Here is a 112,551-nt window from a genome sequence, read left to right as displayed (position 1 = left end):
GCGTGGTCGGCGCCTTGCGTCCGACCATCTTGGCGATGTCGGCGAGCATCGTCGCCAGCATCACGTCCTGGCCGCCGAGGATGTAGCGCTCGCCGATGCGGCCCTTCCGAAGCGCCAGCAGGTGGCCGGCGGCGATGTCGTCGACATGGGCGAGGTTGAGGCCGGTATCGACGAAAGCCGGGATCTTGCCTTGAGCCGCTTCGAGGATGATGCGGCCGGTCGGTGTCGGTTTCACGTCGCGCGGGCCGATCGGTGTCGAGGGGTTGACGATCACGGCCGGCAGCCCATCGCGAAGCACCATCTCCTCGACCACGCGTTCGGCCACGACCTTGCTGCGCTTGTAGGCGCCGATGGCGGTCTCGGGTGTCAGCGGCCGGGTCTCGTCGGCGGGCGTGCCGTCGTCATGCGGTTTGATGGTGGCGACGCTCGACGTGTAGACGATCCGCTCGACGCCGGCCTTCAGCGCCTCCTCCATCAGGATGCGCGTGCCGTCGCGGTTGGTCCGGACGATCTCTTCCATGTCCGGCGCCCAGAGCCGGTAATCGGCGGCGGCGTGGATCAGGTAGCGCTGGCCACGCATCGCGGAGGTCACTGCGGCGCGGTCGCGCATGTCCGCCTCGACGATCTCGACGTCGGTCCAGGTTAGGTTGGTGCGCGGCGAGGAGGCGCGCACGATGATGCGCACGCGAAAGCCGGCCGCACGAAACACGTCGACGAGGGCGGCGCCGAGAAAGCCGCTCGCACCGGTGATGAGCACGGGCCCCGGTTCGAATGGGCCGCTTGATGTCGGCTCTGTCATGTCTCTCGCGTCGACAATGAGGAAAACGCCCGGGCCGACTCGGCCCGGGCGTTCATGAAGCGCCGGGCGCTTGTCTCACCGATACTGCGACGCAGCAAGCTCAGGCGAGGCGCAGGCGGCTGGCCTTGTTGTCCTGCTGCGGCAAGGCGGCCTTGACGGTCTTGACGATGGCGTCGGCATCGAGGCCGGCCTCGGCGTACATCTTCTCGGGCTTGTCGTGGTCCTGGAAGCTGTCGGGCAGGGTCAGGGTGCGGACCCGCACCGTGCCGGCATCGAGCGCGCCCTTGGCCGAGAGCAGGTGCAGCACCATCGCGCCGAAACCGCCGACCGAGCCCTCCTCCATCGTCACCAGCACCTCGTGCGTGCCGGCGAGATCGAGGATCAGGTCCTCGTCCAGCGGCTTGGCGAAGCGCGCGTCGGCCACCGTGACGGCGATGCCGGCCTTCTCGAGTTCCTCCGCCGCCTTGAGCGCTTCCGCCAGACGCGTGCCGAGCGAGAGCAGCGCCACGCGCGCATTCGCGGGACGCCGGATCACCCGGCCGCGGCCGATGGCCAGCGGCTCGCCCTGCTCGGGCAGCTCGACGCCGACGCCCTCGCCGCGCGGGTAGCGCAGCGCGATCGGGCCGGTGTCGTGCGCGTGGCAGGTCGCCACCATGTGCACCAACTCGGCCTCGTCGGCCGCCGCCATCACCACGAAGTTCGGCAGGCAGCAGAGATAGGCGAGGTCGAAGGCCCCCGCATGGGTCGCGCCGTCGGCGCCCACCAGCCCCGCCCGGTCCATGGCGAAGCGCACGGGCAGGTTCTGGATCGCCACGTCGTGCACGACCTGGTCGTAGGCCCGCTGCAGGAAGGTCGAGTAGATCGCCACGAACGGCTTGTAGCCCTCCGTCGCCAAGCCCGCCGCGAAGGTCACCGCATGCTGCTCGGCGATGCCGACGTCGAAGGTCCTGTCGGGGTGTGCTTTTCCGAACAGGTCGATGCCGGTGCCGCCGGGCATCGCCGCGGTGATCGCCACCACCTTCGGGTCGGCATCGGCCGCCTTGATCAGGCTCTCGCCGAAGACGCGGGTATAGGCCGGGGCGTTGGGCTTGGCCTTCGCCTGCACGCCCGAGATCACGTCGAACTTCACCACGCCGTGGTAGCGGTCCGCGCTCGCCTCGGCCGGGCCGTAGCCCTTGCCCTTCTGCGTCACGACATGGAGCAGAATCGGGCCTTCGCTCGCATCGCGGACGTTCTTCAGCACCGGCAGCAGGTGGTCGAGGTTGTGGCCGTCGACCGGGCCGACATAGTGGAAGCCCATCTCCTCGAACATCGTGCCGCCGCCGACGACGAGGGAACGGGCGTATTCCTCGGCCTGCACCGCGCGCTCGTAGAGCCGCTTCGGCAGCAGCTTGCCGAGCTGCTTCGCCGTTTCGCGGATCGAGCGGTAGGTGTCGCCCGAGGCCAGCCGCGCGAGGTAGGCCGACATCGCGCCGACCGGCGGGGCGATCGACATGTCGTTGTCGTTGAGGATCACGATCAGCCGCGAATGCAGCGCGCCGGCATTGTTCATGGCCTCGTAGGCCATGCCCGCCGACATCGAGCCGTCGCCGATCACCGCGATCATGTTGCGACGGTTTTTTGGGGTTTCGCCGCGCGCCTTCAGATCGGCTTCGTGCAGGTCGCGCCCCACCGCCATGCCGAGCGCGGCCGAGATCGAGGTCGAGGAATGCGCCGCGCCGAAGGGGTCGTACTCGCTCTCCGAGCGCTTTGTGAAGCCGGACAGGCCGCCGCCCTGGCGCAGCGTGCGGATGCGATCACGCCGCCCGGTGAGGATCTTGTGCGGATAGGCCTGGTGGCCGACATCCCAGACGATGCGGTCGGAGGGCGTGTCGAAGACGTGGTGCAGGGCCACCGTCAGCTCGACCACGCCGAGGCCGGAGCCGAGATGACCCCCCGTCACCGACACGGCGTCGATCATCTCCGCCCGCACCGCATCGGCCACGGCGCGGAGGTCCGATTCCGGCAGACGCCGCAACGCGTCCGGGGTCGGGAGGTCGTCAAGGATCGATACGTCGACAAGAGCCAAAGTCGTCACCTGCTGTTCGTCGCGTTCCCACCACACGGGCGGATCTTCGAGGCCGTCGCCCGTGGCGCGCTGGCCGACTCCGCCGGACGGCAAAGCCGCCATCCTGGCGTAAGAAGCCTATCTCGATCCGGCCTTACGGTGCCATGATCCGGCGAGAGGCGGGACGCGGCATCAAGAGCTTTCGAGCGGTCCGCGTGCCTTTAAGGTTAAGGCAGTTCGGTCCGCTCGCCTACAAGGCCCCGGGCATTACGGAATAGGGCGGCGATGATCAATATTGTGCATGCATTTTTCCGAGATGAGGGGCTCCGGTGCAACACAGGGTCGCGTCGCGCACTGGCTCGGATGCTGCCGCTCGTCGCCTTCATGCCCGCGTTGATCGCGTTCGACGTCCATGCGGCCGATGCCGCGCGCTCGCGATTCTGTGATCGGCCGACCGCGTGTCCCGGCCGTCGTCCGCCGGGCGCGCCCGACCGTGATGCCCGCCCGTTCGAGGGAACGCTCGGCCGGCCCTGTGCATACCGCTGGCGCTACACCCCGTCCGGCACACGCCAGGTGCGGGTCTGTTTTTAGGACAACCGGCATCATGATGCAGGATGCCCGCCGGCGAGCGCCTGCGCTCCTCGCCGCGCTCGCTCTCGCCGTCGGGCCCGCCGGAGCGTCCGAATCCTGCCCCCGGCATTTCGCCGGCGGGCGGCTGCCGATGCTTGCAGACCCGAAGCTCGCCGCGGATACCGCGCCGCTCTGTTTCGACGCCTTCGCGATCCTGTTCTCGGGCCGCTCGCGGACGCCGCTCTATGCGGCCGAGCGGCTGACGCGCGCCAGCGTCGCGGCGGCACGCACCGTCGACCGGGCCGACGCGTTCCACGAGGAGGACCGCCTCCCCGCTCGTACGCGGTCGGAATTGGGCGACTACCTCCGAAGCGGCTACGATCGCGGCCACATGGCGCCGGCGGCCGACATGCCGACGCCCGAGGCGCAGGCCCAATCCTTCAGCCTGGCCAACATGGTTCCGCAGAACCGCACGGCGAACCGCAACGTCTGGTCCGGCATCGAAGAGCGCGTGCGCCGGCTCGCGATCCGGCGCGGCGAGTTGTTCGTTGTCACCGGCCCGATCTTTTCGGGGCCGGCCGCCGAGGCGATCAACGGCCGCGTCCTGGTGCCGATGCAGATCTACAAAGCCATCTACGATCCGGCCCGCGGCGAGGCCGCCGCCTATCTCGCCGGAAACGACGCGACGGGTGCGTGGCGGGCCGTCTCGATCGCGACGCTCAAGGAGACCGCCGGGATCGACGTGTTTCCCGCGCTGCCGGACGCCGCCAAGGCGCGGGCGATGAGCCTGCCGGAACCGCTCGCGTCGTCCCGAGACGGCGGCCGTTCGGGCGCCGACGAGAGCTTCGGGTCCTGGGCGAAGCGCGCGCTGCACCAGATCCTGCGGCGCGTGTGGCGCGACCTGATGCGATCGATCTTTTGAGGAGAGTTCGATGCCCGACACGTCGCAGCCGGAGTTCCGACCCTTCGCCGATGATGCCGGCGTCCAGAACTTCGAAAACCTGTCGTTCGAGAACGGCACGACGCGGATCGCGCTGCATGGCTCGCTCGATCTCACGCGAGACCGGACGGGGCTGGACCGTGCGAGGGCTCTGCGGGCCGTGCTCGATGCGATCGTGACTGCGCTGGAAGCCGAGGACCTGCCTCAGGCCGTCGCCGAGACCACGCGAGCCTCCACGACCGTCAAGAATCCTTTCGCCTGAACATCCTGGCGGCCGTCGCGGCGTCGGTCCGCTCAGGCGACCGACACCGTCCGCATCCTTGCCGGGTCGTGGGCGCCCTGTTACGTCGGCGGGAATATCCCAATCGCTCAACGCGGATCGATGAAACCCGCGACGCGGCTCGATGGCGAGCCCGCGCCGGATCTCGACCCGCGACGGCCGCTCTGCGGCCGGCCGGAACCACGAGGACACCACCAATGGCCCGCGAATTCATCTACCACATGAAGGGTCTGACCAAGACCTATACCGGCGGCAAGAAGGTCCTCGATAACGTCAACCTGTCCTTCTATCCGGACGCCAAGATCGGTGTGCTGGGCATCAACGGCTCGGGCAAGTCGACCCTTCTGAAGATCATGGCCGGCATCGACACGGAGTGGACCGGCGAGGGCTTCGTCGCCCAGGGCGCGCGCGTCGGCTACCTGCCGCAGGAGCCGCATCTCGATCCGGACAAGTCGGTCCGCGAGAACGTGATGGAGGGCGTGGCCGAGAAGCAGGCGCTGCTCGACCGCTACAACGAACTCGCGATGAACTACTCCGACGAGACCGCCGACGAGATGACGGAGCTCCAGGACAAGATCGAGGCGGCCAACCTCTGGGAGCTCGAATCCAAGGTCGACCAGGCTATGGAAGCCCTCGGCTGCCCGAGCGACGAGCAGCCCGTCGCCACCCTGTCGGGCGGCGAGCGCCGCCGCGTCGCCCTGTGCAAGCTGCTGCTCTGGGAGCCGGAACTGCTGCTCCTCGACGAGCCGACCAACCACCTCGACGCCGAGACGGTGAACTGGCTCGAAGGCCACCTCAAGAACTACCCCGGCGCGATCCTGATCGTGACCCACGATCGCTACTTCCTCGACAACGTCACGAGCTGGATCCTCGAACTCGATCGCACCAAGGGCATCCCCTACGAGGGCAACTACTCGGCCTGGCTGGTGCAGAAGCAGAAGCGCCTGCAGCAGGAGGGTCGCGAGGACATGGCCCGCCAGCGCTCGATCAACCGCGAGCAGGAATGGATCGCCGCCTCGCCGAAGGCCCGCCAGTCGAAGTCGAAGGCCCGCATCACCCGCTACGAGGAGCTGGTGGCCAAGCAAAACAACAAGGTCGACGCCTCGGCGCAGATCGTCATTCCGATCGACGAACGGCTCGGCAACAGCGTCATCGAGTTCGACCACCTCAACAAGGCCTTCGGCGACCGCCTGCTGATCGAGGATCTCTCGTTCAAGTTGCCGCCGGGCGGCATCGTCGGCGTGATCGGTCCGAACGGCGCCGGCAAGACCACCCTGTTCAAGATGATCACCGGCGCGGAGAAGCCCGACGGCGGCGACATCTCGGTCGGCGCCACGGTGAAGCTCGGCTACGTCGACCAGTCGCGCGATGCGCTCGATCCGGCGGCGACCGTCTGGCAGGAGGTCTCGGGCGGCAACGACATCATCTATTTCAACAAGCGCGAGATCAATTCGCGCGCTTATTGCGCGGCCTTCGCCTTCAAGGGCGGCGACCAGCAGAAGAAGGTCGGCACGCTCTCGGGCGGTGAGCGCAACCGCGTCCACCTCGCCCGCACGCTGAAGGGCGGCGCCAACGTCCTGCTGCTCGACGAGCCCACCAACGATCTCGACATGGAGACGTTGCGGGCGCTCGAGGACGCGCTCGAGGATTACGCCGGCTGCGCCGTCATCATCAGCCACGATCGCTGGTTCCTGAACCGCATCGCGACCCACATCCTCGCCTTCGAGGGCGACAGCCACGTCGAGTGGTTCGAGGGGAACTTCTCGGATTACGAGGAGGACAAGAAGCGCCGCCTCGGGACGGATTCGATCCTTCCGAAGAAGCTGAAATACAAGAAGTTTTCGCGCTAAAGCGCTTTCCGACCGAGTGGATGCCGGTCGGTCGTATGAAAGCGCGTCATAACAATGGCCTAGAGCCGCCGGCCTGATGCAATCAGGTCGGATACGGCTCTAGTCCTTAGGCCTGGAGGCTGACGGCCTCGCGCAGGTCTCGCGCATCCGTCAGCCGCCGGCCCGCCCGTCGCATCGCCCCGAGCATCGTGCGGTCGGGAAACCCGCAATAGGGCTGGACCGGAACCGTCCGTCCCTGCGGCACCGCCCCGGTGGCGGCGATCCCGTCGAGAACGCTTTCCAGAAGCGGCAGGCCACGTTCGTGCAGCACGATCGCTGCGCGGCTCGCCGTGACGTCCGCGGGAAGACTGACGGCCTCCTGAGCCAGGATCGCACCGGCATCGATCGCGGGCGCGAGCCGGTGCACGGTGACGCCGAAGGCGCCCTCCCCGTCGGCCAGCGCGTGGATCGTCGGCACGGGGCCGCGGTGGCGCGGCAACAGGCTCGGATGGACGTTCAGGCCGCCGAGCGGCGCCATCGCCAGCGTCTCGGCCGACAGGATCTGGTCGAAGTGGAAGGTCGCGATCAGGTCGGGCGCGTGCCGACGAAACAGCGCGGCGACCTCGGGCCCGTTCACGTCGTCGATGCTGGCGGTCGGGATGCCGAGGCGCCGGCACAACGGCTTCAGCGGTGTCGCCTCCGCCAAGTCACCGCTGCCGGCAAACCGCTGCGTCAGCGGTGAGAGCGGGCGCAGCAGGTCGGGCAGTCCGAAATTCACCGCGAGATAGGGCAGGATGCCGGGGCCGGAGCGCGCGAGGTGGCGGCGGACCTGTCCGACGAGGCCGCCCGTCGAGGGCCGCTCGGCGTTCGACAGGCCGACGAAGGCGATGCTCCCGGCATGGTCGGCGACGAACCGGCGGACCGTGCGGGCGTTCGGCAGCGCCTCCAGCACGAACAGTGCGAGCCGCGGCCGGGTCATCGGGTATCCTGCCGGACGCGGAAGCTGAAGGCGCGCATGCCGAGTTCGCGCAGCCATTCGGGGGCAAGGCCCGCTGCCCGGGCCGCGTGAAAGAGCAGCCATGGAAAGGCGATGACGGCGGCGTTGCGTGCGAGCCCGCGTGCGATTTTCCGGGCTGCCACCTCGGCGCTGGTCTCCAACGGGCGCCAGCCCTGATAGGCGCTGCCCATCGCCGTCTTGACGTAACCCAGCGTCACGACGTTCACCTGCACGCCGAACGGCTTCAGCTTCTGGCGGAGCGCCAGGCCGTGGGCGAGCAGGGCCGCCTTGCTGCCGCTATAGGCCGGCGCGTCGGGCAACGGCGCATAGGCGGCGAGCGAGCCGACGAGGCAGATCTGGCCGCTGCCGCGAGCCTTCATGAGCTCGATGCAGGGCAGGACGACGTTGAGCGCGCCGGAGAGGTTGGTGTCGAGCGTGGCGAAAGCCGTCTCCTCGGTCTCGATACCGCCCTCCGGGTGGCCGCCGTTGATGCCGGCGGCGATGATCGCGAGGTCGAGTGGGGTCTCGGCATGGAGGGCGCGCACCCGTGCCCCCACGGCCGTCCGGTCGCGCACGTCGAGGGGCTCGATGCGGACCTCGGCGCCTTGCGCCCGGCAGATCCCGGCGATGGCGTCGAGGCGGACCGGATCGCGGGCGTTGAGGACGAGGAGGGTTCCGGGCCGGGCATAGTGGCGGGCGAGGGCCGCGCCGATGCCGCTGGAGGCGCCGGTGATCAGGATGACGGGCATTTTTGAAGCTGACGGATTCGCGGGAGGCCGGCTCAGGCCGAGTCGGCCACGCGTCGGGCGATCAATAGACCGGCGAGAGGGTGCCGTCTTCGGTGCCGCTCTCGCGGGCCGAACGCGCGAGGGCGAGGGCCACGGGCGGTAACACGGATTCGAGCCTCGGCACCGCGCCGGCGACGGCCCGCTCGATCGCCGGCTTCGAGAAATAGCCGCCGTTGATCTGGGTCCGGTGGATCACCACGCGGCGGAAATCCGCCATCAGGTCCAGGTCGGGCGGCGTCGGCGCATGCCAGAAACTGTCGATCCCGCCCTGATGGGTCAGGCCCGGCATGTTGTAGATCGCGCTGCCGGTGGCCAGGGTCGGGCGCCCGCGCTCGAGCGACAGCATGCCCACCGTCGAGTTGACCAGGACGACGCCGCGGCTGCCGTCGATCAGCGCCTGCAGGTCGCCGCCGTCGATGAAGTCGATCCGGTCGTTGACGCCGTGCCGCTTGGCCGACTGACGGGCGCGCTTGCGCCAGTCCATGATCCCGCTGTCGAGGGGATGCAGCTTCACGAGCAGGCGTGTCGCCGCGCCGGGATGCTGACCGCAATACTTGGCGAAGGACGCGATTACACGGTCCATGAAGCCCTCGACGCCAAGGAACGGCGAGTGCACCCGGATCTGGTAGTCGCTGTCGAGCTGGAGCGGCAGCAGGAAGTAGTCGGCCTGGATCGCGCCGTAGATCCGGTTGACGTCGGCCGCATGCCGCCGCGTCCGGCCGCGCCGCAGGAACTTCTTGATCCAGCCGCCGTACTCGGCCGCTATGTGGTTCGGCCGATGGCTGCGGAAACCGGGATAGAAATACGGGAAGCCGATATTGGCGAGGTTGTAGGCGATGTCCCAGACGCTGCGCCGGGCCATGTCGCCGGAGAGCGGCATCGCGCGACCCTGCTGCGGCAGGCGGCGGGCAATCGCCCGGATCTCGGCGGCGCTCTTGGGCAGCGAGGAATTGCCGTTCACGCCGCCGTGCTCGCAGGTGATCCAGTTCGGCCGGACGTAGCCCTCCTCGAAGACGTGCACGCGCACGCCCAACGGCTTGGCCGCCAGCATCGCGGCCACGTGATAGGGCCGGCAATCGCCGAACAGTACGAGGTCGGTGACGGCGTGCTCGCGGATATAGGCTTCGAGATGGCCGGCCCAGTTCTCGCTGCTGCCGCGATAATCGTCGCAGTCTCCGCGCCAGAACAGCCAGTCGCCGGAGGAGAAGTTGATCCGGCGGACCTTGTGCCCGCGTTCGCGCAGGGCATTGCCGAGATCGGAGAAGAACGGGGAGGCGATGCCCTGCAGAAACAGGAAAGTCGCGATCGGCGAGCGCGGGGTGTTCGGACGGGGCTGCGGCATGCCGGAGTGTTTTGTCCTGGGCCCGCTGCGATCCGAGCCTTCGGCTGTCATGCCGGCCGCTCTCGAGATGGGTCGCACGCTCCCGGATCCCTGATCAATCCGAGTTTCTGCGTGCATTCTGGTTTCCCGAGGCGCGTTGCCGGTGGGTCACAGGCCGTTGCGCGAGCGGGTTAGCTGTCGCCCCGGATTGCGGCCGGCATGTGATGCTCGCCCGGAAAAAGCAGCCCGGCCGAAGCCAGCATTCGCATTCGCGGTGAAGACGGGGTTAAGCGCTCGCGTCGCCACCGACATTTCGGTTCGACGGGCGTTTCCCGAGGTGATCTAAGGCGCGCTTTCCCGCGCACCGCCCGTCCGGCCTCCCATGTCCAAGCCGCCGCCATCGTCGCTGTTTCCGACCGGGCGCATGATTCGGCATCTGCGCCGCGAGATCGAGGCCGTCACCGGCAGCGTCTTCGCGCAGGGCCCAAACGGCGTCTTCGCGGCACGCCGCGGCTCGCTGGCCGAGTCGGCGCTGACGGCCGTGGGCCGTTCCGTGCTGAGCGTCGCGCCCGGTCCGCTGCTGAGCCCCTACGATACGCCGGAGACGGGGTTCGCGAGTCTGCGCATCACGCTTGACGGCCGGCCCTACGGTGGTGGCGACCCGTCTGCCGGGCTCGCCGGGCAGTTGCGCCGCCATCGCCCGTTCGGCGCCAACCGGGCTCCGCCGGCGGCCCCCTTGTCGGAGATAGTCTCGGACCGTCCGGCTTTGGTCCTGGTCGAGCCGGACCTCGCCGCCGCACCGCGCCGCCTGCAGGCCTTTCTCGATCGCGTGCTTGCGGCCGTCCCGGATGGCCGCCTCGTCGCGGCCGGCCCGGACGGGGTCCCGGCGCTCCGTCTCGCCGTGCCGCGTCTGAGCGTCCTCGCCGAACCCGTGGATCCCTGGCCCCTGTTCGACCGGGTCTCGCGGGTCTACGTCGCGAGCCAGGACGCCGCCTGCGAGGCGCAGCTGGCCGGAGTCGAGACGATCTGCCTCGCCGCGGACGGCTCGCGCGGGCAGCCCGATCCGGCACGGTCGCTCGCCCTGCGCTACGGCGCCGGCGTATACGCCTTCGATCCCTGGAGCCGCCGTCCGATTCCGATGGAGCAGGCCGTGGAACGGGTGGCGTGGCTGCGCGAGACCTTCGCCGGCCAAGCGCGCCGCACGGTCTATGTCGGCATCTCGCGCTGGAAGCGTCCGGCCCTCGACGTCTTCGCCGCCGGCCCCGCCGGCCCGCCGATCCACACCATGACCGCGGAGGATGCCGTCGCGGCGGCCGTTCGGAACGGTGCGCAGGTCCAGGCCTGGGCGACCCGGATGCCGGAGCGCCTGGCGGCTCTCTGCGCAGAGGCCGGGATCCCGCTCTCGCGGATCGAGGACGGTTTTCTGCGTTCGGTCGGACTCGGCGCCAGCCTGCAGCCCGGCGCCTCGATCGTCGTCGACGATTCCGGCATCTACTACGACCCGCGCACCGAGAGCCGCCTCGCCCGCATCCTGAAGCAGACTGCGTTTGCGCCGGAGATCGTGTCGCGAGCGCGCGCGCTGCGGGAATCGATCGTGGCGCGGCGGCTCAGCAAGTACAATGTCGGCTTGGCAGAAGTCGGGACCGACTGGCCGGCGGGCCGGCGGATCGTGTTGGTGCCGGGGCAGGTCGAGGACGATGCCTCGGTGCAGTACGGCTCACCCCTGGTGCGCACCAATCTCGGGCTGCTGCAGGCCGCCCGCGCCCGCAACCCGGACGCGTTCCTGCTCTACAAACCCCATCCCGACGTCGAGGCGGGTTTCCGGCCGGGGGCGATCCCCGACGCGGAGGCGCTGGCGATCGCCGACCGGCTCGTGGGCGGTCTCGCCATCGTCGACCTGCTCGACCGGGTCCACCACGTCGAGACCATGACCTCGCTCGCCGGTTTCGAGGCGCTGATCCGCGGCCTCACCGTGGCGGTCCACGGCCGTCCCTTCTATGCCGGCTGGGGCCTGACCGAAGATCTCGCCCCGAACGCGGATCGCGGCCGCAGGCTCGCCCTGGACGAACTCGCGGCCGGTGCGCTGATCCTGTATCCGCGCTATCTCGATCCCGTCGCGATGAAGCCCTGCGAGCCCGAACAACTGCTCGACCGGCTCTCGGCCGTTCGCGATGCGGCGGGTCCGTCCAGGCTCGCCATCGGCAGCGTTCGTCACGGGGTGATGCGCGCCCGCTACGCCCTTCTGAACCCGATCGTGCGACGCCTGCGCGCCCGCCGCGGCGTCGGTGGCGCCCCACGCTAGGCAAAGTCGCGCTGGCAGGTCAGCGCGGATCTGCCTAGCGCCTTGTGTTGCCGCGGGTTTTCCTCGGAAAGCCGCGGGGCAGCTTACCGAAACCAGCTCAGAAACCCCCTGCCGTTTCCGATGTCCGTGATCCTGCCCCTCGTCGTCGCCCTCGCCGGCTCCTTCGCGATCGAGGCCGCCGCCACGCCCCGCCGGGTGAGCGTCCGGCCCGGCGACGTCGCGATCCGGCTCGGCTCCTATGCGCTGATCGCGGCGTTCTGGTTCGTGTTCTCGTGGCGGCCGTGGCTCGCCTGCCTGTCGATCGTGGCGACCATCGTGGTCACCGTGCTGATCAACCGGCTCAAGCGCCGCGTGCTCGGCGAGCCGCTGGTGTTCAGCGACCTCGCCCTGCTTCGCCAGGTGCCGCGGCATCCCGAACTCTACTACACCACGCCGCTGACCCATCCGCGCACGGCGGGGCCGCTGCTGCTCGGGTTCGCCGCCGCCGCCTTCTGGTACACGGTCGAGCCGGCGGCCTTGCCGCACGGTCTCGGTCCGAGCCTCGCTGCGATCGTCGCGCTGCCGCTCGCCCTGCTCGCACTCGGGTTCGCGGCCCGGACCCGGCCCGGCCGCGCCGCGATCGCCGCGCGCTTCCCCGTGCCGGACCTGGAAGCCGACGTGGCCCGCTACGGCGTGCTCGCCACGATGCTCGCCTATTGGGCCCGCCGCGACGCCGAGGCGGCAGCGCCGCCATCGGCGGAACCACTGTCACTGCCGCCGGGCCGCGGTGACGCGGTCGTCGTCGTGGTCCAGCTCGAATCCTTCATGGATCCGGCCCGCCTCGGCGGTGCGACTCTGCCGATGATGGAGCGGGTTCGCAGCGACGCGGCGCAGTACGGCCGGCTCACCGTGCCGACGCACGGGGCCTACACCATGCGCTCCGAGCACGCCGCGCTGACCGGACGCGAGGGCGCGAGCCTCGGCTTCGGCGGCTTCGACCCCTACCTCTCCAGCGGCGGCCGCGAGCCGACGAGCCTCGCCCGCCTCGCGCGGGCGGCAGGCTACGAAACGGTGTTCGTCCACCCCTACCACCGCGACTTCTTCGACCGCGCCGGCGTGATGAAGGAACTCGGCTTCGACCGCCTGATCATGCACGAGGATTTCGCGGACGCCCCGCGCGTCGGCCCCTATGTCGGCGATGCGGCGGTGGCCGAGCGCATCCTGGCGGAGGTGCGGGGGCGGCGCGGTCCGATCCTCGTATTCTGCGCCACCATGGAGAACCACGGCCCCTGGAAGCCGGGTCGGCTCCCCGGCATCGACGACCCGCTGGAGCAGTATTTTCACCATGTGGGCAATGCCGGCCGGGCGGTCGAGGCGCTGGTCGACGGGCTCTCGGCGGACGAGGCGACGCTGTGCGTCTTCGGCGATCACGCGCCGTCCCTACCCTGCTACCGCCCCGGCGACGGGGATCCGCGGACGGATTACGCCCTGTTCCGGTTCGGCCGTCCGTCCACGGACGCGCCGCGCCGGGTCGATCTCCGGATCGCGGCGCTCGGGTGTCGCCTGCGGGACGCAGTCCGTTCCGAAACGGCGTCGGCGTCGGATCCAAGCGTGGCCGTGCCACGCTCGTGACGTATTGGTGCCGAACGGCTGAGCTTGGGCCGGCTGACGCCGCGCCCCGGTCGATCTCAGGCACCCGTTAAACCGATCGCAGCGATTTGACGGGTATTCGGAAGAGACCCAGCCCCGGGAGCGGGTTCGCCCGTGCGGCGGATGGAGATGTGTTCATGGTGCGTATCGCGGCTCCCGCAGCCCTGCTGGCCTGTCTGGCCTCGGGCTGCTCGTATCTGCCGGCGTCTGGTCCGACGTCGCGTGCGATCGTGGACGGGGCGGACGTCGCGACGCCCCAGGGTGTGTATGCGCGCTACGAGCTGATCGACGTCGACCCGGCGATCATCGAGGCCCTGCGCTCGCGGCCGCTCGACAGCCTGCTCGCGGCCTTCGGCGACTATCGGAATTCGGCCGAGCCGCTGATCGGGGTGGGCGACTCGGTGGCGATCCAGGTCTGGGAGGCCGGTTCGGGCGGGCTGTTCTCGGGGCCGCTGGTGGCCGACCGCTTCTCGGCCGGCTCGAAATCCGCGCAGATTCCGGAGCAGGTGGTGAGCCGCGACGGGGCGATCTCGGTGCCCTATGCCGGGCGCATCCAGGTGGCGGGGCGGCGTCCGCAGGACGTGCAGGTGCTCATCGAGAACGAGCTCGCCGGCAAGGCGATCCAGCCGCAGGTGCTGGTGACGGTGTCGAAGCCGATCTCGCAATCGGTGACGGTGACCGGCGAGGTGACGAGCGGCGCGCGGATCCCGCTGTCGGGCAAGGGCGACCGGCTCCTCGACGTGATCGCCTCGGTGGGCGGCGTGCGGGGTGCTGTGAGCGAGACCTACGTGCGGCTGTCGCGCGGGCCGACCACGGTGACGGTGCCGATGACGGCGGTGGTCTCGAACCCCCGTGAAAACATCTTCATGCGGCCGAACGACGTGCTGACGCTGGTGCGTGACCCGCAGACCTTCATGGCGCTCGGCGCGCTCGGCAACGCCACCGAGCTGCAGTTCTCGGCCGAGGGCATCACGCTGGCCCAGGGTCTCGCCCGGGCGCGCGGCCTCTCGGACGTCCAGGCGGATGCGGAGGGCGTGTTCCTGTACCGCTTCGAGCCGAACACGCTGGTGCGCCGCCTGCGGCCGGGCTCGCCGCTGCTGAGCACGAAGCTCGTGCCGGTGGTCTACCGCTTCAACATGCGCGATCCCAACGGCCTGTTCCTGGCCCAGGCCTTCCGCATGCGCAGCCGCGACGTGCTCTACGTCTCGAACGCGCCGTTCTCGGAAGTCCAGAAGGTGCTCAGCGTGTTCTCCACCGTCGCATCGCCCGTCACGACTGCGGCATCCGTCTACGCAGTCGGCCGGTAATGCGCGGCGCCTCCGTCCTCGCCGTCGCGGGTCTGGCCCGCGAGGCGCGGATCGCCGCCGGAGACGGCGTCGAGACGCTTCAGGCCGGAGGCCGTCCGGCCGTCTTGCGGGACAGGCTCGCCGCCCTGCCCGACCGACCGCTTCGGGCCGTGATCAGCTTCGGCATCGCCGGCGGGCTCGATCCGGACCTTGCGCCCGGCGACGTCGTCATCGGATCGGCGGTGATCGTCGTGGCCGAGGGGGGCGATCGGCGCCTGCCCTGCGATCCGGCCGTCGTCGCGGCTCATGCCGAGAGGCTCGCGGCGCTCGGCCGGCGCGTGGTCACGGCGGACGTGGCGGGCGTGGAGGCGGCGATCCTGACGGCCGGAGCCAAAGCGGCTCTGCGCGCCCGCACGGGCGCGGCGGTTGTCGACATGGAATCGCACGTGGCGGCCGAATTCGCGCTACGGCGCGGCCTGCCCTTCGTGATCCTGCGGGTGGTTTGCGATCCGGCGCAGCGCGCCCTGCCCGCTTTCGCGGCGGCGGCGCTGAAGCCGAACGGCGATCCGGACGTTCCGGCGGTTCTCAAGGCGCTCGTGCGGCGCGAGGCACGCATCAGTGAGCTGGTGCGCCTCGCCCGGGACTCGGGCGAGGCGTTTCGGGGCTTAGGCCGCGCTCGCGCGCTTCTGGGTCTCGCGCTTGGTGTCGACGCCTGAGGCTTTGATCTCGGACAGCTTCTGGGCAACGTTGCGGGAGAAGACGTATTCGGCCGGACGCTGCTTATCGAGGTTGATCTCGGGCGCCATCTTGCCCTCGGTCTTGATGCCGCGGATGGCGTGGAGCACCGGCTTCCAGGGCTTGCGGACCGAATCGACGACCGACGAGGCCTCGTAGCCCGAATGGACCATGCAGTCGGCGCACTTCTCGTAGTTGCCCGTGCCGTAGGCGTCCCAGTCGGTGTCGTCCATCAACTCCTTGAAGGTCGCGGCGTAGCCTTCTCCGAGGAGGTAGCAGGGCTTCTGCCAGCCGAAGACCGTGCGCGTCGGGTTTCCCCACGGCGTGCAATGGTAGGTCTGGTTGCCGGCCAGGAAGTCGAGGAAGAGGCCCGACTGCTGGAAGGTCCACTTCTCGCGGCCCTTCTCCTTGCCGTGGCGGAAGACGCCGCGGAACAGGTTCTTGGTGGCCTGACGGTTGAGGAAGTGCTGCTGGTCGGGCGCGCGCTCGTAGGCGTAGCCCGGCGAGACGGTGATGCCGTCGACGCCCATCTTGGTGACGCTGTCGAAGAAGTCGGCGATCTTGTCCGGCTGCGAGTTGTTGAAGAACGTGCAGTTGATCGTCGTCCGGAAGCCCATCTCCTTCGACTTGGCGATCGCAGCGACGGCCTTGTCGTAGACGCCGCGCTGGCAGACCGACTGGTCGTGCATCGACTTGTCGCCGTCGAGATGGATCGACCACGTGAAGTACGGGCTCGGCTTGTAGTCCTTGATCTTCTTCTCGAGCAGCAGCGCGTTCGTGCAGACGATGACGAACTTCTTCTGCGCGATGATGCCCTGCACGATCTGCGGCAGATCCTTGTGCAGGAGGGGCTCACCGCCGGCGATGACCACCACGGGAGCGCCGCACTCGCGCACGGATTCGAGCGCCTCGTCCACCGGCAGGCGCTTGTTCAGGATCTCGTCCGGGTAATCGATCTTGCCGCATCCGGCACAGGCGAGATTGCAGCGGAACAGCGGCTCCATCATCATGACGAGCGGGTAGCGCTTACGTCCGGTGAGGTGCTGCTTGACGATGTAGCCGCCGATCTTCGCGACGTACCGTATCGGGATTCCCAAGACGCGGCTCCTTGTTGTTGGCCCCGAGATCGAAGGGGCTGCTTAGCGCGAAAAATTTCTGAATTCCAGGGATGTAGTCTGGAACCAATTCGAAGTGGCCGAAAAAGGGCGGCCGCGTCGGTGTATCTGCTGTCGGCGTGTCCGGCAGGCCACCACAGCGACGTGAGCGATGGGCCGCTCCGCCCTCGGCGCGAACCCCGTGCGCTCCTGAAAGCCGCCGCCGCGGCACCCCGAGGGTGGGGACGGCAGCGGCCGGCCCAGGTGCCCGCCGCAATGCTGCAATGCAATACATCATGTCGGGGGCGGAGGCTCCACGAAATTCCCGTCGCGTTGCATTCCGGGGCCGGGACCAGTACTTAGCGCGCCACCGAGGGCGACGTCGCGGGCCGGCGAGCCGGCTTTGCGGCCGGCGCGGGTTCGCGATCGGCCGTTCACGAGGCCGGGCCTCTCGGGTCGATTTCGGAGGGGCGATCCTCGCCTGCCGGTGGAGACTCCGGCTGTACGCACGGGGAGACGGCGGGATCCGCCGCCCGACTCCTCCAGCGGCGCATGGGTCGGATTGAGGCAGGCAGGATACCGCGTGATCGAACGTCTCGTCGCGTTTTCCGTACAGCGCCGTTGGCTCGTCATCGCCATGATCGCGCTGATCACGGCCGCGAGCGGTGGCGTCGCCGCCCATCTGTTCCGCATCAACACCGATGTCGAGCGGCTGATCGAGCCGAGCGTGCCGTGGCGGCAGGACGAGATCCAGTTCGAGAAGGCCTTCCCGCAGCGCTCCAACCTCGTCGTCGCCGTCATCGACGGCCGTACGCCGGAGATCGCCGAGGAGGCCGCCGTCGAGTTCTCGAAGGCGCTCGCCGTCCACAAGGACCAGATCGACACGGTCTACCGGCCGGATGGCGGCCCGTTCTTCGACAAGAACGGCCTTCTGCTGATGTCGCAGAAGGAGCTCGAGCAGACCACCGAGAAGCTCATCGAGCAGCAGGGCCTGCTCGGGCCGCTCGCGGCCGACCCGTCCCTGCGCGGCATCATGCGCGTGCTCGCCATGGGCGCGAAGGGCGTGAAGTCCGGCGACGCCAAGCTCGAGGATCTCGAGCAGCCGATGACGCGGATCGACGACACCTTGAAGACGGTGCTCGCCGGCAATCCGGCCCGGATGTCGTGGCAAGAGCTTTTGGCAGGCGGCAAGTCCGAGACCACGGACAAGCGCAAGTTCGTGATGATCCAGCCGGTGCTCGACTACAATGCGCTGGAGCCGGGCCGCGAGGCGACGAAGCTGATCCGCAACCTCGCCAAGGACCTGAAGATCACCGAGGCCGAGGGTCTGCGCATGCGCCTCACCGGCCCGGTCGCGGTGGCCGACGACGAGTTCGCGACGCTCTCCGACGACGCCCTCCTGAACTACTCGATCACGACCGCAGCCATCGTCCTGTTCCTGTTCCTGGCCCTGCGCTCGGGTCCGCTGGTGGTCGGCGTGCTGATCACCACCTTCGCCGGCCTCATCGTGACCGCGGCTTTGGGCCTGCTCATGGTCGGCGAGCTCAATCCGATTTCCGTGGCCTTCGCCGCGCTCTTCGTCGGGCTCGGCATCGATTTCGGCATCCAGTTCGCGGTGCGCTACCGGGCCGACCGCTACGAGGTCGGCGAGGTCGGCGCGGCGATCCGGGCCGCCGCGCGGGGCGTCGGCGTCTCGCTGACGCTGGCCGCGATCTCGCTGATCGCCGGTTTCTTCGCCTTCCTGCCCACCCAGTTCCGCGGCGTCTCCGAACTCGGCCTGATCGCCGGCGTCGGCATGATCGTCGCCTACCTGTTCGCGCTGACGCTGCTGCCGGCGCTGATCGCGGTGTTCCATCCGCGTGGCGAGAAGCGCGCCGTCGAGACGACCTGGCTCGCGGGCGCCGACCACTGGATCGTCGAGAACCGCAAATACGTGCTCGTGGGCGTCGGCCTGATCACGATCGCCGGCATCCCGCTGCTCCTGAAGCTGCCCTTTGATTCGAACCCGATGCACCTGCGCAGTGCGAAGGTCGAATCGATCGCGACCTATCTCGACCTGATCCAGGATCCCGCGACGAGCCCGAACACGGTCGACGCGCTGGCCCCGAACGTCGACGGCGTGCCCGAGCTGTCGGACAGGCTGCTCAAGCTCGAAGCCGTGGCCAAGGTGATCAACATCGACACCTTCGTGCCGCGCGACCAGGACCAGAAGCTCCAGACCATCGCCGAGACGGCGCAGCTGCTCGGTCCGGCGCTCAACCCCGGCAAGAAGCAGCCGCCGCCGACGGACGCCGAGAACGTCAAGGCGATCAAGGAGACCGCCGTCGCCCTCAAGGGCATCGACGACGGCAAGTCGGCCGGCGCGAAGGCCGCTGGTTCGCTCTCCGCGACGCTCGACAAGCTCGCCGCCGCACCCGTCACGACCCGCGAGGCGGCCTCGGTCGCGCTCACCACCGACCTTAAAACCCTGCTGCGTCGCTTGGCCGGGCTGCTGAACCCCGAAAAAATCACGCTGCAGAACCTGCCGCCGCAGCTCAAGGCCGAGTGGGTAACCGCGGACGGGCGCTCGCGCATCGAGGTCCACCCCAAGGGCGATTCGAACAACGACGAGGTGCTGCGCCGCTTCGCCAAGCAGGTCCAGACGGTGGCTCCGCACGCCACCGGCGCGCCGATCGCCACGACGGAATCGAGCCACACCATCCTCGGCGCCTTCGTCCAGGCCGGCCTGACGGCGCTGGCGCTGATCTTCATCATCCTCTCGGTGGCGCTGCGCAAACCCTGGGACGTCGCCATGACGCTCGGACCGCTGGTGCTCGCCACCCTATGGACGCTGATGACGCTGCATCTCATCGGCATGCCGCTGAACTTCGCCAACATCATCGCCCTGCCGCTGATGCTCGCCGTGGGCGTGGCCTTCCACATCTACTACGTGATCGCCTGGCGTGCCGGCGTCGCCGACATGCTCGCCTCCAGTCTGACCCGGGCGATCTTCTTCTCGGCGCTGACCACCGGCACCGCCTTCGGCTCGCTGGTGCTGTCGAGCCATCCCGGCACCGCCAGCATGGGCAAGCTGCTGGCACTGTCGCTGTTCTTCACGCTGATCGCGGCGTTCTTCGTCGTCCCGGCCTTCCTCGGCCCTCCGCCGAAGCAGCCCGATGCGAAGCGGCCCGAGGGCGAGGATGCCGGCAAGCCGGCGGCCATGGACAGGGCGGCGCGGGAGCCGGTGGCGGTGAAGTAGCCACGGATTCTGGGTGGCCTCTGGACGCCGCCGCTGCTCCTGCCTAATCTTCGGCAATGGAGACGGTTTCGCTTTCCGATGCTGCGGACAGACTTGCCGATCTTGCCCGCCGGGTCGAGGACGGTGAGACGATCGTGCTCACCCGCGACGGGAAGCCTATCGCGGACATGGTACCGCATCAGCCACGCGGCGGTTTCGATCTCGAAGCCGGACGTCGCTATTTGCGCGAGGAAGGCCTGCCCGACCCATTTCCTTACGTAGCTGACGACTTCGACGATCCGCTGCTCGAGGACTTCCTCTTGAGGCCCCTGCCCTGACGTGCGGCTGCTCGTCGATACTCATGTCCTGATCGGACTTTCGACGGGTACATTGCAGCAGCGGTACCCGGCCATCGCTTCCGGGCTGAAGCTTGAAAGACGAGTCCACGACGTTTCAGCGAGCGTCGTCAGTCTTTGGGAAATCGCGATCAAGACCCGCTTGGGAAAGCTCGACCCGGGAATTTCACTTCCGAAGCTTGCGGCGTTCTTCGAGGCTGCCGGATTATCGATCCTGCCGATCGATCGGGCTCACGTTGTTGTCGATGCCCTGCCCGAACCGGCGACGCGCGATCCGTTCGACAGGCTCCTCCTGGCGCAATGTCGTGTGGAGGGCCGCCTGCTGGTGACCGCGGACGGTGCGATGGTGGGGCATCCACTCGTTGCGACCGGGCTATAGCCGCCTAAGCTGCCTCAACCAAAATCCGAAAACCCGCCGCTCACCGCCCCCACCCGCGCCACGACCTCCCGCGACTCCACTGCGATCAATGCATCCCGCTCGTCCGCATAAGCGTAGCCCGGCGCCTCTCCCGCGAATCCGCCGGCGGTGGCGGGGTGGGTGTAGAGTTCGGTGAGGCCGTCGGGGAGGTGGCGTAGGAGCGCGGCGACGCGGGGGGGCGTCATCGCGCCGGACCACGCCAGTCCCAGTGTGCGATCCGGGATGAGCAGGCCGGCCTGGCGGGCGCGGGCGGCGAGCAGGCCGGCCCAGGGCGCGATGTCGAGGGCCGGGCGCGGGCGGCACCCCGGTTCGGCGAGGCGCAGCAGGGCACGCGGCTCGCGCGGCACGCGGATCGCCTTCATGCCGTAGCGCGCGCCGATCGCCAGCACCGCACCTGCGATGAGAGGATGCACGTGGAAGTGCTTGTGGGCGTTGACGTGGTCCAGCGGCAGGCCGGTCGCCCGGTAGGCCTCGAACTGCGCCGTGATCTCGGCGGCGAGCTGGCGGCGGGCGGCGGGCTTGGCGGCGAGGTCGAAGCCGAGGCGACCCATGTCGCGGCGCATCAGACCCTGGCCATCGACGAGGTCGGGGAGCTGAGCCGGGGGCAGCGTCGGCCAGGCTTCGACCAGGACGAGGTGGAGGCCGACGCGCAGGCTCGGCAGGCGCCGCGCGCGCGCCACGGCATCGGCCGCAGCGGGCGCCGAAACCATCAGGCTCGCCGCGGTGAGGATCCCCTCGCGATGCGCCTGCTCGACGGCCTCGTTCACTTCGCGGCTCAGTCCGAAATCGTCGGCGGTGACGACGAGACGTTTCACGGTGGCTCCCAATCATGGGTGTCGAGAGGGCGAGCCCTCTCGCGGGGCCTGGGGCGGAGCCCCGGACACGAAAACGGCCGGGCTGTGAGGCCCGGCCGCGATCAGTCGAAGGACGAAAAGCTCAGGCGGCCTTGGCGGTGCCCTGGCGCTCCTTGAGGAAGCGGTAGAATTCGACGCCCTCGCGCAGGCGGCGCTTCATCATGTCGGGCGAGCGGACCATCTCGGAGACGATCGAGGCGATCTTCGGAGCACGGAAGTAGAACTTCCGGTAGAACTCCTCCACCGCCGCGAAGATCTCGGAATGCGAGAGGTGCGGGTAGTGCAGCGGCGCGATCTGCACGCCGTTCTCGTCGACGAGCTCGGCATTCGCGATGTCGAGCCAGCCGTTCTCGACTGCCTGCTTGTAGAGGAAGGTGCCCGGATACGGCGCGGCCAGCGAGGCCTGGATCGTGTGCGGGTTGATGCGCTTGGCGAAGGCGATGGTCTCCTGGATCGTCTCGCGGGTCTCGCCGGGCAGGCCGACGATGAAGGTGCCGTGGATGGCGATGCCGAGGTCGTGGCAATCCTTGGTGAACTTCTCGGCGACCTCGACGCGCATGCCCTTCTTGATGTTGTTCAGGATCTGCTGGTTGCCCGACTCGTAGCCGACCAGCAGCAGGCGCAGGCCGTTCTCCTTCAGGACCTTCAGGGTCTCGCGCGGCACGTTCGCCTTGGCGTTGCACGACCAGGTCACGCCGAGCTTGCCCAGCTCACGGGCGATCTCTTCGGCGCGGGGCAGGTTGTCGGTGAAGGTGTCGTCGTCGAAGAAGAATTCCTTCGTCTGCGGAAACTCCTTCAGGCAATACTTGATCTCTTCGATCACGTGGGCAACCGAGCGGGTGCGGTACGTGTGCCCGCCGACGGTCTGCGGCCACAGACAGAAGGTGCAGCGGCTCTTGCAGCCGCGGCCCGAGTAGAACGAGATGTAGGGGTGCTTGAGGTAGCCGATGAAGTACTTCTCCATCTCGAGATCGCGCTTGTACACGCTCGTGACGAAGGGAAGCTGGTCCATGTCCGTCATGATCTCGCGGTCCTCGTTATGGACCACGACACGGTTCTCGTCCCGATAGGACAGACCCTTGATCTCTGACATCGGGGTGCCGTCGGCGACTTCCTTGACGGTAAAGTCGAACTCGTTGCGGGCACAGAAATCGATGCAGGGGGCCTGGGCCATGGCGCCGGCGGCGTCGACCGCGACCTTGGCGCCGATGAGGCCGGCGATGAGCTTCGGGTTGGCGGCTTTCAGCGCCTCGACGGTCTTCACGTCGGACTTGAACGACGGCACCGAGGTGTGGAGCACCACGAGGTCGAAGTCGTTGGCCTGGGCCACGATCTCGGGCAGCTTGATGTTGTGCGGCGGCGCGTCGATCAGCTTCGAGTTCGGCACCAGGGCGGCCGGCTGAGCCAGCCAGGTCGGGTACCAGAACGACTTGATCTCGCGCTTGGCCTGGTAGCGCGAACCGGCGCCGCCGTCGAAGCCATCGAATGTGGGGGCCTGGAGGAAGAGCGTGCGCATCGGGTAGCGGCCTTCGGGCTCGTGTTCTTGCGGGTGAAGACGGAGTGCAGGCCGAAAACGGCGATTTGCGGTCCGTCAGGTGTTCGTCTGAAGTCTGGAATATGCTGCCGTTTCTATGAAGCGGCAGCATATTCCAGATCATTGGTATCGCATGATGTCTCCGGGAAACCGGACTCCACTTTCCCGCATCATGCTCTCGAAAGCTTAGATCGAGGTCGCGCCGGTTTCCGAACCGATGACGTGCTCCGGGATCAGCGTACCGTCAGCAACCACACGGTAATCGTGACCTTTCCATGTCACCGCACCCGAGACGAAGCTCCAGGTGAAGTTGATGAAGGACAGCATGTCACGTATCGGCAACAGCCAGTAGGCGTGGGGCGTGAGGCCGAAGGCGCTCTCGATGCGCAGGCAGAGCAGGATGCGGCAGGCGAGTGCGAGTGCGGCCACCGCGAGCGCACCGGTGCCGGCGCCCGGGACGAGGGCGGCGATCAGCGCCAGCGGGAAGGCGTGGGTCACGACCGAGCCGGCATAGCCCGCGGGGTCGACGTTGCGGATGGTGCGGTTCCAGCGCAGCTCGTGCCGCCACAGGCCCGAGAGCTCGGTGTCGACGCAGGTATGGCCGATGGTGAAATTCGGGATCGCGACCTCGCCGCCGAGCGCGCGCAGCGCCTCGCCGATGGCGTAGTCGTCGGCGAGATCGTCCTTGAAGGCCCGGAAGCCGCCGATCGCGGTCAGCGAGGCGCGGGTCATCGCGATGGTCGAGCCGAAGCAGGGCTTGGCGAGGCCGAGCGTCGTGCCGACGATGACGTTCGGGGCGAACTGCACGTCGATGGCGAGCGCCGAGAGATGGGCGAAGACGCCGCGATTGGCCGGCACGCCGTGATAGAGGCAGGTCACGCCGGTGATGCCGGGCTGCGACAGCTCGGCGACCACGCGCTCCAGGTAATCCGGCTTCACCACCATGTCGCTGTCGGCGAGCACCACCACGTCGTGGGCGATTCTCGCCGACATGTTGATGAGGTTCGAGACCTTGCGGTTCGCACCGTGCTGGCTCGGATCGATCACGAGGTCGAGGCGGAGCGCCGGAAAGGCCTCACGCAGGCGCTCGACGACCTCGATCGCCGGATCGGTCGGCTTCTGCACGCCGAACACGATCTGTACGCGGCCGGCATAATCCTGGCGGCAGAAGCTCGCGAGGTTCGCGTAGAGGTTCGGCTCACTGCCGCAGAGCGGCTTGAGGATCGTCACGGACGGACGCGCGGCGCCCTCGGGAAAAACCGGTACGGCACGGCGGGCGAAGCGGCCGGCCATCACGGCCGACATCAGCGCGTAGACGCAGCCGGCGACCGCCACGAGCAGCAGCAGGGGGGAGATCCAGGCCGAGAGGCTCGTGAGGTCCATGGCGGCGTTGCTCGGGTCCGAAAGGGTGTCGGGTGTCGCCGGCGACGCTTAGCGATCGTCTTGGGCGAAAAGCCTTGGCTGGGCGGAAAGCCCCGGCTGAAGAGCCGTCTCGGTGCGATTCAAGGCTTTGGTTTGGCGGCGAGCATCCCATCGGTGCGCTCGCGCAAATATTTCACGAGTGCGTCCGCGCCGCCCTTCTTCAGGGGCTCGTTGAAGCCGGCCCGCATCGAGGCGACCTCGCTGACCGTGCCGTTGAGCAGCACGTCCTGGATCTTGTTGTCGGCGTTGACGACGTAGTCGACATCGGTGTCGTCGCCGTCCTTGGTCGTGATCTTGGAATGGACGACCTTGGTGGCCCCGCGCGCCTCGGCGCCGGGCTTGATGTCGAACTTGCCGCCGGCGGCCTGGGACAGGCGGTTGGCGTAGAGCGTCGTGAAGTAGGTGGTGAAGGCGTCGTTGATCGCGCCCTGCTGCTCGGGCTTGAGCGCCTTCCATTTCGGGCCGACGGCGACCGGCACCATGGCGGCGGTGTCGAACACCTCCTTGAAGGTCGGGCCGATCACCTCGATGCGGCTCTTGAGGTCGCTCGAACCGCTCTTCAGCGCCTCCTCGACCTTGCCGTAGAGCTTGGTCACGGGGGCCACTGCCGGGTCGTCCTCGGCACGCGCGCCCTGGGGCGCGCCGGCCAGCGCGACGGCGCTGGCAGCGAGAAGGGCGAGGGTGGGCAGGCTGCGTCGGGTCAGGCGCACTTCTTCAGCTCTCCGCGCTCGATGTCGATGGGACGGGAATGGCCGTGGCCGTTCGCGGCAAAGCCGTAGGTGACGGGCCGCTGCGACGGCTCGACGCTGCGGCCGACGATCCGGTCGCGAAATCCGTCGGTGCCGCTGTCGTGAGGGGTCTCTTGGGTGGTCTCGGGCTGCGTGTCCACCTTGGCCTGCGCTTCGATCCGGTGCCAGAGCAGCAGGCTCGGCAGGCCGACCGAGAGGTCGGCGGCGCGCTTCACCAGCGACAGGGCGAGGGCTGCCTCGGCCGGGATGCCGAAGATGGCGCCGAGCGCGATCAGGCCGCCCTCCTGGGCGCCGAGCGCCCCGGGAACCGCGAAGGCGGCGCCGCGCACGGCCTGGGCCAGGCTCTCGATCACGATCGCTTCGAGGAAGCTGACGGGATAGCCCATGAAGTGGAGGCAGACATAGACTTCGAGGGTGCCGATGACCCAGCCGATGAGGTGGACGAACACGGCGTTGCCGACGCGCGCGCCGTTGCCGTAGAGCCGTTTCAGGCTGGCGTAGAGCACGTCGACCGCGCCGAGGGCGCGCCACTCGCGGCCCGAGGCGAAGCGGTTGAGCGCCGCCTGGATCAGACGATGGCCGCTGCGGCGCTGGATCAGGTAGAACGCGCCGAGCGCCGGCACCGCGACGACGAGGCCGCCCGAGACGGCGCGGACCACCGGACCGTCGCCTGCGAGCCAGATCAGGATGCCGAGGCCGGCGATCGTGAACAGGAGCTGCGTCAGCGCCTGAGTCATCATGTCGACGAACATCGAGGCGCCGGCGAGCCCGCCCGCCGTGCCGCGCTTGGCCAGCAGCCGCGCGCCGATGAAGTCACCGCCGACCTGCGCCACCGGCAGCAGCGTGTTGATGCCCTCGCGTACGAAACGCAGGGTGATGCAGTTGCGCAGGGTCGGGCGCTCGCGGCTCGGGAAGACGACGAACCAGCCCAGACCCGCCCAGGCCACGGCCGCAAAACGGGCCGCGATGACGGCGAGCGCGCCCCAACCCGCACTCAGCACGGCAGTCCAGACGTCCGTCAGCCCCGACGAAAGGAACAGCCCGACGACGGTACAAATGCCTGCGATCAGTGCCAGGGTCGTGAGGTGCTTCATGGCCCTCTTTCCGCTGCCGGCGATGGGGAGAAGTGTTGTCGTCTTGCCGCGATTCCGGCTCAAATCGGCCGTTCGGAGCGATCAGGATCAAGGCAAGTTGCAGCTTTAAGAAGCGCTGTCTATCACCCGCGAGACACACCGAAGGTCAAAGCGGCAGTTTAGCAACAGTTCTGCAGCAACGACCGCAGCCTTCGACAGGAAGGGGGATTATTGATGGAACGCGACGTGTCCTACATGGCCGAGACTGCCATGCTCGATGATGCACAGTCACAGAGCTACGGTGGCCTGCAGGGGCTGCGCCCGGATGTGCCGGCGCCCCAGAGCCCGGTCATGGCCTGGAACGAATGGGACCCGCTGGAGGAGGTGATCGTCGGTTCGCTCGACGGCGCCACGATCCCGACCCACCACCTCACCGTGATCTTCAACCTCCCGCGGGCCGCGCAGCCGTTCTATCGCTTCGCGAGCGGTTGGAAGTACCCGAAGTTCATGAAGAAGCTCGCGCAGCAGGAGCTCGACAACTTCATCGGCATCCTGGCGGGCGAGGGCGTGAAGGTGCGCCGGCCCGACACGGTCGACTTCTCGAAGAAGTTCAAGGCGCCGCGCTGGACCTCCCGCGGCTTCTGCGTCGCCTGTCCGCGCGACCCCTATCTCGTGATCGGCGACGAGATCATCGAGAGCCCGATGTGCTGGCGCTCGCGCTACTTCGAGGGCGACGCCTACCGCGCGCTCTTCAAGGAGTATTTTCGCGCCGGTGCCCGCTGGACCTCCGCGCCGCGCCCGCAGCTCACGGACGACCTCTACAACTACGATTACCGGGTGCCGAACCTGAAGGCCGGCGAGCCGATGCAGTTCACGGTCAACGAGTTCGAGCCGGTCTTCGACGCCGCCGACTTCGTGCGCTGCGGCCGCGACCTGTTCGTGACCCGCTCGAACGTGACGAACCTGATGGGCATCGAGTGGCTGCGCCGCCATCTCGGCCCCGGCTTCCGCATCCACGAGATCGAGAGCCGCTGCCCGCAGCCGATGCACATCGACTCGTCGTTCATGCCGCTGGCGCCGGGCAAGGTGCTGGTGAACCCGGACTACATCGACGTCGAGAAGCTGCCGGCCGTGCTCAAGAAGTGGGACGTGCTGATCGCGCCGCGCCCCGACCCGGTCTCGGGCTTCATGAGCAAGATCTCGATGTGCTCGCCCTGGACCTCGATCAACGTGCTCGCCATCGACGAGAAGAAGATCGTCGTCGACCAGAGCCAGCCGACGCTGATCAAGGCGCTCAAGGATTGGGGCTTCGACCCGATCCCGGCACCGTTCCTCAGCTACGGCCCGTTTGGCGGCTCGTTCCACTGCGCCACGCTCGACGTGCGCCGCCGCGGCGTACTGAAGTCGTACTTCTAGGGACGAAGGCCTTCGGGGGGATGTCCCGGAGGCCTTCCGACTTTCCTCAGCGGCCGTCGGCCGCGCGCGGCGACGGCGCTCTCCGACCGGCCGGACCGCGCGCGGCGGTCGGTGCAGGAGCCGCGGCCGGTGTGGCGACGGGGGCGGGTGCCGGCAGTTTCGGGATCTCGACGCCGAGACGCTTCACCGGCCAGCCGTCGGCCCAGCGCTGCATGTCGCTGAAACCCGGATCGGCCTTGAGCTTGGCCGCATCTTTTCCGGCGAAGGCGGCCGCGGCCGCCATGTCGAAGGTCCGCCAATAGGCGAGGTAGTCCAGCGCGTCGGCGCGGGCGTTGTTGATCTGCTGGACCAGTGTCGACTGCTCGCCGGTGAGCGTCACGTCCGGCGACCACTTGAACGGCGGCGGCTTGAAATCCTTCGGCTCGGGCGGGACGGTGATCGCGGTGCCGTCATAGGCAGCGTCGATCCCGGCCGGCGAAGACAGCGTCGCGGTCATCGCCGGGAAACCGTGATCGTCCGAGAGGGCGCGTACCAGGAGCTTGCGATCCGAGCCGACGGCGCTCGCGTCGCGCAGGATGCGGCGGCTGGCGACGTCGGCGGCGCGGGCATCCTTGTCGCCGATCACGGCCACCATCAGCGTGTCGGCGGGGATCGCCGCGAGATCGTTCAGGGCGATGCCGCGGGATTTCGTGTCGCGGGCGATGCCGCCGGGCATCACGGTGTAGATGAGCTTCGGCGCGGGCAGCCCGTCCGCCTGCGCGCTCGCCGCGAGGTTGGCGGCCAGCGGCGCGCCGGCGAGGTGGCCGATCAGGGCCACGCGCTTGGTGTCCGGTTTCGCGTCGGCGTCGGCGGCCAGGGTGTCGAAGGCCGATTTGAGGAGACCGGTAGCCTTCGCCGTCGCCTCGGAGGGGCGCGATCTGTTGAGTTCCTGGAAGCGGGGATACAGCACCAGCCAGCCGTTGCGGGCGAGATGATCGATCCAGCCGCCATAGGCACGCGGGTTCGTGGCGCCCCAGGCATGGAGCAGGACGGCGACCGGCCGGCCCTCGGCCGGGGCGGGACCGGACTTGTAGAAGGCGTAGGTCGAGGACGTTGCCGTGCCGAGTCCGCGCTTGACCACGGTGGCGGTCTTGTCCCCGACCCCGCCCGGCCCCTCGGCCGGCTGCGTCGGAGGCGCCGCGGCGAACGCAGGCGAAACCAGACCCGCCAAGAGGACCAGACCCGCGGTCGCGGGACGAAAAACGGTGTAGAAACGCATCGGGAACCTGATGTCTCGGTTCTCTGCCGAAATCGGCGCGCCCTCCATATCAGATATGAAGTCCAAGGCGACGACTGAAGTCTCGATACCGCGAGACCGAAACAGGCACGCTACTCGTGACCCGGTCCGTCCATCCGGCGTGCGTCGATCGTCTCTGCGAGGTCACGGAGACTGCGCGGCATTTCCTGGTCCGTCATCTCGTCGTAGAGATGGCGAAGGTCATCTCCGATACGGCCCAATAGAGAACCGTCGAAGGCACCATCCGACGCACAAGCGTGCGAAGAGAACGGCGCTGCGAAATGGTCCGAGACTGTTTTCATGAAGCGGGGGCCACTCGATCTCCTGCCTCGAAAAGAGGGGTGAATGAGAACTAACGGCCCCATTGCGGGATGTTTCCCGGCTTCGGTGGATAAGTTTTTCGACGTTGTCCGCCCCTCCCCCCGGCTTCGCCGCGGCGCGGCGCCCTCCCCGGCCGAAACGCAAGCTCTTGGGAAGACGGCGACTTTTTCGGCCGGACGACGCGGTCTGCCGTAGACTTGCGTCCTATTCGTCGCCGGTGGTGTCGTGATGCCGGGCGGCGTCTTCGAGCCAGGCCAGGATTTCCGGTGCACGCCAGGGCTTGGGGATGAAGGTCGCGGAGATCCGCAGATCGCTCGGCTGGTCGCTGGCATCCCCCGAGGTCAGCAGGATGCGGATGCGCGGCCAGGTCACGCCGATGATGCGGGCGAGCTCGAAGCCGCCGATCGTGCCGGGCGTGCGCACGTCGGAAAACACCACGGCGACGTCGTCGCCACGTTCGTTGAGGATCGCGAGGGCACGCTCCGCCGTCTCGGCCTCGATCACCTCGAAGCCGGTCTCGTCGAGCATCTCCGACGCAAGGAAGCGCTCGTCCGGCTCGTCCTCGACGACGAGGATGACGGGCTTCTTGCCCGCCGGTCGCACGTCACTCATTCCCTGACTCACGGCCGTGATGATCCCATCGCGCCGAACGGATCGGTCGATCGCCGCATCGCGACGGCGCTCGGTGCGCTGCAACGATAGAGTTCTCCTGGCCCACGTCTGTGCCGTGGGGGCCACAACGCTGGATTTATCGTTGACATCGGGGGCGGCAAGCGCCTGCGGCACCGCGATTCAGGCGACGCCGTGCCGTTTGAGGAACGCCAGCGCGCGCGCCCAGCCATCCGCTGCAGCCTCCTTCCGGTAGCTCGGACGGTAATCGGCGTGGAATCCGTGGGGTGCTTCGGGAAACACCACCAGCTCGACGGTCTTGCCGGCGGCGCGGGCCTTGTCGCGGGCCTCCTCGACGCTCGCCACGGGGATGCCGGCGTCGGCGGCCCCGTAGAGCGCCAGCAGCGGCGCGTGGATCTCGGCCGCGACGTCGCCGGCGGTCCTCGGCTGGATCGCGCTGCGCTCGCCGCCGAGCGGGCCGTACCAGGCCACCGCCGCCTTCAGGTCGGTGCGGTGGGCGTCGTAGAGCCAGGCCGCCCGCCCGCCCCGGCACCAGCCCATGACGCCGAGCCGGCCCGGATCGCCCTTGGCGGCCGATGCCGCCCAGGCGGCGGTGGCGTCGAGATCGGCGATCCACTGCGCGTCCGGCGTCTTCGAGATCACCTCGGCGATGATCGTCTTCACGTCGGTCATGGTCGAGAGGTCGCCCTGCCGTGCGTAGAGTTCGGGCGCCACGGCGCAGTAGCCGGCCTTGGCCAGCCGCCGGCAGATGTCCTTGATGTAGTCGTGGACCCCGAAGATCTCCTCGACCACGAGGACGATCGGAAACGGCCCTGCCCCCGTCGGCACCGCACGGTAACCCGGCATCGGTCCGTCGGCCGCCGGAATCTTGACCTCTCCGGCCTCGATGCCCTCGGCATCGGTCGTGATCGCCTGGGCCTCGACCCGGGCGGTCGCCAGCGTCAGCCCGGTGATCAGGCTCGTCATCACGAAGCCCCGCCGCGAGAACGGCCCCGGATCGAGCCCTTCGAGCCCGCCGAGGGTGGAGCCGCGCACGTCGTTCTCGCCGGTCATGATGCCTCCGCGTGTGTCGGAGACACGCCACCACGGCGTGTGTCGGAGGTCAAACCGGCAGCCCGTTACGACGTCGAAAGCGGAGTGGCCGTCGATCCCTACGCGCTCGCACAGACCGCCACCGGCTCGCCCACGCGGTCGCGGACTGGCTGGCGCTGCGCGACCTTCGCCTCGGCGGGCCGCTTCCGGGCCGTGGATTTCGGGCGGATGAGGTCGGCGAGCACCACGAAACCGTCGCGGCTGCCCTGGGCCGGCCGCATCCCGAAGCCGATGGCGAAGGAGCGGGCCAGCGCCGCGTCGGCAGCAAGACCGAAGCGGTCGAGGGCGACGAGGAAGGCTTCGCGGAACAGGCGCGGCGTGCACCAGCTCTTCTCGGCGAGCTGCAGCGGCCAGGCCCAGAGGCCGTCGCCGCGCCGGGCGGACAAGGCCGCGCGCTCGATGAAATAGCCCGTCGCCCGGTGTTCGAGCCCCTCGGCGGAGAGCTGCCAATCGGCGTTGGCGAACAGGACGGCTTCGTCGCAGGCATCCATGCAGAGGTCGGTCATGCGGCCCTCGCTGACAGCGGCGCTGTCGAATCGCTTCGATCGCGCCTGGAACATTAAGAGAACATGACCGTGGGCCGTCGGTGCGGTCAAGCCTTTCGTTCCCTGTGTGTTCGCTTTTCCAGCGAGTCTGCGGCCGGCGGACGCTCAGCCGCCCGTCAGGCTCTCCGCGAAATCGTCCGGGACCTCGCCGAACTGGGCGAGGATGGTCGCGCTCTCGAGTTCGCCGGTCTCGTCGTCGGCGACGACCTTGAGCGCGGCGGTGCCGGGCATGCGGGCGGACATCGCCTCGGCCTTCTTGAGGGCGCCGCTCTCGGTGGGGGCGACCTCGCGGTCTCCGGGCAACAGGCGTTTGCGCTTCACCACGAAGGTCTGCACCACGAACGTCGTCTTCAGGGCCATGGTCGTCCGCCTCGCGCTGCCGGCGCGGGCTCCTGCGTCCGGCGCCCCGGTAAGGCCCTGCTAAGCCTTTTTCGCCAGCCTGTCTGTCATCCCATCGGCCTGGACGGAGCGTCGTCGCCTTGAGCCTGTTTCTCGGCTTCTTCTCACTGAGCGTCGCGACGGCCCTCGCCACCGGCGCGGCCGCGGTGCTGTGGGCGAAGCGCGTCGGCAAGGGCATGGACGAGGGGGACGGCTCCGAGCCCGGGCTCGACATCAGGACCTGGTGAGCTGCCGCCGGTCCCGCCCACGAAAAAGGGCGGCCCGAGGGCCGCCCTTATCGTCTCGATGTTTGGACGAAAAGGATCAGTTCGGACGCGAGGCGGTCTGAGCCGTCTGCGCGGTCTGCTTGGCGGCGCCGGAGAAGATCTTGCCGGCCTCCTCGGCGTGCTTCAGCGAGGTCTCGGCGATGCCCTTGCTGTCCGTCACGAAGCTCTCGAGACCCTCGCGGACGACGTCGCTCTGGATCGCGGCGAATTCCTGCAGCGTCTTGGCCTGGGCCAGACGGTTCACGGCGGCGAGGTTGCGCTGGAACTGCTTCTGGCTGAACTCGATCCAGTGGCGCGAGGCCTCTTGGAAGCCCTGGCTCAGCACCGTGCCGCAGCGGGTGACGGCGTCGAGGTTCTGGCGGGACTGGCTGGCGAAGCGCTCGGCGTCCTCCTTCGAGAGGTTGAAGCCACGGGTCAGGCGCTCGGTCGCCTCGAAGACCTGCCGCGAGACGTTCTGGACGTTGTCCTGCGCGGTGCGGACGGCGTCCTGTGTCTGGGCGGCGGCGCGATCGGCAGTGTTCTTCGTCTGATTTTCGGTCTGCGTGGAGGCCATGATTGTCATCCTTCCTGCGTTCGGAAAATTATCTCAACAAGTCGGCGCCAATCTGTGAGAAATCCAACCTAAAGAAGTTCGTCGGATACGCTCTCCAACAGTCCGTCGGTTCGGCTCGTTGATGCGACATCAGGTCGGACGGATGGATCTATTTTCAACCCCTCGAAAATGTATTCAATCATGTGAAATTTCAATGACGATTCATTCCAATTGAGCCTTCTCCTGCAAGCCCTTGAGTGCGCTGCACAATAAGACATGCTGCGATGCGAACGGGGGCGCCGGCCGGCGCGAAGTTTTTTTTGCGTGCGTATGCAATCGCATGGATCGCATCACGCAATCTTCGCCCGCATGTCTCGCCTGATTCAGGCCGCCGGAACGGATCGGCCACCCTCCGGGTTCGTCCGGACTGCCAGGTATCGAGGCAGAGATCCGACACGCAGGTTCGGGAGCCGGATCCGATCCGGCCGGCCTGTCGACAAGGGAGACGACACATGAAGATCACCGGCATGATCGCCGCCGCGTCCGTGATGCTGCTGGCCGGCGGTGCGGCGCAGGCCGCGCCCCTCGCCCCGGCCCCGCTGTCCGGCGATGCCGGCATCACCCTCGTGCGCGGCGGCTGCGGCTTCGGAGCCCATCGCGGCCCGTTCGGCGGCTGTCGCCTGAACAACGGCCCACGCGGCGACATGCGCCGCGCCCTCACCGGCGCCCCCGGCGGCTGCCCGCCCGGCCGCTACCGCATCCGCGGGATCTGCCGCTTCCGGTAAGACACTCGGCCAATCCTAAAGGCCGTCGCGGTCCACGGTGGCCTCCATGATGCGCATCGCGGACCGCCCCGATCTGCTCTCCGGCGAAGCGAAACCTGGGTCGTCGCCGGAGAGGGTGGGAGGCGTATGGCGGGGACGGCGAACCGGACCTGCGGTCGCCCTCGGCCGCAGAGATTCGATCCGCCTCGGTCGCGGTCGCCGTGAAACGATCGCAGAATCGAGGGCGCCGCTCACGAATCGCCCCAGCCGGCGCATGGCGTCCCCTGCCCTTTCCAAGTCCTCCGGCCGATGGTTGGATGGACGTCCTGCCGCAGCCTCCCTGCGAATCGGAGGCGGTGTCCGGTTGCCGGCAGCGCGAGGGAGGAGCCGCCATGGTCGCCAAGAACTCGGGGGTCGCCAAGAACACGGTCTGCCTCTGGTACGACACGGAGGCCGAGGCCGCCGCCCGCTTCTACGTCGAGACGTTCCCGGAGAGCGCGATGGGGGAGGTCCACCGGGCGCCGGCCGACTACCCGTCGGGAAAGGCGGGCGACGTGCTGACTGTCGCGTTCACGGTGGCGGGCATCGCCTGCATCGGCCTGAACGGCGGCACCGCCTTCCGGCACAACGAGGCCTTCTCGTTCCAGATCGCCACGGACGACCAGGCGGAAACGGACAGTCTGTGGAACGCGATCGTCGGCAATGGCGGCCGGGAGAGCGCCTGCGGCTGGTGCAAGGACCGCTGGGGCATCTCGTGGCAGATCACGCCGCGCATGCTCACCGCGGCGATGGCGGCCGGCGGCGACGAGGCGAAACGCGCCTTCACCGCCATGATGACCATGCGCAAGATCGACGTCGCGGCGATCGAGGCGGCCCGGCGCGGGTGACGCTGCGCCTCTCCCTGGGCGCCGACGCGATCGGGGTTGCGGCCGAAGGCTGAAAGCGCAGAGCCCGTCGGCTCGGAGCGTTTTCGCTTGATCGGACCGGCTCGCCCCGCGGCCTGGCTTAAGGGCGTCTTGGCTTCAGGGCGTCCTGGCGAGGGTGGCCCCGGCGAGAAGGCCGATCGGCGCCAGCACGGGCATACCGACGCGGATTTCGCGCATTCCGAAGGTGCCGTCGGTGCGTGGCGCCGCGAGGATCAGCGCCCCCTGCCCTTGAACAGCGCGTGCTCGACCCGGTCGCCGGGCCGGATGCCGAGTTTGTCGGTGGTGCCGGCATTGAGTTCGAGCACGGCGAGGATCGGTTCCCCGGACGCGATCACCTTGGTCGACAGCGGCTCGGTGTCGGCGGCGATGCGGGCGATGGTGCCGTCTGGCCGGATGAACACCATGTCGAGGGACAGGTAGGTGTTCTTCATCCACATGTTGACCGGCTGCACCTGCTCGAAATCGAACAGCATGCCGCGGTCGGCCGCCATGGCCTTGCGGAACATCAGGCCGCGGGCGCGGTCGGCGTCGTTGCGCATCACCTCGACCTTGAAGGCGTGGCGGCCGTTTTTCTTCGATGCGATGCCGAGGGGCTCGGTGCGCGCCGCCGCCATGTCGTCGGCAGGCATCTCGGCATGAACGGCGACGGCGAAGGCCGGGCCGGCGAGCAGGGCGGCGATCAGGGCCTGGGCGAGGCGGCGGCGAAGCGGGCTTTGTGAAACCATCGCGAAGGGCAAACCGTCAGTGGGAGCTGGGAAGCGCCCCGTCGACGAGGCGGACTTCCGCCGCCATAGCACCCTTCGAGCCGTCGCCGTAGCGCACCAGGACGGTATCGCCCGGCTTCAGCTCGGCGATGCCGTAGCGGCGCAGGGTCTCCATGTGCACGAAGATGTCCGGCGTGCCCTCCCCGCAGGAGAGGAAGCCGAAGCCGCGCAGGCGGTTGAACCACTTCACCACCGCGGTCTCGAGCCCGCTCGTCGGCGTGACGCTGACATGGGTGCGCGGCAGCGGCAGCTCGGAGGGGTGGGTGGCGCTCGACTGGTCGATGGAGATCACGCGGAAGGCCTGCCAGCCGCGCGGCCGCTCGATGGCCTCGACGACGATGCGGGCGCCCTCGCTGGCGTTCTGGTGGCCGTCGCGGCGCAGGCAGGTGACGTGCAGCAGGATGTCGGGCGAGCCGTCGTCCGGGACGATGAAGCCGAAACCCTTGGAGACGTCGAACCACTTGATGTGGCCGGCGACCTCGACGAGGTCGACCGGACGCTCGGCGTCATGGCCCGACGGCACGGCGTCGTCCGCCAGCCTCGACCCGAACAGCCCGAGATCGCCCATTCCGTGATCGTTCGACATGTAAGCAACCCGCACCGAACCGAATCACGTCGTGCGATTCTCACGGTAAATTAACAAAGTCCGGAATCGGCGGAAGCCCGTTCGCTCGGCAGGACTGCCCTCGAACATTGCATTTTTCGGTGATTCGGCAGTCTTGCCACAGTCATGGCCGGGATAACTTACGACCGGTACGCGTTTTCGCGGCGCGAACTCGCGGTATTGGCGAGTGTGGGAGAGGCCGGTCACGTTTTCGAGAGAGCCCGCCCGCCCCTCCGGGGCATCGCTCGCGCCCCGCAGGAATGCTAGGCGCAACGCCATGCTCGACGCCAGCCCGACCGCCAAGGCCGATCCGGCCCCGCACGTTTCCCGCCCCGTCCGCCGCATCGACGCGATCGACGCCGCCCGCGGCGCGGCGCTGCTGGCGATGGCGGCCTACCATCTCACCTGGGATCTCGGCTTCCTGAAGGTCACGCCGCTCAACGCCGCGCTGACCCCCGCCGGCCGCCTCGCCGCCCACGCGATCGCCGGCAGCTTCCTGCTGCTCGTCGGAATCGGCCTCGTCCTCGCGACCCGCGACGGCCTGCGCCCGCGCCCCTACCTGCTCCGCTTGGGCCGAATCGGCGGCGCCGCGATCCTGATCACCGCCGTGACCTACGGGTTCATGCCGGACGGATTCATCTTCTTCGGGATCCTGCATTGCATCGCCGTGGCCAGCATCCTGGCCCTGCCGCTGCTCCTCATGCCCAGTGCGGTGAGCCTCCCGGCAAGCGTCCTGGCGAGCATCGTGTTCATCCTCGGCAGCACCGCGTTGCGGCACCCGCTGCTCGAAGCGCCGGAGCTGTTTTTCCTGGGTCTCGGCAGCCGCCTGCCACAGACGAACGACTGGGTGCCGCTGTTTCCCTGGTTCGGCATCGTCCTCGCCGGCATCGCCCTGGCCCTGGCCGGACTGCCGGTCTTCCTGCGCTCACGCCTCGCGACATGGCGGGCAACGGGGCGGATCGGCCGGGCTGCGGCCTTCGCGGGGCGTCACAGCCTCGCCGTCTATCTCGTTCACCAGCCCGTACTTTTCGGCTTGGTCTACGGCCTCGTCAGCTTGACCGGGCCGCATCCGAAGGCGGGCGTCGCCGAGTTCCGCAAGGAATTCCAGGGCAATTGCGTCCGCACCGGCGGCGGTCCCGATGCCTGCCGGATCGCCAGCCGCTGCGTTGCCGACGCGCTCCGCCGGGAGGGATTGTGGGCGACAGGCGCGGCCTTCACCCTGGAGGAGCGGGCGAAGGCGCAGAACCTCTCGCGGCAATGCTACGAGGCGGCGGAGGGCACCGCGCCTCCGCCGTAAGCTCTTGGTTTCTTAGAGAAATCAGTCCTTGGCGCGCTCGACGTAGGAGCCATCGGCGGTCAGGATGACGACGCGGGTTCCGGTCGCGACATGGGGCGGGACCGAGGTCCGCACGCCGTTCGAGAGGATCGCCGGCTTGTAGGAGGACGAGGCGGTCTGGCCCTTCATGGCCGGCTCGGTCTCGACGATCTCGAGGGTCACGCGCTGGGGCAGCTCGATCGTCAGCGGCACGCCGTTGTGCTGCGAGAGCATCACGGCCATGCCCTCCTGCAGGTAGGGCGCGGAGGAGCCGACCACGTCCTCGGGGACCGCAAGCTGCTCGTAGGTCTCGGGATTCATGAAGTGGAAGCCCTCGCCGTCGCTGTAGAGGAAGGTGTGCTCGCGGTCCTCGACGAAGGCGCGCTCGACCTGCTCGGTGGTGCGGTAGCGCTCCGACACCTTCACGCCGTCGCTGATCCGGCGCATGTCGAGCTGCGTCACCGGCGTGCCCTTGCCGGGGTGGATGTTCTCCGCCGTCAGGATGACGTAGAGCTTGCCGTCCTTGTCGACGACATTGCCCTTGCGGAGCGTCGAGGCGATCACCTTCACGAGCGTAGACCTTGTTTTGACGAGGGCGCCGGGCCGGTGCGGCGGCGCCGGAGCGAGATATTCTTGCAGCCCCTAGCCCATCCGCCGCGTTCGTGCCAGCCGAGACCCGACAACAGAAGAGCCGGCGAAGCGTGACGTCTTCCTCCCCCTGCCCCTCCCCCTGGTGGCAGCCGCGGATCCATGCGGATCGCCGCCCGCTCCTGCTGACGCGCAACCGCATCCAGGCGGCCCTGCGGGCGCATTTTTCCACTCGGGATTTCGTCGAGGTCGAGGCTGCCTGCCTGCAGGTCTCGCCGGGCAACGAGGCGCATCTCTCGGCCTTCGCGACCGAGGCGATCCGGCACGACGGCCTGCGCGAGACACTCTATCTCCACACCTCGCCGGAATTCGCCTGCAAGAAGCTGCTGGCGGCCGGCGAGACGAAGATCCTGAGCATCGCCAAGGTCTTCCGCAACCGCGAGCGCGGCCCGCTGCACCATCCCGAGTTCACCATGGTCGAGTGGTACCGGGCGAACGAGGGCTACGCGGCGCTGATGCGCGACTGCGCCGAGGTGCTGGGGCTCGCCGCCGAGACGGCCGGCGTGCCGCGCCTGACCTATCGGGGCCGCGAGGCCGACCCGTTCGCCCCCTTCGAGCGGCTGAGCGTGGCCGAGGCCTTCGCGCGTCATGCCGGCATTGATCTGCTCGCCACGATGGCGCGCGACGGCGGCACCGACCGCGATGCGCTGGCCTCGGCCATCGCCGCACGCGGCCTGCGCGTCGCGGAGGACGACACCTGGGCCGATCTCTATTCCCGCATCCTGGTCGGCCTGATCGAGCCGCATCTCGGCGACGGGCGTCCGACCCTGCTCTGCGAATATCCGGTGAGCGAAGCGGCGCTGGCCCGGCCAAGCCCGTCGGACCCGCGCGTCGCCGAGCGCTTCGAGCTCTACGCCTGCGGTGTCGAGCTTGCCAACGCCTTTGGCGAATTGACGAATCCGGCCGAGCAGCGCCGCCGCTTCGAGGCCGAGATGGACGAGAAGGCCCGCGTCTACGGCGAGCGCTATCCCATCGACGAAGATTTCCTGGACGCCCTCGCGATCATGCCGGAGGCGTCGGGCATCGCCCTCGGCTTCGACCGGCTGGTAATGCTGGCCACAGGCGCGCCGCGCATCGACGACGTGGTCTGGACGCCCGTCGCCCGAGGAAGCGACGCGTGACCCGGGCCTTGCGCAGTCCCGCCGACCTCGCCCGCGCCGGGCTGGCCCGGCCCGAGGACCTTCCGGGCCTCGAGGCCGTCGCGGCGCGCTACGCCGTCTCGCTCACCGCCGACATGGCCGAGTTGATCGACGCGGCCGATCCGGCCGACCCGATCGCGCGCCAGTTCGTGCCACGCACCGATGAACTGGAGACGCATCCCACCGAGCGGGCCGATCCGATCGGCGACTCCGTTCACGAGCCCTTGCCCGGTCTGGTCCACCGCTATCCCGACCGCGTGCTGCTCAAACCCCTGCATGTCTGCCCGGTCTATTGCCGGTTCTGCTTCCGCCGCGAGATGGTGGGACCCGACGGGCTCGGGACCCTGAGCGACGCGCAACTGACTGCAGCGTATGCGTATATCGCCGGCGACCCCGGTATCTGGGAGGTCGTGCTCACCGGGGGCGATCCGTTCGCCCTGTCGCCGCGCCGGCTCGCGGCGATCGCCGAGGCGCTCGGTGCGATCCCGCATGTCCGCGTGCTTCGCATCCATACCCGCGTGCCGGTGGTGGACCCGGCAAGCGTCACCGACGCCCTCGTCGCCGCCCTGAAGGGTTTTCGCGGCGCCGTCTTCGTGGCGCTCCACGCCAACCACCCGCGGGAATTCACGCCGGCCGCGCGACAAGCCATCGCCCGGCTCGTCGATGCAGGGCTTCCGATGGTGAGCCAGAGCGTGCTGCTCGCCGGAATCAACGACGATTCCGAGACGCTGACCGCCCTGATGCGCGGCTTCGTCGAGAACCGGATCAAGCCCTACTACCTGCACCACGGCGATCTCGCCCCGGGCACCGGCCACTTTCGGACGAGCCTGCCCCAGGGACAGGCGCTGATGCGGACCTTGCGGGCGACCCTGTCCGGCCTCGCGCAGCCGACCTACGTCCTCGACATCCCCGGCGGCCACGGCAAGGTGCCTGTCGGGCCGGGCTATTTGCAGGAGGCCGGCGAGGGCCACCGCGTCACCGATCCGGGAGGCGTCGAGCACGCCTATCCGCCCGAGCGAGACGAGGACGCCTGATGCGAGTTCCTGATGAGGGGTGCGATCGAAGCGGGCACTCTCCTCCCCCTCGTTGGGAGGGGAAGAGACACGGCACCCGGTGCGATCGAGTGGAGGCGGTGTGATGCGGCGGCTGTGGGGACGGGCGAATTCCGTCAACGTGCAGAAGGCGATCTGGGGGCTCGAGGAACTCGGCCTGCCCTACGAGCGGCGCGACGCCGGTGGGGCGCACGGCGTCGTCGGCGAGCCCTCCTACCGCGCCCTCAACCCCAACGGCCTCGTTCCGACCCTCGAGGAGGGCGGCTTCGTGCTGTGGGAGTCGAACGCGATCCTGCGCTACCTCGCGCGCCAGCCCGGCTCGCCGCTGGCACTGCCGGACGAGCCCCGTCCTTGCGCCCGCGTCGACCAGTGGCTCGACTGGCAGGCGACCACCTTCACGCCCAGTATGCGCGACTGCTTCTGGCAGCTGATCCGGGTGCCCGAAGGACAACGGGACTTGCCGGCGATCGAGGCCTCGCGCGCCAGGACCGAAGCGGGAGCCGCGCTCCTCGACGCCCATCTCGCCGGCACGGCCTTCGTGGCGGGCGAGCTTTTCAGCATCGCCGACATCGCGGTGGGTTGTGCCGTCCATCGCTGGCTGCATCTGCCGATTCCACGCGATGAGCGTCCGAATCTCGTGCGATGGTACCGTGAGATCGCGCAGCGCCCGGCCGCCTTGGTTGCCCTGGCAGGGCCGATGACCTGACCCCGATCGTCGCCGGACCACCATGGCCGAGACTCATTCCCCCGCGCCCAACGGCGCAAGATCCGGAACAGCCATGTTCTTCCCGCTCTCGAAGATCATCTTCTTCCTGATCACCCCCTCGAATTTCTTCATCCTCGTGGGGTTGCTCGGATGCCTGCTGCTGTTCACGCAGGGAGGCTGGGTTTTCGGACGTATCCTCGCGATCACCGGCTTTCTCGGGCTGCTGGCGGGGGGGCTGCTTCCCCTCGCGGCCGTGACCCTGCTGCCGCTGGAGAACCGTTTTCCGGCCTTCGTCGACGACGGTACCCCGATCGACGGGATCATCGTCCTCGGCGGCGGCCTCATGACGACGATCTCCGACGAGCGCGGCCAGTTGACGGTCAACGCCGCCGGCGAACGGCAGATCGCCCTCGCCGACCTCGCCCGGCGCTATCCCGCGGCCCGCCTGCTGTTCTCGGGGGGCAGCGGCAACATCGAGGAGGGGACGGTCTCGGAGGCCGGCACGGTCGGACGCTTCGCCGACACCCTCGGCGTGCCGCGTGACCGGCTGATCCTGGAGGAGCGCTCGCGCAACACCCGCGAGAATGCCCGCTTCAGCGCGGAACTCGCGACCCCGAAGCCGGGCGAGCGCTGGCTCCTCGTGACGTCGGCCTGGCACATGCCGCGCGCCGTCGGCTGCTTCCGCCGGGCGGGGTTCCCGGTGACGGCCTATCCGGTCGATTACCGTACGGCCGGCCCGCGCGACGCCGCGCGGTTCAACACCTTCGCCTCGGACGGGCTGCTGGAGCTCGACCTCGCCGTGAAGGAATGGATCGGCCTCGTCGCCTACAAGCTCGCCGGCTACACCGACGCGTGGATGCCGGCGCCGTAGCGTCAGCCCTGCTCCGGGACAGGCCCGAGCCGATAGATCCCGCGAAAATCGTCGGGATCGACCGGCTTGCCCTTGCGCAGGATCGCGATGCGGCCCTCCTTGGTCAGGCGCACGGCGACCCGCCGCACAGGCTGCATCAGCGGTCCCCAACCCTCCGGATGCAGGCCGCCGAGGGCACGGGCGACCTCCGAGGGGCAGCAGGTCTTGCCCGGTCCGCGCTCCGCGACGAGGCGCAGCATCGTCGATTCGATCTCGGCATCATCGGCCATCGTGGGTATCCTCGTCGGCGATCAGGGCGGAGCGGATCTCCGAGGCGAATTGCCGGCGCCACATCACGCAGAAGACGGCGGCGGTGGCGGCGATCAGCACCGCGGGGCTCACGAACCAGCCGAGGTAGGCGAGCGCGAAGAAGAAGGCCCGCTGGCCCCGGTCGAAATGGTTGCCGGCCGCGATGTTCATGGCCGCGGCGCGATACGCGGCCCGCTGCATCGTCTCGTAGTCGACGCCGGACCCCTTCGGCGGCACCGCGCCGATCAGGATCGCGCCGTAGTTGAACAGGCGATAGGCCCAGGAGAACTTGAAGAAGGCGTAGACGAACACGATCGCCAGCCCCGCGACCTTGATCTCCCAGGTCGCCCGGGTGGTCACGACGCCCAAGGGCAGCGAGCCGAACAGCGACAGCACGTCGTCGCCCGAGCGCGATAGCGTCAGCACCGAGCCCAGCGCGATCAGCGAGGTCGAGGCGAAGAAGGCGGTGCCGTTCTGCAGCGAGGCGTTGATCGTGGTGTCGACGACCCGGTTGTCGCGCGCGATCATCTGCTCGGCCCAGATCCGCCGCTGGGCATGCATGATCCGGCTGAGGCTGCGATGGCCTTTGCGGCCCTGCACCGCGAAGCCGTAGATTAGCCATGCGCCGATGAAGAACAGCACGGCGACGACGTCGAGCAGGGAGAAGACGCTGATGTCAGGCATGGCGTCGGGCGCCTTCGAGGGCGCAGGCGGAATCGGTCATCAGGGGCGGCTATAGAGCGGGCGGGCTCTCGGCAAGCCCGTGCCAGCCATGCACGCTCAGTCGACGACCGCGAAGCCCTGCTCAAGCACCGGTTCCGCCGCCGTGACGTCGATCCCCTCGACCCGCGCCGCGGGCGGTCCCTGGCGGCACTCGGCGACGAGGGCATCGACCGCGTCGGCAGGCCCGGAAAAAACGCCCTCGACGGCCCCGTCCTCCCGGTTGCGGACCCAGCCGGCAACGCCGTGTTGGCGGGCACGCCCTTGCGTCCACTTGCGATAGAACACGCCCTGGACCCGGCCGCGGATCACCACACGGATCGATTTGGTCTCGCTCAAGGGGCCGCTCCGGCTGTCGCGTTCGGGGGATCAGGTAGCGCGATTTTCGGGTCCGTCAGCGCCGCCCGTTCAAGCCCGCGCGCGCCGCAGCCAGCCGCGGACTTCCTGGACATAGGGACCGGGCAACTGCGCGGCCTGAGCCGCCGCCAGCACATCCTCGAGATAACCCGGCCGCGGGATGCCGGGCGCGGTGCTGCGGCCGAAATAGATCAGCGCCCGACGGATCCCGACATCCGTCGTCACCGGCTGCGAGGCCTTCACGTACAGTCCGCCTGCCACGCCCTCGTAGCGGTCGAGCGCCGGCACGTCGGAGAGCGAGAGCTCCCAGAGCACGCCCCAGACGGTGGAGCCGGGCGCCCGCACCACCGAGGCGTAGCCCTCCTTCATGATGATGAAGCGGTGCCGGTTGAGACGTCCGCGGCCGATCAGCCGCGAGGCCGGACAGCGAATCGCCATCTCGGCCGCGTCCATGTTGGCGCCGTAGGCGAAGTAGAGGGGCATGCGTTCCTTGCGCCGCGAGAGCTGGGCCCGAGGCGCCTCGCGGACACGATGAGGTCACGCAAGCGGCGGGCGAGAGATCGGGGACCGCCGACGCCGCTTCGAGCCTCATGTCCGCGCCCTCCGCCAGGGCGCGGAACACACGATCCGCACGCTCTCATCCTTCGGCAGAGACGGGGTGTCCGGCAGCGGCAAGGGCTCTGATCGATCGACGGTAAGCGGATTGCGGACCGTGCCGCTATTCGCCCGGTGGCTTGCGATCGAGCCGCCTGCCGGCGCGCTCGTGAGCGAGCACGGCCAAGTAAGCTGCCGTCAAAACGAAAGCCGGAATCACGAAAGTGACGAAGATCTGCCCGGAATTCACGGCTTGAGGCTCCGCAAAACGCGTCGTCCCAACCAATGTAGGCCTGCTGCGGCGCAGAACCAAATTCCGGCAAAGATCGCCGTCCAGACGCTGATGGCCGGTGCAGACGGAACGCCGAAACTCACTGCGGTGATCGGCGTCACCACGCCAACCACGATGAACGCAACAGCCACGTTGTTGAGTCCCGTGGCCAGAAGCTTCGCCTGCTCATTGTAGGCGAGGTCGGATATTCCGGGCGGCCGTTGTCCTCGCGGCATACGCTCACGCGAATTCCAGGATCACCTCGTCCACCGCGAGGCTGTCGCCCTCCTTGGCCGCGATCGTGGCGATCTTGCCGTCGCGCTCGGCGCGCAGCACGTTCTCCATCTTCATGGCTTCGACGATGGCGAGCGGCTCGCCGACCTTCACCTCCTGGCCTTCCTCGACCAGGATCTGCTTCACGAGGCCGGGCATCGGGCAGAGCAGCTGCTTGCCGGAATCGCCGGTCTCCTTGACCGGCATCAGGGCGGCGAGTTCGGCCTCGCGGCGCGTGTAGACGCGGGCGTTCGCGGCGGCGCCGGCATGCTGCAGGAAGACGCCGTTGAGGACGCTGCGGACCTGGATGGCCACGCTTTCCTCGCCGACGGTGCCGGTCCAGACCGGCTGCCCCGGATGCCAGTCGCTGCGCACCGGAGTCACCGTGCCGTCCGCGCTCGTGACCACGAGGTCGTTGCCGATGTTCGCGACGGTGACGTCGAAGGTCTCGTCTCCCAGATGCACCACGCGCTCGCGCTCGAAATGCAGCAGGCCCGGATCGCGCATCTGGCCCGAGATGCCGCGCTTCCTCACGTTGAGCTTGTGGTCGATCGCCGCCGCCACGGCCGCGAGCCGCAGGGCAACCGCACCCTCGGGAGCGGGCGCGACGAAGCCGTCCGGGAATTCTTCCTTGATGAAGCCGGTCGAGAGATCGCCCTTGCGCCAGCGCGGATGCGCCATCAGCGTCGCCAGGAACGGGATGTTGTGGCGGATGCCGTCGATGGCGAAGGCGTCGAGCGCGGTGCCCTGCGCCTCGATGGCCTGCAGCCGGGTCGGCGCCCAGGTGACGAGCTTGGCGATCATCGGATCGTAGTGGATCGCGATCTCGCCGCCCTCCTCCACGCCGGTATCGTTGCGCACGATGGCCTCGCCGACCGGCCCCTCGGCCGGGGGCCTATAGGTGGTGAGGCGGCCGATGGAGGGCAGGAAGTTGCGGGTCGGGTCCTCGGCGTAGACGCGGCTTTCGACGGCCCAGCCGTTCAGCTTCACCTCGTCCTGCGTCAGCGGAAGCTCCTCGCCCGCCGCGACGCGGATCATCAGTTCGACGAGGTCGACGCCGGTGATCATCTCGGTGACCGGATGCTCGACCTGGAGCCGGGTGTTCATCTCGAGGAAATAGAAGGACTTGTCCTGGCCGGCGACGAATTCGACCGTGCCGGCGGAGTCGTAGTCCACGGCCTTCGCCAGGGCGACGGCCTGCTCGCCCATCGTCTTGCGGGTCGCCTCGTCGAGGAGCGGGCTCGGGGCTTCCTCGATGACCTTCTGGTTGCGGCGCTGGATCGAGCACTCGCGCTCGCCGAGATAGATCACGTTGCCGTGCTTGTCGCCGATCACCTGGATCTCGATGTGGCGCGGGTCGACGATGAACTTCTCGATGAAGACGCGGTCGTCGCCGAAGGAGGATGCGGCCTCGGACTTCGCGCGGTCGAAGCCTTCCTTCACCTCGCCCGCGGATTCCGCGATGCGCATGCCCTTGCCGCCGCCGCCGGCGGACGCCTTGATCATGACGGGATAGCCGATCTCGTCGGCGATCTTCACGGCGTGCTCGGCGTCGGTGATCACGCCGAGGAAGCCGGGGACGGTCGAGACGTTGGCGGCGGCCGCCGCCTTCTTCGACTCGATCTTGTCGCCCATGGCGGCGATCGCGCCCGGATTCGGCCCGATGAAGGTGATCCCGGCCGCCTTCAGCGCCTTCGGGAAGGATTCGCGCTCGGAGAGGAAGCCGTAGCCCGGATGCACCGCCTGTGCGCCGGTCTGCTTGCAGGCGTCGATGATCTTGTCGATCACGAGGTAGGATTCCGCGGCCGAAGCGGGACCGATATGCACCGCCTCGTCGGCCATGGCGACGTGGACGGCGTCACGGTCGGCATCCGAGTAGACCGCCACCGTCTTGATGCCCATCCGCCGGGCGGTCTTGATGATGCGGCAGGCGATCTCGCCCCGGTTGGCAATCAGGATCTTTTCGAACATCGCAGGCCGCAAGTGGGAGGAAGCGTCGTCGGACAGGTGGCGGAGCAAAGCCCCGGCTGCATTCCGATAAAGCACTTGCGCAGCCGGCGAAAGCTGTGCCGGGCGACCGGCGAAAGTGAATACAATCCTGCCCCGCGCTCTGGCCGGCAGGGACAGGCCACGGCTCAGGCGGCGAGGGCGAAATGCTGGCGGCGCATGGCGACGGGCTGGCGGGTCCAGCTGTTCGCCTCCAGGGCGAAGGAGATCAGGTCTTCGTCGCTCGTCTGGGCCTCGCGCACGACCTCCATCGCGATCCGCGCACCCGTCGGGGTCGGCCCCGAGCGGCCCGCGATCGAGGCGGCGAGCCAGCCCGCGGCATCGTTCCCGACGGTGCCGGTCGAGCGCTCGGCCCAAACCACGAAATCGACGACGAGGGCGATGAGCAGGTCGGCGAAGCCGGCGTCCTTGTCGGTGACGGCCCGATCGAGGGCGAGCAGCAGGTCGACTTCGTCGCGATGCGCCAGGCCGTCGGCGAGGTGGTCCTCGCTGAGGCTCCGCACGTCGTCGCGCGTCATGCGGCCGGCCGCGGCAATACGGTTGCAGAAGAGTTGAAGTGAAAGGTTGCTCATGTCCTGCTTCCCTCCGGCCTGTGTTCTGCCGGTCCCGTGTTTCTCTATGTCGTGACTGTACGAGCCGGGATTGCTCTCAGAGGTTAACGGGCAAATCTGAACGGAATTTCAGGTTAAAGCGCCATCACGATTGGTGCTTTCGAAATGGTGTCGGCAATCCGCCGCTTTTTGCCGATTCCCACCTGCGGGCGCAGGTGCAGGACGGTGCAGCCCAAAACAAATCGGGGCGGCACCCTGTGCCGCCCCGTCGATCCGCGTCTCATGTCCGGTGGGTCCGTGCCTACAGCACCACGACCTTCGTTCCGATCGGAACGCGGGTGTAGAGGTCCATCGCATCCTCGTTGAGCATGCGGATGCAGCCCGACGAGACCGACTGGCCGATCTTCTCGGGCTCGTTGGTGCCGTGGATGCGGAACAGCGTGTCCTTGCCGTTCTGCGCCAGGAACAGCGAGCGTGCGCCGATCGGGTTGAGCGGGCCGCCTTCGAGGCGCGTGGGCAGCTCGGGCTTGCGCGCGAGCATCTCCTTGGGCGGGTTCCAGTCCGGCCATTCCATCTTGCGGTCGACATTGGCCGTGCCGGACCAGGAGGCGCCCTCCTTGCCGACGGAGACCGGGTAGCGCATCGCCTGACCGCCGGCCATGACGAAGTAGAGGCGCTTCTCGGCCGTCGACACGATGATCGTCCCGGGCTTCTCCTTCGTCGGATAGTCGATGACGGTGCGCCGGAGCTCGGGATCGTTGATCTGGGCGGAGGGCGCCAGCTTCAGCCATTCGCGGTCGCGCTCGGGCCCCGGCGGAAAGTACGGCGGCGGCGGGGGCACCGCCATCGGCGTCACGCCTCCGGGGCCGACGGCCCCCGGCGGCGTCAGCGCGGCGAGCTGAACCGGAGGCAGCGCGGCCCGCTCCGACATGCAGCCGGCGAGCGACGCGCCGAGCGGGGCGAGGGCGAGGAGCGCGAGATGGGAACGCATGACGTGGTTGCCCCGATAGGCGAAGGTCCCCGCCGGATCGCACGACGGGGTTTGCGCTATCTTGCTGAGCTTCGTGGCCAGGACTGTGGCAAGCTGGTCCTACCAAGCGGAACCGTGGCGCATTTGCTGCGCTTGTTGCCGAGATGAGACAGCGCGCGCCGGCCGTCGGATCGGCTCCGCTGCCGGGAGGATGATCCGTGACCACGCTGTACGTGAGCCACCCCTGCGCCCTCGACCACGCCATGCCGGACGGGCACCCGGAGCGCCCCGCCCGCATCCAGGCGGTCGAACGCGCCCTGGAGCGCGAGAGCTTTTCCGCGCTCGTCCGCTGCCTCGCCCCGCGGGCCGAGCTCGCGACGGCGGAGCTCGCCCACCCGGCCGAGTATGTCGAGATGATCGCCAAGGCCTCGCCGGATGAGGGCTTCGTCCAGATCGATTCCGACACGCTGATGTCGCCCGGCACCCTCAAGGCGGTGCTGCATGCGATCGGCGGGGCGACGCACGCTGTCGACGCGGTGATGACGGGCGAATGCGCCAACGCCTTCGTGGCGATGCGCCCGCCCGGCCATCACGCCGAGCGCGCCACGCCGATGGGCTTCTGCCTGTTCAACACCGCCGCCATCGCCGCACGCCATGCCCGCAAGGCGCATGGCGCCACCCGCGTCGCGGTCGTCGATTGGGACGTCCACCACGGCAACGGCACCCAGGACATTTTTTGGGACGACAAGGCCGTGATGTACGCCTCGACCCACCAGATGCCGCTGTTTCCCGGCACCGGCGCCAAGGGAGAGCGCGGCACCCACGACACCATCGTCAACGTGCCGCTGAAGGCCGGCGACGACGGCGCGGTGTTTCGCGAGGTGTTCGAGGCCGGCATCCTGACGCGGCTCGACGCCTTCGCGCCCGATCTCATCGTGATCTCGGCCGGATTCGATGCCCATCACCTCGATCCGCTTGCGAATCTACGCCTCGACGAATCAGATTTCGGCTGGGCGACGCGGCGGCTGATGGAGGTGGCTCACAAGCACGGCGGCGGCCGCGTCGTCTCGGTGCTGGAGGGCGGCTACGACCTCGAAGGTCTGAGCCGCTCCGTGGCCGCGCATGTGGATGCGCTGATGGGGCGGTAGGCCCCGTCGCCTATGCGACCGGGACCAGTTCGAGCCGTCCGTCCGGATCGCACCGCGAGGCCAGGCCCTCGTAGCCCGCCCGCGTCGGGTGCGGCGTTGCGATGGCCTTGGTGTGCGTGGCGGTGATCACGAGAACGGCCGCGCCGGCGGCCTCGGCCGCCGCGATGCCGGCCGGCGCATCCTCGAAGACGAGGCAGTCCACTGCCGAAACGCCGAGCTTGTCTGCGGCCAGCTGGAAGCAGTCGGGAGCGGGCTTGCCGCGCGCGACATCCTCGGCGGCGACCATCAGCGGCGGCGGGGGCAGGCCGGCGGCCGCGAGCCGGCACTCTGCGAGTTTCCGGGGGGCCGAGGTCACGATCGCCCAGCGCTCCCGCGGCAGCGCGGCGAGGAAGGCGGCGGCGCCCGCGATCGGGTCGATGTCGGCCACGTCCGCCATCTCCGCACGCATGATCGCGTCGGCTTCCTCTTGCGGATCGACGCCCGGCAGGCCGAGCCGCGCGATGGTCTCCACCGTGCGCACGCCGTGGATCGTGGGCAGGAAAGTCGCGACGTCGAGCCCGTGCGCGGCGGCCCAGCGCGACCAGACCCGCTCGGCCGAGGCGATGGAGGTCAGGACCGTGCCGTCCATGTCGAACAGGAACGCGGCGAAGCGGCGGCCCGGAAACACGGGACGTTCGGTCATGAAACGACTCCGGGTTTGCTTGCGAGATGGCGAACCAATCGTCGCCTTCGCAGCGCATATCCCCTCCCCCTTGTGGGGAGGGGTAGGGGTGGGGGGTGGTGCAGGATCGAGCGGAACGGTGCCGTCTGCACCACCTCCGGCTCCTCCCCACAAGGGGGAGGAGAGGCTCACGGCCCGGACCGCATCGCACTCCGGATGGGTTTTCACCCCTCCAGCGGCTCGTCCCCCAGATGCTCGATGCCGAAGCCCGAGAGCCCGACATAGGCGCGCGACGAAGTCGCGAGGTTGCGGATCGAGCTGACGCCGAGATCGCGCAGGATCTGGGCCCCCAGGCCCACCTCGCGCCACTGGCGCACGCGCTGCGCTTCGGCGCCCTCGTCCTCCGCGATGCGCGAGAGCGGAACGCCGGCGGTGCCGTCGCGCAGGTAGACCAGGATGCCCCTGCCCTCCTTCGCGAAACGGCGCATCACGCAATCGATCTGCCGGCCGCCCTCGATCACGTCGGCGACGACGTTGGAGCGGTGCAGGCGCACCAGCACGTCGCGGCCGTCGCCGATCTCGCCGTGCACGAAGGCGAATTGCTGGATGGTCTCGAACGGCGTGACGTAGGCGTAGCCCGTCATCGGGCCGTGGTCGGTCTTCACCGGGAAGCTGCCGACGCGCTCGACCAGCCGGTCGCGGGCCTGGCGGTAGGTGATCATCTCGGCGACCGAGATGCGTTTGAGGCCGTGCGTCTCGGCGAAGGCGTCGATCTGCGGCCCCTTCATCACGGTGCCGTCGTCGTTGGCGAGTTCGCAGATCACGCCGACGGGGGGCAGCTCGGCGAGCTTGCAGAGGTCGACGGCGGCCTCGGTATGGCCCGAGCGCATTAGCACGCCGCCGTCGCGGGCGATCAGCGGGAAGACGTGGCCGGGGCGGACGAAGTCGGCCGCGCCCATGTTGCCGTTGGCCAGCGCGCGCACCGTGTTGCAGCGCTGCTCGGCCGAGATGCCGGTGGTCAGCCCATGCTTGACGTCGACCGTCACGGTGAAGGCCGTGCCGAGCGGCGCGTCGTTCGAGGCGACCATCGGCGCGAGGTGGAGCCGGCGCGCCTCGTCGAAGGTGATCGGCGCACAGACGATGCCGCAGGTGTTGCGGATGATGAACGCCATCTTCTCCGGCGTGCAGAGCGAGGCGGCGACGACGAGGTCGCCTTCGTTCTCGCGGTCGTCGTCGTCGGTCACGACGACGATCTCGCCACGGGCGAAGGCCTCGACGGCCTCGGAGACGCGGGAATGCTGGGTCACTGTCTGTTCCGAGTTCTTAGGCGCCGCGGACCGGCTCGCCGACCTGCCCCCGATGGCGCAGATAGTGATCGGCGAGCACGCACGCCATCATGGCTTCCGCCACCGGCACGGCGCGGATGCCGACGCAGGGGTCGTGGCGGCCCTTGGTGATGAGGTCCACGTCGCGGTTGTCTCTGGTGACGGTGCGGCGCGGCGTCAGGATCGACGAGGTCGGCTTGACGGCGAAGCGCACCACCACCGGCTGGCCCGTGGAGATGCCGCCCAGCACGCCGCCGGCATGGTTGGCGAGGAAGCTCGGGCGGCCATCGTTGCTGGCGCGCATCTCGTCGGCGTTGTCCTCGCCGCGGAGCGCGGCGCTCGCGAAGCCGTCGCCGATCTCGACGCCCTTGACCGCATTGATCGACATCATCGCCGCCGCGAGATCCGCATCGAGCTTGCCGTAGACCGGCGCGCCGAGGCCGACGGGCACGCCCTCGGCAACCACCTCGATCACCGCACCGATCGACGAGCCGTCCTTACGGATTTCGTCGAGGTAGGTTTCGTAGAGGGCGGCCGCCTTGGCGTCGGGGCAGAAGAACGGGTTGCGGCCGACCTCGTCCCAGTCCCAGTTCGCGCGGTCGACGGCGTGCGGCCCCATCTGCACCAGCGCGGCGCGGATGGTGACGCCCGGCAGCACTTTTCGCGCGATGGCGCCGGCCGCGACGCGGGCTGCCGTCTCGCGGGCCGAGGAGCGGCCGCCGCCGCGATAATCGCGGATTCCGTACTTGGCGTCGTAGGCGTAGTCGGCATGGCCCGGGCGGTAGCTGTCCCGGATCTCCGAATAGTCCTTCGAGCGCTGGTCGGTGTTCTCGATCATCAGCGCGATCGGCGTCCCGGTGGTGAGCTGGCGCCCGCCCGTACGGTCGTCGGCAAACACGCCGGACAGGATCTTGACCTGATCGGGCTCGCGGCGCTGCGTGGTGAAGCGCGACTGGCCGGGCTTGCGCCGGTCGAGCTCGGCCTGGATCTCCTCCGCCTCCAGCGCGAGGCCGGGCGGGCAGCCGTCGACCACGCAGCCGAGGGCGACCCCGTGGCTCTCGCCGAAGGTGGTGACGCGAAACAGGTGGCCGAACGTGTTGTGGGACATCGTGAGGCCCGCTCTAGCGCGGTGCGGCGCGTCAGGCCAGCATCCGCTTAGGGCCGGGCGGCATCGAAGGGCGCGCCCTCCCCCCAGCGCGTGATCGCGGCGCGCACCTGAGGCATGCCGCCCATGCGCGAGACCCAGCGACCGACCCGGCACGCGGCTTTGGCGTAGAGCGCCTGGCTCTCGGCACGCTCGATCCAGGAGGCGCGGTCGGTCGGGAGCGGGCCGTCGGGCTCGACCAGACAGCGGTCCGAAACGCTCGCAGGGGCCAGGTAGCGGGCATCCTCCGAGATGAAGACAGCAAGCCCCTCGTCGAACCATTGCGGGATCGTTCGTTCCCAGGTGGCGATCCGGCCGATCCGGGCGTGAAATGCGATGTGGGCGAGTTCGTGCGCGGCGATCGTCGCGTCGGCGCGCGGGGAGAGGACGAGGCCGGCATCCATCAGCGCCATGCCGCGCGATCCGCCGCCGCCGAGGCGCCGGTAGCAGGCCTCGGTGGTGCAGGCGAGGATGCGCGGCAGCGGCTCGGGCCGGCCGTAGAACGCTTCGACGTTGCCCCGTCCCTCGGCGACCAGACTGACGATGCGCGTGCGGTCGTCCGGAGTCGCCTCCCGGTCAACGAAGATCGATCCGTCAACGGGCTCGAAGCCGAAGCATTGGGGACAGGACAGCGCGGCGGCTGCCGGATAGGCGAGGACGATACCGCCCAAAGCCAGCGCGGCGATGATCCCGAACATCGCCCAGCGTATCGCCCGCGTCATGCCGGATCCTTGTCCGTTGCGTGCCGTCAGCGCGGCGGCAGAGGCACCTTCGACAGCGTGTTCAGCACGTCCATCGGCAGGTCGCAGTTATAGGTGCCCTCGGCATAGGAGCCGAGGGCGTACTGCCCGAAATACACCGAGGCCGCCGTCTCCTTGAAGGACCAGCTGCCGAGGTTCCTCACCACATCGGCTACCTGCTTGCCGAGATCGGGCTGTTCGTCGTCGCCGACGCCGCGCTCGGTCTTCTCGGCCTTGATCTGCTTGAGACAGCGCCGGTCGATCTCCGCGGCGGCCTTGGCGTCGAACAGGTCGGCGAAGCTGACGATTCGGCCCCGGCGCAGGTCGATGTGGATGCCCTGGCCGCCGGCGCCGCCATGGGCGCCCCCGCTGTACTCGTAGCTCGTGGCCCAGACCGAGAGGAAGGCGGGCGAGGCGTAGGCGATCGACCAGCTCTCCTCGCGGCTCCAGTCGCGATCCTCCGGCTCCTCCTTCTTGAAGTCGGTCTTGGCGACGGTTTCGTCGGCGCGGGTGTTGAGCAACCGCTCGCCGGGCGTGGCCGGATCCGCGAACCTGTAGAGATGGAGGGCGACGTCGACCTTGTCGCGGCTGCCGGCCTGACGGACGAAGAACGGCTGCGGCCGCCGCTCGAGGCCGGGACCGGATTCCGGCCGGGCGGTGAGAACTCCGGTGCGGGCGCCGTTCGCGTCGGCGACGCAGGAGGCGGGCGTCTTGTTCTGCAGGCAGTTCGCGTTGCGCTGCTTGAGCCAGGCGCGCTGGTCGTCGAGGGCGGCCTGCCTCTGCGGACCGGCGAGGGCCGGGCGCAGGGTCTCGAAGGCCGCCTCCATGGCGTCGTCGGAGGCCTTGGCGGCGGGGTCGGCACAGATCGCCTTTTCGATCGGGAGCCGGGCCTTGGCGCAGTCGAAGGCCGCGGCCGTTAGGCCGGTGCAGAGGAGCAATCCGAGCGCGCCGGCACCCGTGTGAAGCTGCTGCCCCATGTCATCGTCTCCGGCTCGACCTTCGGCCAAGCGTAGCTGCCGCGGCGATCCGGCGCGAGACCCATCGCGCTTGTGTGACCGAACGCAAGGCCCTGTCCTCAGCCGAAGCCATCAGTGGCACCCACCACGCCCCTCATGCTGAGGTGCCGCGGAGCGGCCTCGAAGCACGGCATCCGCTCATCCAGGATCACGAGCCGCGCGTCGGCCTGCAGGAGCGTCGGCCGTGCTTCGAGGCCCGCTGGCGCGGGCGCCTCAGCATGAGGATCGTTGGGGATGGCAGACCTGTTGCGCTGCACGGGCTTCACCGCGGCCGCGACAGCACGCCCCCCGAGATCGGCTGGCTCACGCCGGTGGTGCTCGGGAACGTGATCGGCAGGTCTTTCAGCGTGCGCATGGCGAGATAGGCGAAGGCCTGCGCTTCGAGGAAGGCGGAGGACCAGCCGATGGCGTCGGCCATCAGGATCTCGGCGTCGAGCAGCGTGGTCAGGAGCCGCATCAGCTCGCCGTTCTTGGCCCCGCCGCCTGCGATCACCCAGCGCGTCGGCTTTTCCGGCGCGTGATCGAGGGCCAGCAACACGGCGCGGGCGGTGAAGGCGGTGAGCGTCGCCGCGCCGTCCTCGGTGGAGAGCTGGCCGGCGAGCTTGTGGGAGAACCAGTTGCGGTCGAGCGACTTCGGCGGCGTCTTGGCGAAAAACGGGTGCTGCAACAGCCAGGCGAGCAGCTGGTCGTCGGGCTTGCCGCGCGCGGCGGTGCGGCCGCCGTCGTCGAGGTTCTTGTTCTCGCGTTCCTGCATCCACTCGTCGATGAGCGAATTGCCGGGGCCGGTGTCGAAGGCGATGACGCCGCCCTTCGAATCGATCAGCGTCGCGTTCGCCACGCCGCCGATGTTGAGGATGCCGAAGGCGCCCTCGAAGCCGGCGGCCTCGGCCAGCGCCTTATGAAAGATCGGCACCAGCGGCGCCCCCTGCCCGCCCGCGTCGATATCGGCCCGGCGCAGGTCGGAGACGACAGGAATGCCGACGCGGTCAGCCAGCGCCTGTCCGTCGCCGATCTGGATGCTGATGCGCGCCTGCGGCCGGTGGATCACGGTCTGGCCGTGGAAGCCGATCACCTCGATGTCGGCCGCGCTCAGGCCGTTATCGGCGAGGAAGCGCTCCACCGCCTCGGCATGCGCCCGGGTGACGAAGGCTTCGGCCTCCGGCAGGTGCCCGGGCCGGTCGCTCGGCAGGGTCACGCTCTCGGCATCGCGCGTCGCCTTGCGCAGCAGCGCCCGCTCCTCCTCCTCGTAGCCGCGGTATCCGGTCGGCCCCAGCGGATCGAGGAAGTTGTTGCGGCCCTTGGTGATCTGGACCCGCTCGCCGTCCGTCTCGATCAGGGCGACGTCGACCCCGTCGAGGGAGGTGCCGCTCATCAGGCCGATCGCGCGCTTCATCGTCATGCCGTGACGCCCCGTCGTCTTTCCCGGGTGGCCCTGCTAAGTGCCTCTCACACGACGCCCGATCCGCGGTCGTCGTGTGAGAGGCACGCAGAGCCGCCCGACGTTCCTCGTGTTTCGGGGAGCTACCATGCCGGCCGCGGCCCTGTCGCGCCACCAACGCCCAGCATCGAGACCGACCCGACATGACCGCCGCCGAGCCCTTCGCGCCGAAATCCGATTTCTTGGCGGTGCTGACCGAGCGCGGCTACATCCACCAGACCTCCGATCTCGAAGGCATCGACACGGCGGCGCTGGAGGGCCGGCTGACGACCTATGTCGGCTACGACTGCACGGCGGCCTCGCTGCATATCGGCCACCTGCTCTCGATCATGATGCTGCACTGGCTCCAAGCGACGAAGGCCGGCAAGCCGATCGCGCTGATGGGCGGCGGCACCACCCGCGTCGGCGACCCCTCGGGCCGCGACGAAACCCGCAAGATCCTGACGCTCGAGCAGATCGAGGCGAACAAGCAAGGCATCGGCAAGACCTTCGCCAAGTTCCTCAGCTTCGGCGAAGCGCCGGGCGAGGCGCTGATGGTCGACAACGCCGAGTGGCTGACCAAGCTCAACTACATCGAGATGCTGCGCGACGCCGGCCGCCACTTCTCGGTAAACCGGATGCTGTCGATGGACAGCGTGCGGATGCGGCTGGAGCGCGACCAGGAACTCTCGTTCCTGGAGTTCAACTACATGATCCTGCAATCCTACGACTTCGTCGAGCTGAACCGCCGCTACGGCTGCATCGCGCAGATGGGCGGCTCGGATCAGTGGGGTAACATCGTCATGGGGCTCGATCTCGGCCGGCGCATGGGCACGCCCCAACTCTACGGCCTGACCTGCCCGCTGCTGACCACGGCCTCCGGCGCCAAGATGGGCAAGACGGCCGCCGGGGCGGTCTGGCTCGATGAGGGGATGCTGAGCCCTTACGATTACTGGCAGTTCTGGCGGAACACCGAGGACGCCGATGTCGGCCGCTTCCTCAAGCTGTTCACGCTGTTGCCGATGGACGAGATCGCCCGGCTCGAGGCTTTTGCCGGCGCCGAGATCAACGAGGCCAAGAAGACGCTCGCCACGGAGGCGACGGCGCTGATGCACGGCCGCGAGGCGGCGGACGTCGCCGCCGAGACGGCTCGGAAAACCTTCGTGGAGGGCACCGTCGCGGCGGATCTGCCGACCGTCACCGTCTCGGCCGACCTGCTCGATGCCGGCATCGGCGTGCTCACCGCCTTCGGGCCGGAATACGCCCGGCTCCTGCCCTCGACGAGCGAGGCGCGGCGGCAGGTGAAGAGCGGGGGCCTGCGCGTCAACGACGTCCAGGTCAGCGACGAGCGCTCCGTGCTGCGCGCCGCCGACATGAAGGACGGCGTGATCAAGCTGTCCTTCGGCAAGAAGAAGCACGTGCTGCTGCGGAAGGGCTGAGGCGAAGAGCCCTTCAGCGCTCCGGCTGGCCGTTGGCGGAGGCTTCCCCCGAGCCTCCCCCCGCGCCGAAGAGTTGGCGCAGGAAGCCCGGCGCGACGGCCGAGAGCGGGTTCACGCTCACCGTCGGCTTGGCGATCGGACCCGAGACGGCGAAGTTGACGCCGAACAGGCCTTCGTTGCGGTCGCCGCCGAGCAGCGGGCCGACCACGGGGATCTGCGCCACCACGTTGTTCAGGGCGTAGAGCGGCACGAAGGTGCCGTCGATCTGGGTGCGCTCCTTGGCGGTGTCGAGCCAACCGCCCATGGTGAAGCCCATCGCCGCGTTCGAGATCGCCGCGTCGCGGAACGTCACCCGTGCGCCGGCGCGGGAGAAGTTCGCGCGCATGCGGTCGAAGCCGACGTCGTTGGCGGCGGCGACCCGGCGGCCGCGTGCGTCGACGGCGTCGCCCGCGGCCGGTCCGGAGGCCATGATCCGCGACAGGGCCGGCTCGTCGCGCAGCACGAAGTTCGTGATCTTCACCACGCCCGCCTGCGGCCCGTCGTTGAGGAACAGGTCGAGGTCGAGCTTGCCGCCGTACATCCGCTTGTAGACGTCGAAGAAGCGCAGCGTCGCGCCGGAATCCTCCGAATCGAGGGCGAGCAGCGGCTGGCCGCGCTCGGGCCGGATCGTCGCGCTCAAGGGGGCGCTGCCGAAGCGGCCCTTGATCTGCGCGCTGCGCACGTCGCCGTCGCGCATGGTCATCTTGAGGTTGGCGCCGGTCAGCGCCTCGCCGTTGAAGCCGGTGAGGATGTTGAGGGCGATGTCCGCCTCGACGTCCTTGCCGTCCTTGTCCTTGCCCTTCTTCGAGTCCGAGCTGGTCAGCGACTTCAGGAAGGGGCGGGCATCGGCCACCGCGCCCTTCACCGAGACCTTGTAGACGCTGCCGGTGCGGTCCACCGAGACGCGCATGTCGTCGCCCGGTGAGAGCTTGAGGCTGGTGATGTCGGCCCGGTCGAAGCCGCCCTCGGCGGTGATCGCGACGCTGCCGCGGACCAGCGTCGGCGCGGCGTCGAGGGCGATGTCGCGCAGTTCCGAGCCGCCGGAGGCGGTCTCGACCAGAGTGAAGCCGAGCTTGCCCGGCTTGCCGGCGGCCTTCGACCAGCCCGGCAGCACGCCGTCGATGCCGGCCTTGGCGAGGTCCGCCTCGATCCGGATCGGCGGCTTTCCGGGGCCGGGGCGGCCGATCGGCACGGTGATCCGCGCCGGGATCGGCCCCGTCAGCTGCGGCGCGACGGGGAGCCCCTTCCTGGCGCGGAAGCTTTCGTCGAGAACGATCGTCACCAGCGCCTCGCCGGGCGCGCCGGGCTTGGGCTGCTTCAGGTCGATGGCGACGGGGGCGCCGAGCACCCGGCCGTCGCCCTTCATGACGAAGCCGCTGCGGTCGTAGTTCAGGGCGAAGTGCCCGGCCTCGAAGCGCTCCTTGCCGATGGCCTTGTCGACGAAGAGGTCGGACAGGGCTCCGCTCAGCGTGATCGGGATGTCGGCCAGATCCGGCACGTGCTTCAGGTTCAACGGGAAATCGATGCGGAGATCCGCATGGCCCTTCACGGTGCCGGGATCGATGTCGGTGCCCGTGAGCCCCTTGAACATCTTGGTCTGTAGCAGCGCCGCGACCGCGTCGGCGCCGCCGCCGAGGCGCAGGCCGATCTGGGCCATGATCCGGCCGGGCTGGGGATCCCGGATCACGAACGAGCCGTCGCTGACGCCGAGGGCGCGGTTGTCGGCCATGCGGATGTCGGCGGTGGCGCCGGTGATCGTCGTGGTGCGGCCGGTGATGGTGCCCGTCACCTTGCCGCGGCTCAGCGGCGGCGCGTCCTTCGAGACGGTGAGCCCCGCCTGCGACACGGCGAAGGCGATGTTCAGCGCCTGGTCGGGCATCGGATCGCCCTTCGTGGCCGCCGCGACCTCGGCCCCGCTCATGTCGATGGTGATGTCGGTGGTGTCGACCTTGCCCGCGCGCAGGTAGTCGACGAGGTAATTGCGCACGCCCGGCGCGATGTGCTCGGGCCAGAGCCGCAGGGCGAGCCGCCCTTCGGTGTCGGAGGCGGCGATGTGCAAGGTCACGCCGTCGTCGTCGGCCGTGGTGCCGATCGTGCCGGAGACGCGCCCGTCGAGCCCCTCCCCCTTCAGCGCGAGGGTGTCGATGCTGATGCCGCCGGCCCGGCCGGTGAGGTGGCCCTCGATCTCGCCGATCTTGACCGGCGGATCGCTCGCCGCCGCGCCGCGCATCACCGCGTCGCGGCCGCCGAAGCGGAAGGTCCAGTCGCTGTTGGAGCCCGTCGGGCTCTGGGCGAAGGCGCCCTCCAGCTGCGCGCTGTTGCCGGCCCCGGCATAGACCAGGGAATCGAGCTTGAGGGCGCGATGCGCCTCGTCCCAGCTCACGGCGGCGTTCAGCGTCTCGATGGTGACCGGGTTGAAGTCCTTCTCCTCGATGAGGAGGTTGCCGGCGCTGGAGTGGATCCCGGCCTTCATGGTCTCGATCCGGCCCTGATCGATCGCGACGTCGGCGGAGGCCGAGAGCTTCAGGTCGGTCTCGACGGGCAGCTTCGAGAGGCCGCCGAGCAGGAGCATGTCGGTGACGGGCAGGTCGTCGAGGGTGATGGTGCCGGTGCGCTTGCCGCCGCCCTCTTCGTGCAGGTTGCCGCCGAAGCGCCACTCGCCGTGCGGGCCGTCGATGCGCAGCTCGAAGATGCGGGCGTCGCGCACCGCGTCGCGCCGGAACAGGCCGTTGACGCGCTCGAACACCGCGCGCTCGCGGGCCGAGTCGTCGATCAGGGTCAGGCGGCCGTTGGTGATCCGCGCCCGGTCCAGCGCGCCGACGACGCCGGCCGAATCGAGCACGACGCCGAAGATCGAGGCGACGGCGGCCGAGAGCGGCGAGACGGTGCCGCGGGCGGCGTCGACGCTCGGCAGGGTATGGGGCTTGGCCGCGCCCTCCTGCGAGGGCGACGAGGCGGCGAAGGCGATCGAGCCGTCGCCGTGCACGAGGGCCGTCATCCGCAGGTCGCGGAATTCGATGGAGCGCGGCTGCACCGAGAGGCGCAGCAGGCCCCAGGTGTCGATGCTGACGACGGCGAGCGGCGCGCGCACCACCAGCGCCCCCTCCGGGTTGAACACGTCGAGCCCCGCCACGCGCAAGGCCAGGGAATTCTCGGAATCGAGTTCGAGCGCACTGTCCTTGAGGTCGACCCGCCAGCCCGGGCCGATGCTGCCGGCGAGGCTGGCCGCGACCCGCTCGGACATGCCGTCGATCCGCAGCGGTCCCTGGGACAGGCGGTAGACGGCGAGGCCGCCGCCGAGGCCGAGCACGAGGACCAGTGCGAACGCGGTCCAGAAGCAGGACTGGCGGACGCGGCCGGACGCCGTGCGCCCGCGCTCCAGCGGAGCGCATCGCGGCGCCGCCTCGCCGGTCACCGCCTCCTTGAGGAGCGAGTGGGCCGTTTCCTGGTCCATCAATCCTTCGCCGCTGGATCGGCCTACGCGCCCGGGTTAATCGAGCGATACGCCTTGGGCTGTCGCGTCTGTCGGCGTGGCGCGCCGCAACTCTGGCGCGCGGTCCCGAGGCACACCATCAATCAGCCGAAAGGAAGGCATGATGCCTCTCGAACAGGGTCAAACTGCTCCCGATTTCAGCTTAGCCGGCGCAGGAGGCGAGACGATCGCCCTCGATGGCCTCAAGGGCCGCAAGGTCGTGCTGTATTTCTATCCGAAGGACGACACCAGCGGCTGCACCCTGGAGGCGCAGGGCTTCAACGCGCTCGGCGACGCCTTCGCCGAGGCCGGCGCCACGGTGGTCGGCGTCTCCCCCGATTCGGTGAAGAGCCACGACAAGTTCCGCGCGAAATACGGGCTGACCTTCCCGCTCGCCTCCGACGAGGCCAAGGGCATGCTCGAGGCCTACGGCGTCTGGGTCGAGAAGAGCATGTACGGGCGCAAGTACATGGGCGTCGAGCGCACCACGATGCTGATCGACGCGGAAGGCCGGATCGCCCGGATCTGGCCGAAGGTGAAGGTGCCGGGCCATGCCGAGGAGGTGCTGGAGGCGACCCGCGCGCTCGGCTGAGGCGCCCGATCCTTTCGGTGGCGAAGGGCGCGCTTTTCCCCTTCCTTAACCTTGACGCTGTGTGGTGGGCGCACCTGGCTTTCCGGTTCGGGCTGCATGCGACCCATCCCAACATCGACTATTCCGGGGGCCGACACGTCCCGGCGGCGCGGACGTCCGGGCGACCCTGCGGCATCGCGGCGCAGGAGCCGGCTCGTTCCGGTGCTGGCGGTGGCGCTCGCCGCGAGCACGATCTGGTCCGGGGCCACGAGCTACTACATCGTGTTCCACGACGAGATGCTCGGCCGCTTCTTCGGTCAGGTGCGGGCAGTGCAACTCGCCTACGAGGCGCAGGTCGGCGCGCTTCAGACCCAGGTCGAGCGTTCGGTCTCCGAGCGCGTGCGGACCCGCGAGGGCTTCGAGGGCCGGATCGCGGCGCTCGCCGAGCGGCAGGTGCTGATCGAGAAGCGGCAGGGCGTGCTCGCCGGACTCGGTGCGATCGAGCCCGAGACCACGGGCTCGATCCCGGCCGCGCCGGCGCCGGAACAGGCCCCGGCCGCACAACCCCAAAAGCCGTTCCCGACACCCGGCGAACCCGGCGGCGCCTTCGACCTGCGCATGCGCGGGGGCGACCGCGTGGAGGTGCCCGAGCACCGGCTCGACCGTCATATCGCCGGCCTCGACGGGCGGCTCGATCGTCTGGCGCAGCGGCAATCGCAGGTGCTCGGCGACATCGCCGCGAAGGCGATGCGCGACGCCGCCCGCTTCCGCAGCGCGATCCTGCAGGCCGGCCTCGATCCGGGCCGTTTCGACCGGCCCGAGCGCGGCGTCGGCGGCCCGCTGGTTCCTCTGAGCGGCGACGCCTTCGATCGCGCGCTGGCCGAGGCCCAGCGCTCGGCCGACGACGAAAGGCGGCTGCGCCGGAGCGTGTCCGCCCTGCCCTTCCGCCGGCCGCTGGCCGAAGAGGCCGTCTTCACCAGCGAATTCGGCCCCCGGTTCGACCCGTTCACCCGCGGGCTCGCCATGCATACCGGGCTCGACATGCGGGCCGATCTCGGCACCGCCGCCCGCGCGACGGCGGCCGGCCGTGTCACGGCGGCGGAATATGGCGGCGGCTACGGCAACATGGTCGAGATCGACCACGGCCAGGGCTTCGTCACGCGCTACGCGCATCTGGCGAGCTATGGGGTCTCACCGGGACAGCGGGTCGAGGCCGGCGCCGTCATCGGCCGGGTCGGCTCGACGGGACGCTCGACCGGCAACCACCTGCATTACGAGGTCCGGATCGACGGGCAGCCCGTCGATCCGGAGCGCTTCCTGAGGGCGGGCGCCACCCTCACCGGAGAGGCTGCGGACACCGCGCCGGGCCAGGACGGTCTGGCGGCCGGATCCTGGGTCGCCTGGTCGAAGGCCCAGTTGCAGAAGCTGGCTCGGCCGCAATAGGCCTCGCCGGCTTCGACACGATCAGTCGATGTCCTCGACGTTCTCCGTCGCCCCGTAGAGCCGTTGGGCCAGCGAGGCCTCGATGAACGGGTCGATGTCGCCGTCGAGCACCTCGTCCGGGTCGGTCGACTGCGTGCCGGTGCGCAGGTCCTTCACCAGCTGATAGGGCTGCAGCACGTAGGAGCGGATCTGGTGGCCCCAGCCGATATCGGTCTTGGAGGCCGCCTCGGCGTTGGCCTTCTCTTCCCGCTTCTTCAGCTCGGCTTCGTACATGCGGGCGCGCAGCATGTTCCAGGCGGTCGCCCGGTTCTTGTGCTGCGAGCGCTCCTGCTGGCACGCCACCACGATCCCCGTGGGGTTGTGGGTGATGCGCACCGCCGAGTCGGTGGTGTTGACGTGCTGGCCGCCCGCGCCCGACGAGCGGTAGGTGTCGATGCGGCAGTCCGATTCCTTGATCTCGATCTCGATCCGGTCGTCGATCACCGGATAAACCCAGACCGAGGCGAAGCTGGTGTGCCGCCGCGCGCTCGAATCGTAGGGCGAGATCCGCACCAGCCGGTGCACGCCGGACTCGGTCTTGAGCCAGCCATAGGCGTTGTGGCCCTTGATCAGGAGCGTCGCGCCCTTGATCCCGGCCTCTTCGCCGTCCGACCACTCGACGATGTCGACCTTGTACTTCCGGCGCTCGGCCCAGCGGCCGTACATGCGCTGGAGCATGTTGGCCCAGTCCTGGCTCTCGGTGCCGCCGGCGCCCGCATGGACTTCGAGATAGGTGTCGAAGCCGTCGGCCTCGCCCGAGAGCAGCGTCTCGACCTGCCGGCCGGCCGCTTCCTTCTCGACGGCCTTGATCGTGGCCTCGCCCTCGCGGATGGAGGCGTCGTCGCCCTCCATCTCACCGAGTTCGATCAGCATCGCCCCGTCGTCGAGATCCTGCTCGAGCTTGCGGATGGCGCTGACGGCCTCGTCGAGTTGCTGGCGCTCGCGCATGACCTTCTGCGCGGCTTCGGCGTCGTTCCACAGCTCCGGATTCTCCGAAGCGGCGTTCAGCTCCGCGAGGCGTTTGTCGACTGTATCCCAGTCAAAGATGCCTCCTCAGCAGTCCTATAGACTGCTTGGCGGCATCCGAGGCCTGCTCGATCTCGGCGCGCATCTGGTGTGAAACTCGATTGTCGGTGTGAGCGGGGGTGATAGCGAGCGCTCCGGGCGGTGTAAACCGTCGGTGCTCGGCACCGCGCCGCCCGCACCACGCAAGTCGGCCGGGCGCGACTGGGAAGGACGATTGAGACGCCCGCCGAGAGGTAGTAACGTGCCTACATCGATTGGCCCATGCGAGGCGTCGCGATGACCGTCACGACCATGTCCAGCCGTGAGCTCAATCAGGACGTCAGCCGCGCCAAGAAGGCAGCCAAGACCGGGCCCGTGTTGATCACCGATCGCGGAAAGCCCTCTCACGTGCTGCTGAGCATCGAGGCGTATCAGCGGCTGACCGGACAGAGGCGGAGCATCGCCGACGCCCTGGCGATGACCGATCACGCGGATGTCGCCTTCGATCCGCCGCGCGTGGAGATCGGGACGCGGCCGGCCGACCTGCTGTGATGTACGTCCTCGACACCAACGTCGTGTCCGAGTTGCGAAAAGTGCGGCTCGGGAAGGCGAATGCGAACGTCGTGGCGTTCTTCGAGACCGTCGATGCCGGCGATCTCTTCGTCTCGGCCATCACGATCCTGGAGCTGGAACTCGGCGTCCTCACGATCGAGCGCCGGGATACCGCCCAAGGCGCCCTGCTTCGCTCCTGGCTCGAACAGCAGGTGCTGCCCGAGTTCGCGGATCGGACGCTGGCGATCGATACGGCCGTAGCGCGGCGCTGTGCCCGGCTGCACAGTCCCGACAGGCGAAGCGAGCGCGACGCCCTGATCGCGGCGACCGCGCTCGTTCACGGCATGACGGTCGTCACCCGCAACGTCGCGGATTTCCATCCGACCGGCGTCCCGCTGCTCGATCCCTGGAACGGATGGAAAGGGGCGAGTGCGGACCGCAATCATCGCGAGCGAAGGGGGCGATCTAAGGGCGTTGCATTCGTCATCGCCTCATAATGATGCCGCTGAGGGGACAGAACTATGTCTAGCAACACAGATATCACAAGAAACGAGCGTGTTGCTATTTTAAAGAATATAATAAATAAGCCGATTATATCTAATAGCGACGTGATAGATTTGATGCGAGCTTCTAGGAGTATTGACGTAGATTATGCAAAAATTTCCAACGAATTAGTTCCAGATTCAGGGGTTTTTTTGAACTCAAAGCATATGGAGCAGTTTGTTTCTGCTGATATCTCAGATGATTTTGTCATAGAGGAGGTAAGAAAGCAAAAATCATATTTCAAGAGATTGCAAGATTTACTTCCAGAATTTTCGCAATACTTTAAATTTGAACGAGACGAGCAAATTTTGTCATTCATGGAAATTATTGACGATTGCCATCATGATTTTTGGATTATTCAAGGGTCAAATAGGCGTGATAAGTCGCGACGGCAAGCAATCGAGGCGATCGATCTAGCGCGGCAAAAATTTTCTGAATTAATTGGGGCGCTAGGAGATGCAAAAACCTTTGTTGATATTGAATACAATAATCTTCGTCGACTGGTCTTCGAGGAGTCTCATCTTTCCCAGTCGCCCCACATGAATTTTGATAATCTAGTTGAAGAAATAAAATTTGCTTACGGCGTAATTGATCTTTGTGCAATACGTGCTCGGGAAGATGGGGAATTCTTGATACTGTCAGACTCAAAATTTCGTACTCATGTTGTCGAAACCGCTTATACAATGTCTTTATATTATTCAGGGCCGCCATTTCGAACGACGCCTGGATCAAACTTTTCTGCCTGTGCTAGCGTGTTATTCGAAATTGTCAGTGGAAAATCTGATGTGAGTTTGGCTGGTGCGATAAATAGATTTGCAAGAAGCAAAGAGAAGCAAGGGCACGATAATTACAATGCAGAATCTGAAGGTAATGACGACGTTGCTCTGCAAAGCAATAACTTTAGGTCAGTGAATCTGCCGATAATTCAATTGGCTAATGAGTATATTCGATACACAAATATGCCGGGTGTGCCAACTTCATCAAGTGAAGCCAAAATGGAAGTCTGGAAACTGTGGCAGAGAATGATATCTCTGAGCGAGGATTCAAAGAAGAAATTTGGGCCGTTCGTAGAAAACACTGAGATTAACCCCTCTCTTGATGCAAAAGATCGTATAAAAGAATATGATAGATTGCGCTTGGAGATGAAAAAGCTTGTGATTTCCTTGGGAAGGTCTCGCCGTGAGGATCCCGCCGAAGATTGACAGCAATTCATAGCTAGCGCCCAAATCGCGTCAACCGCGTGCCGTGAGAGTTTGTAAAAGAAGGCCGTCGTCGCAGCGTAGCTCAGCGGAAAGAGCACTCGCTTCCTACGTACAGCAATGTGCGGGCGAGAAGGTCGCAGGTTCGAGTCCTGCCGCTGCGTCGACTACCAGCAAATGTCGATCCTGGACACGGCCTCCTGAAATGCCTTCTCGCAACTGAAGATTCCGAAAGAGCTCGAACTGTGCCGATCCCGCGTGCGTAAAGCCGCTCGCCCGCGCCGTGGCGAGCGCCTTCGCCTGTTTCACACGCCCGGTCTCGATGCGTTCCGCCTCACGCTCACCGGCCAGCTCCTGCTCGGCCGGATATTTTCGGTCTGCAACCTCATCGCCTATGCCGTGGACATCGCCGTCGCAGCAGGGGTTGATCGTGCAGGGCAGAGGCGATGACGCCGCGCGTTGAAAACCCAGCCGATTCGGTGAGCCCGAAGCCAACTCCGGCATCCGTCGACGATCCTGACCGGATCGGACACGGCTTAGGAGAATATAGGAATATTAGCTGATTTGCGTCGCGCTCGTCAAGCTCGTTTTCGCGCACGTGCGAAGTGAGGCGGAGTCGGCCGGGACAAGCGACCGTGGGACGCCCTGGGACAGGCGGGACGAGCGTCCCGCTCGTCCGCTGATCCGAACGCTGCGCGGCCTCAGGCCGGCTCGCCGACGAACGCTCCTTCCAGGGCCTTTCCGATCAGCGCCCGCGTCTCGGCTACGCCGTAGAGCGCGATGAACGAGCCGAAGCGCGGTCCCTGCGCCTCGCCGAGCAGCACGTTGTAGATCGAGGCGAACCAGGTCTTGGCCACCCCCGGCCGCCCATCGGGACTCTTCGACTTGCCCGAGAGATCGGGGAAATGCCGCCGCCCCACCTCGTAGACCACGGCCTGCAACGCCTCCGGATCGGCCGAGCCTTCGTGCTGGCCAAGCGCCTCGGCGAGGTCGCGAAAAGCCGCAGTCTCCTCCTCGGAGGGCGCGCGGTACTGCTTCTGCGGGCGCACGAAATCGCGATAATAGGCGAGCGCCCGGTCGACGAGCGCGGCGAGGCGTGGATGCGTCCCGGGCCCGACATCGGGCGCGTAGCGGCGGATGAAGCCCCAGAGCACGTCGGGCGTCTCGGCATTGGCCACGGAGACCAGGTTGAGCAGCATGGCGAAGCTGATCGTCGTGCCGGCGGCGTCGATCGCCTCCGGTGCCGGCGGCGCGCCGGCATGCAGGTGCCAGATCGGGTTGCCGAGGCGCAGCTTCGCGTCCTGCCGCGGGTAGCGGCCGAGGAAGTTGTCGTACTCGTCGACGTTGCGCGGAATCACGTCGAAGAACAGGCGCTTGGCCTCGCGCGGCTTGTTGTACATGAACAGCGAGAGCGAATCCGGCGTGCCATAAGCGAGCCACTCGTCGATGGTCAGGCCGTTGCCCTTCGACTTCGAGATCTTCTGGCCGTTCTCGTCGAGGAAGAGTTCGTAGTTGAAGCCCTCCGGCGGCTCGGCGCCGAGGGCCTGCGCGATCTTGCCCGAGAGCTTCACGGAATCGATCAGGTCCTTGCCGGCCATCTCGTAATCGATGCCGAGCGCGACCCAGCGCATCGCCCAGTCGGGCTTCCATTGCAGCTTCACGTGGCCGCCGGTGACCGGCGTCTCGTAGCCCTCGCCGGTGGCCGGATCGCGCCAGACGATGGTGCCGGCGGACGGCCTGACCTCGTCGATCGAGACCTGCATGACGTGGCCCGTCACCGGGTGGATCGGCAGGAACGGCGAGTAGGAGGCCGAGCGCTCGGCCCTGAGCGACGGCAGCATGATCGCCATCACCGCCTCGTAGCGGTCGAGCACGAGACGCAGCGTGTCGTCGAACAGCCCCGCCTCGTAGCACGCGGTCGCCGAGCGGAATTCATAGTCGAAGCCGAAGGCGTCGAGGAAGCGGCGCAGCTCCGCGTTGTTGTGCGCGCCGAAGCTGTCATGGGTGCCGAAGGGGTCGGGCACCCGGGTCAGCGGCAGGTTCAGCGCCTTTGCCAGCAGGTCCTGGTTCGGCACGTTGGTCGGCACCTTGCGCAAGCCGTCCATGTCGTCGGAGAACGCGATCAGCCGCGTCGGCACGCTGTCGTTGGTCAGGACGCGGAAGGCGTGGCGCACCATCGAGGTACGGGCGACCTCGCCGAAGGTGCCGATATGCGGCAAGCCCGACGGGCCGTAGCCGGTCTCGAACAGCACTTCGGATTTCGGCTTGCGCTCCAGCCGCGCCACGAGCTTGCGCGCCTCCTCGAACGGCCAGGCGGCGGCCGTGGCGGCGGCGTCGAGGATGTCGGGGTCGAGGGCGAGCGGGGCGGTCATGATCGGGGGCTTGAGCGAGGAAGCAGGAGCGCCGACGGGCGGGCCGGCGCGAGGGGCCGCACCCTATGGACCGGCTCCGGGCCGGTCAACGCGAGGGATCAGAGCCGTGCCCGATCCATCCGGATCGGATCCCGGCTCTGGTTTTTCGGTTTTGTCGCGCTCTCTTTCGACGAACCGGCAACCACTTCGGCGGAGAGCGCTCTAGAACGGACTGACCGGGAAGAACCGCAAGTAGATCTCCGCGTACTTGCCGTCGTCCCAGACCCGCTGGAGCGCATCGTCTAGGGCGCGGGAGAGCGCGGCGTCCTCCGTCCGGGTCACGAGGCCGATCCCCTCGCCGAAGTAGCGGTTCTCCAGATAGTCGCCGCCGATGAACGCGCAGCAGCGCTCGGAATCCTGGCCGCCGATCCAGAGGGCGAGGTTGAGGCCGTCGGCGAAGAGGTAGTCGACCTCCCCCCGCTTCAGGGCAGCTTCCGCCGCCGCGAGATCGGGGAAGGGTTTCAGCGCCGCGCCGGGGAAGAACGCGGTCACGTAGGCCGCGTGCGCGCTGCTCTCGATCGCGCCGACGCTCTTGCCGGCGAGAGCCTGGGTCGAGGGGGCCGGCAGCCCCTTGTCGGTCCGGGCGACGAATCGTGCCGGCCAGCGGAAATAGGGGCGTGTCGCCAGGAAGCGGCTGCGCAAGCCCGCCGTCAGCGGGATCGCTGCGGCGACCACGTCGCCCTGCTTGTCGTTCAGCGCATCGAGCAGCGTATCGAAGCGCCGCGCCTGGACCGTGCAGGTCACGGCGAGCCGGTCGCAGACCGCGCGCGCCAGCTCCACCGAAAAGCCGGTCGGATTGCCGTCCGGTCCCGCGAAATGCAGCGGCGGAAACTCGTCGTCCGTCAGGAAGCGGACGGCCCGTCCGAGTTGCGGCGCCTCGACTCGTTCGCCGCGGGCGCGCGGATTCCAGAAGTTCGGGATCGCGACGCCGGGCGTGGCCGCCGGCGCCGGATCCTGCGCCAGCGCCCGATCCGCCACACCGGCGAGGAGTGTCGTCGCGGCTAGGCAGAGACCCACAGCTAGCCGCAGCCGGGGCCTTGACCCGAAGGCGGAAATTCGTCGGCAATGCGCGTGTGAAGAAGAGGTCTGGCTCACTCTTGCTTCCTAGCACGTCTGCGAGTCCCTGCGAGTGGCGAGCGAAGCGGAGAGCGGATCGGCAAGGGGAGCGGCAAGTCGGCTATCCCTGCCGCCCGAGATCGGCTTCCTGCTGGATGCCGGCGTCCCCCATGCCACGCTCGCCCAGGCAGCCGCCCTCGCCCGCGCCTGCGGAACCGACGCCGCGACGGTCCTCGTCAATCGCGGGCTGATGGACGAGGACCTGTTCTACCGTGCCCTCGCACGGACCTTGGGCACGGTGTTCCTCGAACGTGTCTCTCTGGACGAGACCGCGCGCTATCCGCAGATCCTCGAAGTCGGCGCGGCACCGCTTGCGACCGGCTCGGCGCAGTCGCTCGTCGTGGCGCCGCGCGGCGCGGCCATCGCGCGATTGATCGCAGGATATGCGCGCTTGGCGCCGCCGCCGGCCATCACGTCGCCGCGCCGGCTGCGGCTCGCCGCCTTCGAACGGTTCGCGGAGACGATCGCCGACGAGGCCGCCAACGATCTGGCGCGGCACTACCCGGAATGGTCCTGCACACCCGGCCCGGCCTGGCCGAGTCTCTGCCTCTTCGGGCTGGTCTTCCTGCTGTTCCTCATGGCCGGCCGGCTACCCGACACGATCGGTTTTGGACTGATCGCGCTCGGCCAGTGCTCCGTGCTGGCCATGCTGGCGCTCCGCCTCGCCGCGGTGACGGTCCCCGCGCGCACCGAGCCCGCCGCCGGTGCACGCCGGCTCGCGGATCGCGCGTTGCCGACCTACACGGTCCTGGTCGCGCTCTACCGCGAAGCCGTGATCTTGCCGCGGCTGATCCACACCTTGGCGCGGCTCGACTATCCGGAGGCCAAGCTCGACATAAAGATCCTGATCGAAGCCGACGACGGCGAGACGGCCGCGGCGTTGCGCGCGGCGGTGTTGCCGGCCCGCTTCGAGGTCGTCGTCGTTCCGCCCGGTCTACCCCGCACCAAGCCGCGGGCACTCAATGTCGGATTGCCGCTGGCGCGCGGCGAGTTGCTCGTCGTCTTCGATGCCGAGGATCAGGTCGATCCCGGCCAGCTTCGCGAGGCGGCGAGCCGGTTTGCGGACGAGCCCCCGTCGACCGCCTGCCTCCAGGGGCGGCTCGTCATCGACAACTGTGCCGAGAGCTGGCTGACTCGGCTGTTCGCGATCGAGTATGCCGGCCTCTTCGACGTGCTGCTGCCGGCCTTGACGGCGTGGCGGATGCCGACGCCTCTCGGCGGCACCTCGACGCATTTCCGCACGCGGGTGCTGCGGGAACTGCACGGTTGGGACGCCTGGAACGTGACGGAGGATGCCGATCTCGGCATCCGGCTGGCGCTGGCGGGCTATCGCGTCGGCGACCTGCCGAGCCCGACCTTCGAGGAAGCCCCCAAGACGCTGCGTGCCTGGCTGCGCCAGCGGACTCGCTGGCTCAAGGGCTTCATGCAGACGAGCTTCACCCATGGACGCCGTCCTCTCGACGTGGTCCGCAGGCTGGGGCTGCTCGATAGCCTGTGTGCGGTGGCGGTCGTGCCGGGCACGGTCCTCTCGGCTCTGCTCTACCCGCTCCTGACGATCTGGCTGGGGATCGAGTGGACGGCTCTCGACGCGAAGCCCGGTGCGGGGCTGATCGCGCATCTCACCGGAGCCGGGGCGCTGGTGGTCGCTTCCGCGGGCTTCGTCGCCATGTGGCTTCCCGGTGCCGTCGGCTGCCTTCGGCGCGGCTGGCCCGATCTATTGATCTTCGCCGCCTTGATGCCGATCTACTTCGCCCTCGTCAGCATCGCCGCATGGCTGGCGGTCTTCGAACTCGCCCGGCATCCCCATCGCTGGAACAAGACCGAGCACGGCCTGTCGCGCACCTCCCGCAGCGGCGCGCTGCATCTGAAGCGCCGGCGGGGGCCATGAGCCGGCTTCGCAAAAGTGCCTCGCGGCTCTGCGTCGAAAGCCTGCGAACCAGCAAAAAGAGTCAGATCCGACCGGCCAGCTCCTTCGCCGTCTCCTGCGGCGTCCGTTGAAGATTGAGCGCGCCGACGAAATCGTTGCGGCCATCCATGATGTAGACCAGCGCGGTGTGCTCCATGACGTAGTCGCCGTCCTTGCCCTCGACCTTGCGGGAATAGCCGCGATAGGCCTTCACCGCCGCCGCGACCTGCTCCGGCGTTCCGGTCAACCCGGTGATGCGCGGGTCGAAGCTCGACAGGTAGGTCTTGAGGGTCTCCGGCGTGTCGCGCTCGGGATCGACGGTGACGAAGGCGACCTTCAGCTTGTCCGCTTTCGGTCCGAGGGCGGCGAGCACGTCGCTGATCTGCTGCAGCGTCGTCGGGCACACGTCGGGGCAATGGGTGAAGCCAAAGAACACGAGATGCGTCGCCCCGGCGAAATCGCGCTCGGTGACGGTCCTACCCTCCTGGTTCACCAGGGTGAAGGGTCCGCCGACGGCGCTCCTAACCGCCTGGTCGTTCTTCGGCGTGAGGTACATCACCGCGCCCGCCGAGAGCGCCACCAGGCCGGCGGTGAAGGCGAGCAGGATCAGGAGAGCGCGAGGCTTGGCGATCATGGTAGCAGTCCGACGATGAGGGACGCACCTCTACCCGCGGCGGCGACGGAACGCCAAGGCCCGCCTCATGCGTCCGGTCGACCCTCGCCCGAGCCGCTCAGATCGCCAGCCGATCCTGCCCGCTCTCGACGATGACCCCCGCCTCGCGGCGCCCGAGCGCTTCGCCCACCATCAGGATCGCCGGACCCTCAAAGCCGGCGGCCTCAATCCGCGCGGCGAGGTCGGTGGCGGTGCCGGTGACCGTGGCCTGTTCGGGCCGGGTCGCATTGAAGACCACGAGGGCCGGCGTCGTGGGGGCGAGTCCCTCGGCGATGGCGCGTTCCAGCAGCACGCCGAGGGTGCGCTTGGGCATGTAGACCACGGTGGTGACGCTCGGATCGGCCAGCGCCCCCCAGTTCAGGTCCTCGGGGAGCGCGCCGCGGCGGTCGTGACCGGTGACGTATTGCAGGCGGCGCGCGGCGTCACGGTGCGTCAGCGAGATGCCGAGCGAGGCGGCGGCACCCTGGGCGGCGGTCACGCCCGGCACGACGGCGCAGGGAATGCCGGCCAGACGGCAGGCGTCGATCTCCTCGCCGGCGCGACCGAAGACGAGCGGGTCGCCGGATTTCAGGCGAACCACCTGCTTACCGGCCTTCGCCAGCGAGACCATCAGCGCGTTGATATCGTCCTGGCGGCAAGATGGCCCGTGCCCGGTCTTGCCGACGAGCATGGTGCGGGCCTCGCGGCGGGCATAATCGAGGATCTCGGGGGCGACGAGGTCGTCGTAGAGGATGACGTCGGCGTTGCGCAGGGCACGCAGCGCCTTGAGGGTCAGCAACTCGGCATCGCCCGGCCCCGCGCCGACGAGGGTCACCGCGCCGCCCTTCGGGGCCGCCTCAGCCTGGCCCAGGAGCTCTTCGAGGTCTGTCTCGGTCGGCGCCCGATCGGGCTCGGCGAAGGCGCGGTCCGTGAACCGCTCCCAGAAGCCGCGACGTTCGGAGAAGCCGTGGAAGCGGCCGGTGACGGCCTCGCGCCAGTCGCGCGCCGCCCCGACCCAGCGGGCGAACCCACGCGGCAGCATCGCCTCGATGCGGGCGCGCACGGTCTGCCCGAAGACGGGGGCGGCCCCCTCGGTGGAAATGCCCACCACCAGCGGCGAACGGTTGACGATGGCGCCGAACTTCACGTCGCAGAGATGCGGCCGGTCGACGGCGTTGACGATCGCCCCGGTTTTCCGTGCCTCGGCGACGAAGGCGATGCAGTCGTCCTCATCCTCCATCGCGCCGATGGCGAAGGCCGCGCCCGCCAGATCGGCCGGCGTCCAGGCGCGGTGATGCAGGGTCACGGAGCCGGCGGCGATATTGCCTGGCACGGCAAGCAATTCCTCGCTCGGCTCGGGGGCGTAGACATCGACGTTTGCCCCGGCGGCGGCGAGCAGCTTCACCTTCCAGGGCGCGCCGCCGTTCGAGCCGGCGAGCACCGCGCGCTTGCCCTGCAGCGGCACGAAGACGGGCAGCACCGCCAGCGGCTCGAGGCCGGCGGAGCGGGTTTCGCGTGGCTGACGGGGCGTGCTCATCGCGGAAAGCGTGGGTCTCGACATCGTGACGGTCCCGAACCTGACCTCACGCGGCGTCGCGCGCAAGCGCCGGGGCGAGCAGCTTGCGGATCTCTGGGATGCACGAGCCGCAATTCGTGCCGGCCTTGCAGGCCGCGCCGACCTGTTCGACGGAGCCGGCGCCGGCCGCGATCGTCGCGGTGATGACGTCGAGGCCGACGCCGTGGCAGGCGCAGATCACCGGACCGGCCGACGCCGTCTGGGTCCGGCCGGAGAGCAGGCTGCGCCGATCGGCCGCCTCGATCTCGGGGGCCGCAAAAACCTGCTTGGCGAGTTCCCAGTCCGGCCGCCGCTCGCCCGTTTCGACGGCAAGGCAGGCCATGAGCCGGCCGTCGCGATAGGCCGCGAGCCGGTAGAGGGCCCGCGCATGGTCGGAATATTCGGCGAGTTCGTGCGCCGGAAACAGCCCGCGCAGCGCCATCGCGACTTCGCGAGAACCGTCCTGCGTCGCGAAGATCAGCCCCGAGCCGCCCTGCACCGTCGCGCGGGTCCACCACCAGCCGGAGGGGGCCGCCGTCGCCGCGCGGGTCAGCAGGTAGCCGCGCGAGCGATAGGCGACAGGCTCCATTGCGGCGGGCGTCGCCTTCAGCTCGGGCTGGCCGGAGACCGGATCGGGCGTGCCGCGCACCAGCGCCACGACGCGACCGTTGGAGGCGGTCATGTCGCTCCAGTGCATTGGCGCGAAGATGTCGCCAGGCCGCACGCCGTCGCTGATCGTCACCTCCAGGATCGCGCTGGAATTGGCCGTCGTTACCCGGGCGAAACCGCCCTCGGTCAGGCGATAGCGTGCGGCATCGTCGGGATGGATCTCCACGAACGGCACGGCACGGTGGGCGGAGAGACGCTGGCTCTTTCCGGTGCGCGTCATGGTGTGCCAGTGGTCGCGCACCCGGCCGGTGTTGAGGATCAGCGGATGCTCCGCGGTCGCCGGCTGGGCCAGGGCCGGCGGCTGCACGGCGACGAAGCGGGCGCGCTTGTCGAAGGTGTAGAAGCGCCCGTCGGCGAACATCCGCGCCCGGCCTTTTCGCGGATCCGGGCCGCGCTTCGTCAGCGGCCATTGCACGGGCGCCGTCGCGTCGTAGGCGCGGTCGCTGAGATCGGCGAGGCCGCCGATGTCGAAGTCGCGGGTGCCGTCGTTCTCGAAGGCCGACAGCGCGGCGTGCTCGCGGAAGATCTGCGCGGCGGAGGTGTAGGCGAAGGCCGCGCCGTGGCCGAGGCGCTTGGCGACGTCGCTCATGATCGCCCAGTCGGCCCGGGCCGCGCCGGGAGCTTTCAGGAAGCGGCGCTGGCGCGAGATGCGGCGCTCGGAATTCGTGACCGTCCCGTCCTTCTCGCCCCAGGCCAGAGCCGGCAGCAGCACGGTCTTTTTCGCCGTCGCGCGCGCCGTGTCGCTCGTCGCGAGCACTTCGGAGACGACGTAGAGGTCGAGGCCGGCGATTGCCGCGCGGATCTCGTCGGCGCGCGGCATCGAGACGAGGGGGTTGGTGCCCATCACCCAGAGCGCCTTGATCTTGCCCCGCGCGATGGCCTCGAACATCGCCACCGCCTTCATGCCCTCGCCGGTGATGATGTTCGGCGCGCTCCAGAAGCGGCGGACCTTGTCGACCTCGTGATTGTCGAAATGCATGTGGGCGGCGAGCATGTTGGCGAGTCCCCCGACCTCGCGCCCACCCATGGCGTTGGGCTGCCCGGTCAGCGAGAATGGCCCCATACCCGGCTGCCCGATCCGCCCGGTGGCGAGGTGGCAGTTGATGATGGCGTTGCCCTTGTCGGTGCCCTGGGCCGACTGGTTCACGCCTTGGCTGAAGCAGGTCACGACCCGGCGGGTGCGGGTGAACAGCGCGAAGAACCGGCCGACATCGGCCTCGCTCAGGCCAGTCGCGGCGGCGGTAGCGGCGATGGTCGGGGCGATGGTGAGGGCCCGCTCCAGCGCCGCGTCGAAGCCGGCGGTGTGCTCGGCGACGTAAGCCCGGTCGACGGCGCCCTGCCCCGCCAGATGCACGAGGAGCCCCGAGAACAGGGCGGTGTCGCTGCCGGGCTTCAGCCCGAGATGCAGGTCGGCTTCCTCGCCGGTCTGGGTGCGGCGGGGGTCGATCGTGACGATCGTGGTGCCACGCTTGGCCTTTGCGTCGGCCATGCGGCGATAGAGGATCGGGTGGCACCAGGCGGTGTTCGATCCGACGAGGACCAGCAGGTCGGCCTCGTCGAGATCCTCGTAGCAGCCGGGCACGGTGTCCGAGCCGAACGCGCGGCGATGGGCCGCCACGGCGCTCGACATGCAGAGCCGGGAATTCGTGTCGACGTGGGGCGTTCCGAGAAAGCCCTTCGCGAGCTTGTTGGCGACGTAATAGTCCTCCGTCAGCAGCTGGCCGGAGAGGTAGAAGGCGATTGAATCCGGCCCGTGCTGTTCGGCGATTTTCTTAAGGCCGCCCGCCACCGTGCCGAGCGCGCCTTCCCAGGACACGCGCGCCCCGTCGACGATCGGGTGCAGCAGCCGGTCCTCGAAGCCGAGCGTCTCGCCCAGCGCCGAGCCCTTCGAGCAGAGACGGCCGAAATTCGCCGGGTGTTCGGTGTCGCCGGCGATGCCCGCCCCGCCCTGCCCGTCCGGGCTGGCCAGCACGCCGCAGCCGACCCCACAGTAGGGGCAGGTGGTTTTCACGACGGCGTCGGACGCGGGCACGGTCATGGCGTGAGCCTCGGCGGATTCTTGGTTTGCGGCAGCAAAAGTCGGGCCGGGCTGCCCGCGAAGCCCTCTCCCCTCTGTGGGAGAGGGTGCCTGCGGAGCAGGCGGGAGAGGGGGACGCGCTCGGGTTCATCCGGAAAGGGCGCTCTCCTCTCCCGACCCCTGCTGAAGCAGGGGCACCCTACCCCGCAGAGGAGAGTGGGAAGGTGCCCGGCTCAGTACACGTCCGCCTGATACCGCCCGCTCTTCTTCAGACCGGCGAGATAGGCCACGGCCTCGTCCGGCGACTTGCCGCCATGCTGGGCGGCGACATCGATGATCGCGCGCTCGACGTCCTTGGCCATGCGCTTGGCATCGCCGCAGACGTAGAAATGCGCGCCGCCCTCGAACCACTTCCAGAGATCGGCGCCGTTCTCGCGCATGCGGTCCTGGACGTAGGTTTTTTCCGAGCCATCGCGCGACCAGGCGAGCGAGAGGCGGTTGAGCACCTTTTGGTCCTTCAGGGCGTTCAGCTCGTCCTTGTAGAAGAAGTCCGAAGCCTGGCGCTGGTGGCCGTAGAACAGCCAGTTGCGGCCGCGGGCCTGAATGGCCGCACGTTCGCGCAGGAAGGCCCGGAACGGCGCGATGCCGGTGCCTGGTCCGCACATGATCACGTCCTTCGACGGATCCTCCGGCAGCGCGAAGCCGTGCGCCTTCTGCAGGTAGATTTTGACCTTCGTCTTCTCGGGGATGCGCTCGCCGAGATGCGTCGAGGCGACGCCTAGGCGCAGGCGTGAGCGGTGGTTGTAGCGTACGGCGTCGACGGTCAGCGAGACCTTGCCGACATCGGCCTTGGGGCTCGACGAAATCGAATAGAGCCGCGGCTGCAGCTCATCGAGGGACTCCAAAAAAACCTCGGCGTCGGGGCGGGCGCCGGGGAACTTGTGGAGCGCGCCGAGGACGTCGAGATAGGCGGCGTCGCCGTCCGGATCCTCGCCGGCCGAGAGCGCCTGCGCCTTCTTGCGGGCCGGTCCCGAGGTCAGCAGCGAGAGGAGCTGGTAGAGCCCGTCCGGCGCCGCGCCGAGGGAGTAGTCGGTCAGCAGGCGGTCGCGTAGGGTCTTGCCGCCGATCATCCGCTCCGGGCGCGCGCCGAGTTCGGCGATCACCGCGTCGGCCAGCGCCGGGGCGTTGGCGGGAAACAGCCCGAGGCTGTCGCCGACGACGTAGTCGATCGGCGTGTCCGTCAGGTCGATCTCGACGTGCCAAGTCTCCTTCTCGCCGCCCGGCTCGTTGAGACGGCGGCGCGACAGGAACAGCGCCTCGACCGGGTTCTCGCGGCAGAATCCGAGGGGACCGAGATCGGCCGCCGGCTTCGGAGCATCGGCGTCATCCGCCTTCGCGGGAGCCGCGCCGCCCGAGGCGCCGAACTCCTCGTCGAGCTTCTTCAGCATCCGGAGCGTTTCCTTGCCGCCCGGCGCGCAGAGGTTCAGCCGCTCTTCCTTCTTCAAGAAGATCGCGTTGGCGTAGTCGGCACAGTTGTAGCCGCATTGCCCGCAATCCTGCTGCGCCATCGCCGCCATGAATTTTTGGGGCTCAGGCCGTTCCTTGGCCATGTCCATGCGGTCGACGATCGGCATGGACGGGTCGTGCCACGGCGCGTCGTCGTTGTCGGCGAGCCGCGGGCCGCCTCCGGGCATTTCACCCGGTGCGAGCGCGGTTGCGCCTTCGACGGCTGGGCCGAGCAGGGCCGCGAAGTAGCCCGAGAGCCACGAGCGCTGGTCGGGATTGAACGGCGCATTCTCGGGGATCAGGACGAGCGGGGGCGAGACATGTTGGGTCATGCGGCGGCCTTGAGGGCAGGTTGGTCTTCGGCGGCGTCACGCAGGGCGTCCGGCCCCTTCCGGGCCGTGAAGGCCTGGAAGCTCTCGTCCTTGTCGCTGCGCAACGCGAGGTAGGTCTTGAGGAGGGCCTCGACGCGGGACGGCGCGTCCTCCGCCTTCACGGCCTTCCAGATCTCGGAGCCGATCTTCGGGTTTTCGGCGAAGCCGCCGCCGACGACGATGTCGTAGCCCGGGACGGTGTCACCCTCCTCGCCGACGGGGACCTTGGCCCCGATCAGTCCGATATCGCCGATATAGTGCTGGGCGCAGGAATGGTGGCAGCCGGTGACGTGGACGTTCACTGGCACGTCGAGGGCGATCACCGTCTGCTCGACATGCGCGGCAATGATCATCGCGTCGCCCTTGGTGTCGGCGGCGGCGAACTTGCAGCCGTTCATGCCCGTGCAGGCGACGAGACCGGCGCGGATACTGGAGGCCGCAGTAGTCAGGCCGAGCGCGGCGACGCGGCTCTCGACCTCGGCGACCTTCGCGTCCGGAACGCCGGAGAAGATAAAGTTCTGCCAGACGGTCATCCGGATCTGGCCGTCGCCGCACTCGGACGAGATCTTGGCCAGTTCCCGCATCTGGTCGGTCGTCATCTTGCCGACGGGCAGTACGACGCCGATCCAGTTCAGGCCCTCTTGCACCTGTTTGTGCACGCCGACATGGGCGAAGCGGTTCGTGATCTTGCGCGGCGCGACATGAGCGGGATCGACCCGGTCGAGCTTGCGCCCGAGCTTCTCCTCCACGGCGGCGAGGTATTTTTCGAAGCCCCAAGCATCGAGGACGTACTTCATCCGGCTCTTGTTGCGGTTGGTCCGGTCGCCGTGCTCGATGAAGACGCGCAGGATCGCGTCGGCGACCGCGTTGCAATCCTCGGGCTTCAGCACCACGCCGGTATCGCGGGCGAGGTCCTTATGGCCGGAGATGCCGCCGAGCACGAGGCGCATCCAGACGCCCGGCGCGACGCTCGCGCCCTCCAGTACTTGGATCGCCTGGAAGCCGATGTCGTTGGTCTCCTCCAGCACCGGCATCACGCCGCCGCCGTCGAAGGCGACGTTGAATTTTCGGGGCAGCCCATAGAGCGAGCGGTCGTTGAGGATCCAGGTGTGCCAGGACTTGGCGAGCGGCCGCGTGTCCAGGATCTCCTGCGCGTCGATGCCGGCGGTGGGCGAGCCGGTGACGTTGCGGATGTTGTCGGCACCCGAGCCCCGCGCCGTGAGGCCGAGATCGGTCAGGCCATCGAGGAAGGGCTGACCGTGCTCGGGCGCGATCTCGCGAACCTGGAGGTTCGCGCGTGTGGTGACGTGGGCGTACGGGCTGCCATGCGCATCGGCGAGATCGGCAATCCCAGAAAACTGCCAGTGATGCAGGATGCCGTTCGGGATGCGCAGGCGGCACATGTAGTGGGTCTTGTTCGGTGCGAGCCAGAACAGGCCGTGGTAGCGCCAGCGGAAATTGTCCTCCGGCTTCGGGGCCTTGCCTGTCGCCGCCTCGGCGATCAGCCGGTTGTGGCCCTCGAAGGGATTTTCCGCGCGCTTCCACTTCTCCTGATCGGCGAGCTTGCTGCCGTCCTTGATCGTGCGGTCCTGCGCCTTGATGTGGATCGCGTCCGGCCCCGTCGGCTCGGCCGGCGGCCCTGACGCCGCGCCGCCGCCGGCAAGGCCACCGGTCATGCGGGCTGCGGCGATGCCGGAGGCGAAGCCTTCGAGGTAGCGCTTCTGCTCGGCGTTGAAGTCGAGAGCAACGGAATCGTCAGCCATTCCTTGCGTCCTTCACGCTGCGAGGGATGTCTTGGCGGGGGATGGAGCGGGCGTCCCGAACATCAGGTCGTCCCGGTCGTGCGGGGCGAGCGGTGCGCCGGTGCGGATAAGGTCCTTGCACCGGGCCTGCTCGGAGATGTCGCCGACGAAGACGGCGCCGGCCAGCCGGCCGTCCTGGATCGTCAGCTTGCGGTAGAGGCCGGCGGTGGCATCGTGCAGCACGATCGCCTCGGCTCCGTCCGGGGTGTCGACCACGCCGGCGGAGAACACGGGAAGCCCCGAGACCTTCAGGCTCGTTGCGAGCGAGGTCCCGGTATAGGCTGCGTCCTCGCCGAGCAGGCAGCGGCTCAGCACCTCGGCCTGCTCGTAGGCGGGCTCGACGAGGCCGTAACTCACGCCGCGATGCTCGGCGCATTCGCCTAGCGCGAAGACGCGCGGGTCGGAGGTCGCCATACGGTCGTCGACCTTGATGCCGCGGCCGATCTCGAGGCCGCAGGCCGCGGCGAGCGCGGTGGAGGGCTTGATGCCCACCGACATCACCACGAGGTCGGCCGGCAGCACCGTGCCGTCCTTGAGGAGCAGGCGCTCGACCCGTCCGTGACCCTCGATGCAGGCGGTGTTGGCCGAGAGCAGCATCTTTACGCCGCGCTCTTCCATCGCCGCCTTCACGAGGCGGGCGGCGGTATGATCGAGTTGGCGCTCCATCACCCGGTCCATGACGTGGAGCAGCGTGGTGTCGACGCCGAGCCGGGCGAGCCCGACGGCTGCCTCGAGACCGAGCAGGCCGCCGCCGATGACGATGGCCCTGGCGTGCTCGACCGCCGCCTTGCGGATCGTAGTGACATCCGCGAAATCGCGAAAGGTAATGACGCCGGGCAGATCGCCGCCGGGCAGCGGCAGGCGGATCGGCAGGGAGCCGACGGCGAGCACGAGGTGATCGTAGCCGGTGACGAAAGTGTCGCCGACATGAACCGTGGCCTTGGCCCGGTCGATCGCGGTGACCGGCGCGCCGGTGATCAGGCGGATGCCGTGCTCCGCGTACCAGTCGAGCCCACGGAATCCGCAGGCCGCCTCGTCGACCTCGCCGCCGAGCAGCGAGGACAGCAGCACGCGGTTGTAGGCGGCGACCGGCTCGGCGCCGACGACGGTGATGTCGAACCGGCCCGGCGCGCGCTCGGTCAGCCGCTCCAGGAAGCGGAGCGAGGCCATGCCATTGCCGACGACGACGAGTTTTTCTTTCGTTCTCATGCCGCTTTCCAGACTCACGCGGCGAGGACGGCGGGCTGAGCGTGGCGGGCGTAGAGGAACTCCAGCACGGCGGCGCGGGCATGCACGTAGGTGGCGTCCTCGACGAGGTCGAGACGGCGGCGCGGACGCTTCAGCGGCACGGTCAGGATCTCGCCGATGGTGGCGGACGGGCCGTTCGTCATCATCACGATGCGGTCGGAGAGCAGTACCGCCTCGTCCACGTCGTGGGTGATCATGATAACGGTGTTCTTGAGCCGCATCTGGATCTCCATGATCGAGTCCTGGAGATGGGCGCGGGTGAGCGCGTCGAGGGCGCCGAAGGGCTCGTCCATCAGCAGCACCTTCGGCTCCATGGCCAGCGCCCGGGCGATGCCGACGCGCTGCTTCATGCCGCCGGAGATCTCGGCCGGCCGCTTGTCGGCGGCGTGCATCATGTTCACGAGCGCGAGGTTGTGCTCGATCCACTCGGTGCGCTCAGGTCGCGTCTTCTTGCCGCGAAACACCTTGTCGACGGCGAGCGCGACATTCTCGCGGACGGTGAGCCAGGGCAGCAGCGAGTGGTTCTGGAACACCACGGCGCGGTCGGGGCCGGGGGCGTTGACCTCCTTGCCGCCGAGCAGCACGCCGCCGGTCGAGGCCTTGAGCAGGCCGGCGACGATGTTCAGCACCGTCGACTTGCCGCAGCCCGAATGCCCGATGATCGAGACGAACTCGCCCTTGGCGATGGAGAGGTCGACCGCGCGCAGCACTTCCGACGTCTTGCCGCCGCGGGTGAAGCTGATGCCGACCTGGGAGAGGGTGAGATGGGCCATGCTCGGTCTCCTCAGGCTACGCTGGTGCCGCGGGTCACGAGCATCCCTAAGCCGGCCACCAACCGGTCGAGGACGAAGCCGATGAGCCCGACATAGACGAGGGCGACGATGATCTCGCTGATGTGCGAGGAGTTCCACGCGTCCCAGATGAAGAAGCCGATGCCGACGCCGCCGATCAGCATCTCGGCCGCGACGATGGCGAGCCAGGACAGTCCGACGCCGATGCGAAGACCGGTGAAGATGTACGGCGCGGCGGACGGCAGCATGATCTTCCAGAAGAACTCGATCGGGTTCAGCCGGATGACGGCCGAGACGTTGCGATAGTCTTGCGGAATGTTGCGGATGCCGACCGCCGTGTTGATGATGATCGGCCAGATCGAGGTGATGAAGATCACGAAGATCGCCGAGGGCTGTCCGTCGCGGAATGCGGCAAGCGAGAGGGGCAGCCATGCCAGCGGCGGGATGGTCCGCAGCACCTGGAAGATCGGGTCGAGCCCCCGCATCGCCCATTCGGACTGGCCGACGAGCGTGCCGAGCATCACCCCGGCGATCACCGCCAGCGAGAAGCCCAGCGCCACGCGCTGGAGGCTCGCCGCGAGGTGCCAGAACAGCCCCTTGTCGGTACCGCCGTTGTCGTAGAACGGGTGAGCGATGACCTCCCAGGCCTCGGTGACGACGCGCGAGGGCGGCGGCAGGCCGGCCGTCGGGGACGAGCACAGCATCTCCCAGAGCAGCATGAAGACGGCGAGCACGACGAGCGGCGGGATCACGCGGGCGGCGACGCCCTTGATGCCCTTCATCGTGACGAACGGACCGCGCGACTTGGCCGAGGCCTTGTCGCGGCCGGCGGTGCCGAGGGCGAGAGCGGAGGAGGATGCCATCACGCCACCTTCTTGATGCCGAGGCTGGCCAGGTAGGCGGCCGGATCGGCCGGGTCGAAGACCTTGCCGTCGAAGAAGGTTTCCTTGCCGCGGGACGTGGAGGCGGGGATTGCGGTGACGCCGAGCGCCTTGGCCGCCTCGCGCCAGATGTCCTCGCGGTTCACCTTTGCGATCAGCGCCTTGGTGTCGGTCTGCGCGTCGAACTTGCCCCAGCGGATGTCCTCGGTGAGAAACCAGAGGTCGTGGGACTGGTACGGGTACGAGGCGTTGTCGGCGAAGAACTTCATCACGTGTGGGCTGTTCTCGACGACGCGGCCGTCGCCGTAATCGATGGTGCCCTTCATCCGGCCGGCGACGTCGCCGACGGGAATGTTGATCCACTGGCGCTTGGCGACGATCGCCGCGAACTCGTCGCGGTTCTCCGGCTTGTCGCACCACATCTGGGCTTCGAGCACGGCCATGGTCAGCGCCTTCGCGGCGATGGGATATTTCTCGACCCAGGAGGCGCGCATGGCGAAGGCCTTCTCCGGGTGGTCTTTCCAGAGCTCGCCGGTGGTCAGCGCCGAATAGCCGAGGCCCTGCTGCACAAGCTGCGCGTTCCACGGCTCGCCGACGCAGAAGCAGTCCATGGTGCCGACCTTCATGTTCGCCACCATCTGCGGGGGCGGAACAACGATGGTCTCGATGTCCTTGTCGGGGTCGATGCCGCCGGCGGCGAGCCAGTAGCGGATCCAGAGGTCGTGGGTGCCGCCGGGGAAGGTCATCGCCGCCTTCACCGACTTGCCGGACGCCTTCTTCTTCTCGATCGCCGCCTTGAACACCTTCGAATCGAGGGCGACCTTCTGGTCGAGGTATTCCTTGGCCACCGAGATGCACTGGCCGTTGGTGTTGAGCCGCGCCAGGATCTGCATCGGCACGGGCACGTTGTTCTGCGTCACCCGGCCGGCGGTGATCAGGTAGGGCATCGGCGTCAGGATATGCGCGCCGTCGATGCCGTTGCCCTCGGAGCCGAGCACGAGGTTGTCGCGAGTCGTGCCCCACGATGCCTGCTTCAGGACCTCGACGTCGGGCATGCCGTGCTTGGCAAAGAAGCCCTTCTCCTTGGCGACGAAGAGCGGACCGGCGTCGGTCAGCGCGATGAAGCCGAGCTTGGCCCCATTCACCTCCGGCCCGGCGCCCTGCGCGAAGGCGCCCCCCGGCAGCGCCGCGCGGGCGGCGGCCGTCAGTGCCAGCGTAGCGACGGCGCCCTTGAGGAGCCCGCGACGCGTGTTGCCCCGATCGAAATGCATTCTGTCCCCAAGCCCTGCCGCATCGAAACGCGGAAAAAGAACGAAAAAAGCCGCTGGTCGAGATCGTCCGCGCGATGATGCATCGCGGAGGGATGATCCGGATCAGCGGCCTTGCTGACGGCTAGAACCCGTCGCCGTTGACAGGATGGAGGGAGGCTCGCACGAACCGTGCCATCAGGCTGGAACGCCTCCAAGCCGCTGTCGCGCCGGAGTGAATTCATGATTTGCGGGGCTGGCGCCGACCGGCCCTCCTTCTACGGTGCGCTGCACAAAAATGAGGCGTCTGGCGCATCGGCCCGCACAATGCCGCGGCAGGCCGGAGTCAATGGCTACGCTTTGAGCAGATCCGTGCGGTAGAAGGCATGGCACGCCGCCGCAATACCGGCGGCGTCCGCGATCTGCCCTGAGGCGGCCATCTGCTCGGCGAGCCAGAGCCCGTGCTCGGGCCGCGGCCGGTGCACGTCGGCGCCGAGCCGCAGATAATCGGGATCGGTGTGGCGCCGTCCGGCGGAATCCATCACGAGATGACCGGTGAGCGAGCGCCGGATCAGGTCGGTATCCGGGCCGAGGCCGCCCCGCTCCGAGAGCAGTTCGGCGAGTTCGCCGACATTGGCCGGGTCGGCGCACCAGATCCCGGCCCGCTGGACGGCCTCGACCAGCGGCGCCAGCGCCTCGATCTGCGAGGCGTGGATGGCCAGCACCTTTTCCGGGCAATCGGGCACGATCGCGCAACCGAGCGCGGCGATGCGGCCGAGACCGGCGGCGACCGCGATGCTGTTCCAGGGCGCTCCGACGCAGACCCCATCGATCTCGCCGCTCGCCACCGCCTCCACGGTCTGGGGCGGCGGCACCACGACGATGCGTACGGCCTGCGCGAGGTCGAGGCCGCCGCGTTCGGCGAAGATCCGGAGTTGGTAGCTGTGGCAGGAGAACGGGTGGACCGTGGCGAGGGTCAGCGGCCTGCCCTGCCCCGCCCGGTCGCGGGCGATGCGCGCGAAGGCGGTGGCGACCGTGTCGAGGTCGTCCGTCTCCGGCGCCATCGCCTCCCAGAGCGGCAGCGACAGCGTGATCGCGTTGCCGTTGAGGTTCAGCGCCATCGGCGCCACGAGGTCGGCCCGGGGGCCGGACAGGCCGAGCCGCGTCGCCAGCGCCAGCGGCGCCAGCATGTGCGCTGCATCGAGATGCCCGAGGGCCAACCTGTCGCGCAGCGTCGCCCAGGACGGCTCGGGTGTGAGCACGAGGTCGATCCCCTCGTCCCGCGCGAAGCCGAGTTCGGCCGCGGCCAGGACCGGGGCGGCATCGGTCAGGGGAACGTATCCGAGATCGACCCTCATCCGAGCAGGTCCGCCGCGGTGACGATGGCCTTGGCGATGTCGATGATCTTGCGCTTCTCGTTCATCGCTTGGCGGCGCAGCAGCTTGTAGGATTCCTCCTCCGACAGGCCCTTGCGGCTCATCAGGATTCCCTTGGCGCGGTCGATAACCTTGCGGTCGGCGAGTTCGCTCTTGGCCTCCAGCAACTCGCGCTGGAGCCGGGCGAAGGCGTTGAAGCGCAGGATCGCGATGTCGAGGATCGGCCGGATCCGTTCCGTGCGCAGTCCGTCGACGACGTAGGCCGAGATGCCGGCATCCACCGCCGCCTGCATCATGGTGGCGTCGGAGCGGTCGACGAACATCGCCACCGGGCGCTCGACGTGCCGGGAGATGCCCGACATCTGCTCCAGGATGTCCCGGCTCGGGCTCTCGAGATGGACCACCACCACGTCGGGCTTGAGTGCCGCGACCCGCGCCTGCAGGTCGGGGCCGTCGGACACGAGGACGACCGTGCCGACGCCGGCCGCGCGCAATCCCTCTTCGAGGATCGCGGCGCGCACCCGGCTCGGATCGATCACGGCGACGGTGAGGCTGGTCTCGGTCATCGAGGCCGGATTTTTTCGCTGTTCGGGACGGTGCGGCTGGCGGTAGCGTGGCCATGGCCGGGATTGCAAGCGGCGTGCCCGCCGACGGCTGACGGCGACGTCGCGTGCAGCATTGTTACGGTCCCGAGACGAAACGGCCCAGGTTCCGCCGCAAACGGGTCGGCAAATGCGCTCACGTCGCGAACCATCAGGGAGGTTTGAGCCGATGAGCGGATGTGGCCCTCACGATCCCGGTGTGGAGACGCTGACGCCGGGCCGCGGCTCGGCACTCCCGTTTCTGCCGACGCTCGCCACAGCGCTGGCCGTCGCCGGCCTCTCGCTGCTCTGCCGGGCGCCGACCGCGCCGGCGCCCGTCGCCCCGATCGCCACGGCCCGGGCCGCGCCCGCCGGCGCCGACGGCTTCCACCCGGCGCTCGTCTCCGAGACGGCGCCTGCCATTCCCGCCGCCCTCGCCTTTGCCCGTCTGCATCCGCTGACGCTGCACACGCCGCAATTCGCCGACGCCGACGAGCCCGCGAAGGCGCCGGCCGTGCGCCCCGCCCGTCCAGCCGTCGCGGCCCGCCGCGCCTGCGCCGCGCCGCGCTGCGGCGAAGCCCGCCGCGTCGACACGGCCATCCGCACCCCGCCCGCGCCGGTCAGGTCCGCCTCCGAGCCCGCCGCGGTTCCGGAGCCGATGCGCGGCCAGGCCGAGGCCGACGAGGGCCTGCTGCCCACCGGCGCCATCCCATTCGCCGCGACGGCCGTCTTCTGGGTCGAGAAGGCGCGCAAGCTCGGCAGCGGCGTCGGCAGCGAAGCCGCCTCCCTCGGCGGCTCGGTGGTCGACCTCATCGCCAGCGCCCGCTGACTTCTCGAGTCTGCACACGCCGCCGCCCCGACCGCACCGCAACACAGGCCAGCGATCGGGGCCGTGCGCTCGGGGCTGGAACGCACCGGCCGCGGCCCTAACTCGGTGTTGACGGTCAGCATCGCGCCGTCGCCCGAGGGTTCATGGCAGGTCTGATCGAGGATTACGCGCTGATCGGCGACGGCCGCACCGCGGCCCTGGTCGGGCGCGACGGCAGCATCGACTGGCTGTGCTGGCCGCGCTTCGACGCCTCGGCCCTGTTCGCCAAGCTCCTGGGCACCGAGGAGCACGGCTTCTGGAAGCTGGCGCCCGTGGCGGAACACGCCAAGCATTCCTGGCGTTACCGCACCGGCTCGCTGGTTCTCGACACTTACCACACCACCCACGAGGGCGAGGTCCGCGTCACCGACTACATGCCGGCCGCCGACGGCTCGCACGTGATCCGGCTCGTGGAGGGCCGCAAGGGCCGGGTCGCCATGCGCATGGATCTGGCCGTGCGCTTCGATTACGGCTCGGCCACCCCCTGGGTCTCCCGCAACGAGATGGGCGACCTGCGCGCCATCTCCGGGCCCCACAAGGTCGTGCTGCGCACCCGCGCACCGATGCGCGGCGTCGGCCAGACCACGGTCAGCGAGTTCACGGTCCACGAGGGCGAGACCGTCTGGTTCGTCCTGAGCTACGGCCCCTCGCATCTCGACGATCCGCCGCCGATCGAGCCGCGCAAGGTTTTGGCCGATACCAACCGGTTCTGGCGCGAATGGTCGGACCACTGCGCCACGGGCACGCCCTGGGATGCGATGCTGAAGCGCTCGCTGCTGACGCTGAAGGCGCTGATCTACCGGCCGACCGGCGGCATCGTCGCCGCGCCGACCACCTCCCTGCCGGAGGATATCGGCGGCAGCCGCAACTGGGACTACCGTTTCTGCTGGCTGCGTGATTCGACCTTCACGCTGCTCGCACTGATGGATTCCGGCTTCATCGAAGAGGCGCGGGCCTGGCGCGACTGGCTGCTGCGCGCCGTCGCCGGCAGCCCGGAACAGGCCCACATCCTCTACGGCATCGCCGGCGAGCGCCTGCTGCCCGAGATCGAGCTCGACTGGCTGCCCGGCTACGAGGGCTCGCGGCCCGTCCGCATCGGCAACGCGGCCATCTCGCAGTTCCAGCTCGACGTCTACGGCGAGTTGTTCGACGCGCTCTACCAGGCCCGCCAGCGCGGCATGCTCGGCGACAAGGACGGCTGGCGCGTCGGCCGGGCCATCATGAAACACCTGGAGACCGCCTGGCGCGAGCCCGACGAGGGCATCTGGGAGGTGCGCGGCGGGCGCCGGCACTTCGTGCATTCCAAGATCATGGCCTGGGTTGCCTTCGACCGCGCCATCCGCGGTCACACCGAGGAGGAGTCGCCGCAGGCCCCGGTCGCGCATTGGCGCCGGATCCGCGACGAGATCCACGCCGAGGTCTGCGAGAAGGGTTTCGACACCGAACTCAACAGCTTCGTGCAGTCCTATGGCGCGAAGGCGCTCGATGCGAGCGTGCTGCTGATCGCCCATGTAGGCTTCCTGCCCCAGGACGACCCGCGCGTGGTCGGCACCGTCGCAGCGGTGGCGAAGCACCTGATGCGCGACGGCTTCATCCTGCGCTACGAGACGGAGGGCTCCACCACCGACGGCCTGACCGGCAACGAGGGCGCCTTCCTGCCCTGCACGTTCTGGTACGCCGACAACCTGATCGGGCTCGGCCGGCGCGACGAGGCGCGGGCGATCATCGAGCGCCTGATCGGGATCTGCAACGATCTCGGGCTGGTGTCCGAAGAGTACGACGTGAAGCGCAAGCGCCTCGTGGGCAACTTCCCCCAGGCGTTCACGCACGTTGCACTCGTGAACACGATCCTCAATTACAGCCGTGCGGTCTCGCCGAACGAGGCACGCGGAACGGCTCGGGTGGAGGACGACGTGGATGAGGCGGAGGAGACTTCCGCCGCCTCGCCGTCCACCGCCCTGCCGCTGTGAACAAACTGGGAAGACACACGGTATGAGCGGAGCAGACACCGTCGCCAAGAGCGGCTTCAGCGAGGCCGAGCAGCGCGCGATCGACACGATCCGGACGCTCGCGATCGACGCGGTCCAGAAGGCCAATTCCGGCCATGCCGGCGCGCCCATGGGCCTCGCTCCCGTCGCCTACACCCTGTGGAACCGCTATCTGCGCTACGACCCGGCCAACCCGCACTGGCCGAACCGCGACCGCTTCGTTCTGTCCTGCGGCCACGCCTCGATGCTGCTCTACGGGCTGCTGCACCTCGCCCGCGTGGCCGAGAGCGACGGCGGCAACGCCCCGGCGATCACGATCGAGGACATCAAGAACTTCCGTCAGCTCGACAGCCGCACGCCGGGCCACCCCGAATACCACTTCACCACCGGCGTCGAGACCACCACCGGGCCGCTCGGCCAAGGGGTGGCCAACTCCGTCGGCATGGCGATCGGCGGCCGCTTCCTCGAGAAGCGCCTGAACAAGCCGAGCCTGCCTCTCTACGATTTCGACGTCTACGCCATGTGCTCGGACGGCGACCTGATGGAGGGCGTCGCCTCGGAGGCCGCGTCGATCGCCGGCCACCTGCGCCTGGCGAACCTGTGCTGGATCTACGACGACAACACCGTCACCATCGAGGGCCACACCGAGCTCGCCTTCTCGGAGGAGGTCGCCGCCCGCTTCCTCGCCTATGGCTGGCAGGTGCTGCGCGTCGCCGACGCCAACGACGCCCACGCCATCGCCGCGGCGCTCGACACCTTCAAGGCCTCGCACGACCGCCCGACCCTGATCGTGGTCAAGAGCGTCATCGGCTACGGCGCGCCGACGAAGCAGAACACCTCCAAGGCCCATTCCGACGCGCTCGGCGAGGAGGAGGTCCGGGGCACCAAGCGTTTCTACGGCTGGCCGGAGGACGCGCAGTTCCTGGTGCCGGACGGCGTCTACGACACCTTCGCAGATGGCATCGGCAAGCGCGGCGCGGCGCTGTTCGCGGACTGGCAAAACCTGCTGACCAAGGCGAAAGAGGCCGACGCCACCCACGCCGAAGAACTCGACGCCTTCCTCGAAGGCCGCCTGCCCGACGGCTGGGACAAGGACATCCCGGTGTTTCCGGCCGACGCCAAGGGCCTCGCCACCCGCGAATCGTCCGGCAAGGTGCTCAACGCCATCGCCCCGCACGTACCGTTCATGCTCGGTGGTTCGGCCGATCTCGCACCGTCGAACAAGACCGCCCTCACCTTCGAGGGGGCCGGCTCGCTGACCCCACTCAACCCCGGCGGCCGCAACGTGCATTTCGGCGTGCGCGAGCACGCCATGGGCTCGATCGTGAACGGCCTCGGCCTCGTGGGCTTGAGGGCCTACGGCGCGACCTTCCTGGTCTTCGCCGATTACATGCGCCCGCCGATCCGGCTCGCCTCGTTGATGGAGCTGCCGGTCTTCCACGTCTTCACGCACGATTCGATCGGCGTGGGCGAGGACGGCCCGACCCACCAGCCGGTGGAGCAGCTTCTGTCGCTGCGCTGCATCCCGGGCCTCGTGACGCTGCGCCCGGCCGACGCCAACGAGGTCGCCGAAGCCTACCGCGTGATCTTCTCGCTGAAGAACCAGCCCGCCGTGCTCGCCCTCTCCCGTCAGCCGCTGCCGACCGTCGACCGGACCGTCTTCGCCAGCGCGTCGGGCGTCGCCAAGGGCGCCTACGTTCTCGCTGGCGGCGAGGGCACGCCCGAGGTGATCCTGATCGCCTCCGGCTCCGAGGTGCAGCTCTGCGTCGGCGCCTACGAAACCCTGAAGGCCGAGGGCGTGAAGGCCCGAATCGTCTCGATGCCGTCCTGGGACCTGTTCGAGCGCCAGGACGAGGCCTACCGCAATTCGGTGCTGCCGCCGGAGGTGCTGGCCCGCGTCGCCGTCGAGCAGGGTTCGGTGATCGGCTGGGACCGCTATGCCGGCTTCTCCGGCGCAATCATCGGCATGAGCACCTTCGGCGCGTCGGCCCCGATCAAGGACCTGCAGAAGAAGTTCGGCTTCTCGCCGGAAAAGGTCCTGCAGGCCGCCCGCGACCAGATCGCGCGGCATAAGAAGTAGCGCGGGAAGCCCCCCTCTCCCCATGGACCTCGGGCTTGCCCGAGATCCGCATTGCGGGTGCCCAAGTCGGGTATACCCGACTTGGAAGGGGAGAGGGTGGCCCGCGAAAGCGGGTCGGGAGAGGGGAGCGCCGTGTCCGGACATTGCGGACCCTCTCCCGCCCTGCATCCGCAGGGCATCCTCCCCCGCAGAGGGGGAGGGTTTCGAGGCGCGACGCGCCCTATCTCCAGGGTAGCGACCCAACGACAGTCTGAGGATCGACCGACATGAGTGCCCTGAACGCCCTCTTCACCGACTACGAACAGGCGGTCTGGCTCGACTTCGTGGCCCGCGGATTCATCGCGAAGGGCGAACTGAAGGCGCTGGTCGAAGCCGACGACCTGCGCGGCGTCACCTCGAACCCGTCGATCTTCGAGAAGGCGATCGGGCATTCGTCCGAGTACGACGACAGCCTCAAGAGCGTGCTCGACCAGGGCGACGCCCGCGTCATCGACCTCTACGAAGGCCTCGCCATCGCCGACGTCCAGGCCGCCGCCGACGTGCTGCGCCCTGTTTACGAGGCGAGCGACGGCGCCGACGGCTACGTCAGCCTCGAAGTCTCGCCCTACCTCGCCCTCGACACCGAGGAGACGCTGGTCGAGGCGCGGCGTCTGCACAAGGCCGTCGCCCGCGACAACCTGATGGTGAAGGTGCCGGCGACCCCGGAGGGCATCCCGGCGATCCGCCAGCTCACCGCCGAGGGTATCTCGATCAACGTCACGCTGCTGTTCTCGAAGGCGACCTACGAGGCCGTAGCGCAGGCCTTCATCGACGGCCTGACCGAGTTCGGGGCCAAGGGCGGCGACGTCTCGAAGGTCGCGAGCGTGGCGAGCTTCTTCATCAGCCGCATCGACGTGCTGGTGGACAAGCAGCTCGACGAGAAAGGCGAGTTCGAGGACCTCAAGGGCAAGGTCGCGATCGCGAATGCCAAGCTCGCCTACCAGTCCTACAAGCGCATCTTTTCCGGCCAGGCCTGGGAGGCGCTCGATGCCAAGGGCGCCAAGGCGCAGCGCCTGCTCTGGGCCTCCACCGGCGTCAAGAACAAGGCCTATCCCGACACGCTCTACGTCTCCGAGCTGATCGGCCGGAACACCGTCAACACCATGCCGCCCGCCACCATGGACGCCTTTCGCGATCACGGGCAGGCGCGGGCTTCGCTGGAGGAGAACGTCGGCGAGGCCGAGGCCGTGATGGCGCGCCTGGCCAAGGCCGGCATCGACATCGAGGCGGTCGCCAAGCAACTCGTCGCGGAGGGCGTGCAGCTCTTCGTGGACGCGGCCGACGCGGTGCTCGGTGCCGTGGCCTCGAAGCGCGCGGCGCTGCTCGGCGCCCGGCTCAACGGCCATGCCTGCAAGCTCGGCGACGTGCTGCAGGGCGCAACCGACAAGACCATCGAATCCTGGCGCGCCGATGGCGCGATCCGCCGCCTCTGGGCTCATGACAAGACGGTCTGGACGGGCGCCGACGAGGACAAGTGGCTCGGCTGGCTGCGCATCGTCGAGGACGGGCTGACCAAGGTCGGCGAGTACGAGGCCTTCGCCGAGGAGATTCGCTCCGAAGGCTTCACCGATGCCGTGGTGCTCGGCATGGGCGGTTCGAGCCTCGGTCCCGAGGTGATCGCTGCGACCTACGGCGAGCGCGAGGGCTGGCCCAAGCTTCGTATCCTCGATTCGACCGATCCGGACGAGGTCCGCACCGTCGAGGCGGCTGTGAACCTCGAAAAGACGCTCTTCATCGTCGCCTCGAAATCCGGTTCGACTCTCGAACCCAACGTCTTTCGCGACTACTTCCTGGGCCGGATGAAGGAGGTCGTCGGCGACAAGGCCGGCCGGCACTTCGTCGCCGTGACCGATCCCGGCTCCGCCATGGAGAAGGCCGCGAAGGACGACGGCTTCCGCAGGATTTTCTACGGCGTGCCGCAGATCGGCGGCCGCTACTCCGTGCTCTCCGCGTTTGGCCTCGTGCCGGCGGCGGTGGCGGGCGTCGAGATCGACGAGTTCTTGGAGAGCGCGCACATCATGGTGCGCTCCTGCGGACCGGCCGTGCCGCCTGCCAACAATCCCGGCGTGCGCCTCGGCGCGGCGATCGGCGTTGCTGCGCTGGAACACGGCCGCGACAAGGTGACGATCATCTGCTCGCCCGGCGTCGGCACCTTCGGCACCTGGGCTGAACAGCTCATCGCCGAATCCACCGGCAAGGAGGGCAAGGGCGTCATCCCGATCGAGGGCGAGCCCGTCGGCGTGCCCGCTATCTACGGCCGCGACCGCTTCTTCATCTACCTGCGTCTCGACGGCCGCGCCGACGCGCAGCAGGACGAGGCCGTGAAGGGCCTGGAGGCGGAGGGCCATCCGCTGGTGCGCATCGACCTCGAAAAGGTCGAGCAGCTGTCGCAGGAATTCTTCCGCTTCGAGATCGCCACGGCGGTTGCCGGCGCCGTGCTCGGCATCAACCCTTTCGACCAGCCCGACGTCGAGGCGAGCAAGATCGAGACGAAGAAGCTGTTCTCGACCGCCGAGGAGACCGGATCGCTGCCGGCCGAGACGCCGCTGTTCGAGGACGACACCATCGCGCTCTACGCCGACACCGCCAACGCCGAGGCTCTGGCGCAGGGTGAGGGCGGCGTCGAGGCGACGGTTGCCCGGCACCTCGCCCGGGTGAAGGAGGACGATTACGTCGCGGTGCTCGGCTATATCGAGCGCAACGCGACGCACCAGTCGGTCCTGCAGGATGCACGCCTCGCCGTGCGCGACGCCCGCAAGGTCGCGACCTGCCTGGAGTTCGGGCCGCGCTTCCTCCATTCGACGGGGCAGGCCTACAAGGGCGGCCCATCGAGCGGCGTCTTCCTCCAGATCACCGCCGACCCGTCGCAGGACCTTGCAATCCCCGGTCGCAAGCTCGGCTTCGGCACGGTGATTGCGGCGCAGGCCCGCGGCGATTTTTCGGTGTTGGCCGAGCGCGGCCGGCGGGCCCTGCGCGTCCACATCAAGGGCGGCGAAGTCGAAGCCGGCGTCAGACGCATCGCCGCGGCGATCAAGGCGGCGGTGGGTTAGAACCTTCCCTCCCCCTTGTGGGGAGGGACCGAGGGTGGGGGTGGCTCCGCTTGCCTGCGTCGGACCAAGCGGCACCACCCCCACCTCCAACTCCTCCCCACAAGGGGGAGGAGAGGCGCCAGACGGGAGTCAGCAAGCCATGCAACTCGGCATGATCGGCCTCGGCCGGATGGGCGGCAATATCGTGCGGCGCATTATGCGCAACGGGCACACGGCCGTAGTCTTCGATAAGGATTCCAAGGCCGTCGAGACGCTTGCAGGCGAGGGTGCCACTGGCGCCTCCAGCCTCGAAGACCTCGTCGCCAAGCTCGAAAAGCCGCGCGCCCTATGGGTGATGCTGCCGGCCGGCCACATCACCAACGAGACCATCACCGCCCTGCACGGCCTGATGGAGGCCGACGACATCATCATCGACGGCGGCAACTCGTTCTATCAGGACGACATCCGTCATGCGTCCGAGCTCAAGGACAAGGGCATCCACTTCGTCGACGTCGGCACCTCCGGCGGCGTCTGGGGGCTGGAGCGCGGCTATTGCATGATGATCGGCGGCGACACGGCGGCGGTCGACCGCCTCGACCCGATCCTCAAGACGCTGGCGCCCGGCCGGGGCGACATCCCGCAGACCCCCGGTCGCGAGGGCCGCGATTCGCGCGCGGAAGAAGGCTACATCCATGCCGGCCCGACCGGCGCGGGCCACTTCGTCAAGATGATCCACAACGGCATCGAGTACGGCCTGATGCAGGCCTATGCCGAGGGCTTCGACATCCTCAAGCACGCCAATTCCGATCAGGTACCGGAGCATCGCCGCTACGATCTCAACCTCGGCGACATCGCCGAGGTCTGGCGGCGCGGCAGTGTGGTCTCGTCCTGGCTCCTCGACCTGACCGCTTCCGCGCTCGCCGGTAACGAATCGCTCGAAGGCTTCTCAGGGTTCGTCGAGGATTCGGGCGAAGGACGCTGGACCATCAACGCCGCCGTCGAGGAGGCCGTGCCGGCCACCGTGCTCTCGAACGCTCTCTACCGCCGCTTCCGCTCGCGCGAGCACGACAGCTATGCCGACAAACTCCTATCGGCCATGCGAAAAGGCTTCGGCGGCCATATCGAGGGCGCGCCGGCTCCGGCCATGGGCTCGTCCGACGCGCGCAAATAAGGGGCGCCGATGATCGCCCTGCCCCCGAATGCGACGATCCTCCCCGACGCCGAGGCGACGGCGCGGGCCGCTGCCGACCTGCTGCTCGCGGTGGCGGAGGAGGCGACGGGGGAGCGCATCGCGATCTGCCTGTCCGGCGGTTCGACGCCGAAGCGGCTCTACGCGTTGCTTGCGGGCGAGGGCTATGTCGGCCGGGTGCCGTGGTCGCGCATCCACTGGTTCTTCGGCGACGACCGGGTCGTGCCCTGGGACGATCCGCTCAGCAACGTCCGCATGGTCCGCGAAGCCTTCGGGCATGAAGGGCCGGTGCCGGCCGGGCACTTCCACTTCATCCCCTCCGACGCGGGCGCAGAGATCGGCGCGCGCGCCTACCAGAAGACGCTGCAGGCGTTCTACGGCGCGGACACCCTCGACCCGTCCCGGCCGTTGTTCGACCTCGTCCTGCTCGGCCTCGGCGGCGACGGCCACACCGCCTCGCTGTTCCCCGGCAAGCCGGCGGTGAAGGAGCGCGAGGCCTGGGTCGCGGCGGTGCCGGAGGCGGGGATGGAGCCGTTCGTCCCGCGCATCAGCCTGACCTTCCCGGCGCTGGCCTCCTCGCGTTCGGTGCTCTTCCTCGTGAACGGCACGGCCAAGCGCGATCCGCTCGCGCGGCTCGCGGCCGGCGAGGATCTGCCCGCCGGCCGTGCCACGAGCAAGGGCCGGCTGATCTGGTTCATCGACGAGGCCGCCGCCGACGCCTGAGCCGTATCCTGTCACGCAGGGTGACATCGCGTAGGGTGCCATCGCACACTTGCGGCCACACTTTCGCCATAGCCGCTAACAGTATGCGAGGGCGAAGTCTGGCTCGTGCCGGAGAATGCGCCATGTCGAGATTGTTCGTGCGCCGCGTGCGCATCCTGCCGGGTCCGCTGAAGCTCCTGCAGCAGGTCGAGCGCCGCAGCCCCGTGCCGGTGACACCCCTCGCCCTCGCCTCCGCCGCCATCACGGCCGGCCTCCTGCTGATGCTGCAGCTCTCGCCGTCCCTCTCCGTCGATCCGACGCCGATGGTTGCCTATGCGGATGCCGCCCCGGAGCCCGTGGCGTTCGTCGCCGCGGCGCCGGTCGAGGCCGTCCTCCCGGCTCAGGTGGCGGCCCCGGCCCGCTCGGCGGCCGCCGATCCGTCGCCGTTCCAGCTCGACCTGCTGCCGGTGCTCGAGGGCGACGGCACGGACCTCGACATCGGGCCCGCACCGGCCGTGACGCCGCCGAGCGCCGCGCCGAAGGCGGCCACGCGCAGAGTTCTGGTTTCGCCCAGAGGGGCCGGCGTCGTGGCGGCCGGAGGGCCGGCCCAGCCCTGAGCCGCGTCGGCCGGAGGCTCGCCGACCGGCGCCTCGTCCGGGCGGCGGCGTATCAGTAGAAGTGCTTCGAGAGCTTCAGGCCCTGCGCCTGATAGTTCGAGCCCGCGCCCGCGCCATAGAGCGTCTCCGGCGTCTCGGCCATGCGCTCGTAGACGAGCCGCCCGACGATCTGGCCATCCTCCAGCAAGAACGGCACGTCGCGCGAGCGGACCTCGAGCACGGCGCGCGCGCCCGAGCCCCCTGCCCCGGCAAAGCCGAAGCCCGGATCGAAGAAGCCGGCGTAATGCACCCGGAATTCGCCGACCAGGGGATCGAACGGCACCATCTCGGCGGCGTGGTCGGGCGGCACCTGCACCGCCTCTTTCGAGGCCAGGATGTAGAACTGGCCCGGATCGAGGATCAGCGCGCCGCGGTCGTCGGCGGGCAGCGGATCCCAGAAATCGGAGGCCGGCTGGCTGCGCGGCTTGTCGACGTCGATCAGCCCGGTATGGCGCTTGCCGCGATAGCCGATCAGGCCGTCGAACCCGGACAGGTCGACCGAGACGGCGACGCCGCCGGTGAAGGAGGGGTCGTCCGCGCTCACCAGCGGGCTGCGGGCGTGCAGCGCGGCGAGTTCGGTATCGGTCAGGCGCGGCTCGCCTTGGCGGAAGCGGATCTGCGAGAGCCGCGAGCCGGTCCGCACGAGGATCGGGAACGTCCTGGGCGAGATCTCCGCATAGAGCGGCCCGGTATAGCCGGCCTCGACCTGATCGAAGGCGGCGGCGCGGTCGGTGATCACGCGGGTGAACACGTCGATGCGGCCGGTGGAGCTCTTCGGATTCGCGCTGGCCCGCAGGTCCGCCGGCAGGGCCAGATCTTCGAGCAGTTCGGCGATGTAGACGCAGCCCGTCTCCAGCACCGCGCCTTGGGTCAGGTCGATCGGATGCAGGGCGAGCGCCGCGACGCAGGTGTCGACGGTGCGGCTCGTGCCGGGCAGGAAGCTGGTGCGGACCCGGTAGGCGCGCTTGCCGAGGCGCAGGTCGAGGCTCGCCGGCTGGATCTGGTCGGGGGCGTAGGGGCGCTCCGGGCGGATCGCCCCGGCCGCGGTCAGGGCGGCGATGCCGCGCGCCGAGAGGATGCCGTCCCGTCCGGCTGCGTTCCGTGTCATCCGGCAGTCTTTCTGAGGCCGTTCGCGTCCAGCATGGCTCAAGGCCGGACGAGGGTTTCGCGCGTCTCCGCCTTGGCCAGGACCAGCACGCTGCGGGTGAGCGAGAGCCGGGCGAGCGCGCCCATCGCAACCATGCCGGCGATGAGGCTCGCCACCACGGGGAAGCGGCCGGGTCCGAGGAGCGGCAGCACCGCGAGGATGGCGGCGGCGAGGCCGGGCGCCGCGCCGAGCGGCAGCACCAGCGATGGCAGGCCGCGCATCGCCAGTTCGACGCCCGAGCGCCGCGAGGCCGCCTCGGCCGCGAGCCGCGAGGCCGCGTCGAGGGCCACCGCGACGGCCAGCGCCACGCCCGCCGGACCGTTCATGGCCGGGGCCTTCCAGACGAACAATGCCGTCAGCGCGAGCAGGACTCCGGAGCCCATGAGATAGGGCATCGAGGCGTCGGCAACCCGTGATCGCAAGGCCTGGGACGGGGCTTTCGCCAAGGGAACTCCGACGTACTTCGCCGCGATTGACGGGAATCCGGGGGCCACGTACCACGAGGCCGAGCGGTTGTCGCGTCGCGGCGACCCCAGTGCGTTTTCCGACCGAGTCGATGCCGGTTGGTCGAAAGAGAGCGCGTCGAAACGGAAGCTTAAGAGTCACCGGCCCGATGCAATCGGATCGGATACGGCTCTGAGCGGCCAGGGAGAGATTTCCGGCGATGTACAAGGCCGAGACCCGCGGCATCAGCGTGACCGTCGAGCCTCGCTTCGTCGAGGAGGAATCCTCTCCCGGCGAGAGCCGCTACTTCTTTGCCTATACGGTCGAGATCGTGAACAACGGCAACGAGAAGGTGCAGCTGCGCTCGCGCCATTGGCGCATCATCGACGGCCACGGCTCCTGCCAGGAGGTGCGCGGCGCCGGCGTCGTCGGCAAGCAGCCCTTCCTCGGCCCGGGCGAGTCGTTCAGCTATACCAGCGGCTGCCCGCTCACGACGCCGGACGGGCTGATGGCCGGCAGCTACACGATGACGGTGATCGGCGGCGACAGCTTCGAGGCGGAGATCCCGGCCTTCTCGCTCGACTCGCCGCATGTCCGCCGCAGCGTCCACTGAGGCGATGTCCTCGGAAGGGCTCTCCGACGACGTGGATGCCGGTTCGTCGCGAGAGGGCGCGACACAGCGAGAACCCAAGCGCTACACCACCCTCGAACTGCTCGAACGCCTCGTGGCCTTCGATACCGAGAGTTCGAAGTCCAACATCGCCCTGATCGACTTCGTCGCCGGCTACCTCGACGGCTGGGGCGTGCCCTACACCCGCGTGCCGAACGCGGCCGGCGACAAGCAGGCGCTCTTCGCCACCCTCGGACCGATGATCGATGGCGGGGTCGTGCTGTCGGGCCATACCGACGTGGTGCCGGTGACGGGCCAGGCCTGGACCTCCGACCCGTTCACGCTCCGCATCAGTGACGGCCGCGCCTATGGCCGCGGCTCGGTCGACATGAAGGGGTTCGATGCCCTCGCCCTCGGGCTGGTGCCCGACGCCGTCTCGACCGAACTGAAGCGGCCGATCCACATCCTGCTCTCCTACGACGAGGAGATTACTTGCCTCGGCGTGCTCGACACCATCGCCCATTTCGGCACGGACCTGCCGCGCCCCGGCGCGGTGATCGTGGGCGAGCCGACCGGGCTGGAGGTCGCCGACGCGCATAAGAGCGTCGTCACCTATGACACGGTGGTGCACGGCCACGAGGCGCATTCCTCCAAGCCCATGCTCGGGGCGAACGCGGTGACGGCGGCGGCCGATCTCGTGGCGGAACTGAACGCGATCGCCGACGCGATGATCGCGCGGGGCGATGCCTCCGGCCGGTTCGACCCGCCCGCGACGACGGTGCATGTCGGCACCATCGCAGGCGGCACCGCCCGTAACATCCTGGCGAAACGCTGCAGTTTCCACTGGGAGTTTCGCGGGCTGCCCGACCTCGACATGCAGGAGATCCCGCGCCTGTTCGCGGAGGCGACCGAGCGGGTCGTCGCCAACAGGCTGAACCGCTACGGCGATTACGGGCACATCGAGACGGTGGAGGAGGTCGCCGTGCCGGGACTCGCCCCCGATCCGGGCTCGGAAGCCGAGACGCTGGCCCTGCGGCTCGCCGGGCGCAACCGCACCATCTCCGTCTCTTATGCAACGGAGGCCGGGCGCTTCCAGGCCGCAGGGCTGCCGACGGTGGTGTGCGGGCCGGGCTCAATCGACCAGGCCCACCAGCCCGACGAGTACATCACCCTCGACGAGTTGGAGCGGGGCGAAGCCTTCATGAAGCGGTTGCTGTCGGAATGCGCGGCGTGAGTGCGAAACGCTTGACTGGCGCGGTCAAACTCCGGCCGCTGGAGCGCGAGGACCTGCGCTTCGTGCACCAGCTCAACAACAACGACAGCATCATGCGCTACTGGTTCGAGGAGGCCTACGAGTCCTTCGCCGAGCTCCAGCAGCTCTACGAGCGCAATATCCACAACCAGACCGAGCGGCGCTTCATCATCGCCACGGAGGGGGACGAGCCGGCGGGGCTGATCGAGCTGGTCGAGATCAACCACCTGCATCGGCGCTGCGAGTTCCAGATCGCGATCCATCCCGGCTTCGAGGGGCGGGGCTACGCCTGGAAGGCGACCCGGATCGCCATGGACTACGCCTTCAGCGTGCTCAACATCCACAAACTCTACTTGCAGGTCGACAAGGACAACGCGCGGGCGGTGGGCATCTACGAGCGCTGCGGCTTCAAGCCGGAGGGCGTCCTGCGCGACGAGTTCTTCGTGAACGGCCGCTACCGCGACGCCGTGCGGATGTGCCTGTTCCAGCCGGACTACCTGGCCCAGCGCGGCAGCGGCGACGTCAACGAGCCGGTGTTGAAGACCTGAGCGTCAGTCGGGAAGAAGAGGGGCCGTCTCCGGCCCCTCCCCTTTGCCCGAATGTCTAAGCGTCAGGCTCAGTTACGGCCGCCTGCACCAGCGCCTGCGCCGCCGGTGCCGCCAGCACCGCCCTTGCCCATCGCGCCGCCACCGGCACCCATGGAGCCGCCGCGACCGCCGCCGGCTTCGCCTGCACCAGCGTTGCCGCCGCCGGCATTCCGCATACCGCCGGTGTCGCCCTTCTCGGAGGCATTGCGGATGCCGCTGGACTTGGTGTCGGTGCCGGCGTTCTTCATGCCGCCGTCGTTGCCGCCGCGGGTCATGCCCTTGCCGGTCTCGTTGCGGTCGGCACGGGCGCCGCGCCCGCCGTTGTCGTCGCGGCCACCACGAAACCCGTCGCGCTCGCGGGTGGTGACGCTGGTGCGGGTCGAGACGCTGTTGCGCTCGAAGCCGTCGCGACCGCCGACATTCACCGACAGGCGGCGATACTCGGGCGAACCATAGAGGACGCGCTGGCCGCGGATCACGACGTAGCGCTCGCGGAGGCCGCCCCGGCGCTCGGTCACGATCAGACGGCGGTATTCCGGCGAGCCGTAGATCACGCGCTGGCCGCGGACGGTGACGTAGCGCTTGCCACGGATGCCGCCGCCGCTGCGCTCGGTCACGACGAGGCGGCGATACTCGGGCGAGCCGTAGACCACACGCTGGCCGCCGATCACCACGAAGCGGCCACCACGGCCTCCGCGGTCGAAACGATCGGTGCGCGACGACGTGCGGATGTCGACCCGGCTGTTGCTGCGTCCCTCGAATCGGTCGCCCCGGCCGCCACGCTCGGCGCGATCGCCACGACCTAAGCGGTCGCTCCGTGCACCGGCATCGCCGCGCTCGTTCGCAGCCGCCTTGCCGGCACCATTGGTATTGCTGGTTTCGCCGCCGTCGCGTCCGGCACTCTGGCGACCCATCGAACCGCCGCCGTCGCCCTTGTCACCGCCGCGCGCGGCCTGCGATGCGCCCCCACCGTCACCACGGGAGGCCGCCGCGCTGCCGGCACCGCTTCGACCGCCGCCCATGGCCGACTTCTCCGCGCCACCGCCCGCACCGCCACCGGCACCGGCCGCACCACCGCCCTGCTGGGCATGAACGGACGTGCTCAGCAGCAATGCTGCCAAGCCAACAGCAAGTCTCTTCATCAGACGTTCCTCCGAATTATAAACGCGGATCGAAACGTCGGAAGTGCGAAAAGGGTTTCGTGGTTTTTCGAAGATTGCTTTCGATCGAGAGAACAGAGCTAAGCTTGACCGCACAAATAGAGACGAGTTGCGAAAATGAACGAATTTTCAGCTTCACTCGTCTTCGCACTGCAGCACGGCGCCAGACTCGTCTACCGCAATCGACTGGCAGCTTCCGCCGCCCTGCGGATCGCGGCACCGTCGGGCGCGCCCGCCGGCACGACCCAGCTTCCGCCGACGCAGAGAACCGATGGGTGTGCAAGCCAGTTCGGCGCCGTCGCCTCGGTGATGCCGCCGGTCGGGCAGAAGCGGACGTTGCCGAAGACGGCAGCCAGCGCCTTCAGCGCCTTCAACCCGCCGGAGGCCTCGGCCGGGAAGAACTTGAAGCGGTCGAGGCCGTGGTCGAGCCCGCGCATGATGTCGGCGGCGTTGGCGACGCCCGGCAGGTAGGGCACGCCGCTCTTCTGCGCAGCCTCCGTCAGCGGCGCGGTCAGCCCAGGGCTGACGATGTACTTCGCGCCGGCCGAGAGCGCCGCGTCGAGGTCCTTCGGGTTCAGCACCGTGCCGGCGCCGACCACCGCACCCTCGACCTTCGACATCTCGCGGATGACGTCGAGGGCGGCAGGCGTGCGCAGGGTGACCTCCAGCGCAATCAGTCCGCCGGCCACCAGCGCCTCGGCGATCGGCGCGGCATGGGCCACGTCCTCGATCACGAGGACCGGGATCACGGGAACGGAGCGCATCAGCGCGTCGATGTCGTTGGCCATGGGGCTCTCCCTGAAGTGTCCCCTCCCCCTTGTGGAGAGGGGTAAGGGGTAGGGGTGGTGCCGCTTGCCTGGGTCGGAGCCCAGCGGAACCACCCCCACCTCCAACTCCTCCCCACAAGGGGGAGGAGAGTAACCGTCGCGGATCCGAGCGCTAAAGCCCCGCCGCCGCCAGCATCGCCGACGCACCCTGCTCCGCTCCGTCGGCGCCGTGGCGCATGAAGGCGAAGAGCTCGCGGCCGGTGCCGAGGCCGTCGGCCGGCGGCAGCGCCTCGTCGCGCGCCTCCCACTCGGCGGGATCGACCAGCGCTTCGAGCACGCCGTCCTCGGCCGAGAGCCGGATCACGTCGCCGTCGCGGATGCGGCCGATCGGGCCGCCGCCGACGCCTTCGGGGCTGAGATGGATCGCCGCCGGCACCTTCCCCGAGGCGCCGGACATGCGGCCGTCCGTGACGAGGGCGACCTTGAAGCCGCGATCCTGCAGCACGCCGAGGGGCGGGGTGAGCTTGTGCAGTTCCGGCATGCCGTTGGCGCGCGGCCCCTGGAAGCGCACCACCACCACCACGTCCTTCTCCAGTTCTCCGGCCTTGAAGGCGGCGATGACGTCGTCCTGGTCGGAGAAGACGCGGGCCGGTGCTTCGATCGTCCGGCGCTCCGGCGTCACGGCGCTGGTCTTGAAGGTAGCCCGGCCGAGATTGCCCGTGACGAGGCGCATGCCGCCGTCCGGCTGGAATGGGTTGGCGGGCTTCCTCAGCATGGTGTCGTCGAGGCTGTCGGCGACGGCATCGTCGTAGACGAGTCCGTTGTCGTCCTGGCCCGACAGCTTCGGGTCGCGGGCATGGTCGCGCAGCGTCGTGCCCGAAACGGTCAGGATATCATCGTGCAGCATGCCGGCATCGATCAGGCTGCTGATGACGTAGGACATGCCGCCGGCGGCGTGGAAGTGATTCACGTCACCCGAGCCGTTCGGGTAGACGCGGGCGATCAGCGGCACGGCGCCCGAGAGCAGGTCGAAATCCTCCCAGTCGACGACGATGCCGGCGGCGCGCGCCATGGCGGGGATGTGGATGGCGTGGTTGGTCGAGCCGCCGGTGGCGAGCAGCCCGACGATGGCGTTGATGATCGCCTTTTCGTCGATGCAGCGGCCGAGCGGGCGGTAGTCGTCGCCGCCCCAGCCGATCTCGGTGAGCCGGTGGACGGCGGCGCGGGTCACCGCCTGACGCAGCTTGGTGCCGGGGTTGATGAAGGAAGCTCCGGGCATGTGCAGGCCCATCACGTCCATCATCATCTGGTTGGAATTCGCCGTGCCGTAGAAGGTGCAGGTGCCGGCCCCGTGATAGGAGGCGGACTCGCTCTCCAGGAGTTCCGCGCGGCCGACCTTGCCCTCCGCGTAGAGCTGCCGGATGCGCTGCTTCTCCTTGTTGGCGAGCCCGGAGGGCATCGGGCCGGCCGGGATCAGGATCATCGGCAGGTGGCCGAAGCGCAGGGCGCCGATCAGCAGGCCGGGCACGATCTTGTCGCAGATGCCGAGCAGCGCCGCGCCCTCGAACATGCCGTGGCTCAAACCCACCGCCGTCGCGAGGGCGATGGCGTCGCGCGAGAACAGCGACAGCTCCATGCCGCGCTGCCCCTGGGTGACGCCGTCGCACATGGCGGGCGTACCGCCCGCGACCTGCGCCGTGGCGCCCACTTCGCGGGCGAAAAGCTTGATCTGCTCCGGGTAGCGTCCGTAGGGCTGATGGGCCGAGAGCATGTCGTTGTAGGCGGTGACGATGCCGATGTTCATCGCGCGGCCCGCGATGATCGCCGACTTGTCCTCGCCGGAGGCCGCGAAGCCGTGGGCGAGGTTGCCGCAGGCGAGCATCGGGCGGTGGACGCCGGCCTCGCGCTCGCGGTCGATCATGTCGAGATAGGCGCGGCGGCCGTCGCGGGAACGCGCGACCACCCGCTCGGTGACGGCTGCGATCACGGGGTGAAGGTCGGTCATGCGATCCAAGCCTCGCTCGCGGATCCGGCAGGGAGGCCCTCTTGCAAGATCGAGGCGAGCAAGATCGAGGCGGGGGCCGATGCGTCAGGCCGTGGTCCGTTCGCTAACATGGAACGGATCCAGGCAGGATCACAGCCCCGTCACTGCAGGCTCTCGGAGCTGTCCGCCGCAGCCTCGGGATCGCCCTCGGCCTCGGCGGGGTCGACGACGTAACGCTGCGAGCAGAATTCGCAGGTGATGCCGATCCGGCCGTCGTCGGCGACCATGTCGCGCCGCTCCTGTTCGGAGAACGAGCGGATCATGCCGAGCACCCGCTCGCGCGAGCAGCGGCACTGCTCGACCAGGGGCTGCGGATCGAACACCCGCACGCCGCGCTCGTGGAACAGGCGGTAGAGCAGCCGCTCGCTCGACACGGCCGGATCGACGAGTTCGTGATCCTCCACCGTGCCGGCAAGCGAACGCGCCTCGGTCCAGGCATCGTCCTCGGGCAGGTTGTTCTCGTCCATCAGCGCGTGACCCTCGGGTGCGTCGCCGGGCGGCAGGTCGGCCTGCCGCATCCGCTCGGGCGAGGACGGCAGGAACTGCATCAGCAGGCCGCCGGCCCGCCAGCGGCTCACCCCGCCCTCGACCTGCTCGGCCACGGCGAGCCGCACGCGGGTCGGAATCTGCTCGGACTGGCGGAAATACTGGTGTGCGGCCTCTTCGAGACCCTGGCCCTCCATGGCGACCACGCCCTGATAGCGGCTCTGGCTCGGCCCCTGGTCGATGGTCATGGCGAGGTGGCCGTGGCCGATCAGGTCCGAGGCCTTGGCCTTCGCACCGAGAGCCGTGACGCGGGGCTCGTCGAAGCGGGCCGTGGCGCGCAGGCGGTCGGGCGCCTCGAAATCGACCACGATCATCTCGACCGGACCGTCTGTCTTGGTCTGGAGCTGGAAGCGACCCTGAGACTTCAGCGAGGCCCCGAGCAGGGCCGTCAGCGCCGCCGCCTCGCCGAGCAGCCGCGCCACCGGATCCGGATAGCCGTGGCGGCGCAGGATCCTGTCGAGGGACGGTCCGAGCCGCACGGCGCCGCCCCGCAGATCGAGCGATTCCACTGCGAACGGAAGGATCGCGTCGTCATCGCCTTCGAGGGTGGCGGCGGAGGTCGCCGGGGCCTGTCCTGAACTCATGACGTCTCCGTGGGCCGGCTCCGGCCGGATCGCGTGATCGCTGGACATGAACGGCACCTCGCGCGGGTCTGCGGCGATCGCGCTGTGCATAGCGGGGGGCGGGTGGGGCGCGCAAATCCGGCGCAAGCCGGGATATGGGTGCCGACGCGCCGCTTTTCGAGGCGATTGGGACGTGGCGGCAATGACAGGACCCGAGGGCCGTGCTTCGTGACGCGCGGGATCGCAGGCTCGCCGGCCTTGCGAGGCCGACCGCGTCCCGGAGTGCCGTCCGATGAAGCTCGCCGTTCTCGCCGCCGCGCTCGCGGCTCTCGCCTGCCTGTCCGCCCAGCCCGCGCTTGCAGCCGAGGCGGATACGCCGGCCGATCTGCTCCGCGCGCTCTACGCCGCGTACCCGGTCGCCGCCGGGCGGACCCCGCCCGTGCAGGATCGGCCGAAGGCCTGGTTCGGCGAGCCGCTGCTCGGCCTCGTACTGCGCGACCAGGCGGCCGCGAAAGCCTCGGGCGAGCCGGGTGGGCTCGATTTCGACCCGATCTGCGCCTGCCAGGACGATACCGGCCTGCGCGGCGTCGCCATCGCGGCGCAGGACGAGGATGCCGTGCGGGCGAAGGCGGTCGTCGGATTCCGGATCGGAGCGCAGGCGATCAGCGTGCGCTACCGCCTGGCGAGGACCGAGGCCGGTTGGCGCATCGTCGACGTCGGAACGGACGACGTGCCGAGCCTCGTCAAGCATCTGCGACGGTTTTCACAGTGAGGCCGGCATCCTTCGCGGCGTCCGCCACAACTCAGGAATTTTCCACCATGTCCCCGATCCGACGCCGTCTCCGCCTCGCGGTTCTGCTGACCGCTTTCGCAGGGGTCGCGACGCCCGCCATGGCCGAGTCGTGCAGTGCCGAGATAGGCCGCAAGGAGGCCGCGCGTCTCGTGGAGCGCTGCCTGGAGGTCTCCCCGGCAACGCGGCCACCCTGCAACGCCACGAACGCCTGCTCGCTCATCGAGAGCGAGGTCGTTCGGGGTTGCCGGATCGTGGCCGAGGACGCGCCGGGCTGGTGCGCCGAGTACCGTTAGAGCATCGGCCCGAAAAGTGGCCTCCGGTTTTCGGAAAAGCCGATGCAATACAAAGACCTAGAGCATCGTCTTGGATCCTATATCCAGGGCGATGCTTTAGCCAAACGCGGTATCACACCATGCTCGCGGGTTCCGCGAGCATGCCGTCGACGAAGCCGGTGAGCCCGGTGCGCCGGACGCGCTTCAGGCGCTCGGCCTCCAGGATCGATTTCAAGGCGCGGAAAGACTCGTCGAGGTCGTCGTTGACGATGACGTAGTCGTACTCGACCCAGCGCTGAATCTCGTTGCGGGCGTTTGCGAGGCGCTTCTCGATGGTGGCGGGCGAATCCTCGGCCCGGCGTTCCAGGCGGTGCCGCAGCTCCGAAAAGCTCGGCGGCAGGATGAACACCGTGACGACGTCGTCCTGCAGGCGCTCGCGGACCTGACGGGTGCCCTGGTAGTCGATGTCGAAGATCATGTCCCGGCCGCGCGCCAGCGCCGTCTCCACGGGCCTGCGCGGCGTGCCGTAGAAATTGCCGTGGACCTCCGCCCATTCGAGCAGATTGTCGCGCTGGCGCAGGTCTTCGAAGGCCTCGCGGCTGATGAAGCCGTAATGGCGACCGTCGATCTCGGACGGGCGGCGCTGCCGGGTCGTCACCGAGATCGAGAGGTCGAGGCCCCAGCCGCCGTCGTCGGCGATGGCGCGGGTGAGCGTGGTCTTGCCCGCGCCCGAGGGCGAGGACAGGATCAGCACCAGCCCGCGCCGCTCGATCTCCGTGTGCGGCACTGTCGCGATGGCGGTCATCGTCCGTAGTCTCCGGGCGCCGGCATCATCATCTCACGCACGCTCACTCGACGTTCTGAACCTGCTCGCGGAATTGCTCCACCACGGCCTTCAAGTCGAGTCCGATCCGCGAGAGCGCGATGTCGTTGGCCTTGGCCGAGAGCGTGTTGGCCTCGCGGCCGAGTTCCTGCGCCAGGAAATCGAGCCGCCGGCCGATGGGGCCGCCCTTCGCCAGCAACTCGCGGGCCGCGGCAATGTGGGCACGAAGCCGGTCGAGCTCCTCGCGCACGTCGGCCTTGGCCGCGAGCAGCACCGCCTCCTGATGCAGGCGGTCCGGATCGAGGCCCCCGTTCTCCACGAGCGCCGCGACGGCGGCGGCGAGGCGGGCGCGCACGGCCTCCGGCTTGCGGGCGGGGCAGGCGTCGGCGGCCTCGGTGAGGCGCTGGATCTCGGCGAGCTGGCCCTCGACGATCGTCGCGAGCTGCCGCCCCTCGGCGCCGCGTGCCTCGACGAGGTCGGCGACGAGGCGCCCGGCCGCCGCCGCGAGATCCCGGTCGAGGGCGTCGCGGTCCGTTCCCGCCTCCTCCTCCGCCTCGATCACGCCGCGGATGCCGAGAAGCCCGTCGAGGCTCGCTGGCCCGAGGCCGGCCGAGAGCGGCACCCGCGCGATCGCGGCGGCGAGATCGGCGAGCAGCGTTTCGTTGATCCGCACCCGCGGCGCGGCCTCGGGGCGCGTGAGGGTGAGGGAGAGCTGGCACTGGCCGCGCGACAGCGCCTTCTGCAGGGCGGTGCGGGCGGCCTCGCCCGGCCCGTCGAAGCCGTTCGGCACGCGCACCCGGACGTCGAGGCCGCGTCCGTTGACGGAGCGAACCTCCCAGACCCACTGCACCGGACCCGTGGTGCCGGCGGCGCGGGCGAAGCCGGTCATGCTGGTGATCATGATGGTGGGCGCGGCCTTCTTGAGACGGGTTCGTCGTCACCGTCTGGAAAGCGCGCCTCATACCACCGGCGCCCGCCTCGCCCAAAACGAAGCCGGCCTCACGTCCTGCGGATGGTTCCTTGGGAACTCCCAGGCGTCGGCGACCTCAACGGATCACGGGTTCTTCATCTGCGGCACGGTCTTGGGCGAGCTCAGGTCGTAGCTGCGGTTCTTCAGGGGATCGAGCTTGGTGCCCTCGGAGGCGTCGAAGGCCTTCGAGCGGCGGCCGTTGGCGTCCGGAGCCCCGCCGTCGGCGGCGAAGGCCGCGTTGGAGCCCGGGGCGTAGGCCGAGGCGCGGCCCGGTTGGCCCGGCTGGGCCGCGTTCGGCTCGCCTGCTGCCGGGTCGACCTTGTCGACGCCGCCTGCATCCGGCTGCGGCGATTGCTGGCGGGCCCGCTCGACCTGGCGCCAGCGGGTCACGTTGCGCTGGTGGCCTTCCAGGCTGTCGGCGAAGGCATGGCCGCCGGTGCCGTCGGCGACGAAGAACAGGTCCTTGGTGCGCGACGGGTTGGCGACGGCTTCCAGCGCGGCGCGGCCGGGATTGGCGATCGGGCCGGGCGGCAGACCCTCGATCACGTAGGTGTTGTAGGGCGTGGCCCGCTCGATCTCGGAGCGCTGGATGCCGCGCCCGAGCGTGCCGCGCCCGCCGACGAGGCCGTAGACGATGGTCGGGTCGGATTGCAGCTTCATGCGCTTGTTGAGGCGGTTGACGAAGACGCCTGCGACGCGGGGGCGCTCGTCGGCCCGGCCGGTCTCCTTCTCCACGATGGAGGCGAGCGTCACCATCTCGGCGGGGGTCCGCACCGGAACCTCGGCGCTGCGGCGCTGCCAGATCTGGTTCAGCACCTCGCGCTGCTTGGCGCGCATCAGGTTGACGATCTGCTGGCGGGTGGCGCCGCGCTCGAACTTGTAGGTGTCGGGCAGCAGGGCGCCCTCGGGCGGGATCTCGTTGATCTCACCGGTCAGGATGTCGTTCTCGTTGAGGCGGCCGACGATCTGCTCGCTGGTGAGTCCTTCGGGGAAGGTGATCGCGTGCTGCACCTGCCGGCCGGAGGTCAGGGTGTCGATGGCCTCGTCGATGCTGGCATGCGCCTTGAAGACGTATTCGCCATGCTTGAGCGGACCCTTGCCGCGGAAGCGTGCGGCGAGCTCGAACAGGGAGGTGTGGTTGATCACGCCCTCCCGGCTCAGCGTCTCGGCGATCTCGCTGGTGCCGCTGCGGTTGGGGATCACCACGACCTTGTCGGTCGCGAGCGGCCCGGGTTCGCGGAGTTCGCGGTTCACCAGGGTCAGGGCGATCATGACGCCGATGGCCAGGACGACGGACAGGGTCATCAGGCCGCTGATCATGCCGAGCAGGCCGCCGCGTTCGCGCCCGGGCTCGTCCGGCGGCGGCGGTGCGGCGGTGGGCTTGAGCGCCTCGCTCGGGCTGCGCGGCGACAGCCGCTGCGGCAGCGCCGGGCCGCCCGCGTCGTCGGAGCCCGCATGCGCGGGCGGGGGCGTCTTGCTTCTGCGGAACATGGACAATCCTGCTCTCGTCCCGCGCCGTCGGCCCCCGGTCCCGACGGGCCGGATCCTCTCGGATCAACGCGGGCGCGCTAGCCCACTCTGATGGGGTTTTGTGGCGAAAATCGAGTTTGCGCGGCGGCGTAGCGAATGCGCAACAGCCCCCTGCCGCATCCGGGAGGGCGCCGTCAGCGAATCCGCCACGCCTTCAGGGCGGAGCCGTCGAGCGGGACCGGATCGAGCCAATCCGCCGTCGTCTCGCTGCGGGCGAGCCGGGCCGTGAAGGCCTTTTCGGTCTTGCCGGGACAGACGGCGAGGTAGGTCGCGCCGGTTGCCGCGGCCTGCCGCCGGACCTCGTCCTCGCTGCCGTCGGCCACCGCGAGCCCGGCGCTCAGCCCGGCGATGGCGCGGTGATACGGGGCGGCGGCGATGGCATGCGGCGTGTGCACGAGGAGGTACGGGCCGAGATCGATCGGCGCGAGCACCGTGCCTGCGGGAAGTCCGGCGAGTACCCGGAATGCCGGCGGCTCCGAGCAGGCCTCCGCCTGGTTCGCCGCCGCCGGATCCACCTGCCGGATGTCCGCGAGCCGCTCGATGAGCCGTCCCCCGAGGAGCCAGACCGGCGCGTTGAGCGCGATGACCGCCACGAGGAACGCGACCCGCTTGACCGTGCCCTCCGTCGGCCGGCCCGCCAGGGTGAGGGCGCGGTCGAGGCAGATGCCGCCGATGATCGGGACGAAGGCGGAGGCGACGTAGAGCCCGCGGAGCTGGAAGAGGGTCTGGACCGCGCCGATCGCGAGGAAGAGGCTCGCGACGACGAAGAGACGCCGATCGGACCTCTCTCGGAAGGCCAGGAGGATGGCGATGCCCGTCGCCACGATGAGCGAGGCGGCGAAGCCGAGACCCTCGGCCGGATGGTCGCGCAGCATCGCGACCAGGGGCTGCATTTCCCGGACCTGGTAGAGCCAGTTCGCGCGGACCGCATCCGGCATCCCGGTGAACGGGCCATGCAGGCAGGACGGGAACAGGACGACGAAGCCCGCGCAGCCCGCGGCGCCGATTCCGGCGGCGAGGGCTGCCCGGGACACCGGCGTCATCGGTCGCAGAGCGAAGGCCCCGGCTGCCAAGACGGCACCGGTGCCGGCGAGCCAGAGCCAGGGCGGGGAGAGGGCGTCGCAGGCATCCGTCGCCCAGAGCGCGGGCGCCGTCTGCAGGCCGAAGAGCAGGGTCGCGCCGAGACCGAGGCTCGCCCCGAACCCGAGCAGGACCGGCAGCGCCGGGCGGCCCGCGCGGATCCAGTCGGCGGCGACGACGAGGCCGGCAAGCGCGATCGGCGGCATCGCCTCGAGCCCCACCGCCATGGAGCAGGCACAGAGAGATCCGGCGAGCGCGCCCGTGCGCCATGTGCGCCGCGATCGCATCAGGCAGAGGCCGGTGCCGAGCAGGAAGACGATCTGCAGGTTGTGGTGATCGATCCGCCCGGGGGCGAACTGCATCATCAGCACGATGGTCTGCGTCGCCGCGAAGAGGGCGAGGATCGCCGCCCGGCCGTTGACCAGCCCGCGCACGCCGCGGACGAGCACCAGGGCGTAGACGGCGAACAGCAGCGGAGGCCAGAAGGCCGTCGTGATGCGTTCGGCGAGCGATGGGCCGACGAGCGGCGTCAATCCGGCGATGGCGGCGGCCATCGGCGCATCGACCAGCCGCGACCAGTGGCTCGCCTCTCCGGCGGGCGGCAGGAAGCGGTGCTGCACCATGTCGAACCAGGATTGCCCGGCGACGAGGTCGCGCACCTCCGCGAGCCGCATGGCGTCGTCGGTGTCGGGGAGGCGCAGGCCCTGCAGCGCCGCGACGAGACTGCCGGAGCCGTAGCAGGCGAACAGGCCGATGCCCGCGAGCAGCCAGGGGATGGCGGGGCTGTCGACGAGGCGACGCGGCGGCGGCGATGTCGCGTCGAGGGAGGAAGCTGCGGCTGTCATCGTGGGCTCAGTGTGCCGGCATCGGGTGCGGAGCCGGGGCACGCGACGCCGCCGTTCCGCGGAGGATCTCGGCGAGGACCGTCAGGTAGAAGGCGAGGAGCGCGACGGGAGCGATCCCGATCCCCAGCATGTTGAGCGGCATCATCACCACCGGGATCAGCCAGGCGGCCAGCAGCCGCGGGCTCACCGCATCGGGGGACGGTCCGACGAGCCGCCAGACGATCACGGCGGCGATGGCCGTGAGATCGTAGTTGAAGGCATAGGGCGTCAGCAGCGGCACGGCGCAGACGACGAGGGTCGTGCGCTGGACCGGATCGGAGGTGCGCCGCACCGCCCAGACCGTGGCGACGAGAACCGGCACGGACACGGCGGCCTGGATCGCCCAGGCGGCCCGGTCGGGCAGGCCGAAACTGCGGGCGCCGGCATAGACCGAGGCCATCATGCAGGGAAAGAAGCCCTCGAATCGCACCAGGATCGCGAGCAGGAAGCTCCGCACGGTGGTCAGGTGCTCGTACCAGGGCTCGATCCCGAATGCGGCAACCGAGACGGCGACGAGCGCCAGCGCAGTCAGGCAGGCCGAGACGATGGTGCGCCAGGCCCCGAGGGCCACGAGGACGAAGGGCAGAACCAGCCCGAGATGCGGCTTGTAGGTCAGCAGGCCGAACAGCACCCCCGCGAGCCAGGGCCGCCGGTCCAGGGACAGCAGGCCGCCGACGAGCAGCGCGCCGGTGAGAAAGCCGTTCTGCCCGCCCACGGTGTTGATCAGGCAGGCCGGCGCGACAAGGAGTAGGAGCAGCGCCCTCGGCCGCTCGGACGGCGCCACACGGGAGAGCGTGACCGCAGCGAAGGCGGCGAAGAGCAGGATGGTCCAGGCGCCTAGGGCCCAGAAATAGGGGAGCTGCGCGAACGGCCACAGCATCAGCAGCGCGAAGGGCGGATAGCTCCAGTTGTGGAAGGGCAGCGGTGTGCCGAAGACCCGGCCGATCGCCTCCGCATAGGCTTTCAGGTCGGTCAGGATCGCGAGTTCGCCGCCGAAGGCAAGGTGCGGGCCCACCCAGTTGTTGATGAAGTCGCGTCCGATCGGATGACCGGTGACATCGAGGCCGCCCGAGGCGGGCCAATAGAATTGCAGGACGATCGGCAGGATC

General features: G+C 68.8%; 100 protein-coding genes, 1 tRNA gene and 1 pseudogene (2 of these 102 only partly in view). 43 read left to right on the top strand and 59 right to left on the bottom strand.

From position 1 onward, the window contains the following. Together hpnA and dxs are read right to left on the bottom strand one after the other, a co-directional pair. Nucleotides 1–799, bottom strand: partial view of a hopanoid-associated sugar epimerase gene (gene hpnA, locus MFF07_RS10195; RefSeq protein WP_238231770.1) — the 5' portion only. The gene continues 227 nt to the left of window position 1, outside the view; only the first 799 of its 1,026 coding nucleotides appear in the window; the start codon lies at nucleotides 797–799; the stop codon falls past the left edge of the window. A gap of 100 nt (nucleotides 800–899) precedes the next feature. Continuing rightward, nucleotides 900–2,867 carry a 1-deoxy-D-xylulose-5-phosphate synthase gene (gene dxs / locus MFF07_RS10190; RefSeq protein WP_238231839.1) on the bottom strand — a complete coding sequence of 656 codons (1,968 nt, stop codon included), beginning with the start codon at nucleotides 2,865–2,867 and terminating at the stop codon, nucleotides 900–902. 342 nt (nucleotides 2,868–3,209) lie between these two features. Between dxs and MFF07_RS10185 the strand changes: the two genes are divergently transcribed. The 4 genes from MFF07_RS10185 (at nucleotide 3,210) to ettA (ending at nucleotide 6,486) form a co-directional block, all read left to right on the top strand. Then, nucleotides 3,210–3,437, top strand: coding sequence for a hypothetical protein (locus MFF07_RS10185; protein ID WP_238231768.1), 228 nt, complete (start codon nucleotides 3,210–3,212; stop codon nucleotides 3,435–3,437). 13 nt (nucleotides 3,438–3,450) lie between these two features. After that, nucleotides 3,451–4,338 carry a DNA/RNA non-specific endonuclease gene (locus MFF07_RS10180; protein ID WP_238231766.1) on the top strand — a complete coding sequence of 296 codons (888 nt, stop codon included), beginning with the start codon at nucleotides 3,451–3,453 and terminating at the stop codon, nucleotides 4,336–4,338. Nucleotides 4,339–4,348: 10 nt separating this feature from the next. Then, a complete protein-coding gene (locus MFF07_RS10175) occupies nucleotides 4,349–4,618 on the top strand; it encodes a hypothetical protein (protein WP_238231764.1) in 270 nt (89 codons plus the stop codon). A gap of 215 nt (nucleotides 4,619–4,833) precedes the next feature. Continuing rightward, on the top strand, nucleotides 4,834–6,486 hold the full coding sequence (ettA, locus tag MFF07_RS10170) for an energy-dependent translational throttle protein EttA (RefSeq protein WP_147819362.1): 1,653 nt from the start codon (nucleotides 4,834–4,836) through the stop codon (nucleotides 6,484–6,486). 106 nt (nucleotides 6,487–6,592) lie between these two features. Here ettA and MFF07_RS10165 read toward each other — a convergent pair whose 3' ends face one another. The 3 genes from MFF07_RS10165 to MFF07_RS10155 form a co-directional block, all read right to left on the bottom strand. Further along, complete coding sequence (locus tag MFF07_RS10165) at nucleotides 6,593–7,444, bottom strand: methionyl-tRNA formyltransferase (RefSeq protein ID WP_238231763.1); 852 nt, start codon at nucleotides 7,442–7,444, stop codon at nucleotides 6,593–6,595. After that, the gene (locus MFF07_RS10160) at nucleotides 7,441–8,211 is read right to left on the bottom strand and encodes an SDR family NAD(P)-dependent oxidoreductase (RefSeq protein ID WP_238231761.1); all 771 of its coding nucleotides are present in this window, start codon (nucleotides 8,209–8,211) and stop codon (nucleotides 7,441–7,443) included. The genes MFF07_RS10165 and MFF07_RS10160 overlap by 4 nt, the downstream gene beginning before the upstream one ends. Nucleotides 8,212–8,272: 61 nt before the next feature. After that, complete coding sequence (locus tag MFF07_RS10155) at nucleotides 8,273–9,592, bottom strand: capsule polysaccharide biogenesis protein (protein WP_147819356.1); 1,320 nt, start codon at nucleotides 9,590–9,592, stop codon at nucleotides 8,273–8,275. 403 nt (nucleotides 9,593–9,995) lie between these two features. Here MFF07_RS10155 and MFF07_RS10150 point away from each other — a divergent pair, with 403 nt between their 5' ends. The 4 genes from MFF07_RS10150 to MFF07_RS10135 all read left to right on the top strand — a co-directional run bounded on the left by MFF07_RS10150 (nucleotide 9,996) and on the right by MFF07_RS10135 (nucleotide 15,504). Next, nucleotides 9,996–11,873, top strand: coding sequence for a capsular polysaccharide export protein, LipB/KpsS family (locus MFF07_RS10150; RefSeq protein WP_238231759.1), 1,878 nt, complete (start codon nucleotides 9,996–9,998; stop codon nucleotides 11,871–11,873). A 120-nt stretch (nucleotides 11,874–11,993) separates the two neighbouring features. Then, nucleotides 11,994–13,484 carry an LTA synthase family protein gene (locus MFF07_RS10145; RefSeq protein WP_238231757.1) on the top strand — a complete coding sequence of 497 codons (1,491 nt, stop codon included), beginning with the start codon at nucleotides 11,994–11,996 and terminating at the stop codon, nucleotides 13,482–13,484. Between the two features lie 155 nt (nucleotides 13,485–13,639). Further along, complete coding sequence (locus tag MFF07_RS10140; RefSeq protein ID WP_238231756.1) at nucleotides 13,640–14,809, top strand: polysaccharide biosynthesis/export family protein; 1,170 nt, start codon at nucleotides 13,640–13,642, stop codon at nucleotides 14,807–14,809. Next, nucleotides 14,809–15,504, top strand: a complete 696-nt coding sequence (locus tag MFF07_RS10135) for a phosphorylase family protein (RefSeq protein WP_238231754.1) — start codon at nucleotides 14,809–14,811, stop codon at nucleotides 15,502–15,504. Before MFF07_RS10140 ends, MFF07_RS10135 begins: the two co-directional genes overlap by 1 nt. Here MFF07_RS10135 and hpnH read toward each other — a convergent pair. Beyond that, nucleotides 15,454–16,620, bottom strand: a complete 1,167-nt coding sequence (gene hpnH, locus MFF07_RS10130) for an adenosyl-hopene transferase HpnH (protein ID WP_238231752.1) — start codon at nucleotides 16,618–16,620, stop codon at nucleotides 15,454–15,456. The genes MFF07_RS10135 and hpnH overlap by 51 nt on opposite strands. A 580-nt stretch (nucleotides 16,621–17,200) precedes the next feature. Here hpnH and MFF07_RS10125 point away from each other — a divergent pair. From MFF07_RS10125 to MFF07_RS10115, 3 genes are read left to right on the top strand one after another with little or no spacing between them, the layout of a single operon-like run. Continuing rightward, complete coding sequence (locus tag MFF07_RS10125; protein ID WP_147820547.1) at nucleotides 17,201–19,855, top strand: MMPL family transporter; 2,655 nt, start codon at nucleotides 17,201–17,203, stop codon at nucleotides 19,853–19,855. 56 nt (nucleotides 19,856–19,911) lie between these two features. Continuing rightward, nucleotides 19,912–20,172 (top strand): type II toxin-antitoxin system Phd/YefM family antitoxin, encoded by a 261-nt coding sequence (locus MFF07_RS10120; RefSeq protein ID WP_147820545.1) that lies wholly within the window; start codon nucleotides 19,912–19,914, stop codon nucleotides 20,170–20,172. Nucleotide 20,173: 1 nt separating this feature from the next. After that, entirely contained in the window at nucleotides 20,174–20,569 is a 396-nt protein-coding gene (locus MFF07_RS10115) for a type II toxin-antitoxin system VapC family toxin (RefSeq protein WP_147820543.1), read from the top strand. 14 nt (nucleotides 20,570–20,583) lie between these two features. On the opposite strand, the gene hpnK is transcribed toward MFF07_RS10115, so the two are convergent. The 5 genes from hpnK to MFF07_RS10090 form a co-directional block, all read right to left on the bottom strand. After that, nucleotides 20,584–21,423, bottom strand: a complete 840-nt coding sequence (hpnK, locus tag MFF07_RS10110; RefSeq protein ID WP_238231750.1) for a hopanoid biosynthesis-associated protein HpnK — start codon at nucleotides 21,421–21,423, stop codon at nucleotides 20,584–20,586. A 121-nt stretch (nucleotides 21,424–21,544) separates the two neighbouring features. Beyond that, nucleotides 21,545–22,978 (bottom strand): hopanoid biosynthesis associated radical SAM protein HpnJ, encoded by a 1,434-nt coding sequence (hpnJ, locus tag MFF07_RS10105; RefSeq protein WP_147820405.1) that lies wholly within the window; start codon nucleotides 22,976–22,978, stop codon nucleotides 21,545–21,547. 204 nt (nucleotides 22,979–23,182) lie between these two features. Further along, nucleotides 23,183–24,379, bottom strand: a complete 1,197-nt coding sequence (hpnI, locus tag MFF07_RS10100; protein WP_147820404.1) for a bacteriohopanetetrol glucosamine biosynthesis glycosyltransferase HpnI — start codon at nucleotides 24,377–24,379, stop codon at nucleotides 23,183–23,185. A gap of 119 nt (nucleotides 24,380–24,498) precedes the next feature. After that, nucleotides 24,499–25,128: an MlaC/ttg2D family ABC transporter substrate-binding protein gene (locus MFF07_RS10095; protein WP_147820402.1), complete on the bottom strand. Its 630-nt coding sequence runs from the start codon at nucleotides 25,126–25,128 to the stop codon at nucleotides 24,499–24,501. Next, nucleotides 25,119–26,261, bottom strand: a complete 1,143-nt coding sequence (locus MFF07_RS10090) for an HpnL family protein (protein WP_147820400.1) — start codon at nucleotides 26,259–26,261, stop codon at nucleotides 25,119–25,121. Before MFF07_RS10090 ends, MFF07_RS10095 begins: the two co-directional genes overlap by 10 nt. Nucleotides 26,262–26,474: 213 nt before the next feature. Here MFF07_RS10090 and MFF07_RS10085 point away from each other — a divergent pair, with 213 nt between their 5' ends. Then, nucleotides 26,475–27,656, top strand: a complete 1,182-nt coding sequence (locus MFF07_RS10085) for an amidinotransferase (protein ID WP_147820398.1) — start codon at nucleotides 26,475–26,477, stop codon at nucleotides 27,654–27,656. Nucleotides 27,657–27,702: 46 nt separating this feature from the next. Here the strand turns inward: MFF07_RS10085 and MFF07_RS10080 are convergent, their stop codons facing one another. The 5 genes from MFF07_RS10080 to MFF07_RS10060 all read right to left on the bottom strand — a co-directional run bounded on the left by MFF07_RS10080 (nucleotide 27,703) and on the right by MFF07_RS10060 (nucleotide 31,880). After that, complete coding sequence (locus MFF07_RS10080) at nucleotides 27,703–28,914, bottom strand: alpha/beta hydrolase (protein WP_238231748.1); 1,212 nt, start codon at nucleotides 28,912–28,914, stop codon at nucleotides 27,703–27,705. Nucleotides 28,915–29,457: 543 nt separating this feature from the next. Then, on the bottom strand, nucleotides 29,458–29,865 hold the full coding sequence (locus MFF07_RS10075) for a response regulator (RefSeq protein WP_147820395.1): 408 nt from the start codon (nucleotides 29,863–29,865) through the stop codon (nucleotides 29,458–29,460). A 180-nt stretch (nucleotides 29,866–30,045) separates the two neighbouring features. Then, nucleotides 30,046–30,936, bottom strand: a complete 891-nt coding sequence (locus MFF07_RS10070; RefSeq protein WP_238231747.1) for a dienelactone hydrolase family protein — start codon at nucleotides 30,934–30,936, stop codon at nucleotides 30,046–30,048. A 98-nt stretch (nucleotides 30,937–31,034) separates the two neighbouring features. Next, nucleotides 31,035–31,481 (bottom strand): hypothetical protein, encoded by a 447-nt coding sequence (locus tag MFF07_RS10065; RefSeq protein WP_147821747.1) that lies wholly within the window; start codon nucleotides 31,479–31,481, stop codon nucleotides 31,035–31,037. Nucleotides 31,482–31,625: 144 nt separating this feature from the next. Then, on the bottom strand, nucleotides 31,626–31,880 hold the full coding sequence (locus tag MFF07_RS10060) for a hypothetical protein (RefSeq protein ID WP_147821749.1): 255 nt from the start codon (nucleotides 31,878–31,880) through the stop codon (nucleotides 31,626–31,628). Nucleotides 31,881–31,999: 119 nt separating this feature from the next. Here MFF07_RS10060 and MFF07_RS10055 point away from each other — a divergent pair, with 119 nt between their 5' ends. Next, entirely contained in the window at nucleotides 32,000–32,146 is a 147-nt protein-coding gene (locus tag MFF07_RS10055; protein ID WP_187272675.1) for a hypothetical protein, read from the top strand. A gap of 76 nt (nucleotides 32,147–32,222) precedes the next feature. Here the strand turns inward: MFF07_RS10055 and MFF07_RS10050 are convergent, their stop codons facing one another. Then, a complete protein-coding gene (locus MFF07_RS10050; RefSeq protein WP_147821751.1) occupies nucleotides 32,223–32,738 on the bottom strand; it encodes a phasin family protein in 516 nt (171 codons plus the stop codon). Nucleotides 32,739–33,229: 491 nt separating this feature from the next. Here MFF07_RS10050 and MFF07_RS10045 point away from each other — a divergent pair, with 491 nt between their 5' ends. Beyond that, a complete protein-coding gene (locus tag MFF07_RS10045; RefSeq protein WP_238231745.1) occupies nucleotides 33,230–33,502 on the top strand; it encodes a GCG_CRPN prefix-to-repeats domain-containing protein in 273 nt (90 codons plus the stop codon). Nucleotides 33,503–33,873: 371 nt separating this feature from the next. Beyond that, on the top strand, nucleotides 33,874–34,368 hold the full coding sequence (locus MFF07_RS10040) for a VOC family protein (protein WP_147816764.1): 495 nt from the start codon (nucleotides 33,874–33,876) through the stop codon (nucleotides 34,366–34,368). A 251-nt stretch (nucleotides 34,369–34,619) separates the two neighbouring features. Here MFF07_RS10040 and MFF07_RS10035 read toward each other — a convergent pair whose 3' ends face one another. Beyond that, nucleotides 34,620–35,132, bottom strand: coding sequence for a DUF192 domain-containing protein (locus MFF07_RS10035; RefSeq protein ID WP_147816763.1), 513 nt, complete (start codon nucleotides 35,130–35,132; stop codon nucleotides 34,620–34,622). A 16-nt stretch (nucleotides 35,133–35,148) separates the two neighbouring features. Continuing rightward, the gene (locus MFF07_RS10030; RefSeq protein WP_147816762.1) at nucleotides 35,149–35,757 is read right to left on the bottom strand and encodes a cold-shock protein; all 609 of its coding nucleotides are present in this window, start codon (nucleotides 35,755–35,757) and stop codon (nucleotides 35,149–35,151) included. Between the two features lie 295 nt (nucleotides 35,758–36,052). Between MFF07_RS10030 and MFF07_RS10025 the strand changes: the two genes are divergently transcribed. Next, nucleotides 36,053–37,072 (top strand): acetyltransferase domain-containing protein, encoded by a 1,020-nt coding sequence (locus tag MFF07_RS10025; RefSeq protein ID WP_147816761.1) that lies wholly within the window; start codon nucleotides 36,053–36,055, stop codon nucleotides 37,070–37,072. A gap of 21 nt (nucleotides 37,073–37,093) precedes the next feature. On the opposite strand, the gene efp is transcribed toward MFF07_RS10025, so the two are convergent. Next, nucleotides 37,094–37,660, bottom strand: a complete 567-nt coding sequence (gene efp / locus MFF07_RS10020) for an elongation factor P (protein WP_147076559.1) — start codon at nucleotides 37,658–37,660, stop codon at nucleotides 37,094–37,096. Between the two features lie 131 nt (nucleotides 37,661–37,791). Between efp and epmA the strand changes: the two genes are divergently transcribed. The 4 genes from epmA (at nucleotide 37,792) to MFF07_RS10000 (ending at nucleotide 41,506) form a co-directional block, all read left to right on the top strand. Beyond that, nucleotides 37,792–38,859, top strand: coding sequence for an EF-P lysine aminoacylase EpmA (gene epmA / locus MFF07_RS10015; RefSeq protein ID WP_238231743.1), 1,068 nt, complete (start codon nucleotides 37,792–37,794; stop codon nucleotides 38,857–38,859). Continuing rightward, nucleotides 38,856–39,911: a lysine-2,3-aminomutase-like protein gene (locus MFF07_RS10010; protein ID WP_147816759.1), complete on the top strand. Its 1,056-nt coding sequence runs from the start codon at nucleotides 38,856–38,858 to the stop codon at nucleotides 39,909–39,911. Before epmA ends, MFF07_RS10010 begins: the two co-directional genes overlap by 4 nt. Before the next feature lie 103 nt (nucleotides 39,912–40,014). After that, complete coding sequence (locus tag MFF07_RS10005) at nucleotides 40,015–40,635, top strand: glutathione S-transferase family protein (RefSeq protein ID WP_147816758.1); 621 nt, start codon at nucleotides 40,015–40,017, stop codon at nucleotides 40,633–40,635. 73 nt (nucleotides 40,636–40,708) lie between these two features. After that, nucleotides 40,709–41,506, top strand: coding sequence for a YdcF family protein (locus MFF07_RS10000; protein ID WP_147816757.1), 798 nt, complete (start codon nucleotides 40,709–40,711; stop codon nucleotides 41,504–41,506). 2 nt (nucleotides 41,507–41,508) lie between these two features. Here the strand turns inward: MFF07_RS10000 and MFF07_RS09995 are convergent, their stop codons facing one another. From MFF07_RS09995 to MFF07_RS09980, 4 genes are all read right to left on the bottom strand, one after another. Further along, the gene (locus tag MFF07_RS09995; RefSeq protein ID WP_147816756.1) at nucleotides 41,509–41,775 is read right to left on the bottom strand and encodes a DUF3253 domain-containing protein; all 267 of its coding nucleotides are present in this window, start codon (nucleotides 41,773–41,775) and stop codon (nucleotides 41,509–41,511) included. After that, entirely contained in the window at nucleotides 41,765–42,478 is a 714-nt protein-coding gene (locus MFF07_RS09990) for a DUF599 domain-containing protein (RefSeq protein ID WP_147816755.1), read from the bottom strand. Before MFF07_RS09990 ends, MFF07_RS09995 begins: the two co-directional genes overlap by 11 nt. A 96-nt stretch (nucleotides 42,479–42,574) precedes the next feature. Next, nucleotides 42,575–42,853, bottom strand: coding sequence for an acylphosphatase (locus tag MFF07_RS09985; protein WP_147816754.1), 279 nt, complete (start codon nucleotides 42,851–42,853; stop codon nucleotides 42,575–42,577). A gap of 69 nt (nucleotides 42,854–42,922) precedes the next feature. Beyond that, complete coding sequence (locus tag MFF07_RS09980; protein ID WP_147816753.1) at nucleotides 42,923–43,354, bottom strand: gamma-glutamylcyclotransferase family protein; 432 nt, start codon at nucleotides 43,352–43,354, stop codon at nucleotides 42,923–42,925. Nucleotides 43,355–43,583: 229 nt separating this feature from the next. Between MFF07_RS09980 and MFF07_RS09975 the strand changes: the two genes are divergently transcribed. Continuing rightward, a complete protein-coding gene (locus MFF07_RS09975) occupies nucleotides 43,584–43,931 on the top strand; it encodes a hypothetical protein (protein WP_187272483.1) in 348 nt (115 codons plus the stop codon). Between the two features lie 45 nt (nucleotides 43,932–43,976). On the opposite strand, the gene MFF07_RS09970 is transcribed toward MFF07_RS09975, so the two are convergent. The 3 genes from MFF07_RS09970 to MFF07_RS09960 form a co-directional block, all read right to left on the bottom strand. Beyond that, nucleotides 43,977–45,980: an acetyl-CoA carboxylase biotin carboxylase subunit gene (locus MFF07_RS09970; RefSeq protein WP_147816751.1), complete on the bottom strand. Its 2,004-nt coding sequence runs from the start codon at nucleotides 45,978–45,980 to the stop codon at nucleotides 43,977–43,979. Nucleotides 45,981–46,144: 164 nt separating this feature from the next. Continuing rightward, on the bottom strand, nucleotides 46,145–46,588 hold the full coding sequence (locus MFF07_RS09965; protein ID WP_147816750.1) for a hypothetical protein: 444 nt from the start codon (nucleotides 46,586–46,588) through the stop codon (nucleotides 46,145–46,147). Nucleotides 46,589–46,868: 280 nt separating this feature from the next. Beyond that, a complete protein-coding gene (locus tag MFF07_RS09960) occupies nucleotides 46,869–47,558 on the bottom strand; it encodes a L,D-transpeptidase (RefSeq protein ID WP_238231741.1) in 690 nt (229 codons plus the stop codon). Between the two features lie 197 nt (nucleotides 47,559–47,755). Between MFF07_RS09960 and MFF07_RS09955 the strand changes: the two genes are divergently transcribed. Beyond that, entirely contained in the window at nucleotides 47,756–48,685 is a 930-nt protein-coding gene (locus MFF07_RS09955) for a histone deacetylase family protein (RefSeq protein WP_147816749.1), read from the top strand. A gap of 10 nt (nucleotides 48,686–48,695) precedes the next feature. Here the strand turns inward: MFF07_RS09955 and MFF07_RS09950 are convergent, their stop codons facing one another. From MFF07_RS09950 to MFF07_RS09925, 6 genes are all read right to left on the bottom strand, one after another. Further along, nucleotides 48,696–49,367 carry an HAD-IA family hydrolase gene (locus MFF07_RS09950; RefSeq protein WP_147816748.1) on the bottom strand — a complete coding sequence of 224 codons (672 nt, stop codon included), beginning with the start codon at nucleotides 49,365–49,367 and terminating at the stop codon, nucleotides 48,696–48,698. 203 nt (nucleotides 49,368–49,570) lie between these two features. Further along, nucleotides 49,571–50,653, bottom strand: a complete 1,083-nt coding sequence (ribB, locus tag MFF07_RS09945; protein WP_147816747.1) for a 3,4-dihydroxy-2-butanone-4-phosphate synthase — start codon at nucleotides 50,651–50,653, stop codon at nucleotides 49,571–49,573. Between the two features lie 16 nt (nucleotides 50,654–50,669). Beyond that, a complete protein-coding gene (gene aroC / locus MFF07_RS09940; RefSeq protein ID WP_147816746.1) occupies nucleotides 50,670–51,779 on the bottom strand; it encodes a chorismate synthase in 1,110 nt (369 codons plus the stop codon). Between the two features lie 47 nt (nucleotides 51,780–51,826). Continuing rightward, nucleotides 51,827–52,537, bottom strand: coding sequence for a hypothetical protein (locus tag MFF07_RS09935; RefSeq protein WP_147816745.1), 711 nt, complete (start codon nucleotides 52,535–52,537; stop codon nucleotides 51,827–51,829). 26 nt (nucleotides 52,538–52,563) lie between these two features. Continuing rightward, nucleotides 52,564–53,532: a lysozyme inhibitor LprI family protein gene (locus tag MFF07_RS09930; RefSeq protein WP_238231739.1), complete on the bottom strand. Its 969-nt coding sequence runs from the start codon at nucleotides 53,530–53,532 to the stop codon at nucleotides 52,564–52,566. 301 nt (nucleotides 53,533–53,833) lie between these two features. Then, nucleotides 53,834–54,970, bottom strand: a complete 1,137-nt coding sequence (locus MFF07_RS09925; RefSeq protein WP_147816743.1) for an anhydro-N-acetylmuramic acid kinase — start codon at nucleotides 54,968–54,970, stop codon at nucleotides 53,834–53,836. Nucleotides 54,971–55,152: 182 nt separating this feature from the next. Here MFF07_RS09925 and tyrS point away from each other — a divergent pair, with 182 nt between their 5' ends. After that, complete coding sequence (gene tyrS / locus MFF07_RS09920; RefSeq protein WP_147816742.1) at nucleotides 55,153–56,427, top strand: tyrosine--tRNA ligase; 1,275 nt, start codon at nucleotides 55,153–55,155, stop codon at nucleotides 56,425–56,427. A gap of 13 nt (nucleotides 56,428–56,440) precedes the next feature. On the opposite strand, the gene MFF07_RS09915 is transcribed toward tyrS, so the two are convergent. Continuing rightward, nucleotides 56,441–59,920, bottom strand: a complete 3,480-nt coding sequence (locus MFF07_RS09915) for an AsmA-like C-terminal region-containing protein (RefSeq protein WP_147816741.1) — start codon at nucleotides 59,918–59,920, stop codon at nucleotides 56,441–56,443. Between the two features lie 142 nt (nucleotides 59,921–60,062). On the opposite strand from MFF07_RS09915, the gene MFF07_RS09910 reads away from it, so the two are divergent. Both MFF07_RS09910 and MFF07_RS09905 read left to right on the top strand, forming a co-directional pair. Then, nucleotides 60,063–60,530: a peroxiredoxin gene (locus MFF07_RS09910; RefSeq protein WP_147816767.1), complete on the top strand. Its 468-nt coding sequence runs from the start codon at nucleotides 60,063–60,065 to the stop codon at nucleotides 60,528–60,530. A 201-nt stretch (nucleotides 60,531–60,731) separates the two neighbouring features. Then, nucleotides 60,732–61,952, top strand: a complete 1,221-nt coding sequence (locus MFF07_RS09905; RefSeq protein WP_238231737.1) for a M23 family metallopeptidase — start codon at nucleotides 60,732–60,734, stop codon at nucleotides 61,950–61,952. A 21-nt stretch (nucleotides 61,953–61,973) separates the two neighbouring features. Here MFF07_RS09905 and prfB read toward each other — a convergent pair. Beyond that, nucleotides 61,974–63,102, bottom strand: a protein-coding gene (prfB, locus tag MFF07_RS09900; protein WP_147816739.1) for a peptide chain release factor 2 whose coding sequence is annotated in 2 segments (ribosomal slippage) — nucleotides 61,974–63,032 and nucleotides 63,034–63,102 — 1,128 coding nt in all. Because the reading frame shifts where the segments join, the coding sequence is not laid out codon by codon here. Between the two features lie 191 nt (nucleotides 63,103–63,293). Here prfB and MFF07_RS09895 point away from each other — a divergent pair. The 5 genes and pseudogenes from MFF07_RS09895 to MFF07_RS09875 all read left to right on the top strand — a co-directional run bounded on the left by MFF07_RS09895 (nucleotide 63,294) and on the right by MFF07_RS09875 (nucleotide 65,740). Next, nucleotides 63,294–63,548: a type II toxin-antitoxin system Phd/YefM family antitoxin gene (locus MFF07_RS09895; protein WP_147816738.1), complete on the top strand. Its 255-nt coding sequence runs from the start codon at nucleotides 63,294–63,296 to the stop codon at nucleotides 63,546–63,548. After that, nucleotides 63,545–63,964 (top strand): annotated as a pseudogene (locus tag MFF07_RS09890) (type II toxin-antitoxin system VapC family toxin); the annotation flags it as partial. The gene MFF07_RS09895 and the pseudogene MFF07_RS09890, both read left to right, overlap by 4 nt. A 105-nt stretch (nucleotides 63,965–64,069) precedes the next feature. Beyond that, nucleotides 64,070–65,293 carry a hypothetical protein gene (locus tag MFF07_RS09885; protein ID WP_238231735.1) on the top strand — a complete coding sequence of 408 codons (1,224 nt, stop codon included), beginning with the start codon at nucleotides 64,070–64,072 and terminating at the stop codon, nucleotides 65,291–65,293. A 71-nt stretch (nucleotides 65,294–65,364) separates the two neighbouring features. After that, nucleotides 65,365–65,454, top strand: a tRNA-Arg gene (locus MFF07_RS09880). A 94-nt stretch (nucleotides 65,455–65,548) separates the two neighbouring features. After that, nucleotides 65,549–65,740: a DUF2809 domain-containing protein gene (locus MFF07_RS09875; RefSeq protein ID WP_373322296.1), complete on the top strand. Its 192-nt coding sequence runs from the start codon at nucleotides 65,549–65,551 to the stop codon at nucleotides 65,738–65,740. A 251-nt stretch (nucleotides 65,741–65,991) separates the two neighbouring features. Here MFF07_RS09875 and MFF07_RS09870 read toward each other — a convergent pair whose 3' ends face one another. Both MFF07_RS09870 and MFF07_RS09865 read right to left on the bottom strand, forming a co-directional pair. After that, a complete protein-coding gene (locus MFF07_RS09870) occupies nucleotides 65,992–67,662 on the bottom strand; it encodes a lysine--tRNA ligase (RefSeq protein ID WP_147816733.1) in 1,671 nt (556 codons plus the stop codon). Nucleotides 67,663–67,863: 201 nt separating this feature from the next. Next, entirely contained in the window at nucleotides 67,864–68,796 is a 933-nt protein-coding gene (locus MFF07_RS09865) for a transporter substrate-binding domain-containing protein (RefSeq protein WP_373322295.1), read from the bottom strand. Nucleotides 68,797–68,830: 34 nt separating this feature from the next. Here MFF07_RS09865 and MFF07_RS09860 point away from each other — a divergent pair, with 34 nt between their 5' ends. After that, the gene (locus MFF07_RS09860) at nucleotides 68,831–70,705 is read left to right on the top strand and encodes a glycosyltransferase family 2 protein (RefSeq protein WP_238231733.1); all 1,875 of its coding nucleotides are present in this window, start codon (nucleotides 68,831–68,833) and stop codon (nucleotides 70,703–70,705) included. Nucleotides 70,706–70,766: 61 nt separating this feature from the next. Here MFF07_RS09860 and MFF07_RS09855 read toward each other — a convergent pair whose 3' ends face one another. The 11 genes from MFF07_RS09855 to MFF07_RS09805 form a co-directional block, all read right to left on the bottom strand. Further along, nucleotides 70,767–71,357, bottom strand: coding sequence for an SCO family protein (locus tag MFF07_RS09855; RefSeq protein WP_147816732.1), 591 nt, complete (start codon nucleotides 71,355–71,357; stop codon nucleotides 70,767–70,769). A 97-nt stretch (nucleotides 71,358–71,454) separates the two neighbouring features. Further along, on the bottom strand, nucleotides 71,455–72,912 hold the full coding sequence (gene cysG / locus MFF07_RS09850; RefSeq protein WP_147816731.1) for a siroheme synthase CysG: 1,458 nt from the start codon (nucleotides 72,910–72,912) through the stop codon (nucleotides 71,455–71,457). Between the two features lie 46 nt (nucleotides 72,913–72,958). Then, nucleotides 72,959–75,637, bottom strand: coding sequence for a nitrate reductase (locus tag MFF07_RS09845; protein WP_147816730.1), 2,679 nt, complete (start codon nucleotides 75,635–75,637; stop codon nucleotides 72,959–72,961). 212 nt (nucleotides 75,638–75,849) lie between these two features. Continuing rightward, entirely contained in the window at nucleotides 75,850–77,454 is a 1,605-nt protein-coding gene (locus MFF07_RS09840; RefSeq protein WP_147816729.1) for a sulfite reductase subunit alpha, read from the bottom strand. Continuing rightward, a complete protein-coding gene (locus tag MFF07_RS09835; RefSeq protein ID WP_147816728.1) occupies nucleotides 77,451–79,256 on the bottom strand; it encodes a NirA family protein in 1,806 nt (601 codons plus the stop codon). The genes MFF07_RS09840 and MFF07_RS09835 overlap by 4 nt, the downstream gene beginning before the upstream one ends. A 12-nt stretch (nucleotides 79,257–79,268) precedes the next feature. Further along, nucleotides 79,269–80,504, bottom strand: a complete 1,236-nt coding sequence (locus tag MFF07_RS09830; protein ID WP_238231731.1) for an NAD(P)/FAD-dependent oxidoreductase — start codon at nucleotides 80,502–80,504, stop codon at nucleotides 79,269–79,271. 14 nt (nucleotides 80,505–80,518) lie between these two features. Next, nucleotides 80,519–81,316 carry an ABC transporter ATP-binding protein gene (locus MFF07_RS09825; RefSeq protein WP_238231730.1) on the bottom strand — a complete coding sequence of 266 codons (798 nt, stop codon included), beginning with the start codon at nucleotides 81,314–81,316 and terminating at the stop codon, nucleotides 80,519–80,521. 11 nt (nucleotides 81,317–81,327) lie between these two features. Next, a complete protein-coding gene (ntrB, locus tag MFF07_RS09820; protein WP_147816725.1) occupies nucleotides 81,328–82,197 on the bottom strand; it encodes a nitrate ABC transporter permease in 870 nt (289 codons plus the stop codon). Continuing rightward, complete coding sequence (locus MFF07_RS09815; RefSeq protein WP_147816724.1) at nucleotides 82,197–83,486, bottom strand: CmpA/NrtA family ABC transporter substrate-binding protein; 1,290 nt, start codon at nucleotides 83,484–83,486, stop codon at nucleotides 82,197–82,199. Before MFF07_RS09815 ends, ntrB begins: the two co-directional genes overlap by 1 nt. A gap of 329 nt (nucleotides 83,487–83,815) precedes the next feature. Further along, the gene (locus MFF07_RS09810; RefSeq protein WP_238231728.1) at nucleotides 83,816–84,820 is read right to left on the bottom strand and encodes a CmpA/NrtA family ABC transporter substrate-binding protein; all 1,005 of its coding nucleotides are present in this window, start codon (nucleotides 84,818–84,820) and stop codon (nucleotides 83,816–83,818) included. Beyond that, entirely contained in the window at nucleotides 84,817–85,404 is a 588-nt protein-coding gene (locus MFF07_RS09805; protein ID WP_147816722.1) for an ANTAR domain-containing response regulator, read from the bottom strand. The genes MFF07_RS09810 and MFF07_RS09805 overlap by 4 nt, the downstream gene beginning before the upstream one ends. 205 nt (nucleotides 85,405–85,609) lie before the next feature. On the opposite strand from MFF07_RS09805, the gene MFF07_RS09800 reads away from it, so the two are divergent. The 7 genes from MFF07_RS09800 (at nucleotide 85,610) to MFF07_RS09770 (ending at nucleotide 95,931) form a co-directional block, all read left to right on the top strand. Further along, nucleotides 85,610–86,248, top strand: coding sequence for a hypothetical protein (locus MFF07_RS09800; protein ID WP_238231726.1), 639 nt, complete (start codon nucleotides 85,610–85,612; stop codon nucleotides 86,246–86,248). 143 nt (nucleotides 86,249–86,391) lie between these two features. Beyond that, nucleotides 86,392–88,257 carry a glycoside hydrolase family 15 protein gene (locus MFF07_RS09795; protein ID WP_147820303.1) on the top strand — a complete coding sequence of 622 codons (1,866 nt, stop codon included), beginning with the start codon at nucleotides 86,392–86,394 and terminating at the stop codon, nucleotides 88,255–88,257. 22 nt (nucleotides 88,258–88,279) lie between these two features. Next, a complete protein-coding gene (tkt, locus tag MFF07_RS09790; RefSeq protein WP_238231724.1) occupies nucleotides 88,280–90,355 on the top strand; it encodes a transketolase in 2,076 nt (691 codons plus the stop codon). A gap of 266 nt (nucleotides 90,356–90,621) precedes the next feature. Then, nucleotides 90,622–93,444 (top strand): bifunctional transaldolase/phosoglucose isomerase, encoded by a 2,823-nt coding sequence (locus MFF07_RS09785; protein WP_147820307.1) that lies wholly within the window; start codon nucleotides 90,622–90,624, stop codon nucleotides 93,442–93,444. A 139-nt stretch (nucleotides 93,445–93,583) separates the two neighbouring features. Then, complete coding sequence (gene gnd / locus MFF07_RS09780; RefSeq protein ID WP_147820309.1) at nucleotides 93,584–94,594, top strand: phosphogluconate dehydrogenase (NAD(+)-dependent, decarboxylating); 1,011 nt, start codon at nucleotides 93,584–93,586, stop codon at nucleotides 94,592–94,594. A gap of 9 nt (nucleotides 94,595–94,603) precedes the next feature. Then, nucleotides 94,604–95,335, top strand: coding sequence for a 6-phosphogluconolactonase (gene pgl, locus MFF07_RS09775; protein WP_147820311.1), 732 nt, complete (start codon nucleotides 94,604–94,606; stop codon nucleotides 95,333–95,335). 122 nt (nucleotides 95,336–95,457) lie between these two features. After that, nucleotides 95,458–95,931, top strand: coding sequence for a hypothetical protein (locus MFF07_RS09770; protein WP_238231723.1), 474 nt, complete (start codon nucleotides 95,458–95,460; stop codon nucleotides 95,929–95,931). 52 nt (nucleotides 95,932–95,983) lie between these two features. On the opposite strand, the gene MFF07_RS09765 is transcribed toward MFF07_RS09770, so the two are convergent. Then, complete coding sequence (locus MFF07_RS09765; RefSeq protein WP_147821811.1) at nucleotides 95,984–97,078, bottom strand: 2'-deoxycytidine 5'-triphosphate deaminase; 1,095 nt, start codon at nucleotides 97,076–97,078, stop codon at nucleotides 95,984–95,986. A 38-nt stretch (nucleotides 97,079–97,116) separates the two neighbouring features. After that, on the bottom strand, nucleotides 97,117–97,563 hold the full coding sequence (locus tag MFF07_RS09760; RefSeq protein WP_238231721.1) for a hypothetical protein: 447 nt from the start codon (nucleotides 97,561–97,563) through the stop codon (nucleotides 97,117–97,119). 218 nt (nucleotides 97,564–97,781) lie between these two features. Between MFF07_RS09760 and apaG the strand changes: the two genes are divergently transcribed. From apaG to speG, 3 genes are read left to right on the top strand one after another with little or no spacing between them, the layout of a single operon-like run. Further along, a complete protein-coding gene (gene apaG / locus MFF07_RS09755; RefSeq protein WP_147820295.1) occupies nucleotides 97,782–98,174 on the top strand; it encodes a Co2+/Mg2+ efflux facilitator ApaG/CorD in 393 nt (130 codons plus the stop codon). Continuing rightward, nucleotides 98,152–99,405: an acetylornithine deacetylase gene (gene argE / locus MFF07_RS09750; RefSeq protein WP_238231720.1), complete on the top strand. Its 1,254-nt coding sequence runs from the start codon at nucleotides 98,152–98,154 to the stop codon at nucleotides 99,403–99,405. The genes apaG and argE overlap by 23 nt, the downstream gene beginning before the upstream one ends. Next, the gene (speG, locus tag MFF07_RS09745) at nucleotides 99,402–99,971 is read left to right on the top strand and encodes a spermidine N1-acetyltransferase (protein WP_238231718.1); all 570 of its coding nucleotides are present in this window, start codon (nucleotides 99,402–99,404) and stop codon (nucleotides 99,969–99,971) included. The genes argE and speG overlap by 4 nt, the downstream gene beginning before the upstream one ends. 68 nt (nucleotides 99,972–100,039) lie before the next feature. Here the strand turns inward: speG and MFF07_RS09740 are convergent, their stop codons facing one another. The 4 genes from MFF07_RS09740 to MFF07_RS09725 all read right to left on the bottom strand — a co-directional run bounded on the left by MFF07_RS09740 (nucleotide 100,040) and on the right by MFF07_RS09725 (nucleotide 105,111). Continuing rightward, a complete protein-coding gene (locus tag MFF07_RS09740) occupies nucleotides 100,040–101,152 on the bottom strand; it encodes a hypothetical protein (RefSeq protein ID WP_238231716.1) in 1,113 nt (370 codons plus the stop codon). A gap of 191 nt (nucleotides 101,153–101,343) precedes the next feature. After that, a complete protein-coding gene (gene eda / locus MFF07_RS09735; protein ID WP_147820289.1) occupies nucleotides 101,344–101,958 on the bottom strand; it encodes a bifunctional 4-hydroxy-2-oxoglutarate aldolase/2-dehydro-3-deoxy-phosphogluconate aldolase in 615 nt (204 codons plus the stop codon). Nucleotides 101,959–102,109: 151 nt separating this feature from the next. Then, on the bottom strand, nucleotides 102,110–103,942 hold the full coding sequence (gene edd / locus MFF07_RS09730; RefSeq protein WP_238231714.1) for a phosphogluconate dehydratase: 1,833 nt from the start codon (nucleotides 103,940–103,942) through the stop codon (nucleotides 102,110–102,112). A gap of 140 nt (nucleotides 103,943–104,082) precedes the next feature. Next, nucleotides 104,083–105,111, bottom strand: a complete 1,029-nt coding sequence (locus MFF07_RS09725; RefSeq protein WP_147820299.1) for an Hsp33 family molecular chaperone — start codon at nucleotides 105,109–105,111, stop codon at nucleotides 104,083–104,085. A 271-nt stretch (nucleotides 105,112–105,382) separates the two neighbouring features. On the opposite strand from MFF07_RS09725, the gene MFF07_RS09720 reads away from it, so the two are divergent. Both MFF07_RS09720 and MFF07_RS09715 read left to right on the top strand, forming a co-directional pair. Then, nucleotides 105,383–105,862, top strand: a complete 480-nt coding sequence (locus MFF07_RS09720; protein WP_238231712.1) for a hypothetical protein — start codon at nucleotides 105,383–105,385, stop codon at nucleotides 105,860–105,862. 47 nt (nucleotides 105,863–105,909) lie between these two features. After that, on the top strand, nucleotides 105,910–106,176 hold the full coding sequence (locus MFF07_RS09715; RefSeq protein ID WP_147820283.1) for a hypothetical protein: 267 nt from the start codon (nucleotides 105,910–105,912) through the stop codon (nucleotides 106,174–106,176). 112 nt (nucleotides 106,177–106,288) lie between these two features. On the opposite strand, the gene gmk is transcribed toward MFF07_RS09715, so the two are convergent. From gmk to MFF07_RS09690, 5 genes are all read right to left on the bottom strand, one after another. After that, nucleotides 106,289–106,960 (bottom strand): guanylate kinase, encoded by a 672-nt coding sequence (gmk, locus tag MFF07_RS09710; protein ID WP_147820281.1) that lies wholly within the window; start codon nucleotides 106,958–106,960, stop codon nucleotides 106,289–106,291. A gap of 43 nt (nucleotides 106,961–107,003) precedes the next feature. After that, on the bottom strand, nucleotides 107,004–107,879 hold the full coding sequence (locus MFF07_RS09705; RefSeq protein ID WP_238231710.1) for a YicC/YloC family endoribonuclease: 876 nt from the start codon (nucleotides 107,877–107,879) through the stop codon (nucleotides 107,004–107,006). 153 nt (nucleotides 107,880–108,032) lie between these two features. Continuing rightward, entirely contained in the window at nucleotides 108,033–109,439 is a 1,407-nt protein-coding gene (gene mltG, locus MFF07_RS09700) for an endolytic transglycosylase MltG (protein ID WP_238231709.1), read from the bottom strand. A gap of 173 nt (nucleotides 109,440–109,612) precedes the next feature. After that, complete coding sequence (locus MFF07_RS09695) at nucleotides 109,613–111,403, bottom strand: hypothetical protein (protein WP_147818643.1); 1,791 nt, start codon at nucleotides 111,401–111,403, stop codon at nucleotides 109,613–109,615. 7 nt (nucleotides 111,404–111,410) lie between these two features. Beyond that, nucleotides 111,411–112,551 carry the 3' portion of a glycosyltransferase family 87 protein gene (locus tag MFF07_RS09690; protein ID WP_187272625.1) on the bottom strand. 119 nt of this gene lie beyond the right edge of the window, so the window shows 1,141 of its 1,260 coding nt (coding positions 120–1,260); its start codon lies beyond the right edge, outside the window — the gene reads right to left on this strand; the stop codon is at nucleotides 111,411–111,413.

It is taken from the genome of Methylobacterium thuringiense, from assembly GCF_022179645.1.
Taxonomy (GTDB): Bacteria; Pseudomonadota; Alphaproteobacteria; order Rhizobiales; family Beijerinckiaceae; genus Methylobacterium; species Methylobacterium thuringiense.
The sequence above is the reverse complement of the archived record's forward strand: the minus strand, read 5'-3'. Positions and strand labels throughout refer to the sequence as shown.

Bases quoted from the DNA above. Each gene is read 5' to 3' on its own strand.
- MFF07_RS09840 (WP_147816729.1), bottom strand. From the start codon at position 77,454: ATGACCCAACATGTCTCGCCCCCGCTCGTCCTGATCCCCGAGAATGCG.
- MFF07_RS10085 (WP_147820398.1), top strand. From the start codon at position 26,475: ATGGAACGCGACGTGTCCTACATGGCCGAGACTGCCATGCTCGATGAT.
- MFF07_RS10175 (WP_238231764.1), top strand. From the start codon at position 4,349: ATGCCCGACACGTCGCAGCCGGAGTTCCGACCCTTCGCCGATGATGCC.
- MFF07_RS10090 (WP_147820400.1), bottom strand. From the start codon at position 26,261: ATGAAGCACCTCACGACCCTGGCACTGATCGCAGGCATTTGTACCGTC.
- MFF07_RS09855 (WP_147816732.1), bottom strand. From the start codon at position 71,357: ATGATCGCCAAGCCTCGCGCTCTCCTGATCCTGCTCGCCTTCACCGCC.
- MFF07_RS10120 (WP_147820545.1), top strand. From the start codon at position 19,912: ATGGAGACGGTTTCGCTTTCCGATGCTGCGGACAGACTTGCCGATCTT.
- MFF07_RS10145 (WP_238231757.1), top strand. From the start codon at position 11,994: ATGTCCGTGATCCTGCCCCTCGTCGTCGCCCTCGCCGGCTCCTTCGCG.
- MFF07_RS09885 (WP_238231735.1), top strand. From the start codon at position 64,070: ATGTCTAGCAACACAGATATCACAAGAAACGAGCGTGTTGCTATTTTA.
- MFF07_RS09785 (WP_147820307.1), top strand. From the start codon at position 90,622: ATGAGTGCCCTGAACGCCCTCTTCACCGACTACGAACAGGCGGTCTGG.
- MFF07_RS09995 (WP_147816756.1), bottom strand. From the start codon at position 41,775: ATGGCCGATGATGCCGAGATCGAATCGACGATGCTGCGCCTCGTCGCG.
- MFF07_RS10040 (WP_147816764.1), top strand. From the start codon at position 33,874: ATGGTCGCCAAGAACTCGGGGGTCGCCAAGAACACGGTCTGCCTCTGG.
- MFF07_RS09980 (WP_147816753.1), bottom strand. From the start codon at position 43,354: ATGCCCCTCTACTTCGCCTACGGCGCCAACATGGACGCGGCCGAGATG.
- ettA (WP_147819362.1), top strand. From the start codon at position 4,834: ATGGCCCGCGAATTCATCTACCACATGAAGGGTCTGACCAAGACCTAT.
- MFF07_RS10185 (WP_238231768.1), top strand. From the start codon at position 3,210: ATGCTGCCGCTCGTCGCCTTCATGCCCGCGTTGATCGCGTTCGACGTC.
- MFF07_RS10160 (WP_238231761.1), bottom strand. From the start codon at position 8,211: ATGCCCGTCATCCTGATCACCGGCGCCTCCAGCGGCATCGGCGCGGCC.
- MFF07_RS09720 (WP_238231712.1), top strand. From the start codon at position 105,383: ATGAAGCTCGCCGTTCTCGCCGCCGCGCTCGCGGCTCTCGCCTGCCTG.
- hpnI (WP_147820404.1), bottom strand. From the start codon at position 24,379: ATGGACCTCACGAGCCTCTCGGCCTGGATCTCCCCCCTGCTGCTGCTC.
- gmk (WP_147820281.1), bottom strand. From the start codon at position 106,960: ATGACCGCCATCGCGACAGTGCCGCACACGGAGATCGAGCGGCGCGGG.
- MFF07_RS10165 (WP_238231763.1), bottom strand. From the start codon at position 7,444: ATGACCCGGCCGCGGCTCGCACTGTTCGTGCTGGAGGCGCTGCCGAAC.
- MFF07_RS09960 (WP_238231741.1), bottom strand. From the start codon at position 47,558: ATGCGTTCCCATCTCGCGCTCCTCGCCCTCGCCCCGCTCGGCGCGTCG.
- eda (WP_147820289.1), bottom strand. From the start codon at position 101,958: ATGGCCAACGACATCGACGCGCTGATGCGCTCCGTTCCCGTGATCCCG.
- MFF07_RS09815 (WP_147816724.1), bottom strand. From the start codon at position 83,486: ATGCATTTCGATCGGGGCAACACGCGTCGCGGGCTCCTCAAGGGCGCC.
- MFF07_RS10000 (WP_147816757.1), top strand. From the start codon at position 40,709: ATGTTCTTCCCGCTCTCGAAGATCATCTTCTTCCTGATCACCCCCTCG.
- MFF07_RS09805 (WP_147816722.1), bottom strand. From the start codon at position 85,404: ATGACCGAGACCAGCCTCACCGTCGCCGTGATCGATCCGAGCCGGGTG.
- MFF07_RS09740 (WP_238231716.1), bottom strand. From the start codon at position 101,152: ATGAAGAGACTTGCTGTTGGCTTGGCAGCATTGCTGCTGAGCACGTCC.
- MFF07_RS09970 (WP_147816751.1), bottom strand. From the start codon at position 45,980: ATGTTCGAAAAGATCCTGATTGCCAACCGGGGCGAGATCGCCTGCCGC.
- tkt (WP_238231724.1), top strand. From the start codon at position 88,280: ATGAGCGGAGCAGACACCGTCGCCAAGAGCGGCTTCAGCGAGGCCGAG.
- edd (WP_238231714.1), bottom strand. From the start codon at position 103,942: ATGACCGACCTTCACCCCGTGATCGCAGCCGTCACCGAGCGGGTGGTC.
- MFF07_RS10065 (WP_147821747.1), bottom strand. From the start codon at position 31,481: ATGACCGACCTCTGCATGGATGCCTGCGACGAAGCCGTCCTGTTCGCC.
- aroC (WP_147816746.1), bottom strand. From the start codon at position 51,779: ATGTCCCACAACACGTTCGGCCACCTGTTTCGCGTCACCACCTTCGGC.
- mltG (WP_238231709.1), bottom strand. From the start codon at position 109,439: ATGTTCCGCAGAAGCAAGACGCCCCCGCCCGCGCATGCGGGCTCCGAC.
- MFF07_RS09990 (WP_147816755.1), bottom strand. From the start codon at position 42,478: ATGCCTGACATCAGCGTCTTCTCCCTGCTCGACGTCGTCGCCGTGCTG.
- MFF07_RS09965 (WP_147816750.1), bottom strand. From the start codon at position 46,588: ATGAGCAACCTTTCACTTCAACTCTTCTGCAACCGTATTGCCGCGGCC.
- hpnJ (WP_147820405.1), bottom strand. From the start codon at position 22,978: ATGCGCACGCTCTTCCTCCAGGCCCCCACATTCGATGGCTTCGACGGC.
- cysG (WP_147816731.1), bottom strand. From the start codon at position 72,912: ATGAGCACGCCCCGTCAGCCACGCGAAACCCGCTCCGCCGGCCTCGAG.
- MFF07_RS10150 (WP_238231759.1), top strand. From the start codon at position 9,996: ATGATTCGGCATCTGCGCCGCGAGATCGAGGCCGTCACCGGCAGCGTC.
- MFF07_RS09695 (WP_147818643.1), bottom strand. From the start codon at position 111,403: ATGACAGCCGCAGCTTCCTCCCTCGACGCGACATCGCCGCCGCCGCGT.
- MFF07_RS09935 (WP_147816745.1), bottom strand. From the start codon at position 52,537: ATGACGCGGGCGATACGCTGGGCGATGTTCGGGATCATCGCCGCGCTG.
- MFF07_RS10060 (WP_147821749.1), bottom strand. From the start codon at position 31,880: ATGGCCCTGAAGACGACGTTCGTGGTGCAGACCTTCGTGGTGAAGCGC.
- pgl (WP_147820311.1), top strand. From the start codon at position 94,604: ATGATCGCCCTGCCCCCGAATGCGACGATCCTCCCCGACGCCGAGGCG.
- tyrS (WP_147816742.1), top strand. From the start codon at position 55,153: ATGACCGCCGCCGAGCCCTTCGCGCCGAAATCCGATTTCTTGGCGGTG.
- MFF07_RS09830 (WP_238231731.1), bottom strand. From the start codon at position 80,504: ATGAGAACGAAAGAAAAACTCGTCGTCGTCGGCAATGGCATGGCCTCG.
- MFF07_RS09895 (WP_147816738.1), top strand. From the start codon at position 63,294: ATGACCGTCACGACCATGTCCAGCCGTGAGCTCAATCAGGACGTCAGC.
- MFF07_RS10155 (WP_147819356.1), bottom strand. From the start codon at position 9,592: ATGCCGCAGCCCCGTCCGAACACCCCGCGCTCGCCGATCGCGACTTTC.
- MFF07_RS09910 (WP_147816767.1), top strand. From the start codon at position 60,063: ATGCCTCTCGAACAGGGTCAAACTGCTCCCGATTTCAGCTTAGCCGGC.
- MFF07_RS09770 (WP_238231723.1), top strand. From the start codon at position 95,458: ATGTCGAGATTGTTCGTGCGCCGCGTGCGCATCCTGCCGGGTCCGCTG.
- MFF07_RS09925 (WP_147816743.1), bottom strand. From the start codon at position 54,970: ATGACGATGAAGCGCGCGATCGGCCTGATGAGCGGCACCTCCCTCGAC.
- MFF07_RS10070 (WP_238231747.1), bottom strand. From the start codon at position 30,936: ATGACCGGCGAGAACGACGTGCGCGGCTCCACCCTCGGCGGGCTCGAA.
- MFF07_RS10180 (WP_238231766.1), top strand. From the start codon at position 3,451: ATGATGCAGGATGCCCGCCGGCGAGCGCCTGCGCTCCTCGCCGCGCTC.
- MFF07_RS10035 (WP_147816763.1), bottom strand. From the start codon at position 35,132: ATGGTTTCACAAAGCCCGCTTCGCCGCCGCCTCGCCCAGGCCCTGATC.
- ntrB (WP_147816725.1), bottom strand. From the start codon at position 82,197: ATGGCATCCTCCTCCGCTCTCGCCCTCGGCACCGCCGGCCGCGACAAG.
- MFF07_RS10080 (WP_238231748.1), bottom strand. From the start codon at position 28,914: ATGCGTTTCTACACCGTTTTTCGTCCCGCGACCGCGGGTCTGGTCCTC.
- MFF07_RS09725 (WP_147820299.1), bottom strand. From the start codon at position 105,111: ATGAGTTCAGGACAGGCCCCGGCGACCTCCGCCGCCACCCTCGAAGGC.
- MFF07_RS09835 (WP_147816728.1), bottom strand. From the start codon at position 79,256: ATGGCTGACGATTCCGTTGCTCTCGACTTCAACGCCGAGCAGAAGCGC.
- MFF07_RS10030 (WP_147816762.1), bottom strand. From the start codon at position 35,757: ATGTCGAACGATCACGGAATGGGCGATCTCGGGCTGTTCGGGTCGAGG.
- MFF07_RS10135 (WP_238231754.1), top strand. From the start codon at position 14,809: ATGCGCGGCGCCTCCGTCCTCGCCGTCGCGGGTCTGGCCCGCGAGGCG.
- MFF07_RS09825 (WP_238231730.1), bottom strand. From the start codon at position 81,316: ATGGCCCATCTCACCCTCTCCCAGGTCGGCATCAGCTTCACCCGCGGC.
- MFF07_RS09930 (WP_238231739.1), bottom strand. From the start codon at position 53,532: ATGGGGCAGCAGCTTCACACGGGTGCCGGCGCGCTCGGATTGCTCCTC.
- gnd (WP_147820309.1), top strand. From the start codon at position 93,584: ATGCAACTCGGCATGATCGGCCTCGGCCGGATGGGCGGCAATATCGTG.
- MFF07_RS09715 (WP_147820283.1), top strand. From the start codon at position 105,910: ATGTCCCCGATCCGACGCCGTCTCCGCCTCGCGGTTCTGCTGACCGCT.
- MFF07_RS09915 (WP_147816741.1), bottom strand. From the start codon at position 59,920: ATGGACCAGGAAACGGCCCACTCGCTCCTCAAGGAGGCGGTGACCGGC.
- apaG (WP_147820295.1), top strand. From the start codon at position 97,782: ATGTACAAGGCCGAGACCCGCGGCATCAGCGTGACCGTCGAGCCTCGC.
- MFF07_RS09950 (WP_147816748.1), bottom strand. From the start codon at position 49,367: ATGACCGAACGTCCCGTGTTTCCGGGCCGCCGCTTCGCCGCGTTCCTG.
- MFF07_RS10050 (WP_147821751.1), bottom strand. From the start codon at position 32,738: ATGGCCTCCACGCAGACCGAAAATCAGACGAAGAACACTGCCGATCGC.
- MFF07_RS09705 (WP_238231710.1), bottom strand. From the start codon at position 107,879: ATGATCACCAGCATGACCGGCTTCGCCCGCGCCGCCGGCACCACGGGT.
- MFF07_RS09795 (WP_147820303.1), top strand. From the start codon at position 86,392: ATGGCAGGTCTGATCGAGGATTACGCGCTGATCGGCGACGGCCGCACC.
- MFF07_RS10005 (WP_147816758.1), top strand. From the start codon at position 40,015: ATGCGGCGGCTGTGGGGACGGGCGAATTCCGTCAACGTGCAGAAGGCG.
- argE (WP_238231720.1), top strand. From the start codon at position 98,152: ATGTCCGCCGCAGCGTCCACTGAGGCGATGTCCTCGGAAGGGCTCTCC.
- MFF07_RS10075 (WP_147820395.1), bottom strand. From the start codon at position 29,865: ATGAGTGACGTGCGACCGGCGGGCAAGAAGCCCGTCATCCTCGTCGTC.
- MFF07_RS09800 (WP_238231726.1), top strand. From the start codon at position 85,610: ATGAGCGGATGTGGCCCTCACGATCCCGGTGTGGAGACGCTGACGCCG.
- MFF07_RS10045 (WP_238231745.1), top strand. From the start codon at position 33,230: ATGAAGATCACCGGCATGATCGCCGCCGCGTCCGTGATGCTGCTGGCC.
- MFF07_RS10025 (WP_147816761.1), top strand. From the start codon at position 36,053: ATGCTCGACGCCAGCCCGACCGCCAAGGCCGATCCGGCCCCGCACGTT.
- MFF07_RS09765 (WP_147821811.1), bottom strand. From the start codon at position 97,078: ATGACACGGAACGCAGCCGGACGGGACGGCATCCTCTCGGCGCGCGGC.
- MFF07_RS09845 (WP_147816730.1), bottom strand. From the start codon at position 75,637: ATGACCGTGCCCGCGTCCGACGCCGTCGTGAAAACCACCTGCCCCTAC.
- MFF07_RS09810 (WP_238231728.1), bottom strand. From the start codon at position 84,820: ATGAGGGTCGATCTCGGATACGTTCCCCTGACCGATGCCGCCCCGGTC.
- MFF07_RS09870 (WP_147816733.1), bottom strand. From the start codon at position 67,662: ATGACCGCCCCGCTCGCCCTCGACCCCGACATCCTCGACGCCGCCGCC.
- MFF07_RS10140 (WP_238231756.1), top strand. From the start codon at position 13,640: ATGGTGCGTATCGCGGCTCCCGCAGCCCTGCTGGCCTGTCTGGCCTCG.